The sequence below is a fragment of the Vibrio sp. Y20_XG_PY13 genome, from assembly GCF_024181925.1.
GTDB classification, from domain to species: Bacteria; Pseudomonadota; Gammaproteobacteria; order Enterobacterales; family Vibrionaceae; genus Vibrio; species Vibrio parahaemolyticus.
In genome coordinates this window covers 57,672-173,014 of the sequence record NZ_JAMZAL010000005.1, presented here as the reverse complement: position 1 = coordinate 173,014, position 115,343 = coordinate 57,672, and the positions used below count along the sequence as shown (strand labels likewise).

The window sequence follows — 115,343 nt, the reverse complement described above, 5'->3', positions numbered from 1 at the left end:
GTTAAACAAGGGGATAAACTTATGGACAACTTTCGCAACCTAATCAAGGACTTCATGGAAGATGAAGAAGGTCTAACACTGCTTGAATACATCTTGGGCGCCGCTCTGATTGTAACTGCTTTCCTAACGTCTGGTTTCTGGACTACGTTGTCAGGCAAGTTCACATCAGTAGCATCTCAAATCAACAACTCGTAATGCTTAGTGAGTTAGTCATTTGGTCATTGTTGATTGCGATAGGTGTATCAGACGCCCAGAAGCACAGAATTCCTAATAAAGCCATTTTGTTGCTTCTGGTCGCTGTCACTGCAAACGTATTGTACAGCCCGAGCGTGAGTCTTTTGGATCATGCGTATGGTGGACTGGTTGCGTTTGCAGTGTGCTTTGTACTCTACCTCATTAAAGCAATGGCTGGAGGAGACGTTAAATTACTCGCCGTCATAGGGGCATGGCTGGGACTGAGTAATCTGTGGGAAGCGTCTATCGGAATTATTCTCGCAGGGGGAATTGTTGGCATCTTTTATTTGATGCTTCACATTGCTTCAACGAGCGTTGCTCTAACTCATCAGGTCAAGGGCTACTGCATTGAAAAAGTTACACCAGGCTTTAGGTCTAATAAGCCACTAGTGATTCCTTTCGCGCCTGTAATCGTAATCGGATTAGCTTATTTCTCCTACACGCACTAATACTTATAAATAGAAAAACATACGACATCAGTTGACTAGGCAACTTCAAGAGGGGAAGTATGATGGGCTCTGCGTATTGGGAAAAACTAGTGCCACAAATCAATCCACCAAAGGTGCCTTCCGCAGTGGAAGGTCTTGGGATCCCAGCTTCAGTCGTTGAAAACCTAGTTCTGAAACATCTGGCTGCTTATCCCAAATGTGATTTAGTTGAACTGACTCAACGTTTGTGTGTGGTTTCAAACATCGTTGAGCTTGCACTCGCGCAGTTGAGAAAACGCAGTTGGGTTGAGGTGTATCAACCTGCGTCAGACAAACTAAGTCATTCGTATTCTAATGTTCGATATAGCCTTACCGAATTTGGTTTGGCTGAGGCGGATATTGCTTATCGAAAAGATCCCTACATTGGCCCAGTTCCTGTGTCGTTGGAAGATTATTGGACGGTTGTGGAAGGGCAAGATCTGCGTAAAAACCCGATCATGCGCGCTGATGTGGAGCGTGCGCTGTCCGATGTATTTGGCTCCGAGCATTTAATTCCAGTGCTTGGCCCGGCGATTAACTCAGGTCGAGCAATGCTGCTATACGGGCATGCTGGTACTGGTAAGAGTTATGTGGCTGCGCGTGTTTTGAATGCGATGAGTACGTCGGTTTTCATTCCTTACGCTATTTATGCTGATGGCAACATCATCAAAGTATTTTCCGAGCACCATCACCGTCGTTTAGACAACTCCCATTCTCAAGTATTCGTTAAGTTGGAAACGCATTACGACAAACGCTGGGTTCTGTGTGAAAGACCAAATATCCAAGTCGGTGGCGAACTTACGATGGATATGTTGGAAGTTAACCATAGCGAGCACAATAGAGTTTGGATTGCGCCGCTGCAAATGATGGCAAACAACGGCATTTTGGTTATTGACGATTTAGGACGTCAAGCCATGCCCGTTGATGCATTGTTGAACCGCTGGATTGTGCCGATGGAGTATTTGTTCGACCATCTAGCACTGCCTAACGGTCAACAAGTTACCGTGCCATTTATGCTGACATTGGCTTTCTCATCCAACTTTGCACCGAGCAAAATTGCAGACCCTGCTTTTTTACGTCGTCTTGGTTACAAAATCGAGTTTAAACCGCTTAGTTTGACTGACTATCAAGCCTTGTGGATGTCTCTCGCCAAAGACTATCAGATGACGTTAGTACCAGAGTTTTTCGAAACGTTAAGCCAACTACACCGTGACAATGATGTCGCTTACTTCCCTTGCTTACCAAAAGATTTATTGGGCATTAGCCGAGATATTTTGGTGTTCGAAGGGAAAGAGAAGATCGTCTCGTCAGACATATTAACTCGTGCCTGGGGACTGTACTTCACAGTGGATGAATAGGGAGATTTAAATTATGAGTCGGACTCAAGTCATCATGTTATTGCTGCTCTCCATTGTTTTCGGCCTTGCTGCCGTATTAATTGCCAAACAATGGATGGACGGCAGAAACCAGCCAACAGTAGAGCTCGAAGAGGTGGAACGTCACCCTGTTGTAGTCGCTACGATGGAGCTGGAGCCAGGCACCATTTTGGATGAAAAGCATTTAACCACCAAGTTAATGGAAGTGGACTGGATAGACGACGAAACACTCAAAGTGCCTGAGCAAGCTTTGGGGCGTATCGTTGCAAACACCATTTACGCGGGCGAGTTAGTTAATCCTAATCGTCTTGCTCAACCTGGAGAGGGCGCAACGCTTGCGGCCTTAATTCCTGAGAACAAGCGAGCAGTCACCATTCGTGTAAATGCGTTATCGGCGTAGCAGGTTTCCTACTGCCGGGTAACAAAGTGGATGTGTTGAGCACGGTGAGCTATGGCAAAGGCAAGCAAGCGACCACACTCACGGTGTTAAAAAATATCAATGTATTAGCAGTCGACCAAACAGCAAAAACTAACGACAACAAACCCGTGATCGTTCGTGCTGTCACCTTGGAAGTCACCCCCAAAGAAGCGGAAAAACTGCTTTCTGCTAACAGCAAGGGTGAGATCCAACTGGCTTTGCGTAACCCTCATGAAGTCGATAAACCTGTTGTTGCAAAAAAATATACCCCTCGACCTAGTGTGACCATCATTAAGGGATCTCAGGCATCCAGTGTCCGAGTCAGTAATTAGGTGAATTATGAAAACAATAATATTACTCGTTAGCCAGTTACTTTTTGTTAGCTTGTCTGTTCATGCGGCAACCGCGCAGTCTGGAAGAGTTGTTTCTGTTGCGCATCATCAATCTACACAATTGGTGATTTCAGGTAAGGCCAAAAAGGTGACGTTAGGGGATCCAGAAGTCTTGGATATCGTGGTTCTAAGATCGAATGAACTGTTCTTGATTGGTAAAAAACTAGGAACGACCAATGTGTCGGTTTGGGATAGTCGTGGCCGATTGATCGAACAGTTTAATGTCGAAGTCACTCACGATTTAAATACGCTTAAATCTAAGTTGTTCCAGTTCTTACCGGACGAAAGTATCGAAGTGCATAGCGCTCAAGAGAAAGTCGTTCTCAGAGGTTTGGTCAGCAGTCAGCAAAACATGGATATCGCCGTCAAAATTGCCGAAACCTTTGCTTTAGGTGATGCCGCTGATGAAGAAGATGACAACGCGAAAGATGATGAAAGCTCAGTCATTAACTTGCTTTCTATTGGTGGCGCGCAGCAGGTGACGTTAGAAGTGACGGTCGCGGAAGTGCAGCGTTCATTAGTAAGACGTTTTGACTCGAACTTCCATTTCTTCCAAAAAAGCGGTGACTTCACTTGGGGGGCGACAACCGCGGGTGGCGGTATCGACAACATTGGCCCGATTTTAAATGTGCCAACGGTGGAAGATTTCGGCTTCTTGGGATCGTTCATTGATAGCAATACTTTGTTTACGTTTGCTCTGGATGTCGCGAAGCAAAACGGTGTGGCTAAAGTGTTGGCAGAGCCAAGCCTTACTGCACTAAGTGGTACTCAAGCGGAATTTGTTGCGGGTGGTGAATTCCCAATTCCTGTACCGAATGAAGATGGCATTACCATCGACTACAAAGAGTACGGTGTTCAACTGGACTTTGTACCTTTCATTCTCAGTGATAAGAGAATCAACCTGAAACTCAATGTCAACGTGAGTGAAATTTCTAACTCTGGTGTGCTGACGTTTAATCCGAACGAAGTCAACGCAACGTTCTTTATTCCGCCAATCACTAAGCGTAGCGCGGGAACCACAATCGAATTAGCGGACGGACAAACGATCGGTATCGCAGGCTTGTTGAGTGAAAACGCGCGTAACGTTGCAGATGGTATTCCGGGAGCCAGTGACCTTCCAGTACTTGGACGCTTGTTTAAGAGTGAAGAGTTTACATCTGGTGAAACCGAGCTGGTGATTTTGGTAACACCACGATTAGCGACGCCAATCGATAGACGCAGAGTGACTCTGCCGACCGATGGGTTCGTAGCTCCAAACGATGTGGAGTTCTATCTGTTGGGTAAAGGCGCGAAACTCGATTTCGACCGCTATCAACTCAATGACATCAGAGAAGAAGATACAAACAATAATTTTAATCAGTACGGTTCGTCAGAAGGTGGCTCTGAGGGCAAGTTTGGGCACAGTCTATAAATGGAGAGCAAGATGAAAAGCATAATGATCATGACCATTTGTTTCACATCATTCGGCTTTTTGGCTGTGCGAATGACCCTGATCTTGGAATCTCGGTAAGCCAATTGCGCGCAGAACAAACGCTAAATCCGGAAGCATGGTATGAAAACCTAGGTTATCTACCAGAGGGAAGCGGTGAGCGCACGCAGGTCAGCTTAGAGGTATACAACAATAACGGGGTAGCCAAAGAAAAATAAGTGATTCGTTCACTTATAGGAGGGGCTATGCGAAGGAAAATGCAGACAGCAACAAGGCGAACCCAGAAAGGGATCACCTTGGTGCTCATCAGTATGGTTCTGCTGATTCTGTTAGGCGTTGCTGCGTTCGGTATTGATTTAAACCATCAAGTACTCAACAAAACACGCCTACAGAATGCGGTTGACACGGCGGCACTCGCCGGGGCTGTGGTTGCAGATAAAACGGAAGATGTTGATCAAGCTGAAGCTGCGGTTATCGCAACGCTAAGCAGCATCGCATCGGAATCAGGTAATACTGAGCTGTCGTTTACCGACGGCAACACATCCGTGACGTTCTCGCACGACATGCAGACATTTGTAAATGCGGCGAGCTTTACGCCACCGACAGGCGAGTACGATATTTATGTTCGCGTCGCGGTAACTGACATGGGGATTTCTCAGTATCTGAGTGCTGTATTTGGGATTGTTAAGAACGTTTCGGCCAGTGCCGTTGCGGGACGAAGCGCGGCGATTGCTTACACATGTAACTTAACGCCGATTGCGATGTGTGGCGATCCAAATGGTACGGTTGAAGACGCATGGGGGTATCGTCCACCGGGTTATGATCCGAATGTGGATATGGATCCGTCGTTTGTGCACGAGTTAAAAGTTGGCGATCAGAATAATACCGATATGGGGCCGGGTAACTTTCAATTGCTCGATTTTGGTCAAGCGACTGGCAATAGCGGTGCGGCTTTGGTTCGTGATGCATTGTCTGGTGCTTACAACGGTTGCGCAGCCGTTGGGAATACCGTGACAACCAAACCAGGTAATAGCGCTGGCCCCGTTGCGCAAGGGTTGAATGTAAGACTTAACGACTTCTCTGGCCCGATTAAAAACGACGGTACGGTTTTACCAGATAAGTATGTAAGAGAGCCTGATATTTTGGCTGAAACCGACGCTGAATATGCGGGTGACTTGTATTACGCCAACTATCGTCAGGAGCTGAGTTCTTGTGAAAGTGGCGGTTCTTGTGATTACGACAGTTACACAGGTGATGGTGGTTCTAACGGACGCCGAATCTTACGTATCCCAATCGTTAATTGTACAGAATCGACAGGTAAGTCCGACTTCGATGTGTTGGGATTTGGTTGCTTCTTTTTGCTACAAAAAGTCAGTAATTCTGGTCAAGCATCTGTCTTTGGGCAGTTCCTTTACGATTGCTTGATCAATAACGGTTCAACAGGAACAGACCCAACCGATAAAGGTTTCTACCGGATCCAGCTATATAAAGATCCATTCAGCGGAGCCTCTTAATATGTTGTATTTGAAATTCAAAACTCAAATGAGAAGAGGTCGGCACCAAGAAGGGCTTGCGATTATTGAATTTATTCTCGCATTGCCAGTGTTGTTGATGCTTACGGTTCTGGTTATCGATGTCTGTCGTGCTTTTATTCAGTACACCGAGGTCAATAAAGCGCTGCAAAATGGCGCTCGCTATGCGGTGGTGGACACGTATGGCACGTTGGATTTTGAAGGTATTGCCGATGAAACCAAAATCAAAAACGTGGTGGTATACGGCTCACCAACCGCATCGACCACTCCAGTAATCGACTATATTGGCGTGGATGACATTGTGATTACTCAACCAACCGACACAAATAAAGTGGTCACATTGTCAGCAACTTACAATTACGTGCCAATCTTTTCGACCTTACCTTTTTCGAGCACTTCTTTGCAATTTAGCATTGGAGCGACCACGTCTATGAGGACAGGTCCATGAAACGATTAATAGCGAAACAGAAAGGGGTAACTCAAATTGAGTTCTCGTTGATAGCGCTGGCGGTGATATTGGTGCTGTTCTTGATCATGGAGTTTGCGGTGTACTTTTTTTCCGTGCAAATGGTCAATGAGGTCACCAGAAGAGCTGCAAGGCTTGCGACCGTGTGTTACATCGCCGATAGGGATGACATTCCGAGCTTGCCGTCGGTGTCTAACCTTTACCCATCAGGGTTCACCGCCAGTAATTTGCAGATTGATTATCTCGATGAAGCTGGTGCAAGCGTTGATGTTTCTGGATTTTTATCCACACCACCTGCGTCGAGTGACGTATTAAATGCGCAATTTGCACAAATCAAATACGTTAGAGCAAGGGCGGTTAATTATACTTTTCAGTTTTTTGTTTTAGCTGCTTTAATTAATGCAGTAGGGAGTACTCCAGCTTTTGAAACCATATTGCCTGCCGAGAGTTTAGGAATACTAAGGCCTGAAGGTGCCAATGTTATTACGGATTGCTAATGGAGTAGCTTTATGTTGAAACCAGTAAAAATAAATGACGAAACATATAAAAGTTTAAAAACAAACTTGATTGTTTGGGTAGTCTATTCTACGTCCAATTTTAAACTTCATATAGCAGATGAATTATCTGGTTGCGTCAATGTCAATGTCGATTGGATAGAGCTGGATTTATTTAATATTGATTTGGTTAAGAGCAAATCAATACCTGATCTAATTTATATTGAAACCGGGGAAAACTGGGCGCAAAAAGTGGCTCATGTTTATTCCAGTGACAGTAGTTTACAGCACAGCCATACGGCATTAATTGTTTTCGGTGATGAAAGCGATACCGCTTCACTCAAAATGGCGTTGCGACTGGGCGCGACAGATTATTTCTCGCGTTCAGTTGAACTCGGCGAGCTATACCCATTGTTGAAATCGACGGCTGAGGAAAAAGTTTCCAATAAGCAAATGGGTGATTTGACCTTATTTATCAATACCAAAGGCGGTTCTGGGGCGACAACCTTAGCAACTAATACGGCTATTGAACTTTCAAGTTACGCCAAAAGTAAAGTATTGCTGATTGATCTCGATATGCAGTTCAGTGATGCTGCGGATTATTTAAACTGTAAGCCGAAATATAACATCAACGATGTGATTGATTCCGTAAACGATTTAGATGAATTGTCACTAGAAGGTCTCGTTTATCAACATCCTTCAGGGTTGAATTATCTTTGTTTTAATCAAAATGATCCAAGAAATAATCATAAGCATGCGGCTCAAGTGAGTAAGCTTTTGCCTATTCTTCGTCAGTTTTATTCGCATATTATTGTCGATTTGTCTCATGGCGTGGATCATGTTTATCAACAGATTGTTTCCCCTGCTACGCATATATTTTTGATCATGCAGCAGAATGTGACCTCAGTAAAACATGCGGTCAGTTATATACGTTCATTAGAATTAGACTATGGTTTAAGTAATCATCAGGTTGAACTCATAGTTAATCGTTTTGAAAAGAAATCAACAATATCCTTAAAAGATATTGAAAACGCAGTTGGTGGCCATGCGATACATTTAGTTCCAAATAATTTTGCTATTGCGATAGAGAGCGCCAATTTAGGTAACCCAATTGTTCAATCTAAGAAAAATAGTGCTTTAAAAGCTTCGTTAGCGGAAATATCGCACTTATTAGAAAGCCCAACACAAGAGCACCAAAGTTGGATTAAGAAATTCTTTTCTTAGTAAGGGGGAGTTATGTTTTTCAAACGGAAAGGCGTCGGGAGTTCATTCAATTCCGTAGATGAAGAAAAAGAATCGAAAGTCGTCAAGGTCGATCTTGCTGCGAAAGCAGAAGACGAAGATTACGTCAGTGAAAACAAACCATTAACGCCGGTTGAAGCGAAACTGAAAGCGATTGAAGAGCAGAAAAAACAGCTCGAGCAAGATCTGGCTATTAAGCACTACTACCATAAGAAATTGCTGGATACTTTAGACCTTGGCTTGTTATCACATCTGCAAGAAGATCGCGCGAAAGAAGAGTTAAGGGAAGCGGTGATTCAGTTGATCGCCGAAGACCAAACGCATCCTTTAAGTTCAGAAGCGCGCAACCGCGTGATCCACCAAATCGAAGATGAAGTGTTTGGTCTTGGGCCGCTTGAGCCACTGCTTGAAGATCCAACCATTTCAGATATTTTGGTCAATGGCCCTAAAAACATTTATGTAGAGCGCTTTGGTAAGCTAGAAAAAACGCCGCATACGTTTTTGGATGAGCGCCATCTTCGCAACATTATTGACCGCATTGTAAGCCAAGTAGGTCGACGTATTGATGAGGCGTCGCCTATGGTGGATGCGCGTCTAAAAGACGGCTCTCGTTTCAATGCCATCATCCCTCCACTTGCCATTGATGGGCCCTCGGTATCCATTCGTCGTTTTGCGGTCGAACGTTTGAATATGGACAACTTATTAGGGCTTGGTTCGCTTTCGCCAGAAATGGGCAAATTCTTGAATGCAGCCGTTGTCGGGGAACTGAACATTCTTATCTCGGGCGGTACAGGCTCAGGTAAAACAACCACGCTTAACATCCTGTCTGGTTTCATTCCGAGTGACCAACGTATCGTTACTATCGAAGACTCGGCCGAGTTGCAGTTGCAACAACCGCACATTATTCGTTTGGAAACACGCCCATCCAACATTGAAGGAAAGGGTGAAATCTCCCAGCGTGATCTGGTGAAAAACTCACTGCGTATGCGTCCTGACCGAATTGTGATTGGTGAGGTGCGTGGCTCGGAAGCGGTCGATATGTTGTCTGCGATGAACACTGGTCACGACGGTTCACTTGCGACCATTCACGCCAATACACCAAGGGATGCACTCAGCCGTATTGAAAACATGTTCTCTATGGCGGGTTGGAACGTTTCGACAAAAAACTTAAGGGCGCAGATCGCGTCAGCCATCAATATCGTGGTGCAAATGGAGCGTCAGGAAGACGGTAAGCGCCGCATGGTCAGTTTGCAGGAAATAAACGGCATGGAAGGGGAAGTCATCACCATGTCCGAGATCTTTACCTTCCAGAGAAGAGGGGTGGATCAAGATGGCAATGTGTTAGGGGATTACATAGCAACAGGCATCGTGCCAAGTTGCCATGATCAATTGATTAAACGAGGCTTAGACGTTCCATTTGAAATATTTAACGAAAAAGTCCGTTAGGAGGGTGTGCTATGGAAAGTCAATTCCCCCTATTTCTTCTTTTGCTGTTTTTGTCGGTGTTCTTTATTAGCCAAGCTTTGATCCTGCCTTCGGCGGGTAAAAAGGTGAAACACAAACAGCTCATTAAGAGAATTCACGAAAGCCACAAGCATATCGATCAAGAGAGTATTTCGCTGCTAAGAGAAAACTCATTGAAGAATCTCTCGCCACTAGAGCGATGGTTAGTACGCTTTAGCTTGTTTGAAAGCTTTAAGAAAAAGCTCGAACTCGCGGGTATTTCGATGGGGTTCAGCCGCGTTATCTTCTTCACCTTTTTATCTGGGGTTGCGGTCGGTTTACTGCTCTATTTGTGGGGGCAAGTCTGGTACTTGTGCGCTGGGGTTGCGGTTGCTTGTTGGGTCTCTGCGTACTTTTATCTGCAAAAGAAAATTGCCGACCGTTTGATGAAATTTGAGGAGCAATTACCAGAGGCCTTAGACATCATCAAACGTGTATTGCAAGCCGGTCAGCCCATTACTCAAGCGTTTGGCGAAGTGGGCAGGGAAGTCAGCGCGCCACTTGGCCCTGAGTTCTTGAATACCTTCAACTTGCTCAATTATGGTTACGATCTGCGTTTAGCCATCATGCAAATGTCTGAGCGCACACCAACGGTTTCCATGCTTGCGTTTTCCAGTGCCGTGCTATTGCAAAAAGAGACGGGCGGTAACCTGGTGGAGAACATTGAAAAGCTATCTCATATCTTGCGTGCTCGCTTCAAACTGGCACGAAAAATCAAAACCATTTCAGCGGAATCTCGCATGTCAGCGTGGGTGCTGGTGTTAGCACCTTTCGCGTTGTACGTGATCATTTCTCTGGTTCGGCCCGAATACATCGAGCTGCTGCACACTCATCCAATGGGGATAAAAATGGTCATTGGTGGGATGGTAGCTCTGTTTATCGGAACGTTGTGGATTCGCAAAATCGTCAATATTGAGGTGTAGCCATGGAAAGTATTCAAGGATGGTTGAACGGTTTTGCCATTAATCAAGAAACCTTACTGATGGGACTTATCTTGGTCACGACGGTACTCGTGGTGATGACGTTGGGCTCCATCATCGTCGGGGTCAATTCGCCTATCAAGCGCAAGCTTGCAGAGTTGTCAGGTGATAAGAAACCGCTTCCAACGCACAACAAAAAAATGGCCGATACGTTGGAGTCTCTTGCGCCTTTAACCTCGCCAACCAGTGAAAAAGAACGCCAAACCACACGCAACAAACTGATGCATGCGGGTTTCCATCAAAGTAACCGTTGTCGATGTTCTACGCCATTAAGTCGATCACCACTATTTTGGGCATCATGATTGCCGTTTTGGTCTACTTGACGGTGCCAGAGTCGAAATACCTCTACACTTACATGGCCTTGTCCGCATTTGTTGGTTTGTTGATCCCAGATTTTATGCTGCGCCGTATGGTGAACAAGCGCCAACAAGCGATTCGTGCTGGTGTGCCAGATATGCTTGATTTGCTGGTGGTCTGTACGGAATCAGGGCTTGGGTTTAATGCTGCGTTACGTCGTGTTGCCGACGAGATAGTCATTTCTCACCCTGAACTTGCGGATGAAGTAGATACGGTATGTAACAAGATTCAAGCAGGTAAACCGATGCCTGAATCATTACGAGAACTGGTAGTAAGAACTGGTTTAGAAGAGTTGATGGGGCTAGTGAGTATGCTTAGCCACGCATCTCGAATTGGGGGGAGCTTAGTCAACTCCTTACGTGAATACACAGAAGATTACAGGGATAAGCGCCAACAAGCAGCGGAAGAAATTGCTGCAAAAATCCCAGTCAAGATGATGTTTCCAATGGTGATATTTATTTGGCCATGCTTTTTCATTGTGGCTATCGGACCTGCGTTAATTTCATTGGCTGAGGCATTTTCTAATTAGATAAAAATAGGGATAGTTATGTTGTGGATTAAGAAATACGTCATCATCTCGTTGTTGGTGCTCACTGCATGTGCAACAAATGAACAAGCATCCGATTTTGATTCCAGCTTGTATTCTGGCAAACCCGTTGAGTCGCTCACCAATGATGAGCCGCCCAAAACTGAGGAAGAGGCTATCTCGCGCGGTGATATTGCGCTTACCAACAAAAATGTCGATTTGGCATTGTATGAATACATTCGCTCCCTTTCTTTCCCTAACGCGGTGCATAAGGACAAAACGCTATACACCGTCGGGCGTATTCACTTAGCTCGCGAGAACTACGAACTGGCGGATAAAGCCTTTCGTGCATCGCTTGCAGAAAATCCTGACAACATTGGCTCCTTACAAGAACTTGGCACGCTGTACACCAAGCGTGGAGAAAAAGACGTCGGTAAGAGTTATTACATTCGCGCACTTAATGCCGACCAAATCCGTATGAAAGGCAACCCGAACATCACCAACGACAACATCACGGCAGAGTCTGTAGCCACTTATCGTTACGACGATAAATCGCCAGTGGCTGCGTATTCTGGTTTAGGGGTATTGTATGACGTCCGTGGCGATCACGGCGTAGCACAAGCACTGATCAGAAAAGGGTTGGATATTGACCCGAGAAACGTTAACGCATTAGTCAGTTTGGGATACTCGTACTACATGGAAAAAGAGTACTCAAAAGCGGCGCACTTTACTCAAGCGGCTTTGAGCATCAAACCGAGTGATGAAAGGGCAATTAACAACTTAGGATTGATTGCGCTTGCGAAAGACCAACCAAGACAAGCGCTGAGCATTTTCAGCCGTCATATGACCGAGCCTGAAGCATTAAATAACGTGGGGTACTTTTTGATTCTGCAAGGCAAGCCGGACGAAGCGATTCCTTACTTGCAGCAAGCGATTGATAAGAACCCGGCCTACTATGAGTTAGCCAACAAAAACCTAGAGCGCGCTCTTGCGATAGTTCGTGAGCGACAAGATACATCAAAAGTGTTCTTACAATAGGGTAACGAAACCAGAGGCGATTTCTTCAATCACAGCCGTTATCTGACAGAGTAAATATTCAATGAAAAAGCCACTCCGCTGCTTTGGCGAGAGTGGCTTTTTATTTTGGGTTTTTGATGGTGAGTTTATAACGTTAGGTAACTTTTGGTTAAGTAACTTTTGTTTGGGGAGTACGGCTCGTTAGCGCCCATCCTACCGCTTTCCAAATCGCCAAGGTTGAAAGCACAGAAAAATAGCCATCAACCGCGTAATGCCATCCCAAATGGACCGAACCTATTTGAATGATGACCGCAAAAGCGCAGGCAAAGTATCCCAATGTTTTATTGAGACGGTAAGTGCATAGCGCCATTAATACCGCAATGGATACGTGCATACTTGGCATGGCAGAGATGCCAGAACCGATGCCATTTACCTGCGTTACATAGCCTTGCCAAAGGTAATCCTGAGTTTGTAAAGCCCATAATGGAAATGCGCCAACGCTTTCTAAAAACGTACTTTGCTCGTTCAATCTCTGCATTAAAGGAGCAAAAAGATCATCACCGTTCAAAAGCTCCAAATAACACGGCCCTACTGATGAAAACGCGGTCGCAAATAGGCTGCCGTTGATCATCCAAGTTAGCAGAAACGTGAGTAAAAACTGCAAGCGTAACATTCGTGCCTTCTTGTACAGTACAAAGAAAAACAGCGTCACCCACATAAAAAAGAACCAAGCATTGTAGGCGGTATTGATTGCCAGAGATGCCCAAGGGCTTGAGAAAATAGCGTGAGTAATCACCCACGGGTCGTTGCCAAAATGTAGCCAGCGGTCGAGTTCAATCAAGCTCTGATCAACACCGTAAGGGTGTAGCAAGGGGATGATGGATTTTAAGAAGGTGTAATTTGAAAAGACGATGTTGAGCGCCAACAACAAAATCAGAATTGAGCAGGTTCGACTGAGTGGGAAAACGATGGTTTTGAGCTTACACAGAAACTGTTTGGTGGGGTGTTTTTCTCGGCGAACAAGCAGATACAAATAGTAGTAACTGCACCACACAAGCCCTGCGCTGTAACAAGCTAAATAAAGAGTTTCGAGGTAGGTAGTAAATGAGTATTGAACTGGGAGTTTTAAGTACACTGCTAAGGCATAAAGCAGGATGGTTGTGATAAGGCAATACAGGTAAACACTTTTGTCTGCAGCTATTTCCTCTCGCAACTGATTGAAGAAAGCGACGCTCTTTTTCTGCCAGCTCAGGTTGAGCTCGTAATTGTTGTCTTGTTCCATCGATGATCCGTCATCTCTATCCTTCCAATATCATTAAGCTTAGTTGAGAAAACGGGCACTCGTATTTGAGTACCCGTGGTTTATCTGGATTCAATAGTTGGCGTATCAGCAGGCTACATCATGCCCGTGACAAGGCCTGCCGCCACAAAAAACACGATCATCCACAGCACCGATAGGTTGAGCTTTTTGTGTAGATAGCAACCCGCAACCACTAACGCCATGTCGATGGGAGCAACAACTGCGCTGCTAAATACTGGCTGGTAAAGTGCCGCGAGTAGTAACCCTACTACCGAGGCATTGACACCGTTGATGGCGCCGGAGATCAGCGGTTTGCCTGCCAGTGCTTGCCAGTTTTTAAGAACGCCAAGCAGTAAAAGAAACCCTGGGAGGAATACGCCAAGCGTTGCGATCAGCGCGCCTAAAATTGGCGTATCCGAAAGCTCATAACCAATAAAAGTCGCAAAGGTGAACATTGGCCCCGGTACAGCTTGTGCAGCGGCGTAGCCTGTTAAAAATGCATCTTGGCTGAGCTGGTCGCCAACAATGTTTTGCAGAAGCGGTAGCACCACATGACCGCCACCAAACACTAAACTACCAGCTTGGAAAAAATCACTAAACAGCCCAAGCAAAGGCAACGTATGAGCTACTAACGGTAAGCCGAGTAAAAGCACCGCAAATAGAGCCAATGGCGTGATAGACGGTTTAAACGGCTCGGCTGATGGCGCGGAGTCTTTCTTCAGATATCGCATGCCGACAAAACCTGCTACGAGCAACACGAACATTTGCGTCATGATGCTTGGTGCCACCAGCAACGCAATTGCAGTAGCGACGCACAAACCCGCGGTCAGTTTGCTTTGGCAGAAGTTTTTGTACATGCCCCAAGTCGCATCCGCCACGACGACGACTGCGAGCAGTTTTAGGCCGTGAACGATGTTTTGGAACACTGCGGTGTCGGTGATTTGGCTGCTCACCATCGCCAGCGCCAACATGATGATCACCGAAGGAAGCGTGAATCCGACAAATGCTGCGCATGCGCCACCTAAACCGCCACGTTTATAGCCTAAAGCAAAGCCAACTTGGCTTGAGCCCGGTCCCGGCAAAAACTGACTGAGCGCGACAATTTGCGCGTACTCGCTGTCATCAAGCCATTTCAGTTTCTCAACAAAGGTTTGGCGAAAATAACCAATATGAGCCGCAGGGCCGCCGAAGCTGAACCAACCTAGCCAGAAAAAAGTTTTGAAGATGGTGAACATGTCGAGCCTGTTTATCTAAAAAGCATTGTTGCTAATTTATCGGATGCTCTAAAATGACTCAAATTGATAGATTTAATTTCATTCATGAATGAAATGGGATGAAGGTGTTGAGGTGAAAGAGGACATTCAGTGGCGCAACATTGACTTGAACTTATTGGTGACGTTTTCCTACTTGTATCGACATCGAAGCGTTAGCGTCGCTGCAGAGAAAAGTTACGTTAGCCAGTCGGCGATGAGTCATAGTTTGTCTCGTTTAAGGTTGTTGTTTGACGACCCGCTTTTTGAGCGAAAAGGACACAAGATGGAGCCCACCGAGCACGCTCACCACATCGCGCCAACCGTGCATCATTTGCTGGACTCTATCGCCAAAGACTTGCTCACTAAGTCTGCCTTCCAACCTGAAAATTACGCGGGTGTATGTCGCATTGGGTTAACGGATTATGCCGAGTTTATTTTTGCTCCTCGGCTTTATGACGAAATACGCCAGCGCGCACCAGAGGCCCAGATCAGTTTTATTAACGTCAATCGTAGCAACTACGTGGCATTAACTGAGCACGAAAAGCTCGATGTCATTATTGGCAGCATGCCGGTGTTGGATGACAACTTTGAGAGCTTGTACTTGTACACGGAAAAACACGTGTGTATGTGTGATAAACAGGTATTGAAAGGGGAAACACAGCTGTCTCTGGAAGCGTTCGCGAACATAGAGCAAGCTCTGGTAAGTCCCGATGGGAGCTTAAAGACACAAGTAGACCAAAAGCTCGCAGAACATGGCTTGAGCCGTAAAGTCACCGTGGCGTCGCGCAACTTTCTCACTATTCGGCATTTATTGAAAAAGCGCGATCTCATTGCCATCGTGCCAGAAAAAATGGCGTTGGCGGAGGGCTTTTCGGACGATCTCATTACTATTAAGCCGCCGATCGCCGTTGCGGATTTTGATATTGCCATGCTGTGGCATTCCAGCCGAAACAATGAAGACAAAGGCATTTGGCTACGCGAGTTGGTTTCTTCGACCATCACCTCTCACATATAAAAAAGGGCACCAAAGGGTGCCCAGAATGTTTGTCATTGAAAGTCTGTGTTATACCGCTTGCGAAGCTGGTGCGGCTTCTTTTATACGCTCTTCCTGATTCAATGATTTTTCGTATTGGCTGTACTTCCACCAAGCAAAGCCAAGGAAAATCACGATACCGCCAACGTTGTAGAAAATGATGGTCATGATGTCGGCCCCAGTAGGGAAGGTCGATGCTAAGAAACCAACCGTAAAGATAGCGATCAGTACCGATACGGTAGCGATGCCCATTTTGCGTGAGCCCATTTTGAAATCACGCTCTACGTGATCCAGTTTCAAGCGCAGATTCAGGTATGCCAACATGATGAACAGTGGTGGCAGCATCGAGGCGGCTGCCGTCATGTTGATTACGGTGTTCATCAGATCTTGAGCGGTGTTAGAACCTAATGTTGGGATGATCATCAGTGGGATAACGATAAGGAATTGATACCAAGCTGCGCGAGCTGGTACGCCGTTTTCGTTCAGCTCTACGGTTTTCTTGCCAAAAATGCCTTCTGGAATCTCAGAGAAGAAGATTTTCACTGGCGTTGCTGTCCACATCAGTAGAGAGCCAAACATAGCGGTGAAGGATACCAAGCCTACGAAGCGGTTCATCAGGATTTCTGGCAAACCAAAGTACGCAGCCAAACCTTCAAATACTTGAACCGATCCACCCGTGTATTTTAGGGTTTCGCTAGGAACAAACACGTTAATCAAAACAGACGCAACTGAGTAAAGCACGCCGATAAAGATACCTGCGATGATGATGACTTTAACGAACGATTTCGAGCCGCCTTTTACATCGTTTACGTAAACCGCGACCGATTCCGCACCGCCTGCCGCCATAAAGATCCATGTAGTAATGCCTAAAAATGCCCAGCTGAAATCAGGGATCATCGCTTCTACAGTAATTGGGTCAGCTGGTTCTACGCCGCCGATCAACGCTGCGCCAGCCAGTAAAATGTACGACATTGTCAGTAGCAGCATGAGGGAGGAGGTCACCGACGTAATTGGCCCCAACATTTTCGCGCCGTTCGTCGATACGTAGGTTGCAAACGCAAACAAAATCATACTGAGCACGGTAGTGGTGAATGGCGTCAGAATGTATTCATAGCCCAAGAACGCGTAAGACGCATAAGCGATAACACGCGGCAGCAAGGACGTGAAGAAGAATAGGTTAACGAACCAGTAAGTGTAGGCAGAGATAAACGCCCAGCGACCGCCGAGTGAGCTTTTTACCCATGCGTAGACCCCCGCTTCAGAATCTTTATTCAGAGATACGAATTCTGCGATGATCAAACAGAAAGGAATGAAATAAAAAATGGTCGCCAGAAAGAACATTGGCGCAGAAGCTAGACCGATCTCGATGTTGTTATTGATTACGTTATTAAAGCTAAATACTGCGGCAAAGGTGAGGGACAACAACCCGAATTTGCCTATCGTATTACGTTTGGATTCAGACATGTTCTATCTCCGGTGAATCACGTTGGAATTGTAGGGAGGAAGGGCTTGTAATGCTGTGACCACAGCCCTTCTCTTGTTTTATTTATTTAGAAAGTAGCCATCTTCGATGGTCACTTTGAGCACCACTTTTCTTACGCGGTTGTCTCCATAGAAGCGGTACGCTTCACTGTTTTCAAAAATTGCCACTTGGCCTTCGCAAAGCTCACGTGTTTCACCCTGACCAGAAAAAAACTCGCGGTCAGTTTCATCACGATAAGCTTGCTCTAGGGTTAACGCGGTTTTATCCGCGAACTCAACGGTTTCTCGGCCTTCGAGGTAGTAATGCACATCGAAGTAACGACGGTTACCGATGAACATTTCGGTTTGTTTCGCGATGCCATCTTCAACCATGTAAACCAGTGAATCGCCAATCGAGTGCATCACGCCATCTTTGATGTTGCCGATGTTGCCAATGGCTTCCACACAGCGGTTCCATTTACGACCGTTGCGATATACCTGTTTGAATTGCTCTAAGCTGTCTAACACGATCATGGGTTACGCCTCGTTGACTGATTGAGTATTGGTTTGAGTGAAAAACGCGTTGTCGAAATCATGGTTTGCCATCACGTGTGCGTTGCAATCGCCTGCTTGCAGTGGCATCAGCGTCAAACCGTAACGGAACTCGTCCATGTACACGCGGTAAGAGTCGAGCACTTCGCTGCCCCATGAGTTCGAGCCTAACCCCATCACTTGATGGTCAAGGTTAAGGGTGATGTAGCCACTCTTTTCTAGCTCGATCGTATGTTGCGCTTGATGCAGGTTTTGGTTGGTGTAGAACCACGCGCTGAAGTTGATTTCTTGCTGAGGTTTCACCAATAACCCTGTGCCATGACGGTTGGTGAGCGATGCCCAGCGCACGTGTTGGCGGTTGCCGTTGTTTTGCGGGAACGGGTAGTTCTCGAACATGTCCGCCACATTGGTGTGGTAAACATCAATGAGGTTAGCTTGGCGACTGTCTTGGTAGTTTTCTTCTGGGCCGCGACCGTAGTAGCTCACTTGGTCAAAGCTGCCGTTGATGCCCAAATCCAAGCCAATCACCGGAATCACGTGAGGGTAGTCGCCGTAGCGCTCGCCACTCAGTTCCACGTTCAAATGGCCTTGAGCATTGATTTGGTAGCGATAGGTACAACGCATGCCAAAATCAAAGACCGGCGGTGCAATGATGCTGGTGGTCGTAATCAAGACGGAATCATCTGTTGCTTCCACAGCAAGTGTGCGGAAGTGCTCCTGCATGATTTGCAGATGCGCTGGGTGCCACAAACCTTCATACTCTTGTTTGTGGTTATCAATCATCGGTTTGAAGAAGTTCAGTCTCGGCTCAGATTGAATGATCTCTTCGCCATTTACGCGCCAAGAAGTCAGCTTGCCGTTTACTTTCGAGAAAGTGAGCGTGAAGTTATGACCTTCAATTACGTGTTCCAAACGGCTTTCGTTAATCACCAAAGGTTGTGCGTTGCGATTGATGAACGCAGGTGCAGACTCGGTCTTTTCTTTCAGTTGGAACTGATACACCGCAATTTCATGGTTGGCTTCGCTGTAAAGCGTGCGACTGTCTTTGCGTACGGTGAAGTTAACAAAGGCTTCGCGCTCATCCAATTCTGGCAAGTCGATGGTCACTTCACGTTCGCTGTTGGCGACCAAAGCTTCGACTTTGAATTGCACGCTACGCAGGGTTTCACCTTCGGCACGCACGTCGGCAGTGATGGTGTAATCATCGAGGTTGGTGAACCACAATTTGTTCTCAACGATAAAGCGGTCATGGCAACCTTCAACGGCGCGGATTTTCACCGGTGCAATGACTTGTTTGTATTCTTTCAGGCCAGGGCCCGGGGTTTGATCTGGGTAAATCAGACCATCCATGCAGAAGTTGTAGTTGTTTGGGTAATCGCCGTAATCGCCGCCGTATTTGTAGAACTCTTGGCCGTGTTCATCACGCGCTAGAATGCCGTGATCACACCATTCCCAAACGTAGTGACCTTGAATGTGGTCGTGCGCATAGAACACGTTTTGGTATTCCGTCAGACCACCCGGCCCGTTACCCATCGCGTGTGCGTATTCGCAGATAATGCGTGGCTTCTCGTGTGGGTGTTCGCCAAAGTAATTCATCAATTGAGCGCGTGAGTACATAGTGGAAATCACATCCACCACTTCAGCATCGCGGTCTTCTTCGTAGTGAACCAAACGGGTGTCATCAATTGCTTTGGTCGCTGCATACATCGCACGGATGTTACAGCCATAACCCGATTCGTTACCGAGTGACCACATGATGATAGAAGGGTGGTTTTTCTGTGCGTGCACATGGCGCACTGCGCGATCAACAAACACCGCTTCCCATGCTGGATCATTGGTGATACGGCTCAGGTCGCCAACGTTGGCAAAGCCGTGGGTTTCCACATCGGTTTCTGCCATCACAAACAGGCCGTAAATATCACACAGCTCGTAGAAGCGTGGGTCGTTCGGGTAGTGTGCGGTGCGAACCGAGTTGATGTTGTGTTGCTTCATCAAAATCAGATCTTTTTCCACGCGGTCCATGCCCACTGCGCGACCTTTTAGGTGGTCGTTGTCATGACGGTTTACACCATGCAGCATCACGTATTGATTGTTGATGTAAAACAGGCCATCGCGCACTTTGATGTCACGGAAACCCACGCGTTGTGGGATCACTTCCACTACGTTGCCTTGGTGATCTTTTAAGGTAATGAACAAGTGGTAAAGGTAAGGATTTTCAGCCGTCCAATGTGTTGGGCTCACCATATCAATCGCAAAGCTTGTTGAGTGGTGGTTTTGGATGGTCAGTGAATCGCATTGACCACTGGCTACGACAGTGCCTTTGTCATGCAGCGCGTATTCCAGCGTATAGCCAGACGCGATAGCGGTGGAAAGGTTTTCCAATTCGATTTGAGCACTGAGCGTCGCACTTTGGTAATCGTCGGCGAAATCGGTGCGAATTGTTAGGTCTTGGACGTGAATGTTCTCTTTTCCGATTAGATAAACATCACGGAATATCCCCGCCGTCCACCACATGTCTTGGTCTTCAATGTAAGTGGAATCGGCCCACTGCATTACGCGTACAGAGAGTAAGTTTTCGCCTTGTTGGACGAACTTGGAAATGTCGAATTCCGCTGTGAGTCGGCTGCCTTTACTAAAGCCGACGTACTCGCCGTTTACGTACACTTCAAAGTAGGTTTCCACGCCATCGAACTTGATGATGGTTTGTTGGTTATCCCACTGTGGACCAAGTGTAAATGTGCGTTGATAAGCGCCCGTTGGGTTGTCGGTTGGTACAAACGGGACGTCGATCGGGAATGGGAAGCCTTCATCGGTGTATTGCAGATCGCCGTGGCCTTCCATTTGCCACATGTTTGGGACGGTAATGTGTGCCCAGTCGTTCATTGTTTGTGAGTAAAACGCATCAGGCACCAACATTGGGTTGGTGAAATAACGGAATGTCCATTGGCCGCTGAGTAACATAAAGCGGCGACTCAGTTCACGTTGAAAGGTTTGTGCGCTCTGAACAGAGTCGTAGGAGAAAAAGTACGCACGCGGTGCCATACGATTCTCGTGTAAGTGTTGGAAGTTTTCCCAATTGTTCACGTTTTGATCTCCCCCTCGGCTTGGTGTGCTTATGTTGGAGTGCGGATTGGTTTCATCGCGGCTCAACATCAGTGCAAAAACAACGGCCGATGTATTGTGAAAAATGCTTATGAATAATCTGAGAAAGATATTAGTAAAAGTTTTACTAAAATAAATTAGTGAAAACGTTTTACTTTAACTTGGTCACGTTTTAAATGACCAATGTTGAGCAATATGTGATCAGAGTAAAGGAATGCGTTCTAGATTTTTTTTGGAAAGTAAAAACAGTAAAAATTCGGTAGAAAATAAAAGAAGAAATAAAAAAGCACTGAAAATTCAGTGCCTTATTTGAGCAGTTTTGAGGGTGTTTTTATCGAGTTGTGCCGCGTAGCTTGAGCTTGCTTGGAACGTACACTTGAAGGGGCAGTGCGCGTCCGTCACGGTATTTTTCTACTAACAAGTTCACGCCTTGAATGCCCATCATTTCAGAATGAATACGAACGGTAGATAGAGGTGGGAAGGTAAAGCGCGCGGTAGGGATGTCGTTCACGCTGATCAGCGCAATATCATCAGGAATGTTTAAACCAAACTCATGCACTGCTCGTAACACACCAATCGCAATGGAGTCCGAAGCAATGAACATCGCTTTTGGGAAATCGCCTTTGGCCAGCATCTCTTTCGCTAAGTCATAACCGGACAAGCTAGAGAAATCGCCACGATAAATGTCGTCTTCAGAAACCACACCTTTTAGACTGCCGTAGTCCACAAACGCATTTTCACGAATGTCTGCGGTGTTGGGCTCGTCTTGTCCACCAATAAATCCGATACGCTCGTAGCCTTGTTGTACAAAGAAATCAACCACTTGCTTGCTGATTCTTACAAGGTCGATATCAACGCAATCGTAAGGACTAGTTGGATCTGAAAAGTCAATGTAACAGATGCTATCGGCTAGGCGTTTAGGTAACTTATTGACCACCTTTTGGTCGACTTTCCCGACTAAAAGGACACCCGTGATCTTTTGCGTTTCAACATCAATTTCGCTGTTGTAGCAATTGGTTAGCGTAATGCCGAGTTTATCGCACTGAGTTTCAATCCCATGACGAATCGACAAGTAGTACGGGTCATTCACTTCTGCTTCTTGTTTGTAATTGTACAAGGCCAAAAAGTGATGTTTTTGCTTGGCTTCTTTGGTGGCTTTCTTCGAGCTGCTGGTGCGGTACTCCAGCTTTTCTGCGATTTCTAAAATGCGGCGTTTGGTTTCTTCTTTAACGCTCAACGTCGGATCGTCATTCAAAACTCGCGATACGGTTGCAAGTGAGACGCCCGCTTCAGTGGCGATATCTTTTAGTGTTGCCATGTACATTTCCCGTTGGCATTGCTCACAGTCCAAGTGAGAACTCAATAATCTGGCTATTGTAAACAGCTACTTAGGGATGCACAAACTTTTAGTAAAATCGTGCGATCCATGAAAGAGAGCGGTATCTGCTCGACTCATCTTCACTGCTCATCATCTTCCCGGTTTAATTTAACTAAAGTCTGCATCTAAAATAAGGCTTTCGTGTAATTTTGTGGAAGCGTTTACACAATTTGAATTCGATCACGGATCTGGATCGAGATTGGTTGCTAGACTTTTAGCCAGTTAAGAAATGGGCGTACCGATTCGATGCAATGGCGATTGGCTTTTAGCGCATCAGAGTGAGGTATGAACAGAAAGCAGCAAACGTGGAGAAGCAAAAAGTGAAAGTTCTTGTCACAGGCGGTATGGGATACATCGGTAGTCACACTTGCGTTCAGATGATTGAAGCGGGAATGGAACCTATCATCGTTGATAACTTGTGTAACGCCAAACTGGAAGTGTTAAACCGTATTGAAGCGCTGACTGGCAAACAGCCTGCGTTCCACCAAGGTGACATCCGTGACGAAGCCTTTTTGGATACGGTATTCGCGCAGCACGACATCCAAGCCGTGATCCACTTTGCTGGCCTCAAAGCGGTTGGCGAATCGGTGGCAAAACCACTTGAGTACTACGACAACAACGTCAATGGCTCATTGGTGTTGGCGCGCAGCATGCGTAAAGCGGGCGTGAAAAGCATCGTATTCAGTTCATCGGCAACGGTTTACGGTGACCCAGAAATAGTGCCGATTACGGAAGATTCACCAACAGGCGCAACCACCAACCCATACGGACGCAGCAAATATATGGTGGAGCAGTGCTTAAGCGATCTGTTCCATGCTGAAAACGATTGGAGCATCACCTTACTGCGTTACTTCAACCCAGTTGGCGCGCACCCATCGGGCTGTATGGGGGAAGACCCACAAGGCATTCCCAATAACTTGATGCCATTTATCGCCCAAGTCGCTGTTGGTCGCCGAGAAAAACTCGCGGTATTCGGTAGCGACTACCCAACCCCTGACGGCACTGGCGTGCGTGATTACATCCATGTGATGGATTTGGCCGACGGCCACATCGCCGCATTGAAATCGGTGGGTGAGAAATCGGGTTTGCACATTTACAACTTAGGTACAGGTAAAGGCTCGAGCGTACTTGAGATGGTGGATGCGTTCGCGGCCGCTTGCGGTAAACCTGTGCCTTACGAGTTATGCCCGCGTCGTCCTGGGGATATTGCTGAATGTTGGGCAAGCACGGAAAAAGCTGAGCGTGAACTAGGTTGGAAAGCAACACGCACGGTGGCTGAAATGACCGCCGATACGTGGCACTGGCAGTCAAATAACCCTAGTGGCTATTCCCCGGAGTAATTGCAGTCGCGCGTTGCCATCTGCGCTTCTCACGGTTTTGGGAAGCTGAGTTTGAAGAATTTTAAAGAGTTGAGTAAGTAACATGTCGAATGTCGAATTTAACCCAGTGGATCATCCACACCGCCGTTACAACCCTCTGACTGGGCAATGGATTTTGGTTTCACCTCACCGTGCAAAACGCCCTTGGAGCGGCGCAGATGAAAAGCCCGCATTGGATGAGCTACCAAGCTATGACGGTAAATGTTTCCTTTGTCCAACCAACGAACGTATCTCTGGCGATGTTAATCCAGATTACCAAGGCACCTATGTGTTCAATAACGATTTTGCTGCGCTGATGGTGGATTCACCAGATGCACCGGAGTCAAACAACCCGCTATTCAAAACGCAAGGCGTGCGTGGTTTGAGCCGAGTGATTTGCTTCTCGCCAGATCACAGCAAAACCTTACCGGAGCTGCCTGTGGATAATATTCGTGGCGTGATTGATACATGGAATGAGCAAATTGAAGAGCTCGGCAAAGAGTACGTTTGGGTTCAGGCGTTCGAAAACAAAGGCGAAACCATGGGCTGTTCTCAGCCTCATCCGCACGGTCAAATCTGGGCGAACAGCTTCTTACCAAATGAAATCGAGCGCAAAGAGCACAACCTAAAAGCCTACTACCAAGAACACGGCAGCAACTTGCTGGTGGATTACGTGCAAGCGGAACTCAAAGACGGCTCACGCATTGTGGTAGAAACCGAACACTGGTTGGCCGTCGTGCCTTACTGGGCCGCGTGGCCGTTCGAAACTATGTTGTTGCCGAAAACGCACATTCGTCGCATGAGCGAACTCAACGATGAGCAACGAGACGATTTAGCGCGAGCGATCAAGAAGCTGACCAGCCGTTACGACAATTTATTCCAATGCTCATTCCCATATTCAATGGGCTGGCACTACGCGCCGTTTTTTGACCAGGGCACAGACATCGACCATTGGCAGCTTCATGCACTTTTTTATCCGCCACTGCTGCGCAGTGCCACGGTTCGTAAGTTCATGGTGGGCTACGAAATGCTGGCAGAAAGCCAACGTGACCTTACCGCAGAGCAAGCGGCGCAGCGTCTGCGTGATGTGAGTGATGTCCACTACAAAGAATGCTAAGTCTTTAAATTGGACTGATTACGAATAACGGGATAGCGCGACTTTACAGATAGAAAGTTAGGCTCAACGCGCTATCCCACACAAATTACTATTTTAAGAGAACGTCCCTATGTCTGAACTTATCCAAAATGTGAAAGCGTCATTTGAGCAAGTGTTGGGCTACGCACCTAGCCATATTATTCAAGCGCCTGGTCGTGTGAACTTGATTGGTGAGCACACCGATTACAACGATGGTTTTGTCCTACCGTGTGCCATTAACTACCAAACGGTCGTGGCGGCGGCAAAGCGTGAAGACAATATCGTGCGTGTGGTGTCGGTCGATTACGGTAACGCAGTGGACGAATTCGATATCACGCAAGCCATTACCTTCCAGCAAGACAAAATGTGGGCGAACTACATTCGCGGCGTGGTGAAGTGTCTTCTGGCGCGTGGCTACCAGTTTACTGGGGCGGATATTTCAGTCAGCGGCAACGTGCCTCAAGGCGCGGGTTTGAGCTCATCGGCGGCGTTGGAAGTGGTAATTGGCCAGACGTTCAAAGTGCTGTTCAATCTTGAGATCAGCCAAGCCGAAATTGCGTTAAACGGTCAGCAAGCAGAGAACGAATTCGTCGGTTGCAACTGCGGCATCATGGATCAAATGATTTCATCGGAAGGGCGTGAAAATCATGCGATGCTATTAGATTGCCGTAGCCTTGAAACTGAAGCAGTCTCTATGCCAGAAGACATGGCTGTCGTGATCATCAACTCGAATAAAAAACGTGGTTTGGTCGACAGCGAATACAACACTCGTCGTCAGCAATGTGAAGAAGCGGCGCGTATTTTCGGTGTGAAAGCTTTGCGTGATGTGACGATTGAGCAGTTCAACGAGAAAGTCGCTGAGCTGGATGAAATGGTGGCCAAGCGTGCACGTCACGTCATCACAGAAAATGATCGTACTGTGGAAGCGGCACAAGCGCTACGAGCACACGACATGAAGCGTATGGGCGAGCTGATGGCCGAGTCTCATGCCTCGATGCGCGATGATTTCGAAATCACGGTAAAAGAAATCGATACGCTGGTGGATATAGTCAAAGAGGTGATCGGTGATCAAGGCGGCGTGCGCATGACTGGCGGTGGCTTTGGTGGTTGCATCGTGGCACTTGTACCGCCAGCACTGGTTGATGACGTGAAAGCGGCAGTTGAAGCGAAGTACCAAGCGGCTACGGGCTTAAAAGAGTCGATTTATGTTTGCCAAGCCAAAAATGGTGCGGGTTTGGTTGAAGTGCTGTAAGGAATGATGATGAAAGCCTATTTTCAACAACTAGAACAAGCGATGGCGCAAACGCCGTCGTTTGATGGCCAAACTGCGACTCTGATTCATTTGACCAACGCGAATGGTATGACAGCGTCGTTTATGGATATCGGTGCGACGTGGTTGAGTTGCACATTACCGGTAAATGGTGAAACCCGTGAAGTGTTGTTGCGCTCACCAAATATGGCTGAACACATGAAGCAAGACGCTTACTTCGGTTCCATTGTTGGCCGCTTTGCTAACCGAATTGCGAAGGGGCAGTTTGAGATAGACGGAGAGAAGTATCAACTTGGTATCAATAACGGTGAAAACTCACTGCACGGTGGGCTGGAAGGGTTTGATAAACGCCGCTGGAAGGTTGAAGAGCAAAATGATCAACAGGTCACTTTTTCACTTCGCTCCCCGGACGGTGACCAAGGCTATCCGGGAAACCTCGATGTGAAGGTGACGTACACGCTCACTGACGAGAATGAACTAGCTATCTCCTATGATGCTAAGACCGACAAAACATCGCCAGTGAATTTAACCAATCACGCCTACTTTAACTTGGCTGGTGAGGCGAGCCGCGCGAAAAGTTTGGATCATACTTTACAGCTCAATGCTGGGCATTACTTGCCAACGGATGCGGGGTTAATTCCTTCCGGTGAACAAAAACCAGTTTCGGGCACCAGTTTCGACTTCACCGAGCCAAAATCGATTGGCCAAGAATTTCTTGCTGAGCAAGATCAGAAAACCGCTGGTGGCTACGATCACGCCTTTGTATTCATGCCTGAAGTGACCGATGGCGTATCTGTCGCTGCGGTTTTAATTGCACCAAAAGAAGATGTGGTGATGAAGGTGAAAACCACCAAGCCTGCCATCCAGTTTTATTCAGGTAATTTCTTAGCCGGTACGCCAGGTGCAAGTAAAACTTACGAACGCTATGACGGCCTAGCATTGGAAACGCAATACTTTCCAGACGGGCCAAACAAACCAGAATGGGGACTCAACAATGGGGTGTTGAGCTCTGGGGATTGCTATCAACATCAAACTACTTATCAGTTTGAATTTTAGATAGCACTTCTACCCTTTGAACTTGCAGCGGCAGCAATGCTGCACCTCCAACGACTTTGGGTGTTATGGTGGGCTACATGCCCACCTTTTTTGTTTTTGTCGAAGAGGTTCGAACGATGAGCTCACCCTCTACTTTGCGTTTGTTAGAAAGCAACGGTTGCCCTTCAATCAGTGCCATCAACGATTCGATTGCGAGTTTACCCATGTCTGAGTAGGGCAGTTCAACCGACGTTAATGCTGGGAAGCTTTCAGAGGCGATTTGCTGATTATCGTAACCGACAACGGCAACATCCTGAGGAATCTTCAACCCCAACTCCGCTATCGCTTGGTAGCACCCCATTGCCATATAGTCGCTGCCACAGAAAATCGCTTCTGGCGGCTGCTCCATATTCAGTAGTGCCAGTGTTTGCTGGTGCGCTTCTTTTAGCGACCAGTTTGCATCGACTAAATACTCTGAGTTAGGAATGATGTCTGCATCAATGAGAGCCTGACGGTAACCATCGGCACGTTGCTTACTGGCTAGCATCCAACTTTCACCAGACAGCATGGCAATGCGACGATAACCTTGCGCTGTGAGGTGTGAAACTGCTTTGTAAGCTCCAATCATATCGGCCGGCAAAATACTTGGCGTTTCGGTGTGTTCTTCGTTGGTGCAGTTCAGCAGCACAGTCGGTAAGGAAGTTGTGACGCGTTGCTGCTCCAACTCTCGCGTCATACTGGATGCGTAAACCAAACCTGCGTAATCACCGCCGTTGATCTCCGACTCAATCTTGCTTGCCAACACTTCATCATGGCTGTAATTGAACGTCACCAATATGTAGTCGTTCGACCACGCTTCTTCTCTCGCTGCATTGATGGCATCGATAAATGGGTCATAACTGGTTAAGCCATTGATCACCAATGCGATCTTTTTAGGGCGTCCCAAAGCATGGGCAACCTTTTTGTTTTTGTAGCCAAGTGATTCTGCGGTTTCGAGCACTTTACGTTTGGTCGCTTCCGCGATTTTTACGGAAGTTGAGCCATTCAATACCAGCGATACGGTCGACTGAGAGACGCCAGCCGCCGCCGCAATGTCACTCATGGTGATTTTTTTAGCCATTCTGCTCTTTTACTTAATTTCGTTAGCTAAAGATATTAGCTAAAGATTAAGTTCGGATCATCCTTTAAAGATGAAGATCACAAAAGTAAGTCAGAGCAACTTAAAAGCTGTGATTTTCACCACGTTTATTCTTTGAACACCTAGTCATTAAATTATTAATTAATATATTAGCTAATATTATTAGTTAATAATTTAGTTTTAAGGTGAGTAAGATGAAAAGATGGTCGGAAGAGAAAGCGTGGCAATGGCAAAAAGAGCATGGCTGGCTACGTGGCTTTAACTATTTACCGCGCACAGCGGTTAACTGGAATGAGATGTGGCAAGCGGAATCTTTTGCTCCTGAGGTGATGGAACAAGAGTTAGCTTGGGCGCATGATGTGGGTTACAACACTTTACGTACCAACTTACCATTTATAGTTTGGCAAGCGGATCGCGATGGTTTACATGCGCGAATTGAGCGCTTTCTGGATATTTGCGAACGCAATCAAATCAAAGTGATGCTTACGCCGATGGATGACTGCGGTTTTTCGGGCGACCACCCTTATCTTGGTGAACAAAAAGCGCCCGTACCTGATTTGCACAACAGCCAAGCAGCAGCAAGTCCTGGTCGCAATGTGGTGATGGACAAATCTATGTGGGGTGAGGTCGAAGCGTATATTCGCGACATCATCTCTACCTACAAAAATGACCCTCGAATCGTTATTTGGGATCTCTATAACGAGCCAACCAATCGCATGATTTTCACCACCACGGGTGAGATCGCTTACGACGAAGAAATGGAAATCTTTAGTCATGAGCTGATGGAACAAGCGTTTGAGTGGGCACGTGAAGAAAACCCAACTCAGCCTCTCACCGTTGGCGCTTGGCATGCGCCAAGCATTCTTGACCGAAGCCTGCCGATTTATGAACACCCAACCGATCGCAAAGCGATGGAGCTATCGGACATCATTACTTTCCACGCTTACTTACCACTCGATCTGTTCCATAAAGCCGTTGAAATTGTAGAAAGCTACAACCGACCAATGATGTGTACTGAGTGGCTTGCTCGTCATGCGCAATCGTACATGCACGAACAGCTTCCGGTCTTTAAACAGAAAAACATTGGCTGCTACCAGTGGGGATTAGTGAAAGGAAAAACACAAACGCATCTGCCTTGGCCAGAGATAAAACGTAGCGATGCAAACTATACGAGTCAATGGTTCCACGATCTGCTTGATGAGCAAGGACAGCCGTATGACGCAAGCGAAGTGCAATTGATCAAAACACTCGCAGAAGTGGATTAATTGCCTGTGAGCCGACTCTGAGAAATGGGTCGGTTTCTTATTTACAATAAAATCAATTGAGACGTGAACAATGACTACTCTACAAAACAAACTCACTAATAAGGAGCTGATGTCTTACTTCGGCTATGGGGTAGGCCAGTGCTTTAGCTTTGGTCTAGTCGGCTCTTTTATTCTTTATTTCTATACCGATATTTTGGGCATTTCTCCAATTGCGGCGAGTACGATTTTTTTGATTGCTCGTGTGTGGGATGCGGTGAACGATCCGCTCATTGCTGGATACATGGACACGTTGGACTCTCGCTTTGGTAAATTCCGCCCTTACATGCTGTTTACGCCGGTTCTGATTGTTCTGGTCACGGTGGCCGCTTTCTATAACATCGATGCTGATACATCGACAAAAGTGATGTATGCCGGTATCACTTACATTCTTTGGGGTACGCTTTACACTATTTCTGACGTGCCGTTTTGGTCTATGTCTTCTGTTATGACGGATGAACCACAAGAGCGAGCAAAAGCGGCAACTTGTGCCATGTTAGGGGTGAATGCGGGTATTGGTGCGACTTTGGTTGTGTTCCCGAAACTGAGCGCTTACTTCGCTGATGGCCGCGCAGATCAGGGTTACTTACCAGCTGTGATTGTGTTGATGATTGCGGGTTTGTTCTTCATGCTGAACGGTTTTTACAACACCAAAGAACGCATCTCGACGAAGAGCTGCGAAAAAGTCACGCTAAAACAAACCTTTCAAGCCGTTCGTAAAAATAAGCCGTTGTTTTTTATTCTGGCAGCGTTTTTCATGAATGTGTTTTTCAATCTAGTGAATGGCCTGTACATTTTCTTCTTCACATACAACATGGGAGATGCAGGGTTAGTCTCTCTGATTGGTACCATCACTTTGGTAAGTGCGATCGCATGTTTGGCTACGCCTGTGCTGACAAAGCGTTTCAAAAAACGTGACATCTTTATTGCGCTGTGTGTTTTAGAGATCATCGCTCGCATTGGGTTCTATTTTACTGGCTATGATAATCCAACGGTCGTGATGGCGTGGTTAGCGGTGATTACTGGCATCTTTATGATGACCAACCCTCTTATCTCGGCCATGATTGCAGACACAGTAGAGTATTCGTACTACCACAGTGGCAAACGTACCGCGGCGATCACGTTCTCGGGACAAACCTTTACAGGCAAACTTTCTGTTGCGGTAGCGGGCGGCTTAACGGGGTTAATCTTGACGATGATTGGCTATGTACCAAATGCGGCGCAAACGGAAACCGCGCTCAATGGCATGTTCTTCTGTATTGCGTTGCTACCCGCATTGGGAGCTCTAGTGCGCATCTTTATTATGTCTCGCTACACATTTACCGAAGACCAACATGCGATTTTACGAGAAAAATTACAGCGTGGTGAGTTTGCGGAAGGCGTTGACGTTAAGTCTGTAAAACCGCACGAAGCCTTGAGCTAGAATCCATATCGTCTCGACAATTGCTCAAAGAAAAAGCCCCCTCAATAACCTGAGCGGGCTTTTCGTTTTCAAATTACAGATTATCTACCATCAACAACGCTCAACAGAGTTTCTTCGTACTAAAGTTGGGCTAAAAATAATGGTTTCATCTTCAACTTTTTCGTCACGAGATAGCGCCAAAGCCAAAGCCAAACGGGCGGCGCGTTCTGCCATCATCTCGATTGGGTAGCGAATAGTAGTCAAGCTAGGGTGAACAAAGCGGGCGATTAAGCCATCATCGAACCCGACCATAGAAACCTTACTTGGTACGTCAATGCCATTTTGATCTAACGCTGCGAGTGCGCCAGCGGCCATGTAGTCGTTGTAGGCCACCACTCCAGTAATCTCCAAAGATTTGGTTAACAGGTTGGTCATCGCAACTTCGCCACCATCACTGTTGGGCTCACCGTATTCGATGTAGCTTTTGGAGAGTTCAATACCATGTTCTTTCAATGCTGCTTGGTAACCTTGCAATCGCTCATCGGTATCTTCGATATCGTGGGATGAGGCAATACAAGCGATTTTGCGATGCCCGTGACGAATTAAATATTCTGTCGCGAGGAATGCTCCTTTGCGGTTATCAAGGGAAATACAGCGCTCAGCAAGCTCTGGGATATGACGATTGATAAGCACCATACCTTTCACTTCTTGGGCATAGCCAATTAGCTCCTCATCAGATAAGCCTTTCGAGTGGATGACTATTGCATCGCAACGGCTGTTGATCAGCAATTCTAGGGCTTGACGTTCATCTTCTGGATTATGGTAACCGTTGCCAATCAAGATATGTTTGCCATTTTCGCGCGCGACATTATCGACGGATTTGACCAGCGTGCCGAAGAAAGGATCGGACACATCACTCACCAACACACCCATGGTGTTTGTGCTTTGACTCACCAGTGCGCGAGCTGCGGCATTGGGTCTGTAACCCAATTTGCTCATTGCTTTGGTGACCGACTCTACCGATGATTGACTGGCTTTTGGGGACTTGTTTATCACGCGAGAAACCGTTGCGACCGAGACACCGGCTTCTTTCGCGACATCCTTGATCGTTGCCATATAGAACCTTTAGTGGCTAAAAAATTTTGACTGAAAGTATTAAACACCCATTGTGTAATAAGTGCAATTTGATAGAGGATTTGCTTTCGGAAATGAGATCTTTACCACTTGTATTTATTAAGCTTACTGATAGTGTAAACGTTATCTTTTTAGTAAAACTTTACTGGGGTTTTAATTATGGAAACTATCGCTTACTCTGATTTTGCCAAACTGGAAATTCGTACCGGAAAAATCATTGAAGTAGCTCGTCATCAAAATGCAGACAAGCTGTATATTGTGCAGATTGATATTGGTGAAAAAACACTGCAAACCGTAACCAGTTTAGTGCCTTATTACACCGAGGAAGAGTTGATGGGAAAACAAGTGGTCGTGTTGTGTAATCTTGCCAAAGCCAAAATGCGCGGTGAAACCTCTGAATGTATGTTGTTATGCGCAGAAACGGATGATGAATCCGAAAGTGTGTTACTAACGCCAGAAAGAGCGATGCCGACCGGGGTGAGAATTGTTTAGAGTTTAATCAAGTAAACGTTTTATTGTTCGTGTTTATGTTTTGTGTCTCATTTTATAAATAAATCAATAGATATATATTCAACCTTATTTATAATCTCCGCGCTTTTAAAACTGTTTAACAGTATGAAAAATATAGGAAATTATAATGAAAAAAGTATTGCCACTATTGGCTTTAGGTGCAGTGGTTGCTTCAGCGTCAGTTCAAGCAAAAGGTAACTGGTATGTTGGCGCAGATGTTCTTAACTCTGATCTTAAAGTTGAAGGACACTCTTACAGCTCTTCGGCGACTGGCTTGGGGATTGCAGTAGGTAAAGAACTGCAATTTTCAAAAAACTTCAAATTGGCTTTAGAAGGTGAATACGTTTACTACGGTAGCTTCGAAGAAAAAAAATCGGGTGCGGGTAATTGGTTAGAAGCGACAGTTGAAGGTTATTCGTTCAACCTTAATGCTAAACCTAAGTACCAATTCTCTGGTACCGGTTTTTATGTTGGTGCCGTCGTTGGTCTTGGTGTAACGGGCGTTGATTTGGAGACAAAGTCAAACCTTTCTAGCCTTACTGGCAAGACTGATGGCAGCGATGCTGGCTTTAACTATGGTGCTGAAGTGGGTTATGAATTTGCTTCAGGCCTGATTGTTTCTGGTGGCTACCGTGCTTCTACAGTAACCATTGATGTTGAAGGTGGTGGCGATCTCGAATTTGATTTTGACAGCCTTTACGTTGGCGTTGACTACAAATTCTAAGTTCGCGTATGCAAACATAGATACTAAAAAGGAGCCATTAGGCTCCTTTTTTGATCAGATTATCAATCAACTCATAATGGTGCTCTTGCACGCCTGCAAGGTTGCCGTATTTGGGTTGGTGGCGGTCATTTTCTTTCGCGTGGTGCCAGCCAATGGTGTGACGCACAAAATGCTCCGCAAATGCATGGGATACCTCCAAGCAACCTGCTAGCACGGTATCAACATAGCTTTGCATGATTGGGCTGTTTGCGCACGGTGGTAGTGGCTCGTCTTTTACGTAAACCCAAATCTCATGTCCTTGGTTAAAGTTCGCGTCCGTTTCGATTTGATCTGGCTGAATTTGAATACGATGATAGCCACGTTCACGGCGATCGAATTCTGCGAGAGCTTCTTCATTCACTTCGAGTAAAACGCCATTAACCTGTCCATTGCCTTGGTTCACAACCAGTGGAGACAGAGTGTAGCTGTCATCAATCTTTCCCCAGTAGCGAACCAGTCCATGAGCAATGACGGGAATGGCTTCTCCCGTTTGTCCTGTTAACTTGCGCGACGCGGAATTGATTAAACTGCCATAGCCAAATATGTACATCTTCGTTGCATCCCTTAACTCATTTTTTGTGTCTTGGACTGTTTATACCTAACCAGCCCATGAAGCACAAATTTTACCCCTTAAGTATAATCTTAATTTTTAACATGTATTTTTTATGCATGTTTATGGTAGCATCAACATCGTAGTTGAGTTAACCAGCATCGAGAGACGCTTGAGGGCAAGATAATGCTGAACATCACCGATAAAAAAGTGGAAGAAAAAATCCCCGCATGGCTGCGATTAGGCTTTCGGCCGTTTTTTCTGTTTGGGTCGATTTACGCCATTGTTGCGATTGCGTTGTGGGTGTGGATGTTCCAAACCGGACAGCCAAACGCATTAGCTGTACCGGCATTGTGGTGGCACGTGCATGAGATGTTATTTGGTTTTTCGATGGCGATTGTGGTTGGTTTTGTATTGACTGCTGTACAAAACTGGACGGGCATTAATGGCACCAAGCATTACACGCTTTTGGTCATATTTGGCTTGTGGTTAGCACCTAGAATATTGCTTTGGACGCCAGTACCCTTGTGGTTAACCAGCAGCATTGAAGCGGTATTTTTACTGTTTGTTGCCTATGAGGTAGGCATTCGTGTTTATCGAGCCAAAGGGTGGCGTAATTTATTTTTTGTGCCTCTGTTCCTTTTGGCCATCTTTGCGAACTTTGCAAGTTACGCGACGATAAAAGGCATGCCGCCGTTTACTTCTTCTGCGGTGTGGCAGGCGATGTTGTGGTGGTTTACGTTGTTATTGTCGGTGATGGGCGGACGTGTGATTCCATTCTTTACTGCGCGTCGATTTAATTTCGAAAAAGCACAACCACTGCCGTGGTTAGATTGGTTCGCGAACTTGCCGTTGGTAATGCTATTTGTGCTGAGCTTTTTCCCCGTGACGTTTGCAGAATTAGGCAATCCGTTGATGCTGTTTGCAGGAGTTGCTCAGTTGGTGCGTTTTGTTCGCTGGAAACCTTGGTTAACCCTCAGCGAGCCTTTAGTGTGGTCGCTGCATGCAGCGTATTTGTGTTTGCCACTAAGCTTAATTTTGCGAAGCGCTTGGGGAGATGCATTTGCCAGCCATAACCTCATTCACCTGTTTGCGATAGGTGCGTTAGGCGGTTTGATTTTGGCGATGATCGCGCGCGTGACGATGGGGCACACCGGTCGCATGATCTACAAAGGGCCAAACATGGGCCTTGCGTTTGCGGCGATTACCGCGGCTGCTTTGGTTCGCAGTTTCGCCGTGATCTTTGACCCAGCGAACATGATGCTGTGGATTGATATCAGCGGCGGATTGTGGATTGTCGCGTTTGGGCTGTTTGTGTGGCACTTTGGTATGATGCTCGTGACCCCTCGTGTGGATGGTCATCCGGGATAAAGCGTTTAGACTTGAGTGATAAAAAAGAGGAGCGACACGCTCCTCTTTTGGTTTCTGCGCTTTACGGTTTTATCGCTTATTCATCATCCGTTTTGTTCGTGAACCCTAAGCGTTTGAACAGCAACCACTCTAGGCCAAAGATCACAATCAAAGCGATGCAGAACCAAGTGAACGCCATGGAGGATTCTACGCCCGGCATGCCACCAATGTTGATACCAAGTAGTCCTGTTAGGAAGCTGGTTGGTAAGAAAATGGTGGCAACTAAAGTAAATAGGTAACTGTTTTTATTGGTTTTCTCGTCTCGGTTGTGTTTGATTTCGTCTTGGAAAAGCGCCACTTCGCCAAGGTAAAATTCAATCGTTTCGTTGATGCGAGTAATGTTGTTATGCGCGAAGCGATATTGGTGAGGTCTTGATGTTACTAATTCTGACCCTGACTCGATCAAATCACGAATCGCATATTGCTGAGGGCGAATAAAACGTTTGATGGAAATAAGCGCCTTTTGTGCCGCAATGTGGTTGTACGTTGACTCATCATTGACGTCAAACTCGTTTAATGTTTCTTCGATGGTGTCGAGATACAAGTCGATTTTGCCGTTCAACCCTTCGATGATTTGATTCAGTAAGCTCGCTAGGCTTTTCGGCCCTTTGTGCTCTGCTAATGCTTGGCGAATTTCCATGATTGCACGTGATGGGATCTTACGAGTCGAGATCAGTGCGCCTTGAAAATAGAGAATACGGATACTGAGCATGTCTTCTGGCGACGCATTCTCGTTCATGTTGATGCCTCGTAAGATCAGCATGAAGTTATCGTCATCCAAAGGATGGAAAGATGGTCGGCTCTCGTCGGCTAGCAGATGATCGACCGTCGCACGTGGTACGTGATTGTCCTCTAGCCAGCTACGAATATCGGGATGAAGCCTTTCACAGTGGTACCAATGATTCGGTTGAATGTGTTCCGTCGCTGTTGTTTCTTGAGTCGCCATTGGGGTTGAGAAATCCCAATGTTCAATCATAAAACCCATTTTCTTTTCCTTGTATGAGCCTATACCCCAATAATCTCCAGATGCTTAACTTAGCGAGAATGACTGAGCGCACTACACGCTGCAACGCGCTCATGCCTTCACATTGAAGTCATGGGGGATAATTATTCAAATGAGTATGATTGCATTTTACGCCAAATGTCTATGAATAATTGTTCTTATTGGTAAGCAAGTGAAGCAATAAGAACCGCACAGCAACAAGGGAAACAAAAAGCCTGCAACGAGGCAGGCTTTGTCATAGGTGAGGGGGAGGAGCTTTTTAGCTAACCTGAGAAAGGTTGACCACTTTTTGTTGCAACTTTTCTTTCAGGTAGTCGGCAAGTGCCTGTTTTTCTTCGTCGTTCATGTAAAGACCAAGTTTAGTACGACGCCATAAAATGTCTTCGTCGGTTAGCGCCATTTCATGATTCATCAAGTAATCGATCTCGCGTTGGTATACGCCGCCTGCTTGCTCTGAGAACGCTTGGCCAAGATCGGCTTCACTGGATGCGCCTTCCATCAAATCCCACGTTTGCGTACCAAACTGAGTCACATAGCGCAGAATCAGCGCTTGCGGTGCCCATGGGTATTTCGCGTGAATTTGCTTCGCTAACTGTTCACGGGTGCAGCTAAAGTTACCACCTGGTAGCGTTTGATTTGCTGTCCAGTTACCACCCATTTGAGGTAGGTACGGTTCCAGTTTCTTCATCGCCGCTTCACCGAGTTTACGGTAAGTCGTTAGCTTGCCACCGAATACTGACAACAATGGTGCTTGATCGTACTCTGCATCGAGCTCTAGCGTGTAGTCTCGTGTGATCGCTTGCGGTGAGTCAGACTCATCATCACACAGAGGACGTACACCACTGTAAGTCCAAACCACGTCTTCACGAGTAAGCTGGTGGACAAAGTGTTGGTTCACGATGTCGATGAGGTAATCAACTTCGTCATCCGAGATCGCCACTTCACGTGGGTCACCTTTGTATTCCACATCTGTCGTACCGATGATTGAGAACTTATCTAGATAAGGAATCATAAATACGATGCGGTTATCTTTGTTTTGAAGAATGTAGGCTTGCGGTTCGTTGTGGATACGAGGAACAACGATGTGCGAGCCTTTGATCAAACGAATGTTGCGAGGGGAGGTTTGCTCCAATCCTTCATCAAAGAACTGTTTCACCCATGGACCAGCAGCGTTAACCAGAGCTTTCGCTTTGCGCTCGAAGCGTTGGTCTGTTGTTACGTCATGGATTGTTACGTGCCATACGCCGTTTTCACGGTGTGCTCTTTCAACGCGACAGTAGTTGCGTACTTCGGCGTGGTTTTCACGAGCCGCCATAACGTTCAGCAAGACTAAACGAGCGTCATCAACCCAGCAGTCTGAGTATTCGAAACCGGTTTTCATTTCTGGTTTTAGCAAGCCAGATTTTGCAAGGTTGACGGTTTTACTGCCAGGTAGAGTTGTGCGTTTGCCCAAGTTATCGTAAAGGAATAGGCCACAGCGGATCATCCAAGCTGGGCGTAGGAATGGGCGATGAGGCAAACGGAAACGCATTGGTAGAGCGACGTGTGGTGCTTTACGTAGAATCACTTCACGCTCTGCGAGCGCTTCCGAAACCAAACGAAACTCGTAGTGTTCAAGGTAGCGTAATCCACCGTGAATAAGTTTAGAACTTGCTGAAGACGTTGCTGATGCAAAATCGTTAGCTTCATATAAACCGACACTCAAACCGCGGCCAGCTGCATCAGCTGCAATGCCAGCCCCGTTAATGCCGCCACCGATAACGATCAAGTCTAAAAGAGTGGATGAGCTAGTTGTGGAAGTATTTTTTTGTATACTCATGAATTTGACCTCTTGGTGAGCGAACGAGCATTTTAGAACATGATTTAATCCTAGCTCAGGTTTCGTTTGTGATCATCTATTATTTTCGTTTGTGAGCGTTTTGTGTGATTTGGGCATAAAAAAACCTCTGTCTAATTAAGACAGAGGTCATTTTGAGGTTCAAATTTGAGCGATTTATCTATTCGGCGTCTGCTGATGTTACATTCGCTTCGACCACTTCGAGGGGAATTGCGGCGTCTTTTAAGATCGCGAGAATTTCTTCTGGTGGCTGTTTGTTAGTAAATATCATGTTCAGTTGTGCGATGTTGCCCAGTTTCACCATGGCATTGCGACCAAACTTGGTGTGGTCGACGGCGAGAAATACGCTGCGGCTGTTGTCGATGATCGCTTGCTTCACGCGTACTTCGTGGTAATCAAAGTCCAATAGGGAACCATCAAAATCGATGCCACTGATGCCGAGAATGCCAAAATCGAGACGGAACTGTTTCACGAAATCGAGCGTTGCTTCGCCTACGATACCGCCATCGCGGCTGCGGACTTCACCACCCGCTAAGATGACCTTAATCTCTGGGTTAGGGAAGAGAATGGTTGCCACGTTGATGTTGTTGGTGACTACGCGTAGCTGCTTGTGGCTCTTAGTGAGCGCACGTGCGACGGCTTCTGGTGTTGTGCCGATATCAATAAATAGCGTCGCGCCGTCAGGGATGTGTTTCACCACCTCTTCTGCAATGACATCTTTTTCATTGAAGTTAAGCGCTTTACGCGTGTTGTAAGATGTGTTTTCAGAACTGAGAGGGATGGTTGCACCACCGTGATAGCGACGAATTTTGTTGTCGTCTGCGAGTTCGTTGAGATCGCGTCGGATGGTTTGTGGGCTGACATTGAATCTTTCTACCAACTCATCCGTGCTGACATAGCCTTGTTTTTTCACCAGTTCAACAATCTGCTGGTGTCTAGGTATTTGCTTCACTTACCACTCCCTTGTGCATTGGTAACGGCCAATGCTTCAAATTCGAAGCGCTATTGTGCTCGAATTTGCGCGTTGTGAGAAGTAAAGGCAGGTAGGAATCGGGGATAAGACGCAAAAAAGAGCGCTCAAATGGCGCTCTTTGTTCGTTTGGGAGAAAAATTAATCGTCTTCGTCGTGCAGTTCAGACCAAGTTTGCGCACATTTCACAGCGCGTTTCCAACCTTTGTAACGACGGTTGCGTTTTTCTTCGTCATCATGCGGTTCGAACGTACGATCAAGCACTGCTTTATCTTGCAGCTCATCAATGCTGTTCCAGTAACCAACCGCTAAACCTGCCAGGTATGCAGCACCAAGAGCCGTTACTTCAGTCACTTGTGGGCGGTGCACTTCTGTGTTTAATACATCCGATTGGAATTGCATTAGGAAGTTGTTTGCTACCGCACCGCCATCAACACGCAAGTTTGCGAGCTTGATGCCAGAGTCAGCTTGCATCGCATCCAATACGTCACGAGTTTGGTAAGCGATGCCTTCCAGAGTCGCGCGGATAATGTGGTTTGAGTTCACACCGCGAGTAAGACCAACAATGGTGCCACGTGCGTAAGCATCCCAGTATGGAGCGCCAAGGCCAGTAAAGGCTGGTACTACATAAACGCCGTTCGATGTGTCCACTTTTGTTGCGAAGTATTCAGAATCTTCTGCGCCGTTTAGGATTTTCAGTTCATCACGTAGCCACTGGATAGAGGCACCACCCATGAACACAGCACCTTCAAGTGCGTAAGCTGGCTCGCCTTTCGGACCACAAGCTAGAGTGGTAAGCAGACCATTCTTCGAGGTGACTTTCTCTTGGCCAGTGTTCATCAGCAAGAAACAACCTGTGCCGTATGTGTTTTTCGCTTGGCCAGCTTCCACACACATTTGGCCGTATAGCGCCGCTTGTTGGTCACCTGCAATACCTGCGATAGGAATTCGAGTACCGCCTTTACCACCGATGTTCGTTTTGCCGTAAATTTCCGAAGAGCGTTTTACTTCTGGCATCATTGACGCCGGAATGCCCATCTCATCCAACAGCTTTTGGTCCCAACATAGGTCGTTGATGTTAAACAGCATGGTACGTGATGCGTTGGTGTAGTCAGTAACGTGAACGCGGCCTTGAGTCATCTTCCATACTAACCACGTATCGACGGTACCAAACAGCAGTTTACCTGCTTCTGCATCTTCGCGTGCGCCTTCTACGTTATCCAGAATCCACTTAACTTTAGTGCCAGAGAAGTAAGGGTCAAGCACCAAGCCGGTGTTGTCGCGAACGTAATCTTCTAAGCCGCGGCTTTTTAGGTCTTCACAAATGTCTGCGGTACGACGACATTGCCATACGATCGCGTTGTAGACGGGTTTGCCTGTTTCTTTGTTCCAGACGATGGTGGTTTCACGCTGGTTCGTAATACCAATGGCAGCTAATTGGTCGCTTCGGATGCCTGACTTAGCCAAAGCTTCAACTAATGTAGAGCTTTGTGTTGCCCAGATTTCCATTGGATCGTGCTCAACCCAACCTGCTTGTGGATAAATCTGAGTAAACTCTCGCTGAGCGACGCTTACGATATTGGCGTCGTGATCAAGAATAACAGCGCGAGAGCTTGTCGTACCTTGGTCGAGGGCAACAATGTATTTTTGCTCAGTCATGGTAAGAATCCTTTTGTTTCGTTATTTATATTTTAGTAATTGGCAAGCGGTTAAGCTCGAGCTTCTTCTGTTTCTTCTTCAGTATCACATTGGTTTGGAATGGTACAACCGTGACCTTGGCGAGGGAGGTACGCCGCGATCGCTTTTGGATATAACCAACCACCAAAGCAAGCACCCGCAATAGGAGCAAGAAGGGGAACGATAAAGTAAGGGATGTCTTTAGCGCCGGTCAGTGCGTAATCCCAACCTGCAAAGTACGCGAACAGTTTAGGGCCAAAGTCACGAGCTGGGTTCATCGCAAAGCCAGTCAGTGGACCAAGAGAACCACCAATAACCGCAATCAGAATACCAATCAATAATGGGTTCATCGCGCCACGAGCGGCACCGTTGTTTTCATCACCCAGAGCCAAAATGGCAAACATTAATACAGCTGTAATGACGAATTCCACAGCAAATGCGCCAAAGAAAGAAAGAGAAGCGTGTGGGTAAGTTGAGAAAATACCAGCCGTTGCAAGGGCGTCTTGGCTGCTACGTACAAAGTTGTGTGCGATTTCGTAATCGGTGAAAAGGTTGCTGTACAAGCTGTAAACCAAAGCGGCAGAGAAAAATGCACCTAACATCTGAGCGATGATGTACGGCACCACTTTCGCTTTATCGAAACCGTGAAACATCGCTAATGCAATGGTTACGGCTGGGTTGATGTGTGCGCCAGAAACGCCGGCAGTACAGTAGATCGCGATGGAGACACCTAAGCCCCATACAATACTGATTTCCCATTGTCCAAAAGATGCGCCTGTTAACACTAAGGCTGCGACGCAGCCAACGCCGAAGAAGATGAGTAGTCCTGTACCGATGAACTCGGCCAAACATTCTCCGAGCAGAGAGGGGTGTTTGTTGGTTGTCATGTTAAGAGTCCTATAGTTATTTTTGCTTATCTAGCACGATAGTATTGTGCACATATAAACGTTTGCGAAAACAAACGAGCATTAAAAATGAGCGTTTGAGCATGAATTTGTTAACCAAACTCTTCGTTTTTGTTAAATGGCGCATCTTTTGACCAGAAAGGAAACTGATAGAAAGCTCTTTATAGGGATGAGTGAGTCATTTTCAGCGCTCAAATTACCGATGTGAAAACAAATGCACAACTGGTAAGAGGAGTTTTGTGAAGCTGGTTCGTCAATGGTGGATTATCGTTCAATAGTTTGTGTGAAAAGTAATCCCTAAGAGGTAGTTAAAGCCAGATACAGCAAAGGCTTTGGGGGAGATTCTGAAAGAAAATAACTAGAACGCACGACGATAAAATCGGACTCGCGTAGAACGAGAGTACGATATGGATTTTGCCTTCCAAAAGTGTGTTCATCGCGCTAAGTGTACGAAATGTGCACCTCAGTAGAACTTGGTTGTTTTTGGGCTCTTTATTTCGTTTGAAACTAAACACCAAACTTTTTCTTCACTTTTGTTATTACTGATTTTTCCTTAGCTTAATGCGTCATGCAGCATCATTTATCTCGAATTTGTGTTCCTATTCGAGCCTTTATTTTGTTTAGTTTCGAATGTGAGTGATTAAATGTTCTTTTTTGATCAAGAAAAGATATTAACGAATTCTGAGTAAAGTTGAACGGTTGTCTAATTAATGGTGGCTAATTTGCTGTATTTACTAATAATTAATTCCTATGCAACATTTATCACAGAAATTAAATCCTAACCTCATACAATGCAGAAACTTTCGAACGAATGTTAATTTTGTTTCGTTCGCTCCTTTTGGGTTCTTTACCATCGCATATATATAATGAGGTTCCTATGTTTGGAATATTCAAACCTAAGGCGCACATTGATCGTCTATCCCCAGATAGCATTGATAGCACCTATTCTCGCCTCCGTTGGCAACTGTTCATCGGTATTTTTGTTGGCTACGCCGGCTACTATTTGGTTCGTAAAAACTTCAGTTTAGCGATGCCGTACCTCATCGAGGAGGGTTACAGCCGTGGTGACCTTGGTGTTGCTTTGGCCGCTGTTTCAATCGCTTATGGCCTTTCAAAATTCTTAATGGGCAGCGTGTCTGACCGTTCTAACCCGCGCTATTTCCTCAGTGGCGGTTTGTTGATGTCAGCTTTGGTTATGTTCTGCTTTGGCTTTATGCCATGGGCAACAGGCAGCATCACGGCGATGTTTATTCTTCTATTTTTGAACGGTTGGTTCCAAGGTATGGGGTGGCCGGCCTGTGGGCGAACCATGGTGCACTGGTGGTCACGTAAAGAGCGTGGTGAGATCGTTTCGGTTTGGAACGTGGCGCACAACGTGGGTGGCGGTTTGATTGGTCCACTATTCATTTTGGGTCTGTGGGCATTTAACGATGATTGGCGCACCGCATTTTATGTACCTGCATTTTTCGCCACTTTGGTTGCGGTGTTCATTTGGATGACGGTTCGAGATACGCCTCAGTCTTGTGGTCTACCGCCGATTGAAGAGTACAAAGATGACTACCCAGATGACTACGACAAGTCGCATGAACAGGAAATGACGGCGAAGGAAATTTTCTTCAAGTATGTATTCAACAATAAACTGTTGTGGTCGATTGCGATTGCAAACGCGTTTGTTTACTTGATCCGTTACGGTGTGTTGGACTGGGCACCCGTTTATCTAAAAGAAGCGAAGGACTTCTCGGTAGATAAATCGTCTTGGGCTTACTTCCTATACGAGTGGGCGGGTATTCCTGGCACGTTATTGTGTGGTTGGATTTCGGACAAACTGTTCAAAGGCCGTCGTGCACCTGCAGGCATCTTGTTCATGGTATTGGTAACGTTGGCGGTATTGGTTTACTGGTTCAACCCTGCGGGTAACCCAACTATCGATATGATGGCTCTTATCGCGATTGGCTTCTTGATTTACGGCCCTGTCATGCTGATTGGTTTGTATGCACTTGAATTGGCGCCGAAAAAAGCAGCGGGTACTGCTGCTGGTCTAACTGGCTTGTTTGGTTACTTGGGCGGTGCGGTGGCTGCGAACGCGGTTCTTGGTTACACCGTGGACCATTTCGGTTGGGATGGCGGTTTCATCATTCTAATTGGTTCATGTATTACTTCCATCGTGTGTTTGACGTATGCGCTTCTAGGCGAGCGCGCACACCACGAGCAAAAAGAGCGCGAAAAGGAACAAGAAGCGCTAGCGTAATATTTATTTAAAGAGGCAGTGGAATACTGCCTCTTCGCTTTATCAAGGATATAACAATGAAAACCAAGTCAGTATGTCTCACATTTTTAGCGCTTAGCCTATCTGCTGGCGCAATTGCAAAGCCGCTTGTTATCGCTCACCGCGGCGCTTCTGGTTATTTACCGGAGCACACTTTAGAAGCCAAAGCTTTGGCTTATGCAATGAAACCAGATTACATCGAGCAAGATGTCGTGATGACGAAAGACGATCAGTTAGTGGTGTTGCATGATCATTATTTGGATCGCGTCACGGATGTAGCGGAGCGTTTTCCTGATCGCGCACGCGAAGATGGTCGTTATTACGCGATTGACTTTACTCTGGCAGAAATCAAATCTCTGCGAGTCACCGAAGGGTTCAATATCGACGAAAACGGCAAAAAAGTCGCCGGTTATCCAACCCGATTCCCAATGTGGAAATCTGATTTCACCGTACCGACGTTTGCTGAAGAGATTGAACTGATCCAAGGCCTCAATAAAACTTTGGGTTACGACATCGGTATTTACCCAGAAATTAAAGCGCCTTGGTTCCATCGTCACGAAGGCAAAGACATTTCTAAAGCGGTGCTTAAAGTCTTGAAGCAGTACGGTTACGACTCGCAAGACGACAAAGTCTACCTGCAGTGTTTTGATGCGAATGAACTGCAACGCATTAACAGTGAGTTGATGCCAGCAATGGACATGGATTTAAAGCTCGTTCAGCTCATGGCTTACACCGATTGGAACGAAACTATGGTGTACAAAGGCGATACAGCAATGCCATACAGCTATGATTGGATGTTCGAAGCCGACGGCATGAAGAAAGTGGCGAGTTACGCCGAAGGTATTGGACCTTGGAAGCCGATGCTGGTGGATGATAAGTCAACCAAAGACAATATCATCATCAAGCCGTTGATGAAGGCTGCAAAAGATGCTGGCTTGCAAGTTCATCCATACACGTTCCGTGCCGATCCAGGACGTATTCCTGCGTACACGGACAGCTTTGAAGGCATGATGGATGTGTACTACAACCAAGTGAAAGTGGATGGTTTGTTTACTGACTTCCCAGATAAAGCAGTCAGTTTTTTAAATCAGTAATCAGCACTCACACATTTTGCTTTAAGCTAAAAAAATCCCCCAACAGTTTCCTGCTGGGGGATTTTCGTATTCTTATTAGTTGTTTTTATGCAGTTCGCTGTTCAGTTCAACCGCGCTCTTGTTTGCAAGACACTCGATTTGACCTGTCACAGAGTTACGACGGAACAGTAGGTCAGAAACACCAGCAAGGTCGCGTGCTTTCACCACTTCGACTTCTTGACCTGCAGAATCTAGCATGCGCACTTTAGAACCAGCAGTCACGTACAAACCTGACTCGATAGTACAACGGTCACCCATTGGGAAACCAAGTCCAGCGTTCGCGCCTAGTAGTGAGTTTTCACCAATAGAAACCACCACTTTACCGCCGCCAGATAGCGTACCCATGATCGATGCGCCGCCACCGATGTCTGAACCGTTACCAACAACTACGCCAGCAGAGATACGGCCTTCAACCATGCTCACGCCAGTTGTACCCGCGTTGAAGTTGATGAAGCCTTCGTGCATAACAGTTGTGCCTTCGCCAACGTGTGCGCCAAGACGAACGCGAGAAGTGTCTGCGATACGAACACCAGTTGGTACCACGTAGTCCACCATTTTAGGGAACTTGTCTACGCAATCTACGCTTAGCGTACGGCCAGCTAGGCGAGCTTCGATTTGACGCTCAGCCAGCTCAGGTAGATCGATTGGGCCTTCGTTTGTCCATGCGATGTTGTGCAGCAGACCGAAGATGCCATCCAGTACTGTGCCGTGTGGCTTCACTAGACGGTTAGAGATAAGTTGAAGTTTTAGGAAGCCTTCAGCAACAGATTGTGGCTGTTCATCCGTAGCTAGAATAACCAGTACAAGCGGTTGTGCTGATTCTGCTGCTTTGGTTGCGAAAGATGCGTTTGCTGCATCGCCGTTTGCTTCGAATGCTGCCGCAAGTTCTGCACTTTGTGCTGCAGAGATCTCGATAGCTTGGTTGCCTTGCTCGTAACCTGCTACTGCAGCCAGTGCGTTAACAAGTGCGTCGCTTGGGTTAAGAACTGGGTTTGGGAAAAACGCTTCGATGATTTTACCGTCGCGGTTTTTAGTTGCCGTACCAAAGGCTAGAGAAAAGAAAGCCATAATTGATCTCCATGTGTTGAGTCTTGTGTCTCGTCTGTTCACTGACAAGAAATAATTACGTTGTCAGCCATCATAAAGAGAGTATTGGGGAGTTTAAAGGGGGGAAATGGAGAAAGTCTGTAGATGGATACCTTTTGTCTTTTGGGAGATATGTCTGTCTGATGAGAAATGTGGCTACGAGGTGGTCTATTGGGAGAGTTTTGCTGAAATTAAGAAAAGGCAGTTTCTTGTCTCGGATCTAGAAAGAAAGGGTGTTCTTTCATTATGCTCTATGCTTTCAGGCATAAAAAAACGCCACAAGATGCGGCGTTATTTGAAGGGCAGTCATTGGATTATGCTGCGTCTTCTTGCTGCTCTTCTTCTACAGCTTCAAGCTTTTTTGCTTTCTTTGGTGCAGGTTTACGTTTTGCACCGATTGCGTAAAGCAACTCTTCTTTGTTTTGCGCAAGGAACATCGCAAGATCTTCTTGCTTGCCTTCGTCTTCTAGAAGTTCACTTTTACCTAGCAGCGTGAATAGTTCATCTGCCATATCCAGCATTTTGTCGTATGCGTCAGCTTCCGCTTTAGAGGTAAAAGTCATTTTCTCTTCTCCATTGCGTTCTACCACGTACTTGACGATTACAGCCATGGTTGGTCCCCTAATTTGGTGTATTGATACTGGCTTTTTATACAGTTTTTGACCAATCAAGTCTAGCGACAAGCCTCAGAATGAGAGACACGTACAACTAACTGACTAGCATTTAAACTATCTTGGTTTCACTTTGCGGATTTATTCCCCAAAGGAAGGTTGGTTGGTCGTTCCCAATCTTGGCAAAATTCGATAAACGTTTTGAGCAATGGGCTTTGATATTTCTCTTTATGAACCAGTAACCAGAAGCGGCGTTTCATATCTAAAGGCATGTCGAGCAGTTTTACACGACCGTCACGAATAGCAGGTTCTGCAGACAAGCGTGACAAGCAGCCTAAGCCCAGCCCAGCAGATACTGAGTTGATCAACGCTTCGGTGGTATTGAGCTGAAAAGCTTCATGCCAATGTTCCAAGCGCGGCGCGACAACGCGCATAAAAAATTCGCGTGAACCAGATCCCGCCTCTCGTAATATCCATTCACTGTTTTCTAGCTCGGTTAAGTTTACTGGCCCTTCGTGCGCGGCTGGGTAATCGGGCGCGCAAATCACGCACATTTCATCTTCGCTAAACTGGGTAGACTGCAATTCAGGGTGAAGTGTTTTGCCTTCAATGAGGGCTATGTCTAACTCGTAATCGGTCAGCATGTCGCAGATTTGTGCGGAGTTAGAAATGAACAGGCTTTGAGAGCGATGGTTCGTTTGCTGACGAAATTCGCTAAGCAAATAGGGCGCGACTTGGTTGCCAATGGTGTCGCTGGCACCAATGCGAAGTTGGCCCGATAGCGCTTGGTCACCATCGAAAATGCTCTCGATGTCCTTGGCTCGGTTGAGTAACTCATCCGCCAGTGGCAGCAGTTTTTGACCTTCTTGGTTCAAAATCAGTCGGTTATTAACACGATCAAACAAGTGATGGCCGATCTGCTTTTCTAATTCTGAGAGTGCCATGCTCACAGCGGCTTTTGATAAAAAGAGACTATCAGAAGCTGCTGTGAGCGTTTTGTGTTGCGTGATCGTCGTAAACACTTTCAGTTGTTTAAGAGAAATGTGACTTGCCATACCCCACCGTTAAGTAATTTTGAACGTTTGTTTTAAATAATTAGATATATCGGAACGAAGTGCAAGCGTATTATACGCTCCATCAAGAGTGAGTCTGGTTGAGGTCATCATGATTCAAAGAACAAAAGCAAAAGTAATGGGAGCACCAACTCCGATGGCGGGTTTGGCTCTTGGTATTGCAAGCTTAGGCTGGAGTTGGGAAAACTTCGCCGAATTACATGGCTACGGACAGTGGATTAGTGCGGGTATCGCGAGCGTATTGTTGGCTATATTGGCAACCAAGTTTTTGCTACATAACCATCTATTGAGACAAGATCTTGCTCATCCGGTTGTGGGCAGCGTGGTTCCGACATTTGCGATGGGCACTATGGTGGTATCGAACTCTCTCGGCCATTTTTACCCATTGGCTGGTGATGTGCTTTGGCTGATTGCGGTGGTTCTGCACATCGTGTTCTTGGTGAGCTTTGTTTACCATCGCGCCAAAGATTTTGAATTGCACCACATGGTTCCTAGTTGGTTTGTACCGCCTGTGGGTATCATCGTTGCGGATGTGTCTTTCTCTGGTAACCCGATGTTAGCACCAGTAGCACAAGGTGCATTGATGTTTGGTATGGTGGCGTACGCGATCATGTTGCCGATGATGATTTACCGTTTCATGTTTACCCATGAAATTCCGGATGCAGCGAAACCAACAATGGCAATCATGGCAGCGCCAGCAAGTTTATCATTGGCAGGGTACTTAACGGTCACTGCTACACCATCACCAGTGATCATCGCTATGCTATTTGGTATCGCGGTATTGATGACAGCCATCATTTACCTCGCATTCTTTAAATTGCTTAGACTGCCATTTAGCCCAGGCTATGCGGCGTTCACTTTCCCGATGGTGATCGGTGCGACGGCGCTGTTTAAAATGGCGAATTGGATGGAGTTGCAAGGATTGGCTGCGCACTATGTTCAACAAGTGCGCGGCTTAGCTGGTCTTGAGTTGATTGTGGCAACATTTGTTGTCTCTTATGTGGCTTTACAATACATCAACAACTTATTGATTCAGCCACGCTTGATGCACGCTCATCACGCTTAAATAGCAGATAGGAAAAAGCCTCTTGGTCTTACAACCAAGAGGCTTTTTTATTTCAATCGGCGTCGATGTTGGACGCTAGCCTTTTTTGTAAAATCGCGACATCTCATCCAGAGAATGACGAATGATATCGACAGGAACTTTCTGTTCTTTCTCGACTTTTAATTGGCGATTCAGTTGCTGAGAGTGCCCGCCAGGATTGACCACAAGCATCAGTTCTTTGCCGACCAATGCATAGTTGTAGTAGCTGCCAGCAATATACCAATCGCGAGGGGCAGAGCTATCAAACAAGTTATGACCAACGCTGTATGAACTCGTTGTGCCTTGAACGTCAAACAGCGTATTCATCATGGTTGGCACGACGTCAAAATGGGTCGTGCGGTAATCAATTTGCTCTGGTTGACGATTTGGCATGTACACGTAAAGAGGCACATGCACTTGTACGTCACTGTAGTTACCCGTGTGGCCCCAATAGTTCATCTTATGGTCATTAAACTCTTCACCATGATCAGATGAAATCACCACAATGGTGTTGTCTAAGTCGACGTTTTTCAGCACATCGCCAATCAAGCTATCGATGTAGTACAACGAGTTCTTGTATCGATTGTGGTAAAGCGAAGCGTCAAAGTCGTTGTTGAGCAAAATGTGGTCAACGCGTTCCCAGTATGGTTTGAATTTCGCAAATTCAGGTTCAGGAAACACCGTGCCGTGGGCGGCATCGTAGAACAGAAACCCAAAGTACGGCTTGTCGCTGTCCTGCTTTTGGAACTCAATGAACTTGTCTGTTATCTGCTGATCGCGCTCTACAGCTGTTTCCCCAGTTTGTTTCAAGGTCAAGTCCGACACTTTTTTGAATACCGTGCGAGAAAGTGGCGGGCTGGTGAGCGGTGCAGAGCCAAAAATGCCCATGCGGTAGCCTTCTGCTTGCAGCGTATCCATAAAAACAGGAGAGCGTTGGCTTGCGTAAAAGCTTTCCCAGTAGGTTGCTGGCAAGCTGTAAAACAGGCTGAAAATACCCGCTTGAGTTGAGTTGCCGCCGCTCATGTGTTGTGTGAAATTCACCGTTTTTTTGGCGAACTTGCTGACATTTGGCATGACTTCCGGCGTCGCATCACTGTAGCGCCACGCGTCAACCAAGATAAACAAAACATTGGGCTGCTTCTCTTTGCTTTGCACTTGAATGGGTGCAAGCGGGTAGTTGAGTGAGCTACGTTCAATGTTGGTTAACTCTACGCGGTTCTTCGATGCAATGTTCTCATCCACTAGATCGTGTTTGTAAATAAATTTACGAGCCGTCAGCGGGTAGTAAAGTGGCCAGTTATTCGAAAACTGACTGACTTCATCGTCGTAAAGCGCGTTTTTGTACGCATGAATCATCTGTGTGCTGAGCAATACAGCAAACCAGACGCTGATCAAAACGAACTTAGCTCGGCTTTGTGCCAGTTTATTACTTACCCAAACGGTACAGGCGAGCCCGATCACCAGAACGGCAACTTCACTGACGAAGATAAGCCAACTCATCCACGAAATATCGAAGACATCACCGCCACCTTCGAAAAACATACGGATTAATAGAGCGTTGATGTGAAGTTTGTATTGCTGAAAAACGAGGATATCGACTTTAAACATGATCAATAGACAGATCGCGATAGCGATCACGATGCCTTTGAATGCTCGAGTCGGTAGAAAAGAGAGCAATAAACTCAACAACATAAATGGAAGAGCGATCAAGCCCAGCCAGCCATATTGAGTTGAAACCAAATAGTAACCTTGCAACAAGGTTAGCGGTTCATTCTGATTGTTAGACAACACAAAAGGATAACAAGCGATCGACAGATACACTGCAAAGCAAGCAAAAAAAGCAATCAGCCAAGCGCTGTTGGAAGACAGTTTGCGAAACATACTTTTTATATATTTATAAATTATAGGTAGCAAGAGTATAAAACAGTGTTTTTTATTATGGAATAGTTGCGAGTAATGTCACATTTTGTATGGCTGTGTAAGATTTTGCTTACGCCTTGAAAAGGTGATGTTTTCTGTCCATTTTGAGCGATATGTAACCTTTTACTTTTTTCAGAACACGAGATCACTGCGGGTTTAAATAGGGCTGTGCTAAGCTAGCTAACAGTTTCAATCGGCGCTCGGTATTCCCAATTTGTTTACTGTTTATCACTCCAACCAAGTTGACGTTCTTAAATCACTCCTTGTCGAACTGATTCGAATCAGTCCGCTGGAAAACCCGTTCGAAAAAGAACAAATTCTGGTTCAAAGTCCGGGCATGTCTCAATGGCTAAAAATGGAATTAGCCAAAGAGTTTGGTGTTGCCGCGAACATTGATTTTCCGCTCCCTGCTACCTTCATTTGGGAAATGTTTACGCAGGTGTTGCCAGACGTGCCAAAACGCAGTGCGTTTAACAAAGAAGCGATGACGTGGAAGTTGATGCATCTGCTGCCGGGGCTTCTCAACCAAGAGGTGTTTTCGCCGTTAGCGCAGTACCTCAAAGATGACAGTGACCACTCTAAGCTGTATCAACTGGCTGAGAAAATTGCCGATATTTTCGATGGTTACTTGGTGTATCGTCCGGAATGGATCGCAAGTTGGGAAGCTGGGCAGAGTGTGCCAGAGCTGGAAGATGAGCATCCGTGGCAGCCGATCTTATGGCAAGCGTTGTACGATCACACAGTGTCATTAGGGCAGTCTCCTTATCACCGTGCCAACCTTTATGAGCACTTTATCGACACGTTAGCGAGTTTTAACGGCAATTTTGACCATTTACCCAAGCGTTTGTTTGTTTTTGGCATTTCTTCGTTACCGCCTCGCTATATGGATGCGCTAAAAGCAATTGGTGAGCATATCGATGTGCATCTGATGTTCACCAACCCGTGTCGCTATTACTGGGGTGAAGTTCGAGATCGCAAGTATCTGGCTCGTTTGGCGGCGAAACATCGTCAGCACGTTGTGTGGCAGGACGATCACTCGGAAGTGCAAGGTGAAACGGAGCAACTGAAAGGTTCATTGGAAGATAACGTGGTCGATGAGCTGCACACCGATGTGGTCGGAAACAGTCTGTTGGCGTCCATGGGTAAACTCGGGCGTGACAATATGTATCTGTTGTCTCAGCTGGAATCCCATGAAATTGAAGCGTTTGTTGATGTTGAGCGCGACAATCTGCTCCATCAATTGCAAGCGGATATTCTCAATCTTGAAGAACATCAAGATGACCAACAGATTGAAAACAGTCATCACAAACAAGTGGTTAGCTTGGGTGATAAATCACTGAGCCTACACGCTTGTCACAGCCCGATGCGTGAAGTGGAAGTGCTGCATGATCAACTATTGGCGATGTTCGATGCTGACCCAACGTTAAAACCGCGCGATATTATCGTGATGGTCGCAGACATCAACGCTTACAGCCCTGCGATTCAGGCGGTCTTTGGTAACGCACCGGGTGAGCGTTTTATTCCCTATTCGATTTCTGACCGAACCGCCGATCAAGAGAGCCCAATTCTGGCCGCATTTATGCAGTTGGTGAACTTACCCAATACGCGCTGTTTGGCATCAGAACTACTCGAACTTCTGGAAACTCCGGCGATATTAAAGCGTTTTGAACTCAGCGAAGATGATTTCTTACAAGCCAAACAATGGGTTGAAGAATCGGGAATTCGCTGGGGGTTGGATGCCAATACCGGACGCGAATTTGAACTGCCGGAAACCCGTCAAAACACATGGCAATTTGGTATTCAACGCATGTTGCTTGGCTACGCGATGCCAGAATCCGCAGGTTTGTTTGAAACCGAGCAAGGCAGTTTATCTCCATACAACGAAGTGCAAGGCATGGGCGCAGAGCTTGCGGGCAAGTTGGCACACTTTATCCAACAAATTAGCACTTATCGAAGCAAACTTTCTCATGTTCAGACTATTGATGGTTGGCGAGAGACTTTGGTTTCACTGCTGGATGACTTCTTCTCAGTTGAGTTAGAAGGCGAAATGGCGCTCAAATCCATTCGCGATACGCTCAGCCAACTCAAAGAGCAATTAGCTGATGCCGCATTTGATGATGCGTTATCGCCGTCGATCATCAGCCAATACCTTCAAAACAAATTATCTGGCACACGAGTCAGCCAGCGCTTCCTGGCTGGTCAAGTGAACTTTTGTACCCTGATGCCGATGCGCTCTATTCCGTTTAGAACCGTTTGTCTACTGGGGATGAATGACGGCGTGTACCCACGCTCCATGCCGCCAGAAGGCTTTGACTTGATGACGGGAAGAACCAAACCGGGCGACCGTTCGCGCCGAGATGATGACCGTTACCTATTCCTCGAAGCAATGCTATCGGCACAGCAAACGCTCTACATCAGTTATGTTGGCCGTTCAATCCAAGACAATACCGAGCGAGTGCCTTCGGTTCTGGTTTCTGAGCTGATGGAATACTGCCACCAAAACTATTGTTTAAGTGGTGATGAAGCGTTGCCCGTTGATGAGTCTGGCGACAACTTATTAAATGCGTTGGTGAATACCCACGCCATGGTGCCGTTTAGCCCAAGTGCGTTCCAAGGCATGCCCGCCAGCTACGCGAAAGAGTGGATTCCAGCGGCATTGACTCAAAGTAGTCAATCGCAAGGCTATGTTCGTCGTGATTTTAATCGGGCATTAGACGACAATCTGTTAGGAGCGACGTTCCCACTTGAGCTCGACTTAGTCGAGTTGCAACGTTTCTGGCGCTTACCTGTGCAGTATTTTTTCAATCGTCGTTTAAAAGTAATCTTTGAACCGCCACTGCCGGTGATGGAAGACGACGAACCCTTTGTTTTAGGTGGTTTGGAAAGCTATCAAATGCGAGATGAGCTGTTAGAAACCTTGCTTGAAACGACATTGACGCAGCCAGAGAAAAAAGCAGAGGTGCTTAAACACTTTATGAGTCAACAGCGCGCGCAAGGCAAACTGCCAGTGGGGGCGTTTGGTGATATCGAGTTTGAAACCAACCGAGTTCAGGCGGAAGAGCTGGTGGACAAACTGGCGTTTTTATCTGGTGCGCCTCAAGACGATTTGGAAATCGACCTGACGTTTGATTCCTTGTTTGAGCGAAATGAAGGCGAAGAGAAAAACGTTCGCCTAACAGGTTGGCTAACCCAGTGTTACCAATCTGGGTTGATTCGTTACCGAAGCGGTAAGATTCGCTCGCAGGATTACCTTGCAGCGTGGATCGATCACCTTGCCATGTCGGCGTCGGGTTATGCCAAGAAAACTCATCTGATTGGCTACGATCGTAAAGAAGGCGCGCTGCATTTGATCTACCCAGAAATTGCCGATGTGCAGTATGCCAAACATCTACTGACTGAATTAGTTCGCTTATTCTTCGAAGGCATGACTAAGCCTTTGCCTTATTTCCCGAAAACGGCGTTGGCTTGTGTTGAAGCGGGCTTTAGCCGTGGTCAGTGGGTCGATGACGAAGAGAAATCTTTGAAGAAAATGGCTGACGCATTCAATGATGGCTTCATGAGCCCGGGCGAAGGCAATAATGCGTACATCTCTCGAATTTGGCCTGCTTGGAATGATGAGTTGGCCTCAGAAGTTCGTTTGCTGACAGCATTAGTACTGCAAGGTGCGCGCTTAGCGGTTCAAGACGCTGATGATGTAAAAGCGTAATAAAGACAGTTGGATAAAGAGAAGGAAGAGTAGGGTGGCCGCCAGAAAATCATTATTTTTTGTAGGGCGTTCGCTGTACGGCCACAAGGTCAGAGGGACCATGATACTTTTGTTTAATTCATTTGAGTTGTGTCGCCAAAAAGGTTTGGCTTATCTCGTGGGGCGCATACTAACGGTACGTCTTATGGATAACCGTGAGAAAGATCTCACAAAGCTCTAAATTATCCAACTTGTTAAACATATTAATAGAATTTTTAACTATAGATCACATTTATTAGGTGATACGTCCTAGTAAATAATCCGGAGAGATTCAGCGTTATGGATCAAATGTCAGGTGCAGAGTGCCCTCTACATACGTTAGACCGCACAGAGCAGCCTCAACCAACGCCACTAGAACCGATGACGTTTCCTCTGCATGGTGCGAGGTTAATCGAGGCATCAGCAGGTACAGGTAAAACCTTCACTATTGCAGGTTTATATCTGCGTCTTTTGCTTGGTCATGGCAGCGCGGAAACTCGACATCGCGTACCGCTTACGGTCGACCAAATTCTGGTTGTAACCTTTACCGAAGCGGCAACTGCGGAATTACGCGATCGTATCAGGGCAAGAATCCATGATGCGCGAATCGCGTTTGCGCGTGGACAGAGTTCCGATCCGGTGATCCAACCTTTGCTTAATGAGTTTGACGATCACAAGCAAGCCGCAGAAATTTTATTGCAGGCAGAGCGTCAGATGGACGAGGCGGCGGTCTACACCATTCACGGTTTTTGCCAACGTATGCTAACGCAAAATGCGTTTGAATCTGGCAGCCGATTTAATAACGAGTTTGTGACCGATGAAAGTCACCTAAAAGCGCAAGTTGTAGCCGATTACTGGCGCCGAAATTTCTACCCGTTGCCATTTACCTTGGCTGGAGAAATTCGCCAGCTATGGAGCTCTCCATCTGTGTTGTTGTCTGACATTAGCAATTACTTAACCGGTGCGCCGTTAAGCCTTTCTGTTCCTGCAATGAAAGGCAGTTTGGCTGATCTTCATACTGAAAATTTGAAAAAAATTGATGAATTAAAAGCACAGTGGCGAGAAAGCCAAGATGACTTCTTAACGCTGATTTCAGATTCAGATATTAACAAACGCAGCTACACCAAAAAGTCTCTGCCGACGTGGTTGGAGGCGGTAAACGCTTGGGCGGCAACGGAAACTACAGGTTACGATTATCCAGACAAGCTGGAGAAATTCGCGCAAAACGTCTTGTTGGAAAAAACACCGAAAGGCAGTGCGCCGCAGCATGCGGTATTTGAAGCCATTGAAACATTTCTTGCCAATCCAATCAGCTTAAAAGCGCCACTGCTTGCGCATGCGATTGAGCATTGTCGTGTGATGCTGGCCAACGCGAAAAATCAAAAACAGTGGCTCTCTTTCGATGATTTGCTGACGCAACTTTCTGCTTCTATCGATACGGACGAAAGCGAGCTTTTAGCGGCGCGTATTCGTACTTTGTACCCTGTCGCAATGATTGACGAGTTTCAAGATACCGACCCGCTTCAATACAGTATTTTCAGCCGTATTTATCTGAACAACCCGGAATGTGGTTTGTTTATGATCGGTGACCCCAAGCAGGCGATTTATGGCTTTCGTGGCGCAGACATTTTCACCTATATCAAAGCGCGTAACCAAGTAAGTGCCCACTACACGTTAGGAACCAACTGGCGTTCTAGCGCAGATATGGTGCAGGCGGTAAACCAAGTATTTGCTTTGCCAGACAGTCCATTTATCTATGATTCGGATATTCCGTTCTTACCCGTTAAGTACAGTCCCAATGCCGAAAAACGCATTTGGACTATGGGTGGCCAAAAGCAACCCGCGCTGACTTATTGGTTGCAAGAAGCGGACGATAAACCGCTACCAAAAGGCGAGTATTTGACTCGAATGGCAGAGGCGACCGCAAGCCAAATCCAAACCATTTTGACGCAGGCTCAACAGGGGCAAGCGTGTCTGGTGAATGGCGAAAAACAGAAAGCGGTTCAAGCGGGCGATATCGCAGTGTTGGTTCGAACAGGTAGCGAAGGTCGGATGATCAAACAAGCGCTAGCAGACCAAGGTATTGCCAGCGTGTACCTGTCTAACCGAGACAGTGTGTTTACCAGTTCAGTGGCGCAGGATTTACAGCGTTTGCTGCAAGCGGTGCTGACTCCAGAAAATGACCGTGCACTGCGTGCAAGTCTTGCCTCTGAGCTGTTTGCCCTCGATGCAGCAAGTTTGGATGCGCTTAATAACGATGAAGTGGTGTGGGAAAACGCCGTAAACGAATTCAAAGAATATCGCAAGCTTTGGGTTCAGCGTGGTGTGCTGCCGATGCTGCGCGCGGTGATCAGCAAACGCCATATTGCCGAGCGATTACTAGAAGAAGGCGCGAGTTCACAGGGTGAGAATGGTGAGCGAGTACTTACCGATTTAATGCACATCGGTGAACTGCTTCAACAAGCCAGTAATGAACTGGATAGCGATCACGGTCTGCTGCGTTGGCTCGCTCAGTCTATCAGTGATGCGGAAAACGGTTTGGGTGGCAGTGATGACCAAATCCAACGTTTAGAATCGGAACGTAACTTAGTGCAGATCGTAACTATTCACAAATCAAAAGGCTTGGAGTATGACCTCGTATTTCTGCCGTTTGTGTTCAGCTATCGAGAAGCCAGTGAAGCCAAATATTACGATGCAGCCAATGACCGCACGGTACTGGATATCACCGGCAACGATGCGTCTATGAAGCAAGCGGATAAAGAGCGTTTGGCGGAAGACTTACGCTTGATATACGTGGCACTAACGCGTGCTGTGTATGCGTGTTTTATTGGAGCCTCGCCTTTGCGTAATGGTCGTTCGACCAAAGAGCCAACTGGCGTACACCGCAGTGCGATTGGCTATTTGATTCAGAATGGTCAAGAAGGTGGCATTAACGATTTGCACCAAGGTTTAACAAAGCAACAAGACGAGCTTGATTGTGTCGTTGTGGCCGATCCGCCGCAGCAACTCGAAGACAAGTACGTAGCGCCACAAGAAGAAATACACGATCTTAGCGCGAAAGAGCTGCAAAACCCTATCGACAGAAACTGGCGCATCACCAGTTATTCTGGCTTGGTCAAGCAAGGCTCTCATCACGCCGAGCATGATGCCACGATTGAGATTATGGGTTTTGATATCGACTCATCTGAAGAGCAAGACGAAGCGGATTTATTGGAGCCAGAGCGCTCTATTTTTACCTTCCCTCGTGGTGCGCGTCCGGGGACGTTCCTGCACAGCTTGTTTGAGGAAATTGAATTTACTCAGCCAGCCACGACGGAAGAGAATACACAAATCATCCTTGGCTTGATGGAAAGCGAACAGCTCGATGAAGAGTGGTTGCCCATTTTACAGCAATTGATTGATACCGTACTCGCAACGCCGTTGGATGGTAAGTCTTTGCTGCTGAATCAAAAAGCACCGTCGCAACGTTTGGTGGAGATGGAATTTTTGCTGCCGATTGAAGTGTTGTCTGCGCCGGCGTTAAACCGAGTCATTCAACGTCACGATCCGTTGTCGGCGAAAGCGGGGGATTTAGGTTTCCAAACCGTGCAAGGTATGCTCAAAGGTTTTATCGACTTGGTGTTTGAACATCAAGGTAAATACTACGTGCTTGACTGGAAATCGAATCATCTTGGCGACGATGTAACGAGCTACCATGGTGAAGCTCTGAAATCGGCCATGGCGGATCACCGCTACGATTTGCAGTATCAGATTTATGCGTTAGCACTGCATCGTTTCCTACGCAGCCGATTGGCGAATTATCAATATGATCATCACTTCGGTGGCGTGTATTACTTGTTCTTGCGCGGCATGGATGGGCAGAGCGACCACGGCATTTTTGCCGCGAAACCAACCTTAGACTTCTTACAAGAGATGGATCGTTTGATTGATGGTCAAGCACTTGAAACGCGCTCAACTCAAGCCGGGCAGATGGAGCTACTTTAATGACGACAAATCACAATCTTCATTCTGGCCAAGATAGCCTATTGGTAGTGTTGGAACGCTTGGCGTACAAAGGTGCTATTCGTCAGCTCGACTACCAATTCGCCTGTTTTATTGATTCTCAAACGCATGATGAACCGTCGGACAGTCAAGCATTGGCGTTTATCGCGGGTGTTGTCAGTAGTGAGCTTGGTAAAGGACATATCTGTTTGCCTCTGTTCGATGCACAAGGGCAATCTACGGATTTGGCTAGTAAGTTAGGGCTGTTTGGTGAGTCGGCATTGGCGCTTAATACTCAGCTTCAAGGCATAGACTGGATTCAAGTATTACAAAATTCCAGCTTGGTCGGCGCGCAAGGAGAAGCCTTGCCGCTGATGTTCGATGGCGAGCGTCTGTATCTGCACCGCTATTGGCATTATGAAGTGACACTGGCGGAAAAGCTTAATCAGTTGGGCGCCGCAGTTAACTTGCAAGCGCAAGAGTTTTCGCGATTATCCGAGTTGCTCAACCATTTGTTTGCACGCCAATACCATTTCCTGTTTAACGCGTTGGGCAAAGCAGTCGAAGCGGGAAGCAGCAACCAAGTGTTGCGCCAGCAATTGGTGTGTGACCACCTTGATGTGGTCGCAAGCGAATCGTTGGATTGGCACGCCATTGATTCCGTGCTTAGCAATGCGCGCAAGGTTCAAGATATGCAAACACTGGATGAACTCGTACCACTCTCAGCTTGTGTGAACTGGCAAAAAGTCGCGGCGGCGGTTGCGTTAACTCGTCGATTTGCTGTGATTTCTGGTGGCCCTGGTACGGGTAAAACGACGACAGTAACCAAATTGCTTGCTGCTTTGATTGAACAGGCGACGCACGAGAAAAATCTAACCATCAAGCTGGTGGCCCCGACGGGGAAAGCGGCGGCGCGATTAACCGAATCCATTGGTAAAGCGGTGCAAGAGCTGCCGGTTTCTCCAGAGCTAAAAGCCAAAATTCCGACTGAATCGAGCACCTTGCATCGCTTGCTGGGCGCGATCCCTAACAGCGCAGAATTTCGTCACAACAAGCAGAATCCACTGCATTTGGATATTTTAGTTATCGACGAAGCGTCGATGGTCGATTTGCCAATGATGTACAAAGTGGTCGATGCCTTACCGAAACATGCGCGGCTGATTTTGCTCGGTGATAAAGACCAACTTGCTTCAGTTGAAGCAGGGGCTGTGTTGGGTGATATCTGTTCGTTCCACGCATTGGGCTATGGCAAAGAGCAGGCGTCAGCCATCGCAAAACTGACGGGTTTCGATACTTTAGCCCATACAGGTAACAGTGCATCTAGCATTGCTGATAGTTTATGTATGCTGCAAAAGAGCTACCGATTTGACGCTCGCTCAGGCATTGGTCAGTTGGCAAAAGCGGTTAACTCCGGTTCTGCTGCGAGCGTAGATAACGTCTGGGCGCGTGACTTTTCCGATATCGAACATTTCGCACTAAGTAGTCAACATTACAACCAAATGATGCAGACGTTGGTGCAGGAATACGGTCGTTACCTCAAACGCATTGGACAACAGGAAATCGATCCTAAAACCGGAGAGCCAGAGTCGCTAACTCATAAAGCCAAAGCGGTGTTAGATACCTTCAACCAATGCCGACTGCTGTGCGCAATTCGTGAAGGTGACTTTGGTGTGGCTGGGCTAAACCAACGCATCGAGAAAGCGCTCGCGGCGCGCAAGTTCATTCAAGTTCAGGATGAAATTTGGTATCACGGCAGACCTGTCATGGTTACGCGTAATGATCACGGTTTAGGTTTGTATAACGGTGATATTGGTATTTGCATGCGAGATGACAGTGAAGAAGAACCGCGTTTGAAAGTCTTTTTCGAGTTACCTGACGGCAGTGTGAAATCGGTCTTGCCAAGCCGAGTACCTGAACATGAAACGGCTTACGCCATGACCATCCATAAATCGCAAGGCAGTGAATTTGATTACACCCTGATGATTTTGCCACCAGACTTTAGCCCGATATTAACCCGTGAGTTGATTTACACAGGCATTACCCGCGCGAAAAAGCGTTTAGCTCTTTACGCCGAGCTCAATGTTCTGAAGCGAGGCATTAAAGTGAAAACTACTCGCGCGAGTGGATTAGTACAGCGGCTTACTAACTGATTATGGACTTAGTTTAGAGTCAGTTTTACCTTTGTTACATGTCAAACTTGGTGATGAGTTGTGTTTTAACATTCTCTTTCTGAAGGAAAAGTCATTTCAATTGATGTTTTTGAATCTGAAACGTTAATATTATGCGCACTTATAGGCATAAGGATTTGAATGAAATGAATACAACTTACTTTAACAGCGTTAATAGATATAGCTATATATACAGTGTTAAGCCTGGTGATACTCTTACGAGAATTATATGGAAGTTTTATCATTTTAAGTTTGAAACCGATGGCTATAATTTTGCTCTTGCTCAAATAAAAAAAGACAACCCTAAAATTTCAGACCCCAATTCGATTAAATCTGGTCAATCTATTTACTTGAGAAAGTTGAATTCTTCAGATGCCAAGCAATCTGAATTTTTTTCTAAAACTATCATTTCAGCTCATGATCAAGCGCAATTTGAATCAACGATGAAATCTATGTCGCAAAACGAAAAGGAAGCATTTTGGGCTCTTTCTTGGCTTGATGACAATTGGGGGCCTGCGAGCGCAGGTATTGGTGCTACTTTTGCGTCCATGGGAGCTTTATTAGGAGATAGTGAAAAAGGAAATGTCGCAGAGCTAAAAAAGCTTGATGGTTTATATCGAGATTATAAATCGGGAACGTTTTCGAAAGGGCAGTATGATTACCGTAGGAAAAAACTGTTAGAGAATGTAGCAAAAAATCTTGGGCCAACTGAGAAGCTTCTCTTTAATGGTAAGAAAGCTCGAGAGGCTATGAGAATATCTAAAAACGGCGGGGTTATGACTACAGCAGCACTTCAGAAGAATACAGAGAGATTAGCAAAGTTATCAAAAGTAGCAGCTAAAGGTGGCACTGTATTGACTGCAGTTAATATTGGTATTGCCTGTGATCAGATAGCTCGAGCAGATTCTAACGCAAAGAAAAATGAAATATTGGTGGAAACTGCAGCAAGTACAGTTGTTGGTTTAGCTGGCGGGGCCGTTATCTCTCTGGTCGTTATGGCTACTCCTGTTGGTTGGATAGGTGCTATCGCTTTAGGGGTTGTCTCTGCCAGTGCTAGTTATGCGTCTGGTAAAGTTGTTGCTGATAAATACAAAGAATTATATAGCGATATAGACTTAGTTGGTAAGACCAAGGTCGGTGAAGTTTGCAGTTATTAGAAGTTTCTTTTATTACATTTTTTGTTGCAGGTGCTTTGTTAGTTTTTTGGTACCTGATAGTAGGTGTTTTACTTATTGCTATCACGCCGAAAAAAGTAAAGCGCTATGCGTATACTAGTGAGCACTATACAGAAGTTGAGCTTGCTTTAGTTTCTGGATTTCACTTTGGGGCCTTAATACATGGATTAGCTCTTGTTGCCGCAGTTGCATTTCCCAAGTTGGCAAAAAAAAGAAAGCTAACAGATATTCGTAGAGTTTGCCCAAAGTGGTTCATAAATATTGGAGTGGTGTACTGGACTATTTTAATCTTTATCGTAGTCACTATTTTTGCATCTTTGTTGGTTATGATTTTGTTTTGAATTGATTACGTACATAAAAGAAAACCGAGCCATAAGCTCGGTTTTCTTTTATGTACGTTGTGCAAAGGCATCGGTAAATGACACGCTGCGTATTTTGTATTGCTGTTGATAAGTAAGGATAAAGTCTCGAATGGCGTCATTCACCGGAAAAACACAGTGAACATCTAGGCCTTCTAAAAACTGATTGTCAGCCATATCCCAGAAACTTTGAAGCGAATTACAAATGATTGTTCTCATAACAGTGCTCGTCTCGGCTTATTGAAAGTCAGATTAACAACTGTCCTTGGTGTGCAATGCGGGCTAACTAGTTATCGACTGCCCAGCATTTTAGGGTGAAGGCTACGTATCATCACCTAGATCCATTTGCATTGGTTAAAAACCAATCACTAGCGCGCAGAGTATAGCCAACAGTGTGTATATTGAAAAGGTAAAAATGGAACTAAAATCAATGTAATGCTTTGCATATCTAAATTAATGGTATTACTGCTTATGATTCATGGCTTTATTGTTGAGAGAGTCGGAGCATGGCGTTCCAAACCTCGGATTGAGGATTCAGAACGCATCTGTTAATCATGTTGAGTTTGTTTATAAGTCTAACGCTAAGATTTTGGACTTACGCTGAAAGTTGTACAGCCCTTGTTTGGCTCCTGGCAAGTAATCGACTCCAACTTCGTAGAATCCTTGCTCTCTAAACCAATGTAGACTGTGGGTGGTAAGGACAAAAATCTGGTTGATGTTTTCTGATTTTGAACGATGCTTCATGTAGTTCAGCAGCAACAAACCTCGGTTGCCATCCCGATAGTCTGGGTGAATAGCAACACAGGCCATTTCAGCTTTTCGTTCTTCAGAATATGGGTATAAAGCCGCGCATCCGATGATTAAGCCATCTTTTTCAATGATGGTGAATTTACCAATCTCTTGCTCTAGCTGTTCTCTCGAACGCCTGACCAAAATGCCTTGTTCTTCTAATGGATGAATCAATTCCAAAATGCCGCCGATGTCATCAATACCAGCTTGACGAACTTGCTCTGCGCTTGCCATGACGACTTGAGTTCCGATACCGTCAAACGAGAACAACTCCTGAATCAAAGCCCCATCTACTTTGTAGCTGATGAGATGGCTACGTGGGACGCCAGCGCGACAAGCGGCGATGGAACCTTTGAGGAAACGCAAAGTGCCCGTGTTGTAATCGGAATCTGAAGCGTGGTTTTCTGAAAGCGTTTTGATGACGTGCTCTGCCTCGATAGGCAGCAACTCTGCGACGGCATTGCCATTGTCGTCAATCACGCCTTGTTCTGAGCAGAAACCAATCAGTTTGTCTGCGCCTAATTTGATCGCCAGTTGCGTCGCGACTTCTTCAGAAAGTAAGTTAAAACATTCGCCAGTCACGGAGCTCGCAATGGGGCCAAGTAGCACAATGGAGCCTTGGTCGAGCGTGCGATTAATCGCGTCGGTGTCAATGCGGCGAATGCGTCCACTGTGGCAGTAATCGACACCGTCATCTACGCCAAGTGGCTGTGCAATGACAAAGTTGCCACTGACTACATTCAGTTGTGTGCCAGCCATCGGGGTGTTGTTTAAGCTCATTGAAAGGCGTGCGGTAATGGCTAGTTGAAGCTGCCCAGCAGCTTGCATAACTACCGATAGTGCCGCTTCGTCGGTAATTCGGATGTTTTTGTGGTATGGCGTAGTAAGGTCTTGTTTTTCAAGTAATTGATTGATTTGCGGACGAGCGCCATAAACGACAACGACTTTGATGCCTAAACTGTGCATCAAAGCAATATCATTGATTATATTGCCAAAATTATTATGAGCGACCGCTTCACCTCCCAGCATGATCACCATGGTCTTCCCACGGTGAGCGTTGACGTAAGGGGTTGATTGGCGGAATCCTTTTACGAGAGCGGTACTACGAATTTTCACTACAGCCATTCCTTGTGTTTATTTATGCTTAAATAATGTCTTTTTATTCAATTAATGGCAAGGCAATTTTTTGGAATAAAGCACAAACATCTGGAGTACGGTGCTTTGTCCAGTTTGGTTATGGAGGTTACAATACGCGCGTCTATTTCAAATAAGTGAACCTCATGTCTTCAGTTGTAAATAAGAATGCTGCGATCACTGCTCAAAACGAGTCTAATTCATCCACAAAATCGTCACTTCGCAAGTGGGCGGAACGTTCTCTCATGCTAATGGCAGTGCTGGGTACGGTCATTGTTTGTATGCTGTATGGCGATTTGATCACTCGGTACATTAACCCTCCCATCTCTAAATCAATAATTTATGGCCGCTGGGTTGAGCAAGATGTAGCGCCTTACTCGAGGGAAGAGTTTGTGCTTAGTGAAAGGGGCGTGACCGTTAATGGCTCGACCATTGCAACCGATTTTGAGTTTGATGGCGATTCGTTCTCATACAAAGTCGGTTCGACCGTACGCCATTTTGATTTTGTCGGAAAACAACATACAGAAATGAAGTTGGATGCGCGGGCGCACTATCTTCCGGTCTTTCGTCTTGAAGGGCACGCTGGCATCGCCGTTCGTTAAATATTGTGTTTTCTATTTGAGCATTCGCCATTGCGCGAGTGCTCAACATTCCTATCTTTTTGATATCCACATCAGTTCAGACATTGTCTGGACAATTTCGTAAATATTCTCCTGTTATCATGTTGTTCGTCCCGAAATGGATGATTTAACAACAAGTAAACGGATTGGCTTAGTGTTGAAACATTTTGTCGTCGCTTTTCAATTGCGTCGTTTGCATTTGTTTGCCATCCTTTTGCTATTCTTTTTTACGGAAAAATCACGTGTTAAAAAAACTCCTTCCTATTATTTCTTTGAGTCTGCTATTTGGTTGTGCTCAACAAAATGATCGCGCTCAGCAATATCTCGATGGTGAGTTCCCTCAGATCCTAAATAAAGTGGATGTAGTTGAGTCCAACAAACCACGCGATTTTACTGAGTTTAATAAGCAAGCTGAGCAAGTGGTGATGAAGTCACCATCCATGGCGAAGATTTACCAACCGCTTTACCAAAGATTGAGTGAGTGGGCGCAGCAAAGTGGAGACACCAGCGCGCTGAGTGCGTTTGGCATTCAAGCTGCGCAATTGGGTGGTGGTGATAAAAAAGGTAATGTGTTGTTTACCGGATACTTTTCTCCCGTGATGGAGCTTCGTCATACACCAAACGACATTTTTAAGTACCCAGTTTACGGTAAGCCGAACTGCACATCAGATTGTCCGACTCGCGCGGAGATCTACAATGGGGCATTAGATGGCCAAGGTTTAGTGCTTGGTTATGCGCCAAATCGTATTGACCCGTTTATGATGGAAGTGCAGGGCAGTGGCTATGTGCATTTTGAAGATGATGATACGTTGGAATACTTTGCGTACGCAGGGAAAAACAACAAAGCTTACGTCAGCATTGGCCGCATTTTGATTGAACGTGGTGAAGTGCCGCGTGAAAAAATGTCCCTCAAAGCGATTAAAGAGTGGGTGATGGACAACGACGATGCGACAGTGCGCGAGCTGTTGGAGCAAAATCCTTCTTACGTTTTCTTTGCACCAAAAGCGGAAGCGCCTGTAACAGGCTCGGCTGGTATTCCGTTGTTGCCAATGGCCGCTGTCGCGGGCGATCGTTCTATCTTACCAATGGGCACGCCAATCTTGGCGGAAGTGCCGTTGTTGAATGCCAATGGTACGTGGAGCGGCGCTCACCAATTGCGCATGCTGATCGTGTTAGACACAGGTGGTGCGGTAAAACAAAACCATTTGGATCTGTATCATGGCATTGGTGCGAGAGCAGGGACAGAAGCTGGGCATTACAAGCATTTTGGTCGAGTGTGGAAACTTGGGTTGGAAAACTCACCAACTCAAGCGCCTTGGGCTTTGCCGCCAGAAAAGCTACAATAGCCATCCAAGAAAGAGGAACCCCCTCTTATCTAGACATTTCATCAAAGAGTGCGTATAAATCGCACTCTTTGTTTTTCTATCGATCATCTGGACTTCAATATGCGTGAACTCGATACCCCTGCATCTGACAGTTACAACCAACGCTTTGGCGGCACACGTCGTCTTTATGGCAATAGTGAAGTGGACATTCTTCGCGCTGCACACGTTTGTGTGATTGGTATTGGTGGTGTAGGTTCATGGGCGGTGGAAGCGCTGGCTCGTACGGGGATCGGTGAGCTGACTCTGATTGATATGGACGATGTTTGTGTCACGAATATTAACCGCCAAATTCATGCGATGACGGGTACCGTTGGTCAAAGTAAAATTGAAGTGATGGCCGAGCGCGTCAAGTTGATCAACCCGGAGTGTAAAGTTAATCTGATTGATGATTTCATTACGCCAGACAATCAACATGAGTACTTAAGTAAAGAGTTTGATTACGTGTTGGATGCGATTGACAGCGTAAAAGCGAAGGCGTCTTTGCTGGCGTATTGCCGCAGCAACAAGATCAAAGTGATTACCACGGGTGGCGCTGGTGGTCAGGTCGATCCAACGCAGATCATGGTCGCTGATTTAACGAAAACGATTCAAGATCCTTTAGCGAAGAAAATCAAAGACACTTTGCGTCGTCATCATAACTTCCCTAAGAATCCGGCTCGTAAGTTTGGTATTGATTGCGTGTTTTCAACCGAGCAGCTGAAGTATCCTCAAGCAGACGGTTCAGTGTGCGGTGTGAAGTCGACAGCGGAAGGTCCAAAACGCATGGATTGTGCTAGCGGATTTGGTGCGGCAACTGTTGTAACCGCGACGTTTGGCTTTGTTGCGGTATCGCGAATTGTTGAGAAGCTGATTCAAAAACACAAGAAGTAGTTCAGCCAAAAAGCATCAAACAGAAGGGCACATTATGATCGATTTTCCTGCATCTCCATTTGGAACAGAAATCACCAGCGAAGATATTGTCGCAACGATGCAGCAATTTAAAGGCTGGGAAGATCGTTACCGTCAGGTCATTCAGTGGGGTAAAAAGCTGCCACAAATGCCAGAAGAGCTGAAATCAGAACAAGTTACAGTATCGGGTTGCGAAAGCTTGGTGTGGTTAGTGAGCCAAGCGCAAAATGGCGTGTGGCATTTTTGTGCAGACTCCGATGCGCGTATTGTACGCGGATTAATTGCGTTGGTGATGGCGGCTTATGACGGTAAAACGGCCGATCAAATTCAAGCGTTTGACATTGATGCTTATTTTGAGCAACTGGGACTCATCGCGCATTTAAGCCCATCACGTGGTAATGGCCTGAAAGCTATTGTTGAGCAGATTAAGCACACTGCCGTGTAATGAGCCATTTCCCCAATTTTTAAAAAACGCCGAATAGCTTAGCTGTTTGGCGTTTTTTGTATCTGAGTTGAGACGTTTTTCGCGTGTGAATAAAAAATATGCAAATAGTCGACTATTTTGACTTTAATTGACCTTTCTATTGATCCAGATTCATTATATTGCCCACTTGGTTTTTATAGACTCAATTGTATTTAAAATTTGTCTATATTAGATAATAGACATATGCCCCATTCGCTTCTATTCCCCAATGTTGAAACACATTTGGAGGCGATTGGGTTACTTAGATACAAACGCTAGGAACCTCCCTGTATGCAATTCACCTTGGAACATGCGCAAGACGTGTTATCCGGAATGCCTGACCCCACTTTTATTTTGAGTGAAGATGGTATCTATATTGATGTTTTTGGAGGAACAGACAAAAAAGCCTATCACGATGGAAGCAATTTGATAGGTAAGACACTGCACAGCGTACTTGAGAAAGAGCAAGCCGACTGGTTTATCGAACAGATCAATCGGTCACTCAATCAAGACAGTATTGTGACGATCGAGTACAAGATGTGCGCCGACAGCATTCAGGGAATAGATGCGAACAGTGGGCCAAAAGGCGACCTCTATTACGAAGGGAAAATCTGTCCGCTCACTATAAACTATCAAGGTCGTCGCGTTGTTCTCATTCTTACCCGCAACATTTCCAACCGCCACCGAGTCGAAACCCTTCTTCGCCACCAAAGCCAAATTGACGCTCTCACAAACATCTACAATCGACGTGTTTTTTTCGAAAAGCTCACAGAAGAAGTCATTAAATCCCAAACTCCTGACTACCAATCTGCTCTATTATTGTTTGATTTGGATTTTTTTAAAGTTATCAATGATAAACGTGGCCACGATGCGGGAGATTATGTCTTAGAGACATTAGCCGATTTGGTTTCTCACTTGTTGGTTAAAGACGAGATTTTTGCAAGAGTCGGAGGGGAGGAGTTTGCGATTATCCTGCCAGAAACCTCTCTATCGGCGGCGAAAGAAGTGGGAGAGGAAGTACGTTCCCATATTCAAAATTGCCAGTTTGAATTTGAAAAGATTGAAATTCCGGTCACGGTGAGTGTAGGCGTGGTCAAAATAGGCAGAAATGAAACCACCAAACGCTTGTATGCGCATGCAGATAAAGCGCTTTATGCTGCGAAAAGAAATGGCAGAAATTGCGTGGCGACTCTGGATAGGCAGATGGAGTAACCTTGTTGGTTACTCCAAGTCGAAAGGTGGGCGTTATAACATGTCGACGGCTTTCTCTACGGCGGCGATGAGCCTATCCACATCTTCTGCCGTGTTATAAATACCAAAAGAAACGCGTACCGTTCCTTTGACGTTTAGCGCATCCATCAATGGGTGAGCGCAATGGTGTCCTGCTCGTACCGCAATGCCTTGTTGATCGAGCAGCGTCGCCATGTCTTGGTGATGAACGCCGTCCATTACGAACGTCAGTACAGAGGCATTCGGTTGATAGCCTAGAATATGGATGTCATCCAACGCGTTTAGTGCTTGGTAGGCCTTATCCTGAAGCGCATGGAGATGATCCTCGACTTCGTGATGGTCAAAACCTTGGTACCACTCAATGGCTTTCGCTAAAGCAATCGCGCCCGCTACGTTTGGTGTTCCCGCTTCAAATTTGCCAGGAAGTGCTGAAAAGGTCGTTTTCTCGAAAGAAACGCGTTCAACCATTTTGCCGCCGCCGTGCCATGGTGGCATAGCTTCTAACAACTCTAGTTTGCCGTATAGAACGCCAATACCTGCTGGCGCATACAGCTTGTGACCTGAGAAAACGTAAAAATCGATATCTGATGCCGATAAATCTAGCTGCTCATGCACGATGCCTTGTGCGCCATCAACTACAACTACCGCACCAACGCTGTGCGCTAGCTCGGTGATCTTTTCGATAGGTTGGCGTGTGCCTGTTACGTTGGTTATTTGTGCGCACGCGACGATTTTGCATCGCTCAGAGAGCTTCTGTTCAAACGCCTGCAAGTCAAACTGGCATTCAGCCGTCATTGGCACTTTTATGATTTTCGCGCCAGTTTGTTCGGCTACAATCTGCCACGGCACGATGTTGGCGTGGTGTTCCATCTCGCTAATTAAGATCTCATCGCCCGGTTGTAAGGTGCTGCGAGCGTAAGTTTGTGCAATTAAGTTAAGTGCTTCGGTTGCGCCTCGCGTCCAAATGATTTCTTTAGAGCTGTTTGCACCAATAAACGTTGCTACGGCTTCGCGAGCGGCTTCAAACTGGCTAGTGGCGTTTGCTGTCAAACTGTGGCTACCACGATGCACGTTAGCATTTTGTGCACTGTAGTAACGGCTAATCACATCGATCACGCACTGTGGCTTTTGTGTTGTTGCTGCGCTATCAAGGTAAACTAAAGGCGAATGGTTTACGTCTTGATTTAGGGCCGGGAACTGTTCGCGTACAGCGTTTACGTCAAACATTACTCTTCACCAAATTCGTGATAATGCAGTGTTGGGATAGTGACTAGCGGTTCTGCGACCATCCATCCATGCTCTTTACCGGAAAGTTTGATAATGATTTCCATTGCGAACTCAAGTGCGGTTCCTGGTCCCTGACTTGTCAGTAGGTTGTGATTCACATCCATGGTGACACGTTTAGCTCGCCATTTGTCTTCAGGAATATGAGATTGGAAGCTTGGATGACATGTCATCAACGCATCTGGGTATAGGTTGTGATGTTGTAGAACCAAAGCCGGAGCTGCACAAATTGCCGCCACCAGTTTACCCTCGTACATGTGCTGTTTGAGGATTTCAATCATAATGGTGCTATCACGGAAAGTTTCTGCGCCGCCCACGCCGCCAGATAATACAATCGCATCAAACTCGTCATCGGCAATATCAACCAGCTTGCAATCCGCGGTCAGTGTTACACCGCGAGAGGCTTTCATTGTCAGTGCACCATCAAATGCAGCACTTGCAACTGTAACGTCATAACCCGCGCGAACCATCAAGTCGATAACGGTGACGGCTTCCATTTCTTCGGTGCCCGGAGCGATTGGCACTAAGATTTTCTTACTCATTCTTCTGTCCAGCTTTGTTCTATTTGTTTGATGCGTTGGTAAAGTTCTAAATTCTCAGGTGTATTGATGCGATGTTTCTCTGCCGCTTTTAGCAAGTACCCAGTGATAAAATCAATTTCGGTCGGGCGCTGATGAAACACATCTTGCCTCATTGAAGAATAGTTCTCAGACGTTGCCCGCACCACTTGCATTATGGTCTCGAAAAGCACGTCGAACTGCGTCGCAATGTCTTCCTTATTCATCACTTCGACAAGTTCTTTCGTGATGTTTTTCAAGGTGTCTTGAAAATCACCGTGTGCAAGGTCGCCATTTTTACATTGATGCAATGCTGTAAGCGGGTTGATTGCACAGTTTATGGCGAGTTTGGTCCACAACGCGGCATTGATGTTTGGGTTCCAAACAACTTCTGGTAAAGCGTGCTGCATAACATCTTGCAAAAACTGGCAATGAGCGCCAGACGCATTAAAGCCGCCAACTTGAGTGATGCCTTGCCCCGTGTGCATTACGTGCTCTTTATTCGGCTTATAAGCACCATGGGTTGTGGTTGCGATAACGACGGGATTTCCGGATAGCATCTCTTCTACCTGCTCGGCCGTACCCATACCATTGTGCATAAGCATAACAATGGCATCGTGATGAATGTGCTCAATAAGAGGTTTGAGTGCAGTGATCACTTGCCACGCTTTCACCGTAACCAAAATCAAATCCGCTTGTTGTAAAGAGGGAATATGTTGGTTAGGAAACTCCATTGCAGGTGAGTCATCAAGCGTAAGGGAGTGTTGCGGCTCAGACGTTCTGCCCCACACTGATACTTGGTGTCCTGCCAACTGAAATTTTGTTGCCCACAGTGAGCCAATGGCCCCCGGACCTAAAATGAGAATATTCACCAAACGCTCTCAGTAAAAAGGTTTGCTGCAAGGATAATGAGGGGAGAGAGGAAAGCAAATAAAAATGGCGCCAATTGGCGCCATTTTTGAGGAAACTTATCGGTTCAATTAGAACTTGTAAGTTACTGCGATGTAGTGACCGAAGCCAGTTGAATCTACACCATTAACTTCTTTGATACCGTAGATGTTCTTGTAGCCTTTTAGACCGTAACCAACAGCAAAGCGATCAGAGTGCCAGTAGATACCGTTGAACATAGCACCGCCGTAACTAGATGAAGAGTACTCATCTTTCATACCAAATTGCCAGTCGATGTAACCTTGGTAAGAAATGAATGAACCGTTCTCGAAGAAGTAGAATGGTTTGAACCAGTTAGTCGAGATTTGGTAACCGTTCCAATCTTTCTTGTTGCTATCGTAAGTACCGTATAGGTTTAGACCGATTTTACCTAACCAAGGTACCATCACGTCAGAACCTAGACCGATTTTTTGTGAGTTAACTTCAGAAGCACCGCCCCACTCCATTAGAGTAGAAACGTATAGTTCTTGAACTGGGCCGAAAGACAAGTCTTTACCAGTTACAGCATCTAGAGACATACGTGGAGCAAACTTCATGAAGATTTTTTCTTTGCCAGATTTGTCGCTGCCTGGGTCAGAAGCTAGGTTGAATACGTCAACGTAACCGTAAAGGTCGAAAATACCAGAGCGGCCGCCGAATTCCATTTCTAGGTAGTCGTGGTTCGAACCATCAGGGAAACCAGGAAGTTCGTTGAATGCACCCATTAGGTTAAATTGCATCCACTTGTAATCGTTTTTGTGGATATCGCCGTCAGAGTAATCTGCAGCTAATACTGGAGCTGATGTAGCCGCTAGAAGGCTAAGAGCTAAAAGTGATTTACGCATAAGGGGACTCTCTATGTTTGTAATGATTCAGAACACGCAATCTGTGCTGCGCTTTCCAATTGGCGGGAATAATAGCGATAAAAATCGCAAATGAAAGTGATAAAGGGTGCAAAAATGAACGTTTTTAGTGAGGTGTGTCACGAACTTGTCTTTATTTACGGAACTTTTTGTTTGTTGCATCAACTTGCAATAAATATGTGATTTAGATCGTTTGCGTAAGCGATTTTATGACTTTTTAAGCCAGTCGATTAACCAACACAAATCGTTAGTGATCCGAGTAATAAGGCGTTCGTATGAATCGGAGAACCAAAGAGGACGTTTGAATGAAAGAAGTCATGTTATTCCCGCTCACCTCGGTTGTACTACCCGAAGGCAAGATGAATCTGCGTATTTTTGAACCTAGATATAAGCGCATGGTGAAAGAGTGTAGTTTGCAAAATGTGGGGTTTGGTGTTTGCCTTGTGGGCAGTGATGGTGATCCAAAAGTGGTGGGAAATGTTTCTTCGATCGGCACTTTGGTCAGGATGGTTGATTTCGAAACGCTTAGTGATGGGCTTCTTGGTATCACCGTCGTCGGCGAAAAACGTTTTACAGTGAAACGTGTACGCGCTGACGCTGATGGATTACGACACGCCGAAGTCGATTGGTTGGATAATTGGCAACATCCAGACAACTCACCAGATTTTTTCTATTTAAGCCAGCAGTTATCCCATATTTATGAAGAGTTTCCGCAACTTGGAAACCTTTACCAGCATCGTTTTTACGATGACTCAGCTTGGGTTACCCAGCGCTGGCTTGAATTACTTCCTTTAGACTGCAATCTGTTCGAACAGCTCGTTGGCGCAGAGGACTGTATTCCTGCGTTGCAATTTCTGACAGAAGCCATAGAAGCCCCTTCAAACAAAGAGGCAAGGATATGAAAGGATTGAGCTGAGTCTGAGCAGAGCCGCTGCAATATTGGCAATGGCTTTAGGTTTAGCCGCTTGTGGTTCATCAGACACTGACATAATCGAACATGAGACTATCAAGTCCGATTAACCGTGGGCGACTCCGTTGTTTTTGATTCGGGTGCAGTCGTGCTTTCTGCTAACTCCAATTTGACCATTGCAGCTATTAATACTGGTGATTCAAGTAGCTCTTTACCAGTTAAGCAGCTCGTTCTTGATGATTCCTCCTCTTCTATAATTGAAATCACAGGAAACCAAGCTAAGTTCGAGTCGGGCATCTTGTCGATGGCACTACGAGTCATCCGATAATTGATGTCGACGGGTTAATGGTTGCGGGCGGAATGGATTACAGTGTTTATGCAGTCAGTGTTGTTAGCCTAGCGATTGATATCGAACCTCTGGTTGTTGAAGACATGAGACGCGCAGTGGCAACCAGTGCGACGTTAAACGTGACTCATGCGGCAACCAACCCAGTAGCAGAGATGGTTGATATCTACCTCAAAACGTCAGTAGGGATAGAGTGTAGTGATCCAACCATCACAAACTTTGCGTATAAAGAAAGTGCGAAAGGATTGTATGTTGCGGTAGGCACTTACTACGTAACTGTCACCGTCGCGGGCAACCCTGACGCGGTCGCGATTGATTCGCTACCAGTAGACTTAATGAATGGTGTTGTCTACCAAGTGGTTGCTATTGATGACGGAAACAATGGTGGCTTCAATCTTCTCGTTGATGACATCACCGATAAGGAAGAAGGGAGGTGAGAGCCTCCCTATAGTAAAGGCTGATTATGATGAGTGATAGCCCACAAAAATTGGGGCGAAATGAATGGAACGCTTACATGGATAAGGTAAAAGCCAAAGATAGAGAGGCTTTTGCGTTCGTATTCCGTTTTTATGCACCCAAGCTAAAACAGTTTGCCTACAAGCACGTTGGTAATGAGCAAGTTGCTATGGAGATGGTTCAAGAAACCATGGCAACGGTCTGGCAAAAAGCTCATCTTTACGATGGAAAGAAGAGTGCGTTATCGACGTGGATATACACGATTATCCGCAACTTGTGTTTTGACTTACTCAGAAAACAAAAGGGTAAAGAGCTTCACATCCATTCTGATGACATTTGGCCATCGGAATATTATCCGCCAGATCTGGTTGACCATTATTCTCCAGAACAAGACATGTTGAAGGAACAGGTGGTGAAGTTTCTTGATATTTTGCCTAAAAATCAGAGAGACGTATTGCAAGCGGTTTATCTCGAAGAGCTGCCACATCAGCAAGTTGCGGAACTTTTTGACATACCGCTAGGTACGGTTAAGTCTCGGTTAAGACTCGCAGTAGAAAAGTTAAGGCACTCAATGCATACGGAGCAACTATGAACAAACATCCAGATAACAACTTGTTAGAAGCATACGCTTCGGGCAGCATTGATGCGGTTTCTGGTCTTGTGGTCGCCACACATTTAGAGACGTGCGCAAAGTGCCGAGCGTATGTAAACCAAGTAGAAGCAAGTCAAGCAAATACAGTGAGTGAAAGTCCATTAGAGTATTCACATGAGTTTGATGACATGTTTAACGACATTATTAACGCAGAACCTGTGAACGACAATGTGGTGATTCAAGATACAGCTTTCGTCAATGTTGCAGGTAAAAGCTTCGAGCTTCCAAAAACGTTAGTGCGCTTTTCTGATTTGGTGGGATCGTGGCGAAGCTACGGTGGGAAGGTTTTTAGTGCACAAATTGATTTGGGTGAAGATGCTCGAGTGAGTCTGATGTACATCGGCGAAAATGTACAAATCCCACAACACACGCACAGAGGGTTGGAATCCACACTGGTTCTGCATGGTGGATTTAGCGATGAAGACGGGCAGTATGAAGAAGGCGACTTGATGATACGAGATGCCTCAGTCAAACACAGCCCCTTTACTCAGGAAGGTGAAGACTGTTTGTGTTTAACGGTACTCACTGAGCCGATGATTTTCACGCAAGGTGTTGCACGAATCTTCAATTTGTTCGGCAAAGGGCTTTACCCGTAAGCTTCGAATGCCGCGTTTTGTATAGAAAAAACCACCGTATTGTGCGGTGGTTTATTATTCTTACTTTTGAGCAAATTTGCGGTAGTTAGTGCTTATGCCGCGCTTTTTCCAAAAGATCCGTAAAGTAATGACGCAGTGAATACAACATGATCAAGCTCGGGATCACCATTACGGCCGTGAGAATGAAAAACGTGCTCCAGTCATTTAGGTAGTCAACCAATTCACCGCTGAATGAAGCTAGTGTGGTTCGTCCAAAGTTTCCTAGCGACGCAAGCAATGCATATTGAGTGGCAGAGAACGCTTGCCCGGTTAATAGAGTCAGAAACGAGACAAAGGCCACGGTAGAAAATGCCGTCGTAAAGTTATCAACGATGATGGTTGCTAAATACAGATGCTCGTTAGGGCCAACAGATGCTATCCAAGCAAACATCAAGTTACTCGCTGACATAGCAATGCCGCCAATCATCAAACCGCGCACGATACCAAACTTCACATTGAACATACTGCCAACGAGAGTAAAGAAGATGGTGGCTCCCCATCCGATCAACTTCGAGTAGTAGCCAATTTGTTCGTTGCTAAAGCCAATGTCTTTGTAGAAAGCAATCGACATGCGGCCCAGGAATGCTTCGCCAATCTTAAATAAGAAGACAAACAGCAACAGGGTTATCGCGACGCGAACACCATTGCGGTTGAAGAAATCGAGGAAAGGCTCAACAACGGTGACCGTAAACCACGCCACAAGTTTTGAACCGACGACTTCTTTGTGTCTTTGTTCCGCTTCGGATTGGAGCTTTTCACGTTGTGTGACTGGTTCGCCCACTAACAAAGTGAACACCATGAGTACCACAACAACGGCTGCCATACCGTAATACACACCGTTCCAGCCGATAGTATCGGCGTTAACAAACGCCAAGTATCCCGGCAATGAGTAGCCTGTCCACCATCCGATGACTGCCATAGCCGAAGCTTGTGGCAACTTAGATTCTTCCGATTTTGGAAAAGTATCAATTCGGAAAGCGTCGATGGCGATGTCTTGTGTTGCCGATGCCGTTGCAATACACAAGGCGAGCATAGAGGCGAAAATGAGATTTTCCGCAGGATTGACCCCTGCAATGAATAATGTGGCAACCAGAACAATGCTTTGACAGAAAAAGATCCAACTGCGTCTTTGTCCAAGCAGAGGATACAACAGCGGTAACTTCACTCGGTCGACCAAGGGAGCCCACAGAAAGTTGATCGCATAGACCGCAAAGACACTACCAAAATAGCCGATTGCGGAAAGGGTCAAGCCGGCGTCTTTTAGCCAACCAGACATGTTTGAGCCGATAAGTACCCATGGAAAGCCGCTAGAGCAGCCCAACATGAAAACCCACATGAGTCGCTTATCAAGGTAACTTTTTACCGTTTCCAACCAAGTGATGGAAGGTAATGAAGACATAAATCAATCCAATAAAATGAAGCCATGGAACGAGAAAGCCCTTCGAATATTCAAAGGGCTTATGGGTTTGGCTATTTGAGTAGCGTTGCTTTAGTAATGACGATTTGCGTCTCTGGTACATCACGCATTCGACCTACTGTAGTGGTCGGCTGCTGTGCCATTTTTTCGATAACGTCGAATCCTTCAGTCACCTCACCAAATACCGCATAACCAGGTGGGCGAGCGCCATAGTTTAGGAAGTCATTGTCGACGAGGTTGACGAAGAATTGGCGAGTTGCAGAGTCTGGTGCATTGGTGCGTGCCATTGCGATGGTTGCACGGTCATTGTTCAGACCATTACTTCCTTCGTTTTTGATTGGCGCGTATGTTTTCACCATCTGCATGTCTTGGTTGAAGCCGCCACCTTGTGCCATGAATCCTGGGATAATACGATGGAAAATCGTACCTTCGTAGCTGCCGTCTTCTACATATTTCAGAAAGTTAGCTACTGTGATTGGCGCTTTTTCTTCATTCAGCTCGACGGTAAATGAACCTAACGTTGTTTCAAACGCCACTTTTGGCCCTGCCCAAACACTGCAGCTAAGTAATGCTAAAGAAAGAATCGCTTTGCGTAACATTAGAAACGCTCCTGCATGTACTGACGAAGTTCAGGGTCGTTAGCAATTTCTTTAAGCGTTAACGTCACTACATCATTCAGTGTTTCTTCAATATCAGAATCTGAAGCGCTTAAAGTGCCAGAGCGTTTTGCAGTGCCTGTATAGGTTTTCACCAATTTGCCTTGTGGTGTTTCTGCTGTGATCTCTAGTATCACTTTGGCATCCATTTGGTTTTCCATCACGGAATGTTTGACGTTCACTAGCGCTTCTTGAACATTCAGTTCAATTGTGTTGTTGCTGTTTAAATCAGAGTGGAAACCTTGAGATGAGAACTGTTTCTCTAAAGCTTCTTCTAATGCAATGCGTAAGTTTTGTTTCGCATGAAGTGGTAGAATGTTTGAACGACCGTTATCAACCAAAGCTACGTACTGCGCTGCGCGCACGTCTTTGCTGGTCAAGCTGTATGTTTTGCCTTGTACAATAGGATTGGTGCTCAAGGTGCTTTCAGGCATTAGGTTCAGTTGCGGTTGTTGTGGCGCTGAACATGCAGCAAGCAATGCAACCGAAGCCGCGAGTAACAGTTTTTTCATTTTATTGTTCCTTGTAAACATTTTGCTCGGAGAGCTCTATTGTTTTGCGCTTAATTTAGCAGGATTTTTTGTTGCCTGTAAAATCACGAACTTATTGTTAGAAGCGATGAGTTTCACATTCTTATCGCCAAACAGACGTTTCAACTTGGCATCGTAGCCGAGGTGACGGTTTCCTATGACGAGTAACTTGCCATTTTGGTTCAAAATTTGTTTTGCATCACAGAACATTTGCCATGCTATATGATCGGTAATGGCTTGTTGCTGATGGAACGGTGGGTTACACATGATTAAATCGCAACTGTCAGGTTTGAATCCATCCAAACAGTTATTGGCCACGCACTGAATGTCGCGACCTTCGCCCAAGTTATCCAATAAGTTCTGCTTGGCAGATTCAAGCGCCATGAAGCTTTCATCAACGCAAGTCAGTCTTACATTTGGATTGAGTTGACCTGCTTTTACCGATAAGACGCCGTTACCGCATCCCAAATCGATAATGTGGTTGATTGAGGCGTCTTGAGGAATATGTTGCAGCATAAAACGCGCACCTAAGTCTAAGCTTTCTCCTGAATAGACATTTGGCAGGTTTTTAAGCTGAATGTGTTCTCCTTCGACACCCCAAGCCGTGATTGGATCTACTTCAATTCTTGGTTCTGCATTGGCCTGAGAAAAGACCAGTCGATGCTTTTTCCACGCCAGTGACGTTTTAGTCTCTCCAAGGTATTTTTCGAACAATTTTAATGTAGACGTATGGATTTCTTTGGCTTTGTTTACAGCAATCACAGGGCAAGCGGTTGGAAGCACTTTGCGAAGTTGGCTCAAAATCCAAACAAGATGACGATTACTTTTAGGTAGCTGGACTAACACAAGATCTGTATTCGCAGGAATACTGTCCATTGTGGTCAGAAATGCCACTTTATTACATTGATTGTCTTCAAGATTTTTTTGAGCGCCTTTGTGAGAGACGAAAGAATCGCTCATAAAAGTGACATGATGTTTTTCAGAAAACCAGCAAGCGAGGGCACCAAAGTTGTCATTGATAACAACGATGTTTTGATGGTCGGGTAATGCCATTTCTTCGACGTGATTGATCAGGTACTCATCACCCGCATCCCAAGCTTGAAGCGTTTCGTTAGAACGCTTAGGAAAACGATGAAGCGTGAGGCTTCTACCGTGAAGATTCAATTCGGTTTTCATAAGTAAACGTAGGTTGATTCAATAAACTAGTGATTATTGTCGCAAATGATGGCTTACGTAGATACAAAAAGCTGTCAAATTTTCTATTTAACTCGCCGAAATAGCGTAAAGTGGCAAGCTTGTGGCTCGTGCTTTAAACGCATCAGTGCTGAATGGGCTGAACCTTTGCTAGTATTAACGCGAAACAAAGTCGCAAAATGGAAAGAGTATCAAGTCTCCACCTCTTTAGGAGTTGGGTATATACTTATGGCATTTGCATCATTGAGGAAAGAATATGATCCAAGAAATCATAGAGAAAAAGTTACATAGTGAGCTGCAACCAAGCTACTTAAAAGTCATCAACGAAAGTTACATGCACAATGTGCCGCCTGGCTCGGAAAGTCACTTTAAAGTCATTGTTGTGAGTGACTTATTTGCCGGTCAGAGATTGATTGGCCGTCACCGTCAAGTTCATCAAATTCTTGCCGATGAGCTAGACAATCATATTCACGCGCTTGCGATCCATACTTACACAGAGGAAGAGTGGAAACGTGAGCAAAATGGTGCACCAGACAGTCCAATGTGTATGGGAGGAGGGCGTTAACCCCTTTCAACCCAGACGTTTTTAGAAAGATGGCTTAGGCCATCTTTTTTTGTTTTACATTTTGTGTGGGACAAAAATGTGGCACAAATGTTGGTTAAAAAATGTGTTAACAGCGTTTCAACAAATGAATATAAATTAAAGCATATTTCAGGCTGTGAATATTTCATTTCCATAAGATATGTGTGGAATATGTCATTTGTGCGTTCGGTCAAAATTATGACTAATATTTGACCTTTTAGACCTGATTCTATCGAAATTACCCCTCTATTCTGATGATTGGTCATGGCATCAAGTTCCTAAAAAATGCTAGACTACCGCACCTGATAAATCTCTCATATTTCATGTGACGAGATTTTTAATAGGATGTTGCGATTTTGGTGTTTTAAACAGCATCAAAACCGGACACTGATGTCGTGTCTAAAAGTTACGCAATCAAAAGAATCTTTTTCCCGATAAAAGTAGTGCAAGTGCGTATGATTACAATAAAGAAGGGCTTGGATCTTCCTATCGCAGGAACTCCATCCCAGGTGATTAATGATGGTAAGACCATCAAAAAAGTCGCCTTGCTTGGCGAAGAGTACGTTGGCATGCGTCCTACCATGCATGTCCGCGTTGGTGATGAAGTGAAAAAAGCGCAAATTCTTTTTGAAGACAAGAAGAACCCTGGCGTGAAATTTACTGCACCAGCAGCCGGTAAAGTGATCGAAGTTAACCGTGGCGCTAAACGTGTCCTTCAATCTGTAGTGATTGAAGTGGCAGGTGAAGAGCAGGTGACATTCGATAAGTTCGAAGCCGCTCAACTATCTGGTCTAGATCGCGAAGTGATCAAGACTCAACTGGTTGAATCTGGCCTTTGGACCGCTTTACGTACTCGTCCGTTTAGCAAGGTTCCAGCAATCGAGTCTGCTACTAAGGCTATTTTCGTAACTGCAATGGATACTAATCCTCTTGCAGCTAAGCCTGAGTTGATCATTAACGAACAACAAGAAGCATTCATTGCCGGTCTAGACATTCTTTCAGCCCTGACAGAAGGCAAGGTTTACGTATGTAAATCTGGCACTAGCTTGCCACGCTCTTCTCAGTCTAACGTAGAAGAACACGTCTTCGATGGCCCTCACCCAGCAGGTCTTGCTGGCACCCACATGCATTTCCTATACCCAGTAAATGCAGAAAACGTGGCTTGGAGCATCAACTACCAAGACGTTATCGCGTTCGGTAAGCTGTTCCTAACAGGTGAGCTATACACAGACCGTGTTATCTCTCTAGCGGGTCCAGTGGTGAATAACCCACGTCTGGTTCGTACCGTAATGGGTGCTAGCCTTGACGACCTAACAGATAGCGAACTGATGCCTGGCGAAGTTCGTGTGATCTCTGGCTCAGTACTAACTGGTACTCACGCTACAGGTCCACACGCGTACCTTGGCCGTTACCATCAGCAGGTTTCTGTATTACGCGAAGGCCGTGAAAAAGAACTGCTCGGCTGGGCTATGCCTGGTAAGAACAAGTTCTCAGTAACTCGCTCATTCCTTGGTCACCTATTCAAAGGTCAGTTGTTCAACATGACAACATCGACTAATGGTAGTGACCGTTCAATGGTTCCAATCGGCAGCTACGAACGCGTAATGCCATTAGATATGGAACCTACTTTGCTACTTCGCGATCTATGCGCGGGCGATAGTGACAGTGCTCAAGCACTGGGCGCTCTAGAGCTAGACGAAGAAGATTTGGCATTGTGTACCTTTGTTTGTCCTGGTAAGTACGAGTACGGTCAACTACTTCGTGAATGCCTAGATAAGATCGAGAAGGAAGGGTAATTTCCATGGCTCTTAAAAAGTTTCTTGAAGACATCGAGCATCACTTTGAGCCTGGTGGTAAACATGAAAAATGGTTTGCCCTGTACGAAGCTGTAGCGACAGTTTTCTACACGCCAGGTCTAGTAACAAAGAAAAGCTCACACGTTCGTGATAGCGTTGACCTAAAACGTATCATGATCATGGTTTGGTTTGCGGTATTCCCAGCAATGTTCTGGGGTATGTACAACGCAGGTGGCCAAGCTATTGCAGCTCTAAACCACATGTACGCTGGTGATCAACTAGCGACAGTTATCGCAGGTAACTGGCACTACTGGTTGACTGAGATGCTAGGCGGATCGATTTCTGCTGATGCAGGCGTCGGCAGTAAGATGCTACTAGGTGCGACGTACTTCCTACCAATCTACGCAACAGTATTCCTTGTTGGTGGTTTCTGGGAAGTGCTTTTCTGTATGGTGCGTAAGCACGAAGTTAACGAAGGTTTCTTTGTAACTTCTATTCTGTTCGCACTTATCGTTCCACCAACGCTACCTCTATGGCAAGCGGCACTAGGTATTACATTTGGTGTTGTTGTTGCTAAAGAGATCTTCGGTGGTACAGGTCGCAACTTCCTTAACCCTGCACTTGCAGGTCGTGCTTTCCTATTCTTTGCTTACCCAGCGCAAATCTCGGGTGACGTAGTTTGGACTGCAGCTGACGGCTTCTCTGGTGCAACTGCTCTTAGCCAATGGGCTCACGGCGGTAGCGGCGCGTTGATCAACAACATCACTGGCGCTCCTATCACTTGGATGGATGCTTTCATCGGCAACATTCCTGGTTCAATTGGTGAAGTATCGACTCTTGCTCTAATGATCGGTGCAGCGATGATCGTTTACATGCGAATCGCTTCATGGCGCATCATTGCGGGTGTAATGATCGGTATGATTGCAGTATCGACACTGTTTAACGTGGTCGGTTCTGACACCAACCCAATGTTCAACATGCCATGGCACTGGCACCTAGTTCTAGGTGGTTTTGCATTCGGTATGTTCTTCATGGCTACAGACCCAGTATCAGCTTCATTTACTAACAAAGGTAAATGGTGGTACGGCATCCTAATCGGTGCAATGTGTGTGATGATCCGTGTAGTTAACCCGGCGTACCCAGAAGGTATGATGCTGGCGATTCTATTCGCGAACCTATTCGCACCTCTGTTCGACCATGTAGTAATTGAGAAGAACATCAAGCGGAGACTAGCACGCTATGGCAAGTAATAACGACAGCATTAAAAAGACGCTGGGTGTTGTTATCGGGTTGAGCCTTGTTTGTTCAATCATCGTATCAACAGCAGCAGTAGGTCTGCGTGATAAGCAAAAAGCTAACGCTGTCCTAGATAAACAATCAAAGATTGTTGAAGTTGCTGGCATTGAAGCAAATGGTAAGAAAGTACCTGAGCTATATGCTGAATACATCGAGCCTCGCTTGGTTGATTTCGCAACAGGCGAATTCGTTGAAGAAGCGGCTGATGGTTCTAAAGCAGCTAACTACGATCAACGTAAAGCAGCGAAAGACAACGCAACGTCTATTAAGCTTACAGCTGAGCAAGACAAAGCTAAGATCATTCGTCGTGCTAACACGGGTATCGTATACCTAGTGAAAAACGGTGATGACGTTTCTAAAGTTATCATCCCGGTTCACGGTAACGGTCTATGGTCGATGATGTACGCATTCGTTGCAGTTGAAACTGACGGTAACACTGTGTCTGGTATCACTTACTACGAGCAAGGTGAAACTCCTGGACTTGGTGGTGAAGTTGAGAACCCATCATGGCGTGCTCAATGGGTTGGTAAGAAACTGTTCGACGAAAACCACAAACCAGCAATCAAGGTTGTTAAAGGTGGTGCGCCAGCAGGTTCTGAACACGGCGTTGATGGCCTATCTGGTGCGACACTAACTGGTAACGGTGTTCAAGGTACATTCGACTTCTGGTTAGGTGACATGGGCTTTGGTCCTTTCCTAGCAAAAGTTCGTGACGGAGGTCTGAACTAATGTCTAGCGCACAAAACATTAAAAAGAGCATTATGGCGCCGGTGTTGGATAACAACCCGATCGCGCTACAAGTTCTTGGTGTATGTTCTGCTCTTGCAGTAACAACTAAACTAGAAACGGCGTTTGTAATGACACTAGCGGTAACATTCGTAACTGCTCTGTCTAACTTCTCTGTTTCTCTGATCCGTAACCACATTCCTAACAGTGTGCGTATCATCGTTCAAATGGCGATCATCGCATCTCTAGTAATCGTGGTAGACCAGGTGCTAAAAGCTTACCTATACGATATCTCTAAACAGCTATCAGTATTCGTTGGCCTGATCATCACAAACTGTATCGTAATGGGTCGTGCTGAAGCATTCGCAATGAAGTCTGCGCCAGTACCTTCTCTAATCGACGGTATTGGTAACGGTCTAGGTTACGGTTTCGTTCTTATCACTGTTGGTTTCTTCCGTGAGCTATTCGGCTCAGGCAAACTATTTGGTATGGAAGTACTACCTCTAGTGAGCAACGGTGGTTGGTACCAGCCTAACGGTCTAATGCTACTAGCACCATCTGCATTCTTCCTAATCGGCTTCCTGATCTGGGTAATCCGTGTGTTTAAACCAGAACAAGTAGAAGCGAAGGAGTAAGGGCGTCATGGAACATTACATCAGTCTGTTAGTTAAATCGATTTTCATCGAGAACATGGCACTGTCTTTCTTCCTAGGTATGTGTACTTTCCTTGCCGTATCTAAGAAAGTTAAGACCTCTTTCGGTCTAGGTGTTGCAGTTGTGGTAGTTTTGACTATCGCTGTTCCTGTGAACAACCTAGTTTACAACCTAGTTCTGAAAGAAAATGCGTTAGTTGAGGGCGTGGACCTTAGCTTCCTAAACTTCATCACCTTTATCGGTGTAATTGCAGCACTTGTACAGATCCTAGAGATGGTTCTTGACCGTTTCTTCCCACCTTTGTACAACGCGCTAGGCATCTTCCTACCGTTGATCACAGTAAACTGTGCGATCTTCGGTGGTGTATCTTTCATGGTACAACGTGACTACAACTTTGCTGAATCTGTTGTTTACGGTTTCGGTTCTGGTGTGGGTTGGATGCTAGCAATTGTTGCTCTTGCAGGTATCCGTGAGAAGATGAAGTACTCTGACGTACCTCCAGGTCTACGTGGTCTTGGCATCACATTCATCACTGTAGGTCTTATGGCGTTAGGCTTTATGTCTTTCTCTGGTGTTCAACTGTAAGTCGGGTAAACCGCAACAATTAAGGAATAGTCAATGGACATTATTCTTGGTGTAGTGATGTTTACTCTGATCGTACTTGCGCTAGTACTAGTGATTCTTTTCGCTAAGTCTAAGCTTGTACCAACAGGTGACATTACAATTTCTGTGAACGGTGACGCTGATAAAGCGATCGTTACACAACCAGGCGGTAAGCTACTGAGTGCTCTAGCTGGTGCTGGCGTATTCGTATCTTCTGCTTGTGGTGGCGGTGGCTCTTGTGGTCAGTGTCGCGTAAAAGTTAAATCTGGCGGTGGCGACATCCTACCAACTGAGCTTGATCACATCACTAAAGGTGAAGCTCGTGAAGGTGAGCGTCTAGCGTGTCAGGTGGCAGTGAAAACTGACATGGACATTGAACTACCAGAAGAAATCTTCGGCGTTAAGAAGTGGGAATGTACGGTTATCTCTAACGATAACAAAGCGACATTCATCAAAGAGCTTAAGCTACAAATTCCAGATGGCGAGTCAGTACCTTTCCGTGCTGGTGGTTACATCCAGATTGAAGCGCCAGCTCACCACGTTAAATACGCGGACTACGATATTCCTCAGGAATACCGTGAGGACTGGGAGAAGTTCAATCTTTTCCGTTACGAGTCTAAAGTTAATGAAGAAACTATTCGTGCATACTCAATGGCTAACTACCCTGAAGAGCACGGTATCATCATGCTTAACGTTCGTATCGCAACTCCGCCGCCGAACAACCCAGACGTACCACCGGGCATCATGTCTTCGTACATCTGGTCTTTGAAAGAAGGCGACAAGTGTACTATCTCTGGTCCATTTGGTGAGTTCTTCGCGAAAGACACTGACGCAGAAATGGTATTCATTGGTGGTGGTGCAGGTATGGCTCCAATGCGTTCTCATATCTTCGACCAGCTAAAACGTCTGCACTCTAAGCGCAAGATGTCATTCTGGTACGGTGCACGTTCTAAACGTGAAATGTTCTACGTTGAAGACTTCGATGGCCTAGCGGCTGAGAACGACAACTTCGTATGGCACTGTGCACTGTCAGATCCACTTCCAGAAGATAACTGGGATGGTTACACAGGCTTCATTCACAACGTTCTTTACGAGAACTACTTACGTGATCACGAAGCTCCAGAAGACTGTGAATACTACATGTGTGGTCCACCTATGATGAACGCGGCTGTTATCGGCATGCTGAAAGACCTAGGTGTAGAGGATGAGAACATCCTACTAGATGACTTCGGTGGTTAATCCCTCCAAGTGATTGTATTTATGGCTAGCTCTCTAAGGGCTAGCCATTATTTTTTCTGAAATACAAAACCATATTCAACAGTTGTTATAGGAAATTGGATTGACGGACATGGTCCTATTTCCCATATCAATTCAACAACAATGGGAGTAAACAAGTGAAAAAGTGGCTTGTTGCATTCGCTTCTCTATTGATTTTGGCTGGTTGTGAACAGCCTGCTGATCAAATTCATCTAAGCGGTCCTACAATGGGGACTTCTTACAACATTAAATACATTGAGCAAGACGGCATTCCGACGCCGAAGGCTCTGCAAACGGAAATCGATCGACTGCTTGAAGAAGTCAACGATCAAATGTCGACTTACCGTGAAGACTCAGAGCTGAGTCGCTTTAACCAGCATCAAACAAGTGAGCCTTTCGAAGTGTCAGCGCAAACGGCAACCGTAGTAAAAGAAGCGGTTCGTCTCAATGGCCTAACTTTAGGTGCGCTTGATGTAACGGTTGGTCCTCTGGTTAACCTTTGGGGCTTTGGCCCAGAAGCTCGCCCTGACGTAGTGCCTTCTGATGAAGAGTTAGCGGCTCGTAAGGCAAACACTGGGATTCACCACCTGACCGTTGATGGCAACAAACTGTCAAAGGACATTCCTAATTTGTATGTTGACCTGTCAACGATTGCAAAAGGTTGGGGGGTTGATGTGGTTGCTGATTACCTACAATCGGTTGGGATCAAAAACTACATGGTCGAAGTTGGTGGCGAAATGCGTTTGAAAGGTATTAACCGAGAAGGTGTGCCATGGCGAATCGCGATTGAGAAACCAACGGTTGATGAGCGATCTATTCAAGAGATCATCGAACCAGGTGACATGGCAATTGCAACAAGTGGTGACTACCGTAATTACTTTGAGAGTAATGGTGTGCGATACTCTCACATTATCAATCCGCAAACAGGCAAACCAATTCATCATAAAGTGGTGTCTGTGACAGTATTGGACAAATCGTCGATGACTGCTGACGGTCTAGCAACGGGTCTTATGGTGCTAGGCGAAGAAAAAGGCATGGAAATCGCGAACGAAAATAACATTCCTGTTTTCATGATTGTGAAAACGGAAGATGGTTTTAAAGAGCTGGCTTCGGAAGCATACAAGCCATTCATGAACAAATAACATCAGAAGTGAGCATGTTCTTATGAGTACATTTCTAATTACATTTGCATTGTTTGTTGCGGTGATCGCAGCGATGGCCGTTGGCTACATCTTCCAGAAGAAAGTAGTGAAAGGCAGCTGTGGTGGTCTTGGCGCAGTCGGCATAGAGAAAGTATGTAACTGCCCAGAGCCATGTGACGCGCGCAAGAAGCGTGAAGCTCGCGAAGCTGCTCGTGCTGAAAAGCTAGCTGCGTGGGAAAAAGACCGTATCGCGTAACGCGCAAGCATAGAGTGCTTATCATTTTTCTATAACCCAGCTTCGGCTGGGTTATTTTTTGCGTGTATCAAAGCGCCGTGCTTTCTACATAGAGAGTGAAATATTAGTACTTTCACGGGCGCATAATTGGGTGAGGTATATACTCAAGTAGAGGTTCATTCGAGTCGGAGGACACAATGGAATTACATCAACATGGCATGGCTGATCTTTTCAATCAGCTCGGGTTAGGGAGCTCTTCCAAAGAAATTAAAGATTTCGTCAATACGCATCGACATAAACGTGAATCAGCACCTTTACACGAAGCGAGTTTCTGGACACTTTCTCAGGCCGCATTTTTAAAACAAGCGATTGAAGAAGATGCTGATTGGGCTGAGCTTGTGGATCAGCTCGATGTAATGTTGCGTGATTGAACCACGATAAAAAAGATAACTCAACCCATTAGAAAGTTCTCTGTGCGGTGGTTTTAATCTTTCATTTTCTTGCTTCGTTAATTGAATTATACTGTATTTTTAACCAGTGTTTTGTCGGGTATGTCAGAGCGAATCAGAAAGATTATTCATGTCGATATGGATTGTTTTTATGCTGCCGTCGAGATGCGAGATAACCCAAATTATCGAGATATAGCGCTTGCGGTTGGCGGGCATGAAAAACAGCGCGGCGTCATTAGCACGTGTAACTACGAAGCACGCAAGTTTGGTGTACGTAGTGCCATGCCTACCGCTCGTGCGTTGCAGCTTTGCCCGCATTTGCTCGTTGTTCCCGGTCGAATGCATGTCTACAAACAAGTCTCACTGCAAATTCGAGCTATCTTCGAACGTTATACTTCCTTAATTGAACCTCTTTCTCTTGATGAGGCCTACCTAGATGTTACCGATGCGACAGCGTGCAGGGGCTCAGCAACCCTGATTGCGGAGTCTATCCGTAATGATATTCGAAACGAGTTGGGCCTGACGGCATCAGCTGGAATCGCGCCGATTAAGTTTCTCGCTAAAGTTGCTTCGGATATGAATAAACCCAATGGACAGTTTGTTATTCCTCCTGAGAAAGTTCAAGAAGTGGTTGATAAGCTACCACTAGAAAAAATCCCTGGAGTTGGTAAGGTCAGTCTAGAAAAGTTACATCAAGCGGGCTTTTATCTGTGTGAAGACATTAAAAATAGCGACTATCGAGAACTGTTACGCCAATTCGGTCGCCAAGGCGCATCATTGTGGAAACGCAGCCACGGTATCGATGATCGCGAAGTCGTAGTCGAGCGTGAGAGAAAGTCAGTTGGTGTTGAGCGAACGTTTAGCCAAAACATCTCTACTTATGATGAGTGCTGGCAAGTGATCGAAGAGAAACTTTATCCTGAACTGGAAAAGCGACTGGAGCGTGCCAGTCCAGATAAATCGATCATTAAGCAAGGCATTAAGCTAAAGTTCGCGGATTTCCAGCTCACTACCATTGAACACATTCATCCTCAGTTAGAACTTGAGGACTTTAAGTTGCTGCTAAAAGACATTCTAAAGCGTCAAAATGGTCGTGAAATTCGCCTCTTAGGCTTGAGCGTTATGCTCAAGCCAGAAGAACAAGCTCGTCAACTTAGCTTCTTTTAATCTATTCCCGCACACTTTCAACTAATTGTAGTACCTGTTCGAAGGGCACATTAGTCAATGCACCATACCCAGATAGCTTTGAGGCTTTAAGTTGACTGATCAACGGTGTGCTGATGCCACATAAGAATCGGGCTATGGCTTCGTTACTGATTGCAGAAGGGGAAAGTTGGACAAACTCTGCAATCCAAGCGGAGGCGACTGCTGGTTCAGGTTGATCGTAAATCCGAGGTGGGAACACCGCTCTCTGTCCTCGACACACAGAACAATGACCGCAGTGAGCAGGGGCATTGTGGTCGGCAAAGTAACTGGCTAATTGATGACTTAAACAACCTGACGATTGGAACAACCCCAACATGGCGTGAATTCGGTCGATGTCTTTGCGCTCTTTAGATTGGAACAGCTCGTACAGATGCTGAGTGATGTCTTCGATATTCTGTGTATCGGGCAAGACGGAATACACATCGGTTAGCTGCTTGCTTTCTAGTTCAACCCAACCATTCTGATGAAAGTAATCCAGTGCAGCGACAACGCGGCTACGTTCCGAGTGATAATGCATCCAAAGAGCATCGAGATCGACTTGGCACCATACTTTCGCTTTGGTTGAACAAGTGAAAATGGCTTCTACAAACTCGCGTCGTTCTCCTTGGAATTGGTTAACGATGAATTGCTGATTTTGTAGGAATTTGAATCGATATTCGGCAAAGTAGCTAAACTTAGCCTCGATCACTTTCGCAAGCTCTAAATACACCAACAGCGTTTTGAGTGGTAACTGGCGGATATTGCTCTCGCGAGACAAACGTAGTGGCACGACTTCCCACTGAGGTTGGTGCTCTTTGATTTGACCCAATACATAACTAATCGAAGAGCGCTCAGGCGTGTCGCCAAACACAAAGTTTTCTAATACAGTTAGCCCAGAAGTATTGCCAAGCAGAATGCATTCAGAGCGTTGTCCGTCTCGTCCTGCTCGACCTATTTCCTGGGCATAGTTTTCAATGGATTTAGGCAGATCAAAGTGGATCACTCGGCGAATATCGGATTTGTCGACACCCATCCCAAAGGCAATCGTGGCCACAATGCAGTCAATTTGGCCCGCCATAAATTGCTGTTGTATTTGCTCACGAACTTCACTTTTCATTCCTGCATGATACGCATGAGCGTTAACGCCAATGTGGATCAATGACTTAGCCACTTGCTCTGCAGTTTGCTGTTGCGTTACGTAAACGATGGTTGGCAGTTTAGGAGCTGCGGCGACAATCGTGTTGAGTTGCGTTTGCTTTTCGGACTCTTCGCAAGGGATGACTGAAATATCGAGGTTCGAACGGTAAAAGCCAGTTACAGTAATGTGGTCACTCGCAATATCGAATTTATTTTTCATGTCCTCAATAACGGCAGGTGTTGCTGTGGCGGTCAGCAACAAGGTTTGGGGAATATTCAGTTCTCGCTGATATTGCGGCAACTTGAGGTAATCCGGACGGAAGTTATGTCCCCACTCAGAGATACAGTGCGCTTCATCGACTACCATCAAAGAGATTGGCACTTGACGAATGAACTCGCGAAAGCGCTCGTTTTTGAGGCGTTCGACAGAAATCATCAAAATTTTGATTTCACCGTTTTTGACTCCAACCATTACGCGTTGCGCTTCTTCTCGGCTTTGGCTGCTATCAATAGAAGCGGCGGCGATCCCTTTGCTTTGCAAAAAGCTCAGCTGATCTTTCATTAGTGCCAGTAATGGCGAGATCACTAAAGTGAGGTTTGGCAGCATGGTGGCGGGGAGTTGATAACAAAGAGATTTGCCCGAGCCCGTTGGAAATATTGCTGCTGCAGAGTAACCATTCATGACCGATTCAATAACTGGTTGTTGGCCTTGGCGTAATGAGTCAAAACCAAACACGGATTGAAGCGTTTGTAGTAACTGGGTACTTTGCATGTTAGGGAAACCTTTCTTCGGTGATAGACTAGGGTACATTAACATATCCTGCCTACTGAGCGCGCCTTCAAAAAGTATGAACAAAGCTGAGTTAATCCAAATCATCATTCATCAATTGGAAGAAAAACTTCGAATTGCACACGCTTCCACCCAAAGAGCCATCGATGCCGCAACGGACGAAGAAACTGTGCCCGAGCATAAGTACGACACGCTTGCATTAGAGGCTTCCTATCTTGCTCACGGCCAAGCAATGCGAGTACAAGAGAGTGAGGACGAATTGCGTCAGTATCGTTCAATGGTTATTCGCGACTTTACGGATGCGCCAATAGGTGTAGGCGCGTATGTGGTTCTCGTCGATGAGAATAATATCGAAAAACGCTTTTTCATCGGTCCGTGCTCTGGTGGACTAACGGTGGCTTGGCAAGATCAGGAAGTCTTTGTCTTAACAGCGAAATCACCATTGGGACGAGCGTTACTTGGCAAAGAGGAAGGCGAAGAGTTTGAGATGAAAATTGGCGATAAAACAACTTGTTACGAAGTCGTGACGGTGTTCTGACATCAAATGTATAACTGAGTGTTATGTTTAACAGAAGTTATTTTGAAGATAAGAGAATGACATGAAGAAACTTTTTACACTTTCATTGCTGATGGTTAGTGCAACAGGCTATGCAGCGCAATGTCGTGTGGACATCCATAATGAAGTTCGTATGGATGGACAGAGTTTGGAAATTCGCCAGACTTCTGGTGATAAAGCCGTCGTGGACGAAGACAACAACTTGTTCATCAAAGGTGAGTTGATTGAACTCGATGCGGAGCAGAAAGCCGCGATTGAAGCATATCGCGAAAAAATGAATGCCTATATCCCTCAAGCTAAGCAGTTAGCGAGTGATGGCTTGGAACTTGCCAATGACATCATTGACGATGTGGCAGCGAGTTTGGATGCACCGGGCGCGTTTGATAACGTAAAAGTTGCAGTTAAAGACTTCTTTGCTGATGTGCAATCTCGTTATTACAAAGATGGTGATTTTATTTTGCCTGCAGACAGCTTTGAATCGATGACGCAGGGCTGGACGAAAGATTTTGAAAAAGCGCAGGAGATTTTTAATAAAGAGTTTCTGGCTAGCGCGTTCGATGCTTTATCGAAAAAAATGAAAGAAGAGGGTGGTTTAAACCTAACAGCACTCTCTGAAAGCATGGCAGAATTAAGTGCGAAAGTTGAGCAGCGTCTGGCTGAACATTCGAAAGAGGTGGAGCAACAAGCGGAAGACTTATGTGAATCTCTGGACAATATGGCAGGGCAAGAAGACGATTTGTTGAAGAAAATTCCTGAGTTGAAAGACTATCGAGTCTTTACCATTTGATGAATCGCTTCGCGTAGAAACAACATCTAAAAATACAAAGAAAGAGAGCGCCGTTTGGCACTCTCTTTTCGTTTTAGTGGTTCCATCTTTTGGTCGAGTTGCGAGGGTTTGACCAAACGCACCTAACCGGCTCAAAGGCGCTTATTGCGCGTTCATCTGAGTTAACTTATCACCAACAGGTTTTGAGAAGTTAAAGCCATCATGCTGATCCCAGTTGATAGACCACGTCATTACGCCAGCATAATTCGGGTAGTTGAACGCTGGTTTAACGGTGCCACAGGATGTGCCTTTTGTTAAACAGTCTAGCGCACTAAGAATATTTTGTGTCGGAGCCTGACCTGAGTTTGCCGAGCTTGGGCCTGAAGGTAAACCGATCGCGACTTGATCATCACGCAATGGCGCAAACTGAGTGCCGTCGGCTAGTTCAAAACCTTCGATGAGCATCTTAGATTGAGCGACCATCATATCAACAGAGCCTTCTGGTGCAGAACCTGGTAGGTACGGGTTTGGTAGACCGCCGTTGTTGTATAGCTGAACATGAAGCAAGTCGAGCGTGCTGCGAGTATCGTTGATCACGGGAATGTACGCTCCCCAAATTCCGCTGTAAGCGACGTAACCGCCTTGAACATAAGGGTGTTCAGGAGCCATGGTTAGGTACATATCGCCACCCATGTTTTGCTCAATTTGCAGCAAAGCACGACCAAGACGAGCTTGAATTTGTGAACCGTGTACTAGGTTAGATCCACTCTCTAAATCCACATCGAGACCATCAAAGCCCCATTCAGCGATAAGGCCAGTTAGACTAGAAACAAAGTTCGCTTCGTCTTGGTCAGTGTTTAGAGTGATAGTGCCTTCAGCACCTCCAAGAGATAGAACGAACTTCTTACCTTTCGCCTGCAATGCTGCCATATCTTGTTTGAATTGCGTTGGGTCGAGTGCAGGACAATCACTGTAAATATCGCCAGAATACAGGTTGAAGTGCACTGTGCCATCGCTGTTTCGGTCGTTTTCAGCAAAGGCAATATCAATCACATCCCAAGCATCAGCCATGTCTGCCAGTCTGATTGGGCAACCCGCACCGTTCACGAAGTTGTGCCAGTAACCAATCAATTTATGACGTTTTTCTGTCTGCTCTACAACTGTCACCGCTGCTGCGTCAGATAATGCGGTGCTTCCGGCAAGATCGACGGCTTGAGCGCTTACGGTAAACTGTCCGATTGCGGCTGGTGTCCAGTTCGCAGAGTAAGGTGCAGTCGTATCTGTGGCGACAACGGCGCCGTTGACCATAAAGTCAACTTGCTTAATGCCTGAAGTTAAAGACGTTGCATCGGCGCTTAATGCGAGATTTTTGCCTAAGCCAACCGTTTGACCTGCGCTAGGCGAAGTAAGAGAGATGACTAAATCTTTATCACTGACATTTACGTTCACAACAGATTCTGACGTATTGTTGTCGTTATCGGTTGCGACGGCTTTAAGCTGGTTAGCGCCAATAAGTGTAGCGTTCCAAGTTACGGAATATGGCGCTTGAGTAACGACACCTAAGCGATCGTTATTCGCGAAAAACTCCACTTGCGTAACCGTGCCATCTGAGTCGCTTGCGTTGGCTGTGATTTCGTTGTTGCTGCCTGCGAGCACGACTTGCCCATCAGTTGGGGCGGTAATGGTAACTTGAGGTGGTGTTGAGCACGCTCCTAGGCCAGTCCAAGCATCTTTCCAGTACAGGCCTTCACCTGGCTCGTAGGCCCATGTTGCATCGGACGAACACCAACCCGCAACGTCACAACGATATTTTTGGTTAAGGTTAGATACCAGAGCACCTACTTCATAACGTGTGCCAGCAACGTAAGGTAGAGCATCAGCACACCCACCATTGCCTGTTTCTGAATTCGCGACGACCAGCGCCACTTCTTGACTCATGGTAGAGAGATTAGAGTCATCTGTCGCTTGAGCTTTAAATGAGTGCGTGCCAACACTCGCTGTCCATTGGTATTCGTAAGGTGCACTGGTATCAATGGTGACAGATTGGTTGTTAACGAAGAACTCAACTTGAGTAACTACGCCATCAAAGTCATCAGCTTGAGCAGTGACGGTTAGGTTATCCCCCACACTCAGTGTTTCCGTACCTGTTGGACTAGTGAGAGTAATGCTAGGTGGTGGCAGCTCTACTTGAGGCTGAACGACGATAGCAACCGTTGTGGAGGTTACTGCGCCTTCATTGTCTGTCGCAATCGCGGTGAGTTGAGAAACGCCTTGGGCCGCAGTCCAAGATGCCTCAAATGGCGCTTGGGTGACGATAGCAACGGTTTGGTCACCCGCTAAAAACTCCACTTGTGTGACCTGTCCGTCCTCGTCGGACGCATTGGCTAACAGAGTAATGGCGCTGCCTTCAGGAATGTGCGCGTTGTTCGTTGGAGAAGAGAAGGACACCGTTGGTGACAGATTACTGTTTCCGCCATCGCATTGACCTAATGCCTTCCACGCTTCCCATGAACCTGAGTTGGTGACGGGGTCGTTACCTTGTGTCCAATAAGCGGCCTCATAGGCGGCACCTTGAGTTTTCACTTGAGTGCCTGAGGTGTAGATCGCAGTGCTATCCCAATCAGGCAGGCTTTGACAGTTGTAGGCTTGAGCTTGATAGCTAACACTGAGTGCAGCTACCACCGCTCCGTGAAGTAGAGTGACCTTCATTTTCCTCTCCTTGAGTCATGGATATAAATGAGAACAGAGTAATAACTAGCTGATAAATAGACATAAGGGGGAAAAAGCGAAGAACAATATTCTGCTTTTCGACACAATATCACGAGGAACTATTCGCCTCTTACAGTCGAGCTCATTATTTTTCGGCTCACTTCACGATGAATGAATCAGTGGTTTTTGCGTGGTGATACAGTCGATTTGATGGCAAATAACGGTTTGATGACGGGATGATGAATATGAGATGTATGTAAAAATTTACAAACTGAATGTCTGCCATTTGCATCGTTTGTCGAGTATTTGACCTGCTTGCTCTTGTTGATTAGTTAATATTGCTATAGTGTACTAGTTAGCTAGTTCATTGATATTTTGTGTGAGTGGTATGACACAACAAACTTCTTCTCAGCCTCGCGAGCATTTTGGCTCTCGTCTCGGATTCATCTTAGCAGCCGCCGGCGCTGCGGTTGGTCTGGGTAATATTTGGGGCTTCCCAACACAAGCAGCAAGTAATGGTGGTGGAGCCTTCTTGCTGGTTTACTTAGTGATGATTCTGATCGTTGCTTTTCCCATGCTGGTGGTTGAAATGGCGATTGGTCGTCATGGTCAAGCCAACCCAGTAGACAGCATGCGTGCATTAACCAACCACCCGACTGGCAAAAAGCTTGGCGGTATTGTGGGCTGGATTGGTTTGAGTGTACCAAGCGCAGTCTTAGCGTTTTATTCCATTGTTGGCGGTTGGTTGATCTGCTTTTTGCTAGGTGCGGTTACCGACATCATGGGAATGGAAGCGGCGACTCAATGGTTAAAAGGTTTTAGTGTAGAGCGCAACTTGTTCGGTACGATTACATTTTATGTACTTACCATTTTGATCGTGCAAGGTGGCGTTAAACAAGGCATCGAGAAATGGTCAACACGTCTAATGCCTGCGTTGTTCGTGTTATTCGGTTTGCTGTTTGTTTACATCATGACGCAAAACGGCGCGATGGAAGGTCTGAAGCATTACTTGGTGCCTGATTTCGAGAAAGTATGGGACCGTAAACTAATTCTTGCTGCAATGGGGCAGGGCTTCTTCTCACTGACGATTGGTGGTTGTTCAATGCTGATCTACGGCTCTTACTTGAGCAAGAAAGAGAACCTTCCAAAGATGGCAATGAATGTGACCTTGGTCGATACGGCAGTTGCCTTTATTGCAGGACTAGTGGTGATGCCAGCGATGTTTGTTGCGATGCAAAAAGGTGTCCAAATCTACGCTGAAGACGGTTCTCTATTGAGCTCAGACACCTTGGTATTTACCGTATTGCCACTGATGTTTGATAGCTTAGGTTTACTTGGCCAACTGTTCTCAATCGTGTTTTTCTTATTGCTGACGATTGCGGCGCTGACGTCTTCCATCTCAATGTTAGAGTGTCCGGTGGCGTTAGTGAGTGAACGTTTCAATACTAAGCGCAGTGCGACTAGCTGGGTGCTAGGTGGTCTTATTGCTCTGTTCAGCGTAGTGATTGTGTACAACTTTGGCGCGTTGTTTGGCATGGTTGCGACGGTTGCAACTCAGTATTTACAGCCAACTGCGGCACTACTGTTCTGCTTGTTTGGTGGTTGGGTATGGAATCGTAACTCTAAAATTAAAGAGCTTGAGCAGGGCTGTCCTGAATTCACACAAGGCTGGTTTGGTAAATTGTGGCCTGCGTATGTGAAGTTTGTGTGCCCTGTATTAGTTGCAACGGTGATCTGGGCTTCATTCGGTTAACAAGCAAAGATACAGCATAAACGAAAAGGGCTTGATGTATACATCAAGCCCTTTTTCATGAATTTCGTTGGGGGTTGCCGTCGTGATTAACGGAACTGACCTGCTTCGGGTAAGAAATCAAACCCTGCCGTAGCCAATTTTGCTTCAAGCGCCGCGCGGTCTATATCAAAAAAAGCAACCAGCTTATCCAGATCACCGCCGAAGTCGTCACGTAGCTTCATGTTGACGATGCTCATCAGCATGACTGGGTCCATCGATTCAAAGTTCGCTAAGTTCATTACTTGTCCTCAAAATCTGAAATCAGTAGGTTTGCAGCCGCAAACGCCGCTTTCTCACGTACTTCTTTTGGCAAAGATTCATCCGCCGCAACATCGTTTAGCGCTTTTACTGCACAAGAAATTGCTTGAGGGATGTAGGCTTGATCGCCGCTACCAATTTGAGCATAAAGCTCACGAACTAATTCACAACAGCCGTATACTTGCATGTTTTCTTTCCACTAAATGATAACTTATCTCAATATACACATAGCGGATTTGAAACTCAAAGCTGAGAGTTGTTTTGGCTCAAGTTGAAGTGCATCTTGGACAAGCTTTAATCACTGCATCTGCGCTTCTAATTGATACGTCACTTCAGGAGAAAGCTGAAGCTGCTTAGCCAGCTCTTGTAAGTAAGCTTTTTCCATGAAGTTTTGTTCATCGGCAACAATGAGTGACGCTAAATAGATCTCAGAAGCTTGCTGTGGTGTCGACGCTTGGCTTGCGATTTCTACTGGATCAAGTGGCTTATGCAACTCTTGCTGAACCAACTGACGAACGTGTTCATCTGCCCCCATTTCTGTAAGGGCTTGTTCAATCCGGGCCATTTCCACATCATCGACATGACCATCTGCTTTGGCTGCACCAATCATGGCTTTTAAAATTAATACGCTGTGTTTGCTATCTTGTGGATCGAAGGGTTCATGGACGCCTTGATCACTCTGCTTAGCTTGCCAATCGTTATACACTTTGTAGGCAAGTGCACCGAGTGCTGCCGCTCCACCGACTTTAAGCGCGCCAGAACCCATTTTCTTCGCCATCTTTTTGCTTTTCTTTGAGCCCATAAGCATGCCAATCAATCCACCACCGATGGCTCCTGCGCCGAGAGTTTTGAACTGGCTAGAGCTGGATGATGATTTGATGTTTTGAGTTTGCTTACCCAGGGCGTCAGCACCTTGTTTGAGTAAATCAGAGTTGAGCGCTTGGTTTAGAAGACTTTTTAAATCCATAACTGACCTCCTGTAAATGTTGAGATCAGTGTACAAACGACAAGCTGAACCAAAGATTAACGAAATGAATAGTAAAGAAATTAGGGGCAGTGTCATTTCTGAGGACAATAGAAAAGGGTTGACCGAAGCCAACCCTTTTATTTAATCGAAACCTTTTAGGCGTTTATTTAAGTTGAGATTTAACGTGCTCAACAATATCCGCCATCGCTACTGGAGTTTTCTCGCCAGTACGACGGTTTTTGTATTCGAAGTTACCTTCATCCATGCTGCGATCGCCAATCACGATAGTGTGAGGGATACCGATCAACTCGATGTCAGAGAACATTACACCTGGGCGTTCTTTACGGTCATCAAATAGAACTTCGATGCCCATAGCAGTTAGTTCCGCGTATAGCTTCTCTGCTGCTTCTTTTACGCGCTCAGATTTGTGCATGTTCATTGGCACGATTGCTACTTGGAAAGGTGCAATTGCGTCTGGCCAAATGATGCCGTATTTGTCGTGGTTCTGTTCAATCGCAGAAGCAACAACACGCGATACACCGATGCCGTAACAACCCATCTCTAAGATTACGTTTTTACCGTCAGGGCCAAGAACGCTACAGTTCATTGCTTCTGAGTAAACGTTACCAAGTTGGAAGATATGACCAACTTCGATACCACGTTTCAGCATTAGCGTACCTTTACCACATGGGCTTGGATCGCCTTCTACTACGTTACGTAGATCTTCTACTTGACCCAGTTCAACGTCACGACCCCAGTTAATACCGAAGTAGTGTTTACCGTCGATGTTTGCGCCGGCGCCAAAGTCGCTCATGACTGCTACGCTGCGGTCAACGATGAATGGCAGTTCAAGGCCGACAGGGCCAAGAGAACCAGGGCCAGCACCGATCAGTTCACGAATTTCTTCTTCTGATGCCATCTCTAGTGGAGAAGCCACTTGAGGTAGGTTTTCTGCTTTCACTTCGTTTAGCTCGTGGTCACCACGAACGATCAACGCAATGATTGGTGCATCGATTTCGTCAGACGCCTTAACAAATAGCGTTTTAACCGTCTTCTCGATAGGTAGACCGTGTTGCTCAACCAACTCCGCGATTGTTTTCGCGTTTGGAGTATCAACTAGTGTCATTTCTTGAGTTGGTTCTGCGCGTTCTACCGCAGGCGCTAACGCTTCTGCTTTTTCGATGTTCGCTGCGTAATCAGACTCAGTAGAGAATGCAATTAGGTCTTCGCCGCTGTCTGCAAGTACGTGGAACTCTTGAGAGCCGCTACCACCGATAGCGCCTGAGTCCGCAAGTACTGGACGGTACTCAAGGCCCATACGGTCAAATGCTTTACAGTAAGCATCGTGCATTGCTTGGTAAGATTTCTCTAGACCTGCTTTGTCGATGTCGAAGCTGTATGCATCCATCATGCAGAACTCGCGTGCACGCATTACGCCGAAACGTGGACGACGTTCGTCACGGAATTTAGTTTGGATTTGGTACAAGTTTAGCGGAAGCTGTTTGTAAGAGCTCACTTCATTACGCACAAGGCTAGTGATCACTTCTTCAGCTGTTGGGCTAAGTACAAACGGACGAACATGACGGTCAGTAAAGCGAAGTAGCTCAGGACCCATCTTCTCGCTGCGGCCTGTCTCTTCCCATAGTTCAAACGGCTGAACAACGGGCATCAAAGTTTCGACTGCACCTGCATTGTCGATTTCTTGACGAACGATGTTTTCGACTTTACGCAGCACACGTAGACCAGTAGGCAGCCAGGTGTAAAGACCTGAAGCCAGCTTACGGATCATACCTGCACGTAGCATGAGCTGGTGGCTCACTACTTCTGCGTCGTTTGGAGTCTCCTTCAGAGTAGAAAGAAGATAATTACTGGTACGCATTAAATTTATCCGTTTATTAAAGTTAGTTACTCAAGCCTGAATGGACAGGAGTATGAAGGTCCCAAGAAGGGAAAATTGTTAGCCGTCTATAATATCAGCCAATTGGCTTTGTCAAAAGCTTTCAATCGCCGTAACTGTTATTAAGTTGCTATTCACGCTGAACTTAACGTTCAGATCGAACAAATTTACCGCATATTCCTTGGTATCCGGTTTGTTCTTCTTGTATGCAGGACGTGGATCCTGCGCCAGAACTTGTTCGATCACCGATTGTACATATTGAGTATCGGATCGCTTTGCTAGCATCGCCAATGCTTGAGACGAAAAGGTGACGTTCGATTTTTCAGGCTCTTCACCAGCGTAGCCGCCAATCGCTTCAGGAATGGCATCTGAGTAAGGAATATAAGGTTTGATGTCGACAATCGGTGTGCCATCGACCAAATCAACACTGCCAAGATCAATATATATTTGATCACCTTTCTTCGTGATGCCTTTCACTTCGACTGCCGACATTCCAATGCCATTTGGTCGAAAGGTAGAGCGCGAAGCAAACACGCCAATACGCTCATTTCCACCCAAACGAGGAGGCCGTACGGTTGGTTTCCATCCTGCCTCCAAATTTTGGTCAAACAGAAACAATAACCAGACGTGAGAGAACTGTTCTAATCCGCGCACCGCTTCTGGGCTATTTGCCTCGCCTAACAGTTTTACTCGCGCTTTAGCTGCTGGAACTAGGCGCGGTTGGCGAGGGACGGCAAACTTCTCTTTGTAAGGGGTTTCAATGATGCCAATCGGCTCAATCGAATACATAGCAAATTTCTTCAAGATTCATTTAAGTGAAAAAGTATCACAAATTTCTCTTGCATTTCTTATTGGGAATGATTATTAATTAAAATGTTATAACATAACAATTTGGTTTAAAGGAAATTGAAATGAAACCAGGAATCCATCCTGACTATCGTCCAGTGGTGTTTCATGACACAAGTGTGGATGAATACTTTGTTGTCGGCTCAACATTGAAAACCGATCGCACCATTGAGTGGAAAGACGGAAAAACATACCCGTACTTCACATTGGACGTGTCGTCGTCTTCTCATCCGTTTTACACAGGTAAGCAACGAGTGGTTCAAGCGGAAGGGCGTATTGCTAACTTCAACCGTCGTTTTGGTCAATTTACTAGTGAGAAGGAATAAGTCATGAAAGTTGTGAAATCACTGAAAAGCGCGAAGAGCCGTCATCCTGACTGTCAGATAGTGAAAAGAAGAGGTCGCTTGTACGTTATTTGTAAGACAAATCCGAGGTTCAAAGCTGTACAAAAATAACAGTAGAAACGAACAACAAAGGGGTGTGTAGCTAAATTTAAGGTATTTTCGTCCATGACAACGGATGATTGCCTCAGCAGCTCTGAATGTACACACCCCACCTAATACTCGCCAAGTACCAACGTTTATTCGCTCGTGCTTGGCATGGTTTTTACTGGCACGACTTCATCGTTATTCAAGTTAAAATTGAACGTTTGCCAGACTGCTCGGCTCTTTGAGCTTACACCACACACTATCTTTGCATTCGACTTTATATAGGGATTAGGCATTCCTGCATATCTAATGGTTATAGCTTTGTTTAATTTATAATGTTGGTTAATTTGTTTTATATGGATGAAATATCTACATTTATGCAAATAACTGGTTATAAATTTGCCATTAATTTACAATTTGTAACGTTTTTGGCTTTTAATTGACTCTTTACTCAAGTACCCTTCGCTCGCTTTGTGACATTTTTTTCACAATTGCACAGGAATAAAAACAAGGAGGGAACAGATGAGTTCATCTGCTTCAATTAAACAAAACTCACCTAAGAAGCCGTTGTTTACGCGCTTTTTGGATACTGTCGAATATTTGGGGAACCTGTTGCCCCACCCGATCACACTATTTGCCATTTTCTGTTTAGCCATTTTGGTGATGTCGGGTATAGCTGGTTACTTCGAAGTATCGGTTGTCGATCCTCGTCCTGAGGGAGCAAAAGGTCGTGCTGCAGACGGCATGATTCAAGTGGTCAGCTTACTTAACGCTGACGGTCTAGAGCTTATTGTTACCAATCTAGTGAAAAACTTTGTTGGTTTCGCACCGTTAGGTACGGTATTGGTTGCGATGCTTGGTGTTGCAATTGCGGAATACTCGGGCCTACTTTCAGCAGCAATGCGTGGCCTAGTAATGGGCGCGTCACAACGTATGGTGACGGTTACGGTTGTTTTTGCTGGTATCATTTCAAACACCGCTTCTGAGCTTGGCTACGTGGTTCTTATCCCACTAGCTGCAATGCTTTTCCATTCCCTTGGTCGTCATCCTCTTGCTGGTCTTGCGGCAGCATTTGCTGGTGTATCGGGCGGTTACTCAGCAAACCTTCTAATTGGTACAGTTGACCCACTGCTTTCAGGTATTACTGAGACAGCAGCTCAAATGATTGACCCGACTTACACTGTTGGACCAGAAGTAAACTGGTACTTCATGTTTGTGTCGACGTTCTTCATCGCGGGTATGGGGGCATTCGTTACAGAGAAAATCGTTGAGCCGAAACTTGGCAAGTACAACGAAGAAGAAGCGGCTGAAGATTTGTCTAACGACAAAATGGGCAACCTAACTGACCTTGAGAAGAAAGGTCTGAAAGTTGCTGGTCTTGCTGTGTTGGTTGTGTCTGCTTTGTTGGCTTGGACGATTGTTCCAGAAGACGGCATCCTACGTTCAGACGCTGGCACTGTTGCAGGATCCCCATTCCTGAAAAGTATCGTAGCTTTCATCTTCGTATTCTTTGCTATCCCTGGCTTTGTATACGGTAAAGTCGTTGGCACGATGAAAACTGACCGTGATGTTATCGATGCGATGTCTAAATCAATGTCTTCGATGGGCATGTACATCGTGTTGGTGTTCTTCGCTGCGCAGTTTGTTGCTTTCTTTAAGTGGACGAACTTTGGCCAAGTATTTGCCGTTGCAGGTGCTGACTTCCTGCAAAGTATCGGTCTGACTGGCCCTATGTTGTTCTTCGCATTCATTCTGATGTGTGGCTTCATTAACCTGATGATCGGTTCTGCATCGGCGCAGTGGGCCGTGACAGCTCCTATCTTCGTGCCAATGCTAATGCTAGTGGGTTATGCTCCAGAAACCATTCAAGCGGCTTACCGTATCGGTGATTCAACCACGAACATCATCACACCGATGATGAGCTACTTTGGTTTGATTTTGGCGGTAGCGACTCGCTACATGAAGAATCTAGGTATCGGTACGCTGATCGCGACCATGCTGCCTTACTCAATCTGCTTTATCGTAGGTTGGAGTCTGCTGTTCTACCTATGGGTATTCGTATTTGGTCTACCAGTCGGCCCGGGCGCTGCAACGTATTACACACCGTAATACTTAGGGCACCTCACACAGCTCCAAAAAAAGCCTGCGATATTCGCAGGCTTTTTTGCATGTTTGAAGTACGAACTCTGTTGAGTCTTATTTCATTGATGGATCATTTCAATACTTGAAAGAAAGGCCTTTATCGCTTCGCGAGGATTCTATCCAGATGGTTTGCAAACTCGCGGCGTTCGGTTTGCGAAAGTGCCGCAGGCCCGCCAGTTTGAATACCGCTTGAGCGCATGGTTTCCATAAAGTCACGAATATTAAGACGCGCTTTGATGGTGTCTTTGGTGTAAAGCTCGCCACGAGAGCTCAACGCTAGAGCGCCTTTAGTGATGACTTCATCGGCAAGTGGGATATCGGATGTGATGACCAAATCATTTGGCTCCACACGACGAACAATTTCGTTGTCAGCAATATCAAAACCTGCAGGGACTTGAAGTGAGTGAATGTTGGCTCTTTTTGGCACTGGTACAACGTGATTGGCGACAAAGGTGCACTCTACGCCGGTTCGTTCTGCGGCACGCACGATGGTCTCACGGATCACTTTAGGACAAGCGTCTGCATCTACCCATAACTTCATTCTTATTTCTCACCCAGTTTTGCTTCTAGCTCTTCAATACGAGCGGTTAATTTTGCGACTGTGTTTTCAAGTGCCGTTAGGCGATCTTCTTCTTTCGATAGTGGCGCAGTGACTTCTACTTTTGGGACATGATTCGCGCTCTTCCAGCTTTTGATAACAGTAATGAGTGCAGGCATTGGGACTGGTGTCTTCATACGTGCTTTCACTAGTGCAACCGTTGGCTCTTTCCCTTCTCGTTGCAGCTGCTCCATCACAGCTTCCAGCTCTTTCGTGACGTCTTGAGTTAACATTTTCAATCCTTAATAACGATATAGTTGTCATCATACTTTGAGAGGTGGGATTTAGCGAATAGCAATTTCGGTAGTGGGTTGTGAGAGATCTCTTACATAGCGTGTAAGAGAAAACGATTTCGTCATCAGTTTTAAAGAAAAGTCTCCATGTAAGCTTTTGATAAATAATGATTTAACATGTTATTAACCGTTGCGAATAAAAAAAATTGTTTTAGGGTAGATTGTGAAAGCTAAGGAAAAGCGTAAATTTAACCTTGTCAGCAGGAAGCAGACACGGAACAGGAAAGCACCAAGGATTTGGTTATCGTCAGGAAGACGATTTGGTTAATCAGGATGATTGATCAAGCATGGAGCGCAGGACATTGTAAGGAAGCAATCATCAATAGGATGTTGATGACTAAGGATAGGCAATGGACCCCTCATAGGATTGAGGTTATGGACAGCATCAGGAAGATGCAAGGGACACCGCTCAAGGAACAAGTGATGTGCGCTAACGGGGAATGTTAGCTATCAGGATGATAAGGACACCGCTAGGACGGCGACGTAAGGACTGAGCTGACGGAATCAGCCACTATTATGGATGATGCATGGAGCACTATTTAGTAGCCGGACTGCTGCGAGTAAGACCATGACCCCGATACATTCGTGTCGGGGTCTTTCTTATTTTCGATGGTAAAACCGTCAATGTCACAAAATTTATAAAATCCTAATAACACTTAATAAAAAACAATCCAGATCAATATCCTTTCCAATCAGTTGGTTTAACTTTCGGCTTCTCTACAAGGCGTTATCTCCCGCAGTCACTTGGCAGGCTCAGCTTCGCTTAGCTTGTGATATGCGGATTAATTAAGTTTGCTGTAATCAAGGAACAGATGTGGCCATAGTAACCAGAAGAATGCTTCTTCTACCCTACAATGAGTCGTTGCAACTAGAATTCGTTATGCTTAATTGCTGTGCGAAAAACCGTGCCGAAATGAATGGTCCTCATACAGTAGCCTCTGCCAAACAATTGTTTGAGAAAATACTGGATGACGAAAATATTTATAGTATGGCGGTACTTGAGAGTACGAGCCGTGACTATATGGGGCATGTATTCATTTCCCATCTCGATTCCGAACCCGAATTAGGTTTTATTTTTGATAAGGCGTATTGGGGTAAAGGGTTAGCGACAGAAGCGCTAAAAGCGTTTTTCCCTAAAGCGTGCCGCGAATTGGAACTACATAAGGTGAAAGCGAATGTAAACAGCAATCACCAAGCATCAATGGCGGTATTGGAAAAACTGGGATTTGTTAAAACAAGAGAAAGTAAGGACTTATTCGGCCCTTACTTTGAAATGGAATTTACAAGCGATGTGGCGGTAGGTGAAAGCTCTGCGGCTTGAATCCAACCATTGTCAATTGGCCTTGATAGCAGTCATCGCCAAGAGATGAAAACTCAAATTGATACACTGTATGCCAACGCCAGACTCCGTCTGGCGTTTTCAGTTTGTGTGCTCCAAAAGCGATGCTAACGAGCTGAAGATCCAATTGCTCGCATTTTCGTGAGATGGCAACTTTGGCTAACTCAGATTGACGTCGTTGTTGCCAAAATAGAAAACAGAAAAAGCACAGTCCAAGTATTGCCAGTAGATCTCCTATCATCCTTAATCCTTTCTTATCCCTTTGTGGCTTGCTGCAATTTGATGAGTGCAGTGGCTAGCTCTTCCGATGGGCTAGAGTGCAGCAAAGGTAGCAATACCATTCTTAGCTCTGGCAGCATAACTAAATCGGCAACTAATTGATTGAACAGGGTTTGATTGCCTGTTTGTGCGAGTCGCAGCAAAAATTGTTCAGCGATTTTTGCATCAGAAAGAAGATGCCATGCTCGTCCCGCAATACCGATCAGTACTTCTTGGTGACTTAAACGAGGGCTTTGCAAAATCGCTTCTAGTACTGGTAAAGAGACTTCAGTTGGAGCGCCTGCTAACGCGCGAGTTAATGCCGATAGCAAGAACAAATCTGGTTCTGCGCTGTGAATCTCTTGCTGCGCTTTTTCTGCGATACGCTGCGCTAGTCGTTCTTGTAAGTCGACATGCTCAAGAGCACCAAGCAGTGCGTATAGAGGCTCGTTAGGTAAATGATTGAGAGCTTTACGCAGAGTGACCGCATTTTGCTCTTTACCAAGGCGTGCGGCGATATCGGTGATTCCTTGCAGGCCAACCGTCTGCCAGTTTTCCCAGCCTAGACCGCCTGTGAAGTAGTGCTGTGTATGTTCGTAATATTGGCTGGTGGGTAGATCCAAATTTGCACGAACTTGGCTGTGGAATACCGCCATTTTGTCTTCAGAAGGTTTGAACGTGTATGGATTATTGGAGAGTTTTTGTTGTTGCTCTTCAGACATCTCTTCGCTTAGACGAGTGCCCATGGCTTCAACTACGTATTTAATGAAGTTGCCAATATCAGATTGCTTGAGCAAGCCGCGCTCATCCAGTTCAAACTTTAAAAACCAAATCCAAGGTTGTTTTTGTTCATTCCAATAAGCAATTGCTAAATGTGCTTTACGCTGCATTGGGTATGGGTAAGGGCACTGACCTTTTTCAACATCGGCGAACAATTGTGAATCGATCGTTTTGATGCGTCGACCAAGGTCGAAGATTTGATATTCACAATGACTGTTTTTCAGTAACTGGGTGAGGGTTTGAATGTTTTCCATTAAATACGACGTCCTAACGTTCTTTTGACAAGAAATGGTATCATTCTCGGCTAATTCAAGGTTCGAGATGTAAAAGTTAATGACTACAAGCACAAAACTGGTGGAATTACTGTACCAACTTGAAGCACAACTTCAAAAGCACGAGCTATGGCAACAAACCATGCCGTCGCCAGAAGCGTTGAAAAGTGTGGAGCCTTTCGCGATAGATACGCTTGATCCACATGAATGGTTGCAGTGGATTTTTATTGCTCGAATGCACGCTTTAGTAGAAAGTAGCCAACCTTTGCCAAGAGGTTTCTCTATTGAACCTTATTTTGCAGAAGCGTGGAAGCAAGAGCCGCAGTACGCAGAGCTTTTGAACACGATTCGAACTATCGACGAACTATGTAAGTAACTTCAATGTCAGAACAAGAAACATCACAAACCGTGGCTCCAGTAGAGTTGGAGATTGTTTATCAAGATGAGTATTTTGTTGCGGTGAACAAGCCCGCCGGCATGTTGGTTCATCGCAGTTGGCTAGATAAACACGAAACTCAGTTTGTCATGCAGACTCTGCGAGACCAAATTGGTCAGCATGTCTTTCCGTTGCATCGCTTGGATCGTCCGACTTCTGGCGTTTTGGTGTTTGCGCTCTCCAGTGAAGTGGCTTCTCAAGTGATGCCAATGTTTGCTGAGCACAAAATGGAAAAGACTTATCACGCGATTGTCCGTGGCTGGATTGAGGAAGAGGGTGTTTTAGATTACGCGTTAAAAGTCGAACTAGACAAAATTGCAGATAAGTTCGCCTCACAAGAGAAAGAAGCTCAAGAGGCCGTAACCGCATACAAACCACTGGCGAAAGTGGAAGTGCCTTATTCGACGGGCAAGTTCCCAACAACGCGCTACTGTTTGATGGAAATGAAGCCCAAGACTGGTCGCAAGCACCAATTGCGTCGTCACATGGCCCACCTACGTCACCCAATTGTGGGGGACACATCGCACGGTGATGGTAAACACAACAAATTGTTCCGTAACGAATTTGATTCACACCGCTTGCTGTTACATGCTTCGGAGCTGCGTTTTGTGCATCCGTTTACAAATGAAGAGCTGGTGATGAAAGCGAGTATCGACGATACGTGGCAGCAATTGTTTACTCGATTTGAGTGGGACGTAGAGCTCGTTAAGTAAAGAAGCTGTGCTCTAGCGAAGAGAAATAGAAAAGGGTTGGCATGTTTGCCAACCCTTTTTGCTGTTTACTGATTCTCAAAGGCTATTTGAGTTTTTCTAGATCCGCTTCGATCTCGGCGATCTTGCTAGAAACGACTTTTTCTAAATGGCGAAGATCAGAAAGAATCTTTTGTTTTACATCCAATTCAGACACTTTCGCTGGTTTTGTGATCTTGTTGAGTTCGTCGATAACCAAAGTAAGGTTACGGTTGATTTCCGTTACTTCCTTGTATTTATGACTACCGCTATCAACTAAGACATTTTTTACTTGGCGTGGGTATTTGAATTTGACGCTTTTGGCAAAGAACTCGCCTTTTTGCTTATGGAAGTAGATTTTGAGCACGTCTTTATGTGCTTCTTGACGTAGGGAATAACGTTCAATCTGCTTGGGATCATGAATACCCAAACCAGTGAGGTGGGGATACATAGGCTACCTCTATTACATCTAATTGATATTGATATAACTGTAGCAGCCTATGTATGAGCTAGATAGCTGATATTTAGCCAAATTGCTCAACTTGTGGACAAGATCGCCCTCACTCTGAACCGGATGTTTTGGCAGTTTCGAATTAGGCAGTGACGGCGTCAGATAACTTCTCGATCAGTTTGTCTCTCAATTCATTTTGCTGTTCTTCGCTGAGTCTACCGCCAGCTTCGCTAGTGAGAATAAATAAGTCCTCTGCTCGTTCGCCGATGGTCGTGATCTTTGCGCCGTGGAGGTTGATATTCAAATCGGCAAAAGTACGTCCGACTTTGGCTAGTAGTCCCGGAGTATCGAGTGCTACAAACTCCATCAAGGTGTGTTTCTTCCCTTTTGTTGGTAAGAAATCGACTTTGGTTTTCACATTGAAGTGTTGAAGTTTATTTGGGGTGCGGCGCGTTTTAATCTTCGTCGGACGACCCGCTTCCAGTACGTGAGTGAGGTGTTTAATCACGGCAGCATGGCGAGATTCGTCAATGGCTTCTCCATGTTGGTCGAGCACCATGAAGGTATCAATCACGTGGCCGTCTTTGCTGGTCATGATTTGTGCGTCATGAACGTTAAAGTTACGACGGTCGAGCTCCGCCACCACGGTAGCAAACAATGCTGGTTGATCTTTGGTGTAAACGAACACTTCTGTTCCACCGCGCGTAGCCTTTTTGCTGATAAGTACCAGTGGCTTGTTTGGATCATCCATACGCAGCAAATGCGCACAATGCCAAGCGATTTGAGTGTGAGTATGGCGCAAGAAATAGTCGGCTTTGAATCGTTGCCACAACACTTCGATTTGGCGCGCTGAAAACCCTTCTTTGCGCAGCAACGCGGAAGCCATTTGTTGGTTATGGCGAATACGTTCACGTACATCAACCGGATTTTCTAATCCGCGACGCAGTGCGCGTTGCGTTGAGTAGAAGAGCTCGGCAAGCAGCGTGCGTTTCCAAGCATTCCACAGCTCTGGATTGGTTGCGCAAATATCCGCAACCGTGAGACACACTAAATACTCAAGAGATTCTTCGTCACGAACTTGTTTCGCAAACTCTGTAATGACGTCAGGATCGTAAATATCGCGTCGTTGTGCGGTGACTGACATGAGAAGGTGATGCCTCACCAGCCAGCCCACTAACTTAGCTTCTGGCTTCGACAGCCCGTGTTCAATACAGAAATCGTACGCTTCACCTTCACCAATCACTGAGTGATCACCACCGCGACCTTTACCAATATCATGGAAGATTGCTGCAATGATCAGCAGTTCTTTCTTTTGCATGCGAGGGTATATGTCGCAACAAATCGGATGCTTCGCATGGTTGTCTGGATTGTTAAAGGTATTGATGTGTTTGAGTAGGCGGATGCTGTGCTCGTCAACCGTGTAGGCGTGGAACAGGTCGAATTGCATCTGACCAACAATCTGGCTCCATTGCGGTAAATATGCGGCCATTACCCCAAGTCTATGCATCAAACTGAACGCTTTATGAAGTGCATTTGGGTGTCGACATAACGCTAAGAATTTTTCACGAGCCGCTGGAATCGTGTGTAAAAACTTGTTTAAGCGGCGACGTGCAGTACGCAGTTGGCGCAGGGTTGGAGGGCTTACCCCCTCAATGGTTGAGTCGTTCGCGATATGCAAAAACATATCAAGAATAGTTTCAGGTCTGGCTTGGAATAGCGCGGGTTTTCTGGCTTCGATTAACGATCCACGGCGTTGAAAATCTGCATCCAAAATTTCTGCGTTTTCAGTCGCGCCCCCGTTGATGATGGCTTGATCAAACAGTTTGAGCAGCATTTTGTTTAATTCTGCGACGCGACGAAGTGTGCGATAAAACTCTTTCATCATCATCTCGACGCCGCGATTGCCTTCACCAACATAACCGAGGTTTTCGGCCACTTGTGCTTGATGTGCGAAGGTCAAACGGTTGTCGTATCGGCGAAGTTCAATGTGCAGCGCAAAGCGGACACGCCACAAGAAGTCCTGACACTCCACCAGTTCGCGGTATTCCGCATCGGTAAGAAAGCCGTAACGGCTCATCTCTAGCAGAGATGTGGCGCCAAAGTGACGGCGCGCTACCCAGCTCAAAGTGTGAATATCGCGAAGACCTCCTGGGGTCGATTTGATGTCGGGCTCTAAGTTATAGGTCGTATCGTGGTAGCGAGCATGACGTTCACGTTGTTCTTGGATTTTTGCGCGGTAGAAGGTTTCGCTCGGCCAGAAAGAGTCGGATAGCACGACCTTTTTTAGAGCTTGGAATGTGTCTTCGCTGCCACAAAGCAGACGTGCTTCTTGTAGGTTAGTGGCAACCGTTAGATCGTCACGACCGATTTGTGCACATTCATTGACAGTGCGAACCGCATGGCCAACTTCCAGTTTTAAGTCCCATAGTAAGGTAATAAATTCACTGATTTTCGCTTCTAACGCAGTCGGCAGTTTGTTGTTAGAAAGAACAAGAATGTCTATGTCGGACAACGGATGCAGTTCACCGCGACCATATCCGCCCACGGCCACTAATGAGATGTTGTAAATGTCATTAAAACCGAAGTATTGCCATAAACGCGTCAGCAATAAGTCCATGTACTCTGCGCGAGCCAATACTAAGCTGGTCACAGGGTGATGGTTAAGAAACTCTTGTTTTTGGGTTGAGCTGAATTTTTCTAACTCTTGTTTTAGTTCGCCGATATTGATTTGTTCGTCGGAAAACGTAAGAGGGGACTGAAGTGGCATATTTGCTATCCGTGCAAGCTAAAAGTAAAGATCTACAAACCTTTCTAATTTAACAAATCTCGCGGAGATAAAAAATATCCCCGCATGAGCGGGGATATTGAAGTCATTCTTGGTTACGCATTTTTCATTAGGCGAGGAATCGTATCATCGCTGCGTAGCGTTAATACTTCACAACCATCTTTGGTTACCACGATAGTGTGTTCCCATTGCGCTGAGTTTTTGCCGTCACCTGTGTATACAGTCCAGTCGTCTTGTGCGTCAACAGTACAACCGAACTTACCTGCGTTGATCATTGGTTCAATAGTGAAACACATGCCTTCTTTAAGTACGCGGCGGTCTTTGTTCTTGTAGTGAACCACTTGTGGTTCTTCGTGGAACTCATCACCGATACCGTGACCACAGAAGTCTTTAACAATAGAGAACTTATTGCGAGGGTTGTTCTTATTGTTTTCTTTGATGTATTTCTCGATAGCTGTACCGATATCACCAACAGTTGAACCAGGTTTAACGCTACGCATACCGACATAAAGAGCTTCTTGAGCAACCATGCATAGACGTTTGTTTGCTGGTGAAACATCACCGACTAGGAACATTTTAGATGTGTCACCGTGGTAGCCTTGAGGGCGTACGCTTAGGTCTGCGTTCTCATTGTTCGGGATGATCACCGTGATATCAACGTTAAGAATGTCGCCATCTTTTAGTACCGCCGGCTTCATTTGGCCGTTGCTACCAATCTCGTCTTTTTCAGCAGGAATACCGTGACAAACAATATGGTTGATAGACGTACAAATCGACTTAGGGAAACCATGGTAATCAAGCGGTGCAGAGTATGCGCCTTTTTCTAGAGCGTATTCATGACAGATTTTGTTCAGTTCGTCTGTCGTAACTCCCACCTGAATATGTGGTTCGATCATTTCTAGAATTTCTGCGGCCAGCTTGCCCGCAATGCGCATGCGTTCGATTTCTTCAGCAGTTTTAATCTTGATTGACATTGGCTTTCTCTACTTATTCGTAAGCACGTAAACGTGCGAATGGCCGCATTCTATCAGACATCTGGCGGTTAACCCAAGCCAGTTAAGAATATGAGTCATTCTTACTTGAAGTGTAGTAATAGAATCTGGCCGAGAGTAGGGTAGCATTCCTGCTAATGTGACAAGTATAAGAAACAATTTTTACTAGCCATCTTGAGCTAAAATATGATATAAAGCGCGCCGGAATAGAGGACTGTTCTCTTCGCTCTGCAAAAGCTAAGCGGCGAAGCAAGCTTCATCCGATTAACCTTTTTATCTTTAAATCACACACATTCCGTCACATGTTCCGGGGTGCTGAGCAGAAGCTTGGTCGGAATTATGGGGGATGTGGAGGCCTAACCCCATAGAGGATTTTAAAATGGCAACTGTATCAATGCGCGATATGCTGAAAGCTGGTGTTCACTTCGGTCACCAAACTCGTTACTGGAACCCAAAAATGAAGCCATTCATCTTTGGTGCTCGTAACCGCGTTCACATCATCAACCTAGAAAAAACTGTACCAATGTTCAACGAAGCTCTAGCTGAACTAGCTAAAGTTGGCGAGAAAAAAGGTAAAGTTCTATTCGTAGGTACTAAGCGCGCTGCATCTGAAGCTGTTAAAGAAGCTGCAATCGCTAGCAACCAGTTCTACGTGAACAACCGTTGGTTGGGCGGTATGCTAACGAACTACAAAACTGTTCGTCAGTCAATCAAGCGTCTAAAAGAACTTGAGACTCAATCTCAAGACGGTACTTTCGACAAACTAACTAAGAAAGAAGCTCTAATGCGCACTCGTGAAATGGAGAAGCTAGAGAAATCTCTTGGTGGTATCAAAGACATGGGCGGCCTACCAGACGCTCTATTCGTAATCGACGCTGATCACGAACACATTGCAATCAAAGAAGCTAACAACCTAGGTATTCCAGTATACGCTGTGGTAGATACTAACTCTAACCCAGACGGCGTTGACTACATCATCCCAGGTAACGACGACGCGATCCGCGCAGTTCAACTATACCTAAACGCTGCTGCATCTGCAGTAACTGAAGGTCGCAACAAAGACGTTGCAGTAGTTGCTGAAAAAGACGGCTTCGTAGAAGCTGAATAATAGCGGCTCTGTGTCACACTTAGTTTATGTGAAACCTTGTTGTAGCATAGACTGAGTTATAGTTAGCATCGGGGGCCGACAATGTAGGCCCCTGTTTTTTACCTTATTTCGAATCAAACGAGGAATAGAGAATGGCAACTGTAACTGCTGCTCTAGTTAAAGAACTTCGCGAGCGCACTGGCGCTGGCATGATGGAATGTAAGAAAGCGCTTGTAGAAGCAAACGCTGACATCGAACTAGCAATTGAAAACATGCGTAAATCTGGCGCAGCGAAAGCAGCTAAGAAAGCTGGTAACGTTGCAGCTGAAGGTGCGATCATCATCAAAGAAGAAAACGGTTCAGCTGTTCTTCTTGAAGTTAACTGCCAAACTGACTTCGTTGCTAAAGACGGTAACTTCACTGCGTTTGCACAAGAAGTTGCAGCTGCAGCGCTAGCTTCAAAAGCTACAGTTGAAGAACTACAAGCGCAATTCGAAGAAGCTCGCGTTGCTCTAGTTGCTAAAATCGGCGAGAACATCAACATCCGTCGCGTACAATACGTTGAAGGTACTGCAATCGCTTCTTACCGTCACGGTGAGAAAATCGGTGTAGTTGTTGCTGGTGAAGGCGACGCTGAAACTCTTAAGCACGTAGCAATGCACGTTGCTGCTTCTAAGCCAGAGTACGTAAACCCAGAAGACGTACCAGCTGACGTAGTTGCTAAAGAGAAAGAAGTTCAAGTTGAAATCGCTATGAACGAAGGCAAGCCAGCTGAGATCGCTGAGAAGATGGTTGTTGGCCGCATGAAGAAATTCACAGGCGAAATCTCTCTAACTGGTCAAGCATTCATCATGGAACCTAAGAAAACTGTAGGTGAAATGCTGAAAGAAAAAGGTGCTTCAGTTGCTACATTCGTTCGCCTAGAAGTTGGTGAAGGTATCGAGAAAGCAGAAGGCCTAAGCTTCGCTGAAGAAGTAGCACTAGCTCAAAAAGGTTAATCCTTAGAGACTTGTGCAAAGATTAGACCGTGGCCTTGGCTGCGGTCTTTTTATGAGCAGTAGACGATTAGCCGTGATGAATAACCATAAGCAAGCTTGTGATTATTCATGACTGTTAATCAACAACTCTCTTTGGAAGGTAAACTCCATGACTACGAACCCTAAACCAGCGTATCAACGTATTCTATTAAAACTGAGTGGTGAAGCTCTTCAAGGTGAAGACGGTTTTGGTATTGATCCTGCGATCCTTGATCGTATGGCACAAGAAGTTAAAGAACTTGTTGAACTGGGTGTTCAGGTTGGTGTAGTTATCGGTGGCGGTAACCTGTTCCGTGGCGCTGGTCTTGCAGAAGCTGGTATGAACCGTGTAGTGGGTGACCACATGGGTATGCTTGCTACAGTAATGAACGGCCTTGCGATGCGTGACGCTCTTCACCGTGCATACGTAAATGCGCGCGTAATGTCTGCAATTCCTCTTAAAGGCGTATGTGACGACTACAATTGGGCTGATGCAATTCGCGAACTTCGTCAAGGCCGCGTTGTAATCTTCTCAGCAGGTACTGGTAACCCATTCTTCACAACAGACTCTGCTGCGTGTCTACGTGGTATCGAAATCGAAGCTGACGTAGTTCTAAAAGCAACGAAAGTTGATGGCGTATTTACTGCTGACCCAGTAGCAAACCCAG

102 protein-coding genes and 4 pseudogenes (1 of these 106 only partly in view) are annotated in these 115,343 nt (G+C 45.9%); 64 read left to right on the top strand and 42 right to left on the bottom strand.

Annotated features, from left to right (window positions below):
* Positions 1–21 precede the first annotated feature (21 nt).
* The 14 genes and pseudogenes from NL646_RS13920 (at position 22) to NL646_RS13855 (ending at position 12,454) form a co-directional block, all read left to right on the top strand.
* Positions 22–195: a Flp family type IVb pilin gene (locus NL646_RS13920; RefSeq protein ID WP_005494099.1), complete on the top strand. Its 174-nt coding sequence runs from the start codon at positions 22–24 to the stop codon at positions 193–195.
* Positions 195–683 carry a prepilin peptidase gene (locus NL646_RS13915; protein WP_253664342.1) on the top strand — a complete coding sequence of 163 codons (489 nt, stop codon included), beginning with the start codon at positions 195–197 and terminating at the stop codon, positions 681–683. The genes NL646_RS13920 and NL646_RS13915 overlap by 1 nt, the downstream gene beginning before the upstream one ends.
* Before the next feature lie 62 nt (positions 684–745).
* Positions 746–2,059, top strand: a complete 1,314-nt coding sequence (locus NL646_RS13910) for a hypothetical protein (RefSeq protein WP_005456587.1) — start codon at positions 746–748, stop codon at positions 2,057–2,059.
* 13 nt (positions 2,060–2,072) lie between these two features.
* Positions 2,073–2,827: pseudogene (gene cpaB, locus NL646_RS13905) on the top strand (Flp pilus assembly protein CpaB).
* Between the two features lie 7 nt (positions 2,828–2,834).
* Positions 2,835–4,298, top strand: coding sequence for a type II and III secretion system protein family protein (locus tag NL646_RS13900; RefSeq protein ID WP_005456668.1), 1,464 nt, complete (start codon positions 2,835–2,837; stop codon positions 4,296–4,298).
* Positions 4,299–4,310: 12 nt separating this feature from the next.
* A pseudogene (locus NL646_RS13895) lies at positions 4,311–4,534 on the top strand (hypothetical protein).
* A 27-nt stretch (positions 4,535–4,561) separates the two neighbouring features.
* Positions 4,562–5,830: a TadE/TadG family type IV pilus assembly protein gene (locus tag NL646_RS13890; RefSeq protein ID WP_253664341.1), complete on the top strand. Its 1,269-nt coding sequence runs from the start codon at positions 4,562–4,564 to the stop codon at positions 5,828–5,830.
* A 28-nt stretch (positions 5,831–5,858) separates the two neighbouring features.
* The gene (locus NL646_RS13885; RefSeq protein WP_086375074.1) at positions 5,859–6,296 is read left to right on the top strand and encodes a TadE/TadG family type IV pilus assembly protein; all 438 of its coding nucleotides are present in this window, start codon (positions 5,859–5,861) and stop codon (positions 6,294–6,296) included.
* Positions 6,293–6,811 (top strand): TadE/TadG family type IV pilus assembly protein, encoded by a 519-nt coding sequence (locus NL646_RS13880; RefSeq protein ID WP_005494108.1) that lies wholly within the window; start codon positions 6,293–6,295, stop codon positions 6,809–6,811. Before NL646_RS13885 ends, NL646_RS13880 begins: the two co-directional genes overlap by 4 nt.
* A 12-nt stretch (positions 6,812–6,823) precedes the next feature.
* On the top strand, positions 6,824–8,032 hold the full coding sequence (locus tag NL646_RS13875) for an AAA family ATPase (protein WP_005494112.1): 1,209 nt from the start codon (positions 6,824–6,826) through the stop codon (positions 8,030–8,032).
* A 12-nt stretch (positions 8,033–8,044) separates the two neighbouring features.
* Complete coding sequence (locus tag NL646_RS13870) at positions 8,045–9,496, top strand: CpaF family protein (protein ID WP_005456652.1); 1,452 nt, start codon at positions 8,045–8,047, stop codon at positions 9,494–9,496.
* Positions 9,497–9,507: 11 nt separating this feature from the next.
* The gene (locus tag NL646_RS13865; protein WP_005456615.1) at positions 9,508–10,476 is read left to right on the top strand and encodes a type II secretion system F family protein; all 969 of its coding nucleotides are present in this window, start codon (positions 9,508–9,510) and stop codon (positions 10,474–10,476) included.
* Positions 10,477–10,478: 2 nt separating this feature from the next.
* A pseudogene (locus tag NL646_RS13860) lies at positions 10,479–11,419 on the top strand (type II secretion system F family protein).
* 21 nt (positions 11,420–11,440) lie between these two features.
* On the top strand, positions 11,441–12,454 hold the full coding sequence (locus NL646_RS13855; RefSeq protein ID WP_021447697.1) for a lipopolysaccharide assembly protein LapB: 1,014 nt from the start codon (positions 11,441–11,443) through the stop codon (positions 12,452–12,454).
* Positions 12,455–12,602: 148 nt separating this feature from the next.
* Here NL646_RS13855 and NL646_RS13850 read toward each other — a convergent pair whose 3' ends face one another.
* Both NL646_RS13850 and chrA read right to left on the bottom strand, forming a co-directional pair.
* Entirely contained in the window at positions 12,603–13,715 is a 1,113-nt protein-coding gene (locus NL646_RS13850; protein WP_140389106.1) for a phosphatase PAP2 family protein, read from the bottom strand.
* Between the two features lie 113 nt (positions 13,716–13,828).
* Entirely contained in the window at positions 13,829–14,968 is a 1,140-nt protein-coding gene (gene chrA, locus NL646_RS13845; RefSeq protein ID WP_140097675.1) for a chromate efflux transporter, read from the bottom strand.
* Between the two features lie 88 nt (positions 14,969–15,056).
* Between chrA and NL646_RS13840 the strand changes: the two genes are divergently transcribed.
* Positions 15,057–16,001, top strand: coding sequence for a LysR family transcriptional regulator (locus tag NL646_RS13840; protein WP_020835433.1), 945 nt, complete (start codon positions 15,057–15,059; stop codon positions 15,999–16,001).
* Between the two features lie 48 nt (positions 16,002–16,049).
* On the opposite strand, the gene NL646_RS13835 is transcribed toward NL646_RS13840, so the two are convergent.
* The 4 genes from NL646_RS13835 to ebgR form a co-directional block, all read right to left on the bottom strand.
* Positions 16,050–17,483 carry an amino acid permease gene (locus tag NL646_RS13835; protein ID WP_005456559.1) on the bottom strand — a complete coding sequence of 478 codons (1,434 nt, stop codon included), beginning with the start codon at positions 17,481–17,483 and terminating at the stop codon, positions 16,050–16,052.
* A gap of 78 nt (positions 17,484–17,561) precedes the next feature.
* Positions 17,562–18,014 (bottom strand): beta-galactosidase subunit beta, encoded by a 453-nt coding sequence (locus NL646_RS13830; RefSeq protein ID WP_069533139.1) that lies wholly within the window; start codon positions 18,012–18,014, stop codon positions 17,562–17,564.
* 3 nt (positions 18,015–18,017) lie between these two features.
* Positions 18,018–21,116 (bottom strand): beta-galactosidase subunit alpha, encoded by a 3,099-nt coding sequence (ebgA, locus tag NL646_RS13825; protein ID WP_253664340.1) that lies wholly within the window; start codon positions 21,114–21,116, stop codon positions 18,018–18,020.
* Positions 21,117–21,465: 349 nt separating this feature from the next.
* Positions 21,466–22,452, bottom strand: a complete 987-nt coding sequence (gene ebgR, locus NL646_RS13820; RefSeq protein ID WP_005494135.1) for a transcriptional regulator EbgR — start codon at positions 22,450–22,452, stop codon at positions 21,466–21,468.
* Positions 22,453–22,832: 380 nt separating this feature from the next.
* On the opposite strand from ebgR, the gene galE reads away from it, so the two are divergent.
* The 4 genes from galE to galM all read left to right on the top strand — a co-directional run bounded on the left by galE (position 22,833) and on the right by galM (position 27,331).
* Positions 22,833–23,852 carry a UDP-glucose 4-epimerase GalE gene (galE, locus tag NL646_RS13815; protein ID WP_253664374.1) on the top strand — a complete coding sequence of 340 codons (1,020 nt, stop codon included), beginning with the start codon at positions 22,833–22,835 and terminating at the stop codon, positions 23,850–23,852.
* Between the two features lie 82 nt (positions 23,853–23,934).
* Positions 23,935–24,987: a UDP-glucose--hexose-1-phosphate uridylyltransferase gene (locus NL646_RS13810; RefSeq protein WP_253664339.1), complete on the top strand. Its 1,053-nt coding sequence runs from the start codon at positions 23,935–23,937 to the stop codon at positions 24,985–24,987.
* A 109-nt stretch (positions 24,988–25,096) separates the two neighbouring features.
* Entirely contained in the window at positions 25,097–26,257 is a 1,161-nt protein-coding gene (gene galK, locus NL646_RS13805; RefSeq protein WP_253664338.1) for a galactokinase, read from the top strand.
* A gap of 9 nt (positions 26,258–26,266) precedes the next feature.
* The gene (gene galM, locus NL646_RS13800) at positions 26,267–27,331 is read left to right on the top strand and encodes a galactose-1-epimerase (protein WP_253664337.1); all 1,065 of its coding nucleotides are present in this window, start codon (positions 26,267–26,269) and stop codon (positions 27,329–27,331) included.
* 73 nt (positions 27,332–27,404) lie between these two features.
* Here the strand turns inward: galM and NL646_RS13795 are convergent, their stop codons facing one another.
* Positions 27,405–28,430, bottom strand: a complete 1,026-nt coding sequence (locus tag NL646_RS13795) for a LacI family DNA-binding transcriptional regulator (protein WP_006742407.1) — start codon at positions 28,428–28,430, stop codon at positions 27,405–27,407.
* A 212-nt stretch (positions 28,431–28,642) separates the two neighbouring features.
* On the opposite strand from NL646_RS13795, the gene NL646_RS13790 reads away from it, so the two are divergent.
* On the top strand, positions 28,643–29,713 hold the full coding sequence (locus tag NL646_RS13790; RefSeq protein ID WP_102590792.1) for a cellulase family glycosylhydrolase: 1,071 nt from the start codon (positions 28,643–28,645) through the stop codon (positions 29,711–29,713).
* Between the two features lie 70 nt (positions 29,714–29,783).
* Positions 29,784–31,172: an MFS transporter gene (locus NL646_RS13785; RefSeq protein WP_005456609.1), complete on the top strand. Its 1,389-nt coding sequence runs from the start codon at positions 29,784–29,786 to the stop codon at positions 31,170–31,172.
* A 90-nt stretch (positions 31,173–31,262) separates the two neighbouring features.
* On the opposite strand, the gene NL646_RS13780 is transcribed toward NL646_RS13785, so the two are convergent.
* Complete coding sequence (locus NL646_RS13780; protein ID WP_253664336.1) at positions 31,263–32,267, bottom strand: substrate-binding domain-containing protein; 1,005 nt, start codon at positions 32,265–32,267, stop codon at positions 31,263–31,265.
* A 177-nt stretch (positions 32,268–32,444) separates the two neighbouring features.
* On the opposite strand from NL646_RS13780, the gene NL646_RS13775 reads away from it, so the two are divergent.
* The gene (locus NL646_RS13775) at positions 32,445–32,777 is read left to right on the top strand and encodes a tRNA-binding protein (protein WP_005494151.1); all 333 of its coding nucleotides are present in this window, start codon (positions 32,445–32,447) and stop codon (positions 32,775–32,777) included.
* 145 nt (positions 32,778–32,922) lie between these two features.
* Entirely contained in the window at positions 32,923–33,519 is a 597-nt protein-coding gene (locus NL646_RS13770; protein ID WP_015297197.1) for an outer membrane beta-barrel protein, read from the top strand.
* 37 nt (positions 33,520–33,556) lie between these two features.
* On the opposite strand, the gene NL646_RS13765 is transcribed toward NL646_RS13770, so the two are convergent.
* Positions 33,557–34,108, bottom strand: coding sequence for a gamma-glutamylcyclotransferase family protein (locus NL646_RS13765; protein ID WP_025534310.1), 552 nt, complete (start codon positions 34,106–34,108; stop codon positions 33,557–33,559).
* A 186-nt stretch (positions 34,109–34,294) separates the two neighbouring features.
* Between NL646_RS13765 and NL646_RS13760 the strand changes: the two genes are divergently transcribed.
* Complete coding sequence (locus tag NL646_RS13760; protein WP_025635277.1) at positions 34,295–35,479, top strand: NnrS family protein; 1,185 nt, start codon at positions 34,295–34,297, stop codon at positions 35,477–35,479.
* A 76-nt stretch (positions 35,480–35,555) separates the two neighbouring features.
* Here the strand turns inward: NL646_RS13760 and NL646_RS13755 are convergent, their stop codons facing one another.
* From NL646_RS13755 to NL646_RS13735, 5 genes are all read right to left on the bottom strand, one after another.
* Positions 35,556–36,503: a CorA family divalent cation transporter gene (locus tag NL646_RS13755; RefSeq protein WP_253664335.1), complete on the bottom strand. Its 948-nt coding sequence runs from the start codon at positions 36,501–36,503 to the stop codon at positions 35,556–35,558.
* Positions 36,504–36,780: 277 nt separating this feature from the next.
* The gene (glpD, locus tag NL646_RS13750; RefSeq protein ID WP_253664334.1) at positions 36,781–38,340 is read right to left on the bottom strand and encodes a glycerol-3-phosphate dehydrogenase; all 1,560 of its coding nucleotides are present in this window, start codon (positions 38,338–38,340) and stop codon (positions 36,781–36,783) included.
* Positions 38,341–38,518: 178 nt separating this feature from the next.
* Positions 38,519–39,310 carry a DeoR/GlpR family transcriptional regulator gene (locus NL646_RS13745; RefSeq protein ID WP_005456614.1) on the bottom strand — a complete coding sequence of 264 codons (792 nt, stop codon included), beginning with the start codon at positions 39,308–39,310 and terminating at the stop codon, positions 38,519–38,521.
* 159 nt (positions 39,311–39,469) lie between these two features.
* Complete coding sequence (gene glpK, locus NL646_RS13740; protein WP_005456578.1) at positions 39,470–40,987, bottom strand: glycerol kinase GlpK; 1,518 nt, start codon at positions 40,985–40,987, stop codon at positions 39,470–39,472.
* Positions 40,988–41,037: 50 nt separating this feature from the next.
* Positions 41,038–41,892, bottom strand: coding sequence for an MIP/aquaporin family protein (locus tag NL646_RS13735; protein ID WP_005456607.1), 855 nt, complete (start codon positions 41,890–41,892; stop codon positions 41,038–41,040).
* An 895-nt stretch (positions 41,893–42,787) separates the two neighbouring features.
* Between NL646_RS13735 and glpT the strand changes: the two genes are divergently transcribed.
* Entirely contained in the window at positions 42,788–44,158 is a 1,371-nt protein-coding gene (glpT, locus tag NL646_RS13730) for a glycerol-3-phosphate transporter (RefSeq protein WP_005456512.1), read from the top strand.
* 56 nt (positions 44,159–44,214) lie between these two features.
* A complete protein-coding gene (gene glpQ / locus NL646_RS13725; protein WP_005484945.1) occupies positions 44,215–45,270 on the top strand; it encodes a glycerophosphodiester phosphodiesterase in 1,056 nt (351 codons plus the stop codon).
* Positions 45,271–45,345: 75 nt separating this feature from the next.
* Here glpQ and dapD read toward each other — a convergent pair whose 3' ends face one another.
* The 3 genes from dapD to NL646_RS13710 all read right to left on the bottom strand — a co-directional run bounded on the left by dapD (position 45,346) and on the right by NL646_RS13710 (position 48,061).
* Positions 45,346–46,377: a 2,3,4,5-tetrahydropyridine-2,6-dicarboxylate N-succinyltransferase gene (dapD, locus tag NL646_RS13720; protein ID WP_023584102.1), complete on the bottom strand. Its 1,032-nt coding sequence runs from the start codon at positions 46,375–46,377 to the stop codon at positions 45,346–45,348.
* Positions 46,378–46,709: 332 nt separating this feature from the next.
* A complete protein-coding gene (locus NL646_RS13715; protein WP_005482297.1) occupies positions 46,710–47,006 on the bottom strand; it encodes a YebG family protein in 297 nt (98 codons plus the stop codon).
* A gap of 128 nt (positions 47,007–47,134) precedes the next feature.
* Entirely contained in the window at positions 47,135–48,061 is a 927-nt protein-coding gene (locus NL646_RS13710) for a LysR substrate-binding domain-containing protein (protein WP_005482339.1), read from the bottom strand.
* A gap of 109 nt (positions 48,062–48,170) precedes the next feature.
* Between NL646_RS13710 and NL646_RS13705 the strand changes: the two genes are divergently transcribed.
* Positions 48,171–49,145, top strand: a complete 975-nt coding sequence (locus NL646_RS13705; RefSeq protein WP_005484954.1) for a TDT family transporter — start codon at positions 48,171–48,173, stop codon at positions 49,143–49,145.
* A 75-nt stretch (positions 49,146–49,220) separates the two neighbouring features.
* Here NL646_RS13705 and NL646_RS13700 read toward each other — a convergent pair whose 3' ends face one another.
* A complete protein-coding gene (locus NL646_RS13700) occupies positions 49,221–51,044 on the bottom strand; it encodes a DUF3413 domain-containing protein (protein ID WP_053046910.1) in 1,824 nt (607 codons plus the stop codon).
* Positions 51,045–51,297: 253 nt separating this feature from the next.
* Between NL646_RS13700 and recC the strand changes: the two genes are divergently transcribed.
* From recC to NL646_RS13675, 5 genes are all read left to right on the top strand, one after another.
* Positions 51,298–54,789 (top strand): exodeoxyribonuclease V subunit gamma, encoded by a 3,492-nt coding sequence (gene recC, locus NL646_RS13695; RefSeq protein ID WP_253664333.1) that lies wholly within the window; start codon positions 51,298–51,300, stop codon positions 54,787–54,789.
* Between the two features lie 327 nt (positions 54,790–55,116).
* A complete protein-coding gene (gene recB / locus NL646_RS13690) occupies positions 55,117–58,791 on the top strand; it encodes an exodeoxyribonuclease V subunit beta (protein ID WP_253664373.1) in 3,675 nt (1,224 codons plus the stop codon).
* Complete coding sequence (gene recD, locus NL646_RS13685; RefSeq protein WP_029848737.1) at positions 58,791–60,938, top strand: exodeoxyribonuclease V subunit alpha; 2,148 nt, start codon at positions 58,791–58,793, stop codon at positions 60,936–60,938. Before recB ends, recD begins: the two co-directional genes overlap by 1 nt.
* A 164-nt stretch (positions 60,939–61,102) precedes the next feature.
* A complete protein-coding gene (locus NL646_RS13680; RefSeq protein ID WP_253664332.1) occupies positions 61,103–62,113 on the top strand; it encodes a LysM domain-containing protein in 1,011 nt (336 codons plus the stop codon).
* Complete coding sequence (locus tag NL646_RS13675) at positions 62,101–62,472, top strand: hypothetical protein (protein ID WP_238813307.1); 372 nt, start codon at positions 62,101–62,103, stop codon at positions 62,470–62,472. The genes NL646_RS13680 and NL646_RS13675 overlap by 13 nt, the downstream gene beginning before the upstream one ends.
* Positions 62,473–62,520: 48 nt before the next feature.
* Here NL646_RS13675 and NL646_RS13670 read toward each other — a convergent pair whose 3' ends face one another.
* Positions 62,521–62,709, bottom strand: coding sequence for a hypothetical protein (locus NL646_RS13670; RefSeq protein ID WP_011106047.1), 189 nt, complete (start codon positions 62,707–62,709; stop codon positions 62,521–62,523).
* Between the two features lie 348 nt (positions 62,710–63,057).
* Positions 63,058–64,395, bottom strand: coding sequence for an amino-acid N-acetyltransferase (gene argA / locus NL646_RS13665; RefSeq protein WP_005482311.1), 1,338 nt, complete (start codon positions 64,393–64,395; stop codon positions 63,058–63,060).
* Between the two features lie 164 nt (positions 64,396–64,559).
* Here argA and NL646_RS13660 point away from each other — a divergent pair, with 164 nt between their 5' ends.
* The 5 genes from NL646_RS13660 (at position 64,560) to NL646_RS13640 (ending at position 68,981) form a co-directional block, all read left to right on the top strand.
* Positions 64,560–65,015: a DUF2850 domain-containing protein gene (locus NL646_RS13660; RefSeq protein ID WP_005456510.1), complete on the top strand. Its 456-nt coding sequence runs from the start codon at positions 64,560–64,562 to the stop codon at positions 65,013–65,015.
* A 260-nt stretch (positions 65,016–65,275) separates the two neighbouring features.
* Positions 65,276–66,379: a murein transglycosylase A gene (mltA, locus tag NL646_RS13655; RefSeq protein ID WP_078534407.1), complete on the top strand. Its 1,104-nt coding sequence runs from the start codon at positions 65,276–65,278 to the stop codon at positions 66,377–66,379.
* A gap of 99 nt (positions 66,380–66,478) precedes the next feature.
* On the top strand, positions 66,479–67,288 hold the full coding sequence (tcdA, locus tag NL646_RS13650) for a tRNA cyclic N6-threonylcarbamoyladenosine(37) synthase TcdA (RefSeq protein ID WP_005484934.1): 810 nt from the start codon (positions 66,479–66,481) through the stop codon (positions 67,286–67,288).
* A gap of 34 nt (positions 67,289–67,322) precedes the next feature.
* Positions 67,323–67,751, top strand: coding sequence for a cysteine desulfurase sulfur acceptor subunit CsdE (gene csdE, locus NL646_RS13645; protein ID WP_025501545.1), 429 nt, complete (start codon positions 67,323–67,325; stop codon positions 67,749–67,751).
* A gap of 309 nt (positions 67,752–68,060) precedes the next feature.
* A complete protein-coding gene (locus tag NL646_RS13640; protein ID WP_005456666.1) occupies positions 68,061–68,981 on the top strand; it encodes a sensor domain-containing diguanylate cyclase in 921 nt (306 codons plus the stop codon).
* A gap of 33 nt (positions 68,982–69,014) precedes the next feature.
* On the opposite strand, the gene csdA is transcribed toward NL646_RS13640, so the two are convergent.
* The 4 genes from csdA to NL646_RS13620 form a co-directional block, all read right to left on the bottom strand.
* Positions 69,015–70,226 (bottom strand): cysteine desulfurase CsdA, encoded by a 1,212-nt coding sequence (gene csdA, locus NL646_RS13635; RefSeq protein WP_029831775.1) that lies wholly within the window; start codon positions 70,224–70,226, stop codon positions 69,015–69,017.
* Positions 70,226–70,825, bottom strand: coding sequence for a DJ-1 family glyoxalase III (locus tag NL646_RS13630; RefSeq protein ID WP_025501548.1), 600 nt, complete (start codon positions 70,823–70,825; stop codon positions 70,226–70,228). The genes csdA and NL646_RS13630 overlap by 1 nt, the downstream gene beginning before the upstream one ends.
* Entirely contained in the window at positions 70,822–71,712 is an 891-nt protein-coding gene (gene panE / locus NL646_RS13625) for a 2-dehydropantoate 2-reductase (RefSeq protein ID WP_180761091.1), read from the bottom strand. The genes NL646_RS13630 and panE overlap by 4 nt, the downstream gene beginning before the upstream one ends.
* Positions 71,713–71,820: 108 nt before the next feature.
* Positions 71,821–72,612 (bottom strand): outer membrane protein OmpK, encoded by a 792-nt coding sequence (locus tag NL646_RS13620; protein WP_021449946.1) that lies wholly within the window; start codon positions 72,610–72,612, stop codon positions 71,821–71,823.
* Positions 72,613–72,935: 323 nt separating this feature from the next.
* Between NL646_RS13620 and NL646_RS13615 the strand changes: the two genes are divergently transcribed.
* The 4 genes and pseudogenes from NL646_RS13615 (at position 72,936) to NL646_RS13600 (ending at position 75,590) form a co-directional block, all read left to right on the top strand.
* Entirely contained in the window at positions 72,936–73,532 is a 597-nt protein-coding gene (locus NL646_RS13615; RefSeq protein WP_025559358.1) for an LON peptidase substrate-binding domain-containing protein, read from the top strand.
* A gap of 99 nt (positions 73,533–73,631) precedes the next feature.
* Positions 73,632–74,323: pseudogene (locus tag NL646_RS23440) on the top strand (2-dehydropantoate 2-reductase); the annotation flags it as partial.
* Positions 74,324–74,349: 26 nt separating this feature from the next.
* Entirely contained in the window at positions 74,350–74,934 is a 585-nt protein-coding gene (locus NL646_RS13605; protein WP_005456530.1) for an RNA polymerase sigma factor, read from the top strand.
* Positions 74,931–75,590: a ChrR family anti-sigma-E factor gene (locus tag NL646_RS13600; RefSeq protein ID WP_021822483.1), complete on the top strand. Its 660-nt coding sequence runs from the start codon at positions 74,931–74,933 to the stop codon at positions 75,588–75,590. The genes NL646_RS13605 and NL646_RS13600 overlap by 4 nt, the downstream gene beginning before the upstream one ends.
* A gap of 85 nt (positions 75,591–75,675) precedes the next feature.
* Here NL646_RS13600 and NL646_RS13595 read toward each other — a convergent pair whose 3' ends face one another.
* The 4 genes from NL646_RS13595 to NL646_RS13580 all read right to left on the bottom strand — a co-directional run bounded on the left by NL646_RS13595 (position 75,676) and on the right by NL646_RS13580 (position 79,408).
* Complete coding sequence (locus NL646_RS13595) at positions 75,676–77,028, bottom strand: MFS transporter (RefSeq protein ID WP_025578600.1); 1,353 nt, start codon at positions 77,026–77,028, stop codon at positions 75,676–75,678.
* A 71-nt stretch (positions 77,029–77,099) separates the two neighbouring features.
* Positions 77,100–77,645: a peptidylprolyl isomerase gene (locus NL646_RS13590; RefSeq protein WP_017447752.1), complete on the bottom strand. Its 546-nt coding sequence runs from the start codon at positions 77,643–77,645 to the stop codon at positions 77,100–77,102.
* Positions 77,645–78,214 carry a YajG family lipoprotein gene (locus NL646_RS13585; protein WP_253664330.1) on the bottom strand — a complete coding sequence of 190 codons (570 nt, stop codon included), beginning with the start codon at positions 78,212–78,214 and terminating at the stop codon, positions 77,645–77,647. Before NL646_RS13585 ends, NL646_RS13590 begins: the two co-directional genes overlap by 1 nt.
* A 36-nt stretch (positions 78,215–78,250) precedes the next feature.
* On the bottom strand, positions 78,251–79,408 hold the full coding sequence (locus NL646_RS13580; RefSeq protein WP_023584118.1) for a methyltransferase: 1,158 nt from the start codon (positions 79,406–79,408) through the stop codon (positions 78,251–78,253).
* 274 nt (positions 79,409–79,682) lie between these two features.
* Between NL646_RS13580 and bolA the strand changes: the two genes are divergently transcribed.
* From bolA to dinB, 11 genes are all read left to right on the top strand, one after another.
* A complete protein-coding gene (gene bolA / locus NL646_RS13575) occupies positions 79,683–79,991 on the top strand; it encodes a transcriptional regulator BolA (protein ID WP_005456570.1) in 309 nt (102 codons plus the stop codon).
* Between the two features lie 473 nt (positions 79,992–80,464).
* On the top strand, positions 80,465–81,805 hold the full coding sequence (locus NL646_RS13570; RefSeq protein ID WP_005494215.1) for a Na(+)-translocating NADH-quinone reductase subunit A: 1,341 nt from the start codon (positions 80,465–80,467) through the stop codon (positions 81,803–81,805).
* Between the two features lie 5 nt (positions 81,806–81,810).
* Complete coding sequence (locus NL646_RS13565) at positions 81,811–83,055, top strand: NADH:ubiquinone reductase (Na(+)-transporting) subunit B (protein WP_005456580.1); 1,245 nt, start codon at positions 81,811–81,813, stop codon at positions 83,053–83,055.
* The gene (locus tag NL646_RS13560) at positions 83,045–83,830 is read left to right on the top strand and encodes a Na(+)-translocating NADH-quinone reductase subunit C (protein WP_005456526.1); all 786 of its coding nucleotides are present in this window, start codon (positions 83,045–83,047) and stop codon (positions 83,828–83,830) included. The genes NL646_RS13565 and NL646_RS13560 overlap by 11 nt, the downstream gene beginning before the upstream one ends.
* A complete protein-coding gene (locus tag NL646_RS13555; protein WP_005456515.1) occupies positions 83,830–84,462 on the top strand; it encodes an NADH:ubiquinone reductase (Na(+)-transporting) subunit D in 633 nt (210 codons plus the stop codon). The genes NL646_RS13560 and NL646_RS13555 overlap by 1 nt, the downstream gene beginning before the upstream one ends.
* Positions 84,463–84,469: 7 nt before the next feature.
* Positions 84,470–85,066: an NADH:ubiquinone reductase (Na(+)-transporting) subunit E gene (gene nqrE, locus NL646_RS13550; protein WP_005436652.1), complete on the top strand. Its 597-nt coding sequence runs from the start codon at positions 84,470–84,472 to the stop codon at positions 85,064–85,066.
* A 33-nt stretch (positions 85,067–85,099) separates the two neighbouring features.
* Positions 85,100–86,323, top strand: coding sequence for an NADH:ubiquinone reductase (Na(+)-transporting) subunit F (nqrF, locus tag NL646_RS13545; protein ID WP_005456545.1), 1,224 nt, complete (start codon positions 85,100–85,102; stop codon positions 86,321–86,323).
* A 155-nt stretch (positions 86,324–86,478) separates the two neighbouring features.
* The gene (locus tag NL646_RS13540) at positions 86,479–87,483 is read left to right on the top strand and encodes an FAD:protein FMN transferase (RefSeq protein WP_005494217.1); all 1,005 of its coding nucleotides are present in this window, start codon (positions 86,479–86,481) and stop codon (positions 87,481–87,483) included.
* 22 nt (positions 87,484–87,505) lie between these two features.
* Positions 87,506–87,739 (top strand): (Na+)-NQR maturation NqrM, encoded by a 234-nt coding sequence (gene nqrM, locus NL646_RS13535; RefSeq protein ID WP_253664329.1) that lies wholly within the window; start codon positions 87,506–87,508, stop codon positions 87,737–87,739.
* A 176-nt stretch (positions 87,740–87,915) separates the two neighbouring features.
* Positions 87,916–88,149, top strand: a complete 234-nt coding sequence (locus NL646_RS13530; protein ID WP_025509231.1) for a DUF2789 domain-containing protein — start codon at positions 87,916–87,918, stop codon at positions 88,147–88,149.
* A gap of 120 nt (positions 88,150–88,269) precedes the next feature.
* On the top strand, positions 88,270–89,334 hold the full coding sequence (gene dinB, locus NL646_RS13525) for a DNA polymerase IV (protein WP_020835458.1): 1,065 nt from the start codon (positions 88,270–88,272) through the stop codon (positions 89,332–89,334).
* 1 nt (position 89,335) lies between these two features.
* Here dinB and NL646_RS13520 read toward each other — a convergent pair whose 3' ends face one another.
* Positions 89,336–91,261 (bottom strand): ATP-dependent DNA helicase RecQ, encoded by a 1,926-nt coding sequence (locus NL646_RS13520; protein ID WP_253664372.1) that lies wholly within the window; start codon positions 91,259–91,261, stop codon positions 89,336–89,338.
* 76 nt (positions 91,262–91,337) lie between these two features.
* Between NL646_RS13520 and NL646_RS13515 the strand changes: the two genes are divergently transcribed.
* Together NL646_RS13515 and NL646_RS13510 are read left to right on the top strand one after the other, a co-directional pair.
* The gene (locus tag NL646_RS13515) at positions 91,338–91,817 is read left to right on the top strand and encodes a GreA/GreB family elongation factor (protein WP_005456579.1); all 480 of its coding nucleotides are present in this window, start codon (positions 91,338–91,340) and stop codon (positions 91,815–91,817) included.
* Between the two features lie 61 nt (positions 91,818–91,878).
* Positions 91,879–92,622 (top strand): YggN family protein, encoded by a 744-nt coding sequence (locus NL646_RS13510; RefSeq protein WP_021449939.1) that lies wholly within the window; start codon positions 91,879–91,881, stop codon positions 92,620–92,622.
* A gap of 141 nt (positions 92,623–92,763) precedes the next feature.
* On the opposite strand, the gene NL646_RS13505 is transcribed toward NL646_RS13510, so the two are convergent.
* Positions 92,764–95,310 carry an Ig-like domain-containing protein gene (locus NL646_RS13505; RefSeq protein ID WP_253664328.1) on the bottom strand — a complete coding sequence of 849 codons (2,547 nt, stop codon included), beginning with the start codon at positions 95,308–95,310 and terminating at the stop codon, positions 92,764–92,766.
* Between the two features lie 388 nt (positions 95,311–95,698).
* On the opposite strand from NL646_RS13505, the gene NL646_RS13500 reads away from it, so the two are divergent.
* Entirely contained in the window at positions 95,699–97,063 is a 1,365-nt protein-coding gene (locus NL646_RS13500; RefSeq protein ID WP_005456537.1) for a sodium-dependent transporter, read from the top strand.
* Between the two features lie 86 nt (positions 97,064–97,149).
* On the opposite strand, the gene NL646_RS13495 is transcribed toward NL646_RS13500, so the two are convergent.
* The 5 genes from NL646_RS13495 to tsaA all read right to left on the bottom strand — a co-directional run bounded on the left by NL646_RS13495 (position 97,150) and on the right by tsaA (position 101,013).
* Positions 97,150–97,341: a DUF4250 domain-containing protein gene (locus NL646_RS13495; RefSeq protein ID WP_005456636.1), complete on the bottom strand. Its 192-nt coding sequence runs from the start codon at positions 97,339–97,341 to the stop codon at positions 97,150–97,152.
* Positions 97,341–97,547 (bottom strand): YaeP family protein, encoded by a 207-nt coding sequence (locus NL646_RS13490; protein WP_005391765.1) that lies wholly within the window; start codon positions 97,545–97,547, stop codon positions 97,341–97,343. The genes NL646_RS13495 and NL646_RS13490 overlap by 1 nt, the downstream gene beginning before the upstream one ends.
* Before the next feature lie 111 nt (positions 97,548–97,658).
* The gene (locus tag NL646_RS13485; protein ID WP_015297150.1) at positions 97,659–98,327 is read right to left on the bottom strand and encodes a tellurite resistance TerB family protein; all 669 of its coding nucleotides are present in this window, start codon (positions 98,325–98,327) and stop codon (positions 97,659–97,661) included.
* A 163-nt stretch (positions 98,328–98,490) separates the two neighbouring features.
* Entirely contained in the window at positions 98,491–100,206 is a 1,716-nt protein-coding gene (locus tag NL646_RS13480) for a proline--tRNA ligase (RefSeq protein ID WP_005479053.1), read from the bottom strand.
* A gap of 111 nt (positions 100,207–100,317) precedes the next feature.
* A complete protein-coding gene (tsaA, locus tag NL646_RS13475; protein WP_017447760.1) occupies positions 100,318–101,013 on the bottom strand; it encodes a tRNA (N6-threonylcarbamoyladenosine(37)-N6)-methyltransferase TrmO in 696 nt (231 codons plus the stop codon).
* Positions 101,014–101,135: 122 nt separating this feature from the next.
* On the opposite strand from tsaA, the gene NL646_RS13470 reads away from it, so the two are divergent.
* The 3 genes from NL646_RS13470 to NL646_RS13460 all read left to right on the top strand — a co-directional run bounded on the left by NL646_RS13470 (position 101,136) and on the right by NL646_RS13460 (position 103,607).
* Positions 101,136–101,396: a type B 50S ribosomal protein L31 gene (locus NL646_RS13470; RefSeq protein WP_005479047.1), complete on the top strand. Its 261-nt coding sequence runs from the start codon at positions 101,136–101,138 to the stop codon at positions 101,394–101,396.
* A 3-nt stretch (positions 101,397–101,399) separates the two neighbouring features.
* On the top strand, positions 101,400–101,525 hold the full coding sequence (gene ykgO / locus NL646_RS13465; protein WP_005380299.1) for a type B 50S ribosomal protein L36: 126 nt from the start codon (positions 101,400–101,402) through the stop codon (positions 101,523–101,525).
* 495 nt (positions 101,526–102,020) lie between these two features.
* Positions 102,021–103,607 carry an AbgT family transporter gene (locus NL646_RS13460; RefSeq protein ID WP_005484923.1) on the top strand — a complete coding sequence of 529 codons (1,587 nt, stop codon included), beginning with the start codon at positions 102,021–102,023 and terminating at the stop codon, positions 103,605–103,607.
* A 130-nt stretch (positions 103,608–103,737) separates the two neighbouring features.
* Here the strand turns inward: NL646_RS13460 and NL646_RS13455 are convergent, their stop codons facing one another.
* On the bottom strand, positions 103,738–104,181 hold the full coding sequence (locus NL646_RS13455) for a YaiI/YqxD family protein (protein ID WP_005456606.1): 444 nt from the start codon (positions 104,179–104,181) through the stop codon (positions 103,738–103,740).
* Between the two features lie 2 nt (positions 104,182–104,183).
* Positions 104,184–104,471, bottom strand: coding sequence for a hypothetical protein (locus NL646_RS13450; protein ID WP_015297146.1), 288 nt, complete (start codon positions 104,469–104,471; stop codon positions 104,184–104,186).
* Positions 104,472–105,366: 895 nt separating this feature from the next.
* On the opposite strand from NL646_RS13450, the gene NL646_RS13445 reads away from it, so the two are divergent.
* Positions 105,367–105,852 carry a GNAT family N-acetyltransferase gene (locus tag NL646_RS13445; protein WP_021452994.1) on the top strand — a complete coding sequence of 162 codons (486 nt, stop codon included), beginning with the start codon at positions 105,367–105,369 and terminating at the stop codon, positions 105,850–105,852.
* On the opposite strand, the gene NL646_RS13440 is transcribed toward NL646_RS13445, so the two are convergent.
* Positions 105,812–106,111: a DUF3301 domain-containing protein gene (locus NL646_RS13440; RefSeq protein ID WP_253664327.1), complete on the bottom strand. Its 300-nt coding sequence runs from the start codon at positions 106,109–106,111 to the stop codon at positions 105,812–105,814. The genes NL646_RS13445 and NL646_RS13440 overlap by 41 nt on opposite strands.
* A 13-nt stretch (positions 106,112–106,124) precedes the next feature.
* Positions 106,125–107,162, bottom strand: coding sequence for a DUF3549 family protein (locus tag NL646_RS13435; RefSeq protein ID WP_253664326.1), 1,038 nt, complete (start codon positions 107,160–107,162; stop codon positions 106,125–106,127).
* Positions 107,163–107,241: 79 nt separating this feature from the next.
* Between NL646_RS13435 and NL646_RS13430 the strand changes: the two genes are divergently transcribed.
* Both NL646_RS13430 and truC read left to right on the top strand, forming a co-directional pair.
* A complete protein-coding gene (locus NL646_RS13430; RefSeq protein ID WP_017447762.1) occupies positions 107,242–107,556 on the top strand; it encodes a YqcC family protein in 315 nt (104 codons plus the stop codon).
* A gap of 5 nt (positions 107,557–107,561) precedes the next feature.
* Positions 107,562–108,329 carry a tRNA pseudouridine(65) synthase TruC gene (gene truC / locus NL646_RS13425; RefSeq protein ID WP_024702393.1) on the top strand — a complete coding sequence of 256 codons (768 nt, stop codon included), beginning with the start codon at positions 107,562–107,564 and terminating at the stop codon, positions 108,327–108,329.
* An 82-nt stretch (positions 108,330–108,411) separates the two neighbouring features.
* On the opposite strand, the gene NL646_RS13420 is transcribed toward truC, so the two are convergent.
* From NL646_RS13420 to map, 3 genes are all read right to left on the bottom strand, one after another.
* Positions 108,412–108,795, bottom strand: coding sequence for a DUF3461 family protein (locus tag NL646_RS13420; protein WP_005456756.1), 384 nt, complete (start codon positions 108,793–108,795; stop codon positions 108,412–108,414).
* Positions 108,796–108,937: 142 nt separating this feature from the next.
* Positions 108,938–111,562, bottom strand: coding sequence for a bifunctional uridylyltransferase/uridylyl-removing protein GlnD (gene glnD, locus NL646_RS13415; RefSeq protein ID WP_005479040.1), 2,625 nt, complete (start codon positions 111,560–111,562; stop codon positions 108,938–108,940).
* A 113-nt stretch (positions 111,563–111,675) separates the two neighbouring features.
* Complete coding sequence (map, locus tag NL646_RS13410) at positions 111,676–112,554, bottom strand: type I methionyl aminopeptidase (protein ID WP_253664325.1); 879 nt, start codon at positions 112,552–112,554, stop codon at positions 111,676–111,678.
* A gap of 397 nt (positions 112,555–112,951) precedes the next feature.
* On the opposite strand from map, the gene rpsB reads away from it, so the two are divergent.
* From rpsB to pyrH, 3 genes are all read left to right on the top strand, one after another.
* Positions 112,952–113,680 carry a 30S ribosomal protein S2 gene (gene rpsB / locus NL646_RS13405; RefSeq protein WP_025522344.1) on the top strand — a complete coding sequence of 243 codons (729 nt, stop codon included), beginning with the start codon at positions 112,952–112,954 and terminating at the stop codon, positions 113,678–113,680.
* Positions 113,681–113,811: 131 nt separating this feature from the next.
* On the top strand, positions 113,812–114,657 hold the full coding sequence (tsf, locus tag NL646_RS13400; RefSeq protein WP_005456729.1) for a translation elongation factor Ts: 846 nt from the start codon (positions 113,812–113,814) through the stop codon (positions 114,655–114,657).
* A gap of 148 nt (positions 114,658–114,805) precedes the next feature.
* Positions 114,806–115,343, top strand: partial view of a UMP kinase gene (gene pyrH / locus NL646_RS13395; RefSeq protein WP_005484104.1) — the 5' portion only. It continues 194 nt past the right edge of the window; 538 of the gene's 732 nt are visible here — the first part of the coding sequence; its start codon is at positions 114,806–114,808; the stop codon falls past the right edge of the window.

Coding starts and splice junctions, on each gene's coding strand:
- NL646_RS13590 (WP_017447752.1), bottom strand. CDS start 77,645: ATGTTACGCAAAGCGATTCTTTCTTTAGCATTACTTAGCTGCAGTGTT.
- NL646_RS13495 (WP_005456636.1), bottom strand. CDS start 97,341: ATGAACTTAGCGAACTTTGAATCGATGGACCCAGTCATGCTGATGAGC.
- NL646_RS13470 (WP_005479047.1), top strand. CDS start 101,136: ATGAAACCAGGAATCCATCCTGACTATCGTCCAGTGGTGTTTCATGAC.
- NL646_RS13840 (WP_020835433.1), top strand. CDS start 15,057: ATGAAATGGGATGAAGGTGTTGAGGTGAAAGAGGACATTCAGTGGCGC.
- NL646_RS13605 (WP_005456530.1), top strand. CDS start 74,350: ATGATGAGTGATAGCCCACAAAAATTGGGGCGAAATGAATGGAACGCT.
- NL646_RS13670 (WP_011106047.1), bottom strand. CDS start 62,709: ATGAGAACAATCATTTGTAATTCGCTTCAAAGTTTCTGGGATATGGCT.
- tcdA (WP_005484934.1), top strand. CDS start 66,479: ATGCGTGAACTCGATACCCCTGCATCTGACAGTTACAACCAACGCTTT.
- glpQ (WP_005484945.1), top strand. CDS start 44,215: ATGAAAACCAAGTCAGTATGTCTCACATTTTTAGCGCTTAGCCTATCT.
- NL646_RS13430 (WP_017447762.1), top strand. CDS start 107,242: ATGACTACAAGCACAAAACTGGTGGAATTACTGTACCAACTTGAAGCA.
- nqrE (WP_005436652.1), top strand. CDS start 84,470: ATGGAACATTACATCAGTCTGTTAGTTAAATCGATTTTCATCGAGAAC.
- NL646_RS13790 (WP_102590792.1), top strand. CDS start 28,643: ATGAAAAGATGGTCGGAAGAGAAAGCGTGGCAATGGCAAAAAGAGCAT.
- truC (WP_024702393.1), top strand. CDS start 107,562: ATGTCAGAACAAGAAACATCACAAACCGTGGCTCCAGTAGAGTTGGAG.
- NL646_RS13455 (WP_005456606.1), bottom strand. CDS start 104,181: ATGAAGTTATGGGTAGATGCAGACGCTTGTCCTAAAGTGATCCGTGAG.
- NL646_RS13900 (WP_005456668.1), top strand. CDS start 2,835: ATGAAAACAATAATATTACTCGTTAGCCAGTTACTTTTTGTTAGCTTG.
- NL646_RS13705 (WP_005484954.1), top strand. CDS start 48,171: ATGATTCAAAGAACAAAAGCAAAAGTAATGGGAGCACCAACTCCGATG.
- bolA (WP_005456570.1), top strand. CDS start 79,683: ATGATCCAAGAAATCATAGAGAAAAAGTTACATAGTGAGCTGCAACCA.
- csdE (WP_025501545.1), top strand. CDS start 67,323: ATGATCGATTTTCCTGCATCTCCATTTGGAACAGAAATCACCAGCGAA.
- glpD (WP_253664334.1), bottom strand. CDS start 38,340: ATGAGTATACAAAAAAATACTTCCACAACTAGCTCATCCACTCTTTTA.
- NL646_RS13880 (WP_005494108.1), top strand. CDS start 6,293: ATGAAACGATTAATAGCGAAACAGAAAGGGGTAACTCAAATTGAGTTC.
- NL646_RS13710 (WP_005482339.1), bottom strand. CDS start 48,061: ATGGCAAGTCACATTTCTCTTAAACAACTGAAAGTGTTTACGACGATC.
- NL646_RS13435 (WP_253664326.1), bottom strand. CDS start 107,162: ATGGAAAACATTCAAACCCTCACCCAGTTACTGAAAAACAGTCATTGT.
- NL646_RS13875 (WP_005494112.1), top strand. CDS start 6,824: ATGTTGAAACCAGTAAAAATAAATGACGAAACATATAAAAGTTTAAAA.
- NL646_RS13460 (WP_005484923.1), top strand. CDS start 102,021: ATGAGTTCATCTGCTTCAATTAAACAAAACTCACCTAAGAAGCCGTTG.
- NL646_RS13795 (WP_006742407.1), bottom strand. CDS start 28,430: ATGGCTAAAAAAATCACCATGAGTGACATTGCGGCGGCGGCTGGCGTC.
- NL646_RS13630 (WP_025501548.1), bottom strand. CDS start 70,825: ATGAGTAAGAAAATCTTAGTGCCAATCGCTCCGGGCACCGAAGAAATG.
- NL646_RS13865 (WP_005456615.1), top strand. CDS start 9,508: ATGGAAAGTCAATTCCCCCTATTTCTTCTTTTGCTGTTTTTGTCGGTG.
- nqrM (WP_253664329.1), top strand. CDS start 87,506: ATGAGTACATTTCTAATTACATTTGCATTGTTTGTTGCGGTGATCGCA.
- NL646_RS13910 (WP_005456587.1), top strand. CDS start 746: ATGGGCTCTGCGTATTGGGAAAAACTAGTGCCACAAATCAATCCACCA.
- recB (WP_253664373.1), top strand. CDS start 55,117: ATGTCAGGTGCAGAGTGCCCTCTACATACGTTAGACCGCACAGAGCAG.
- galM (WP_253664337.1), top strand. CDS start 26,267: ATGAAAGCCTATTTTCAACAACTAGAACAAGCGATGGCGCAAACGCCG.
- NL646_RS13505 (WP_253664328.1), bottom strand. CDS start 95,310: ATGAAGGTCACTCTACTTCACGGAGCGGTGGTAGCTGCACTCAGTGTT.
- NL646_RS13530 (WP_025509231.1), top strand. CDS start 87,916: ATGGAATTACATCAACATGGCATGGCTGATCTTTTCAATCAGCTCGGG.
- NL646_RS13440 (WP_253664327.1), bottom strand. CDS start 106,111: ATGATAGGAGATCTACTGGCAATACTTGGACTGTGCTTTTTCTGTTTT.
- NL646_RS13810 (WP_253664339.1), top strand. CDS start 23,935: ATGTCGAATGTCGAATTTAACCCAGTGGATCATCCACACCGCCGTTAC.
- NL646_RS13450 (WP_015297146.1), bottom strand. CDS start 104,471: ATGTTAACTCAAGACGTCACGAAAGAGCTGGAAGCTGTGATGGAGCAG.
- glpT (WP_005456512.1), top strand. CDS start 42,788: ATGTTTGGAATATTCAAACCTAAGGCGCACATTGATCGTCTATCCCCA.
- NL646_RS13715 (WP_005482297.1), bottom strand. CDS start 47,006: ATGGCTGTAATCGTCAAGTACGTGGTAGAACGCAATGGAGAAGAGAAA.
- NL646_RS13555 (WP_005456515.1), top strand. CDS start 83,830: ATGTCTAGCGCACAAAACATTAAAAAGAGCATTATGGCGCCGGTGTTG.
- NL646_RS13765 (WP_025534310.1), bottom strand. CDS start 34,108: ATGTACATATTTGGCTATGGCAGTTTAATCAATTCCGCGTCGCGCAAG.
- NL646_RS13660 (WP_005456510.1), top strand. CDS start 64,560: ATGTCTTCAGTTGTAAATAAGAATGCTGCGATCACTGCTCAAAACGAG.
- NL646_RS13775 (WP_005494151.1), top strand. CDS start 32,445: ATGGAAACTATCGCTTACTCTGATTTTGCCAAACTGGAAATTCGTACC.
- NL646_RS13620 (WP_021449946.1), bottom strand. CDS start 72,612: ATGCGTAAATCACTTTTAGCTCTTAGCCTTCTAGCGGCTACATCAGCT.
- NL646_RS13680 (WP_253664332.1), top strand. CDS start 61,103: ATGAATACAACTTACTTTAACAGCGTTAATAGATATAGCTATATATAC.
- dapD (WP_023584102.1), bottom strand. CDS start 46,377: ATGGCTTTCTTTTCTCTAGCCTTTGGTACGGCAACTAAAAACCGCGAC.
- NL646_RS13480 (WP_005479053.1), bottom strand. CDS start 100,206: ATGCGTACCAGTAATTATCTTCTTTCTACTCTGAAGGAGACTCCAAAC.
- rpsB (WP_025522344.1), top strand. CDS start 112,952: ATGGCAACTGTATCAATGCGCGATATGCTGAAAGCTGGTGTTCACTTC.
- NL646_RS13920 (WP_005494099.1), top strand. CDS start 22: ATGGACAACTTTCGCAACCTAATCAAGGACTTCATGGAAGATGAAGAA.
- NL646_RS13445 (WP_021452994.1), top strand. CDS start 105,367: ATGCTTCTTCTACCCTACAATGAGTCGTTGCAACTAGAATTCGTTATG.
- NL646_RS13640 (WP_005456666.1), top strand. CDS start 68,061: ATGCAATTCACCTTGGAACATGCGCAAGACGTGTTATCCGGAATGCCT.
- NL646_RS13700 (WP_053046910.1), bottom strand. CDS start 51,044: ATGTTTCGCAAACTGTCTTCCAACAGCGCTTGGCTGATTGCTTTTTTT.
- NL646_RS13735 (WP_005456607.1), bottom strand. CDS start 41,892: ATGACAACCAACAAACACCCCTCTCTGCTCGGAGAATGTTTGGCCGAG.
- NL646_RS13500 (WP_005456537.1), top strand. CDS start 95,699: ATGACACAACAAACTTCTTCTCAGCCTCGCGAGCATTTTGGCTCTCGT.
- NL646_RS13560 (WP_005456526.1), top strand. CDS start 83,045: ATGGCAAGTAATAACGACAGCATTAAAAAGACGCTGGGTGTTGTTATC.
- tsaA (WP_017447760.1), bottom strand. CDS start 101,013: ATGTATTCGATTGAGCCGATTGGCATCATTGAAACCCCTTACAAAGAG.
- NL646_RS13835 (WP_005456559.1), bottom strand. CDS start 17,483: ATGTCTGAATCCAAACGTAATACGATAGGCAAATTCGGGTTGTTGTCC.
- NL646_RS13890 (WP_253664341.1), top strand. CDS start 4,562: ATGCGAAGGAAAATGCAGACAGCAACAAGGCGAACCCAGAAAGGGATC.
- NL646_RS13520 (WP_253664372.1), bottom strand. CDS start 91,261: ATGCAAAGTACCCAGTTACTACAAACGCTTCAATCCGTGTTTGGTTTT.
- NL646_RS13490 (WP_005391765.1), bottom strand. CDS start 97,547: ATGCAAGTATACGGCTGTTGTGAATTAGTTCGTGAGCTTTATGCTCAA.
- dinB (WP_020835458.1), top strand. CDS start 88,270: ATGTCAGAGCGAATCAGAAAGATTATTCATGTCGATATGGATTGTTTT.
- NL646_RS13755 (WP_253664335.1), bottom strand. CDS start 36,503: ATGGGTTTTATGATTGAACATTGGGATTTCTCAACCCCAATGGCGACT.
- NL646_RS13760 (WP_025635277.1), top strand. CDS start 34,295: ATGCTGAACATCACCGATAAAAAAGTGGAAGAAAAAATCCCCGCATGG.
- NL646_RS13595 (WP_025578600.1), bottom strand. CDS start 77,028: ATGTCTTCATTACCTTCCATCACTTGGTTGGAAACGGTAAAAAGTTAC.
- glnD (WP_005479040.1), bottom strand. CDS start 111,562: ATGCCACTTCAGTCCCCTCTTACGTTTTCCGACGAACAAATCAATATC.
- NL646_RS13420 (WP_005456756.1), bottom strand. CDS start 108,795: ATGTATCCCCACCTCACTGGTTTGGGTATTCATGATCCCAAGCAGATT.
- NL646_RS13615 (WP_025559358.1), top strand. CDS start 72,936: ATGAAAGAAGTCATGTTATTCCCGCTCACCTCGGTTGTACTACCCGAA.
- NL646_RS13600 (WP_021822483.1), top strand. CDS start 74,931: ATGAACAAACATCCAGATAACAACTTGTTAGAAGCATACGCTTCGGGC.
- glpK (WP_005456578.1), bottom strand. CDS start 40,987: ATGACTGAGCAAAAATACATTGTTGCCCTCGACCAAGGTACGACAAGC.
- ebgR (WP_005494135.1), bottom strand. CDS start 22,452: ATGGCAACACTAAAAGATATCGCCACTGAAGCGGGCGTCTCACTTGCA.
- NL646_RS13565 (WP_005456580.1), top strand. CDS start 81,811: ATGGCTCTTAAAAAGTTTCTTGAAGACATCGAGCATCACTTTGAGCCT.
- NL646_RS13515 (WP_005456579.1), top strand. CDS start 91,338: ATGAACAAAGCTGAGTTAATCCAAATCATCATTCATCAATTGGAAGAA.
- nqrF (WP_005456545.1), top strand. CDS start 85,100: ATGGACATTATTCTTGGTGTAGTGATGTTTACTCTGATCGTACTTGCG.
- NL646_RS13570 (WP_005494215.1), top strand. CDS start 80,465: ATGATTACAATAAAGAAGGGCTTGGATCTTCCTATCGCAGGAACTCCA.
- NL646_RS13830 (WP_069533139.1), bottom strand. CDS start 18,014: ATGATCGTGTTAGACAGCTTAGAGCAATTCAAACAGGTATATCGCAAC.
- NL646_RS13915 (WP_253664342.1), top strand. CDS start 195: ATGCTTAGTGAGTTAGTCATTTGGTCATTGTTGATTGCGATAGGTGTA.
- ykgO (WP_005380299.1), top strand. CDS start 101,400: ATGAAAGTTGTGAAATCACTGAAAAGCGCGAAGAGCCGTCATCCTGAC.
- NL646_RS13870 (WP_005456652.1), top strand. CDS start 8,045: ATGTTTTTCAAACGGAAAGGCGTCGGGAGTTCATTCAATTCCGTAGAT.
- NL646_RS13485 (WP_015297150.1), bottom strand. CDS start 98,327: ATGGATTTAAAAAGTCTTCTAAACCAAGCGCTCAACTCTGATTTACTC.
- tsf (WP_005456729.1), top strand. CDS start 113,812: ATGGCAACTGTAACTGCTGCTCTAGTTAAAGAACTTCGCGAGCGCACT.
- NL646_RS13585 (WP_253664330.1), bottom strand. CDS start 78,214: ATGAAAAAACTGTTACTCGCGGCTTCGGTTGCATTGCTTGCTGCATGT.
- recD (WP_029848737.1), top strand. CDS start 58,791: ATGACGACAAATCACAATCTTCATTCTGGCCAAGATAGCCTATTGGTA.
- NL646_RS13580 (WP_023584118.1), bottom strand. CDS start 79,408: ATGAAAACCGAATTGAATCTTCACGGTAGAAGCCTCACGCTTCATCGT.
- NL646_RS13885 (WP_086375074.1), top strand. CDS start 5,859: ATGAGAAGAGGTCGGCACCAAGAAGGGCTTGCGATTATTGAATTTATT.
- galK (WP_253664338.1), top strand. CDS start 25,097: ATGTCTGAACTTATCCAAAATGTGAAAGCGTCATTTGAGCAAGTGTTG.
- chrA (WP_140097675.1), bottom strand. CDS start 14,968: ATGTTCACCATCTTCAAAACTTTTTTCTGGCTAGGTTGGTTCAGCTTC.
- csdA (WP_029831775.1), bottom strand. CDS start 70,226: ATGTTTGACGTAAACGCTGTACGCGAACAGTTCCCGGCCCTAAATCAA.
- NL646_RS13510 (WP_021449939.1), top strand. CDS start 91,879: ATGAAGAAACTTTTTACACTTTCATTGCTGATGGTTAGTGCAACAGGC.
- NL646_RS13770 (WP_015297197.1), top strand. CDS start 32,923: ATGAAAAAAGTATTGCCACTATTGGCTTTAGGTGCAGTGGTTGCTTCA.
- NL646_RS13785 (WP_005456609.1), top strand. CDS start 29,784: ATGACTACTCTACAAAACAAACTCACTAATAAGGAGCTGATGTCTTAC.
- NL646_RS13780 (WP_253664336.1), bottom strand. CDS start 32,267: ATGGCAACGATCAAGGATGTCGCGAAAGAAGCCGGTGTCTCGGTCGCA.
- map (WP_253664325.1), bottom strand. CDS start 112,554: ATGTCAATCAAGATTAAAACTGCTGAAGAAATCGAACGCATGCGCATT.
- NL646_RS13850 (WP_140389106.1), bottom strand. CDS start 13,715: ATGGAACAAGACAACAATTACGAGCTCAACCTGAGCTGGCAGAAAAAG.